Origin of the sequence: Dyella lutea (genome assembly GCF_024158035.1) — a bacterium.
Lineage (GTDB): Bacteria > Pseudomonadota > Gammaproteobacteria > Xanthomonadales > Rhodanobacteraceae > Dyella_A > Dyella_A lutea.
Genome location: NZ_JAMZEK010000001.1, coordinates 910,001 through 1,023,674 on the forward strand (window position 1 = coordinate 910,001; position 113,674 = coordinate 1,023,674).

The window sequence follows — 113,674 nt, forward strand, 5'->3', positions numbered from 1 at the left end:
CTGGGGGTAGAGCACTGTTATGGCTAGCGGGTCATCGCGACTTAGCAAACCATGGCAAACTCCGAATACCAGGACAGACTATCCGGGAGACACACGGCGGGTGCTAACGTCCGTCGTGAAAAGGGAAACAACCCAGACCCGCAGCTAAGGTCCCAAAGTTAGTGCTAAGTGGAAAACGATGTGGAAAGGCATAGACAGCCAGGAGGTTGGCTTAGAAGCAGCCACCCTTTAAAGAAAGCGTAATAGCTCACTGGTCGAGTCGGTCTGCGCGGAAGATTTAACGGGGCTAAGCACTACACCGAAGCTCGGGGTGCACACGCAAGTGTGCGCGGTAGAGGAGCGTTCCGTAAGCCTGTGAAGGTGAGTTGAGAAGCTTGCTGGAGGTATCGGAAGTGCGAATGCTGACATGAGTAACGATAATGCGGGTGAAAAGCCCGCACGCCGAAAGCCCAAGGTTTCCTCGCGCAACGTTCATCGGCGCAGGGTGAGTCGGCCCCTAAGGCGAGGCAGAAATGCGTAGTCGATGGGAAGCTGGTTAATATTCCAGCACTTTTCTTAAGTGCGATGTGGGGACGGAGAAAGTTAGGTCTACCGGGCGTTGGTTGTCCCGGGGAAAGGCGGTAGGCATGGATCTTAGGCAAATCCGGGATCCTTTATGCCGAGCACCGAGACGAGTCCTATGGGACGAAGTGACTGATACTACGCTTCCAGGAAAAGCCACTAAGCTTCAGCTTAAGAAAAACCGTACCGTAAACCGACACTGGTAGGCAGGGTGAGAATCCCAAGGCGCTTGAGAGAACTCGGGTGAAGGAACTAGGCAAAATGGCACCGTAACTTCGGGAGAAGGTGCGCCCTCCGGTGTGGTCACGTGCGTGACTGAGCACTGGAGGGTCGCAGTAACCTGGCCGCTGCGACTGTTTATCAAAAACACAGCACTCTGCAAACACGAAAGTGGACGTATAGGGTGTGACGCCTGCCCGGTGCTGGAAGGTTAATTGATGGGGTCAGCCGCAAGGCGAAGCTCTTGATCGAAGCCCCAGTAAACGGCGGCCGTAACTATAACGGTCCTAAGGTAGCGAAATTCCTTGTCGGGTAAGTTCCGACCTGCACGAATGGCGTAACGACAGCGGCGCTGTCTCCACCCGAGACTCAGTGAAATTGAAATCGCTGTGAAGATGCAGCGTTCCCGCGGCAAGACGGAAAGACCCCGTGAACCTTTACTATAGCTTTACACTGAACGTTGAGTTCTTCTGTGTAGGATAGGTGGGAGGCTATGAAACCAGGACGCCAGTCTTGGTGGAGCCATCCTTGAAATACCACCCTGAAGTGCTTGACGTTCTAACCTAGGCCCGTAATCCGGGTCAGGGACCGTGTATGGTGGGTAGTTTGACTGGGGCGGTCTCCTCCCAAAGAGTAACGGAGGAGCACGAAGGTACGCTCAGCGCGGTCGGACATCGCGCACTGTGTGCAAAGGCATAAGCGTGCTTGACTGCGAGATCGACGGATCAAGCAGGTACGAAAGTAGGTCTTAGTGATCCGGTGGTTCTGTATGGAAGGGCCATCGCTCAACGGATAAAAGGTACTCCGGGGATAACAGGCTGATACCGCCCAAGAGTTCATATCGACGGCGGTGTTTGGCACCTCGATGTCGGCTCATCACATCCTGGGGCTGTAGTCGGTCCCAAGGGTATGGCTGTTCGCCATTTAAAGTGGTACGCGAGCTGGGTTCAGAACGTCGTGAGACAGTTCGGTCCCTATCTGTCGTGGGCGTTGGAGATTTGAGGGGGGCTGCTCCTAGTACGAGAGGACCGGAGTGGACGTTCCGCTGGTGTTCGGGTTGTCATGCCAATGGCATTGCCCGGTAGCTATGAACGGAAGCGATAACCGCTGAAAGCATCTAAGCGGGAAGCGCGCCCCAAGATGAGATCTCCCGAGAGCTCGACTCTCCTTAAGGCCCCATCTAGACTAGGTGGTTGATAGGCGCGGTGTGGAAGTGCAGCAATGCATTGAGCTTACGCGTACTAATGAGCCGTGCGGCTTGACCATATAACCCCAAGACGCTTCGCTTCTCTTCAGCGAAACATCTCGTAAGGTTCCAAATCGCTTGTCACTCGTTTACCCCTTTAGCCGGTCCGGCGCTCCTGAGCGCTGACCGCACCCCTTCCCTGGCGGCTATAGCGCTGTGGCCCCACCCGATCCCATCCCGAACTCGGAAGTGAAACGCAGCCGCGCCGATGGTAGTGTGCATCCGCATGCAAGAGTAGGTCACTGCCAGGGACCTTTTTTTGAAAAGCCCCCTCCAACAGGAGGGGGCTTTTTATTTGATCGCTTTCGTGCGAATCAGCGACTATTAGCCCCTCTTTCGCGAACTACCACGCGCCATTCAACGCCTTGGGTGAACCAGCTCGTGGGTGACATCTCACCAGTAGTTCGGGCACAAAAAAGCGGGGAAGTCCCCGCCTCTCGCGTTGATCGAATGGCTGACGCGCTCAATCCAACGTATAGCCGAACTGCTCGTGGAATTCGGAGTGGAACTGCTCGTAGTTGAAGCGCTGGTTCTGCGTGCCGGGGTGCTCCACCTTCAGTGCACCCATTAGCGAGGCCATGCGGCCGATCGTCGGCCAATCACGGCCTTGCATGATGCCGAAGATCAGGCCGGCCCGGTAGGCATCGCCGCAGCCAGTCGGGTCGACTATGCGGCGTTCCCGTGCCGCCGGAATGACGTGTGTCGTCCCATCGGCGTGGATGACGGAGCCTCGAGGCCCCTGCGTCACGATATAGGCGCCGACCCGAGCAGCGATCTCTCCCGCTGACCAGCCGGTGCGCGTCTGCAGTAGTTGTGACTCGTAATCGTTGACGATCACGTAGGTCGCCTTCTCGATCATCGAACGAAACTCGGCGCCATCGAACAATGGCATGGCCTGACCGGGATCGAAAATGAACGGCACGCCCCGCGCAGCAAACTCATCGACATGCTGCAGCATCGCCTCGCGGCTGTCAGGCGCGACGATCGCAAAGCTGATTCCCGGAATGTCCTTCACATGGTTCTCGTGGGCACTGGACATCGCGCCGGGGTGGAACGCCGTAATCTGGTTGTTGTCCAGATCGGTCGTGATGAAACACTGCGGCGTGAACTGATCGCTGTACTCGCGGACGTGGTCCAACCGGATGCCGCACTCCACCAGATGCTGCCGGTACGGCGCGAAGTCCTGGCCGACGGCCGCGACCGGCAGCGGATCGGCGCCGAGCAGCTTGAGGTTGTAAGCGATGTTGCCGGCGCAACCGCCGAACTCGCGCCGCATCCGGGGCACCAGGAACGAGACGTTCAGGATGTGCACCTGGTCCGGCAGGATGTGGTTCTTGAACTGGTCCTGGAACACCATGATGGTGTCGTAGGCCAACGATCCGCAGATGACGGCTGACATGATGCTTGGGTGCCTCGGCAAGATGTTCGGACCGCCCAGTTGGCGGCCACGCAGACTGCCGCGACCGAAGGCCCCGGCAAAGTTGCGAATCGTACCTCGAACGCCCCTGCTTGGCGACTTTCTGCCCTCCGGTGATGCTGCGTGGGCACTCAAGAAACTGTCGATATCATCCCGTCCTACAAGGATTTCTTAACGTTACAGTCCTTGCGCCCCATGGCAGCGCTGACTAGACTGGCGCGCTTACTTTTTAGCCAGTCGGATGCGCGGCGCTGCCCATGTTCAAGAAGTTTCGCGGGATCTTCTCCAACGACATCTCCATCGATCTCGGCACCGCCAACACGCTGATATACGTGCGTGGCCAGGGTATCGTGCTGAACGAGCCTTCGGTGGTCGCCATCCGCCAGGACCGTGGCCCGGGCGGTCCCCGCGCGGTGGCGGCGGTCGGTGGCGAGGCCAAGCGCATGCTGGGCCGTACGCCAGGCAACATCGCCACCGTGCGTCCGATGAAGGACGGCGTGATTGCCGACTTCACCATGACCGAGGCGATGCTGCAGCACTTCATCAAGCAGGTGCACAAGTCGCGCATGCTTCGTCCCAGCCCGCGCGTGCTGGTGTGTGTGCCGTGCGGCTCGACCCAGGTCGAGCGCCGCGCGATCAAGGAATCCGCCGAAGGCGCCGGTGCCCGTGACGTGTTCCTGATCGAGGAGCCGATGGCTGCCGCAATCGGTGCCGGCATTCCGGTGCATGAGGCGCGTGGCTCGATGGTGCTCGATATCGGCGGCGGTACCTCCGAGGTGGCGGTGATTTCGCTCAACGGCATCGTCTACTCCGCTTCGGTGCGCGTGGGCGGGGACCGCTTCGACGAAGCGATCATCAACTACGTGCGTCGCAACCACGGCACGCTGATCGGCGAGTCGACAGCCGAGCGGATAAAGCTGGAGATCGGCTGCGCGTTCCCGCAGAGCGAGGTCAAGGAGATCGAGATCTCTGGCCGCAATCTCGCCGAGGGCGTGCCGCGCATGTTCACCATCAACTCCAACGAGATTCTCGAGGCGCTTCACGAGCCGCTCGCCGGTATCGTCGCCGCAGTGAAGTCGGCGTTGGAGCAGACGCCGCCGGAGCTTTGCTCCGACGTGGCCGAGCGCGGCATCGTTCTCACCGGTGGCGGTGCGTTGCTGCGCGACCTGGATCGCCTGATTTCCGAGGAAACCGGCCTCCACGTGCAGGTCGCCGACGACCCGCTGACCTGCGTGGCCCGGGGCGGCGGCAAGGCGCTGGAACTGATCGACCAGCACGGCAGCGATTTCTTCGCTCCCGAGTGAGCCGTGCCGGGCCGCGCGTCCGGTCGTCGTTGAATTCCGACAAACACCGTGCGGGCCGGTGCGAGGCAGCCCGAGGAGTCCTGTCGTTGAAACAGCGCAGCAGCATCCATGACGGAAGGGCGCCATGCCGCTGACCCGTGAGGAACCCTCACCGCTGTTCGCCGGCACGGTCGCCGGCACGCTGCGTCTGCTCACCTACCTCGCTCTGGCGATGGTGCTGATGGTGCTGGACCACCGTAATGGCTGGACGTGGCGGGTACGCTACGCCGCTGCCGTTGTCGTCGAGCCGCTCTACCGGCTCGCCGGTGCACCCAGTGCCGGATTCCACTCGCTTGCCGTCGCGTTCGCGGAGCGCAAGACCCTCACCGAGGAAAACCAGCGCCTGCGTGAGGATCTGCTGCTGGCCAATGCCAAGCTCAACCGCATGGCTGCAGTGGCCGAACAGAACCAGCGCCTGAAGGAACTGCTCGATACCCAGCGCAGCCTCGAACTCAATGTGCAGCTCGCGCGGGTCATCGGCGTCGATCTCGGCCCGGGAGAAGACCGCATCATGCTCGGCGTGGGTGCCAACAGCGGCATTCATGTGGGCCAGCCGGTAATCGATGCCCGGGGAGTGATGGGCCAGGTGGTGCATGTGCTGCCCAGCACCTCGGTGGTGATGCTGGTGACCGACCCGGCACACGCCATTCCGGTGACGGTGGAGCGCACGGGGCTGCGCACGATCGCCTATGGCACCCGCGACGGCAACGGACTGCTCCTGCCGGACATCCCGATGGCGGCCGACGTCCGTGCCGGCGATCGTCTGCTCACCTCTGGCATTGGCGGGCGGTTCCCGCCGGGGTTCCCGGTGGGCACGGTCGACAAGGTGCAGCCGGCACCCACCGGCATGTTTCTGCAGGCCAGCGCGAAGCCGGCCGCCGACCTGGACCGCAGCGAGGACGTGTTGCTCCTCCACGATTTGGCCGAGCCTGCCGGCCCGCCGGCACCGGCGACGTCGGTGGGGCCGCCGGAAGACCTGGCGATGCCGGCATCGGCAACCTCCTCGACATCCACGGCGAATACGGGCGTGAAGCGATGAACCGCCAGCGTGTCGCCCTGTTCTGGTTCAGCGCGACCGTCGCGGTCTCGCTGATCGCCATGCTGGTGCCGCTGCCGGCGGTACTGCAGCCGTTCAAACCGTACTGGCCGGCGCTGGTCCTGCTCTACTGGGCGCTGGAGTCCGGCGATCGGGTGAGCCTGGGACTGGCCTTTGCGGTGGGCCTGTTCGCCGACCTGCTCGATGGCGTTTTGCTGGGTGAGCAGGCGTTGCGACTGACTGCGTTGATGTTCATCGCGCTGCGCTTCCGCTCGCGGCTGCGCTTCTTCCCGATGTGGCAACAGACCCTGGCCGTGCTTGCGCTGCTGCTCAATGACCGCATCCTCCTGCTGATCGTGCGCACCTTCGCTGGCGAAGCCTCGCCCACGTTGAGTTGGTGGTTCTCGCCGTTCGTCGGCGCCGCGCTCTGGCCGTTCCTGTTCCTGCTGCTGGATGACCTTCGCATCCGGCTGCGTATCGCCTGATCGGTGCGCCGGTGAGCAAGCGCCGCATCCATCGTCCGCGCCGCGCCATCAAGGACCCGCGGGGTGAAAGTGCACTGTTCCGCGGTCGCGCCGTGGCGGGTTTTGCACTGATTCTGCTCGGCCTGCTGGCCCTGGTCGGTCGCTATGCCTTCCTGCAGGTGCTGCACCACGACGAGTTCGCCACCCGCTCGGATGCGAACCGGATCAAGCCACGCGCGTTGCAGCCGGCGCGCGGACTGATCTATGACCGCAACGGCGTGCTTCTGGCCGACAACGTTCCTGCCTTCCGGCTCGAGGTGGTGCCCGAGCAGGTGCCTGACATGAAGGCGATGCTGGCGCGGATCGGCTCGGTGGTGCCGCTTGGCGACGACGACATCGATGCGTTCAGGAAGCAGCTGGCCCAGAGCCGTCGTTTCGACAGCATCCCGTTGAAGATGCACCTGTCCGAGGACGACATCGCCCGGTTCTCGGTCAATCGCTGGCGCTTTCCCGGCGTGGACGTGGTGCCCTACCTGACCCGGCGCTACACCTTCGGCGCCCGCTTCGCGCACGTGATCGGCTACGTCAACCGGATCGACGACAACGATCTGAAGCGGCTCGACCCGGCCAGGTACAAGGGGGCCACGCACGTCGGGCGCAGCGGCATCGAGCGCTCCTACGAGGATCTGCTGCACGGAACGCCGGGCTACGAGCTGGTGGAGGTGAACGCCGACGGGCGTACCCAGCGCGTGCTGGAAACCCATCCGCCGGTCCCCGGCAAGAACCTTTACCTGAGCATCGATGCCCGCATCCAGAAGGCGGCCGAGGATGCATTCGCCGGACGTCCTGGCGCGGCAGTCGCGATCGATCCGCGCAACGGCCAGGTGCTGGCCATGGTCAGCGTGCCAAGTTTCGATCCCAACCTGTTCGTCAACGGCATCAGCTCGGCCGACTACAAGGCGCTGACCACCGACCCGGAGAAGCCCCTTTACAACCGTGCCCTGCGCGGGGTGTATCCGCCCGGCTCCACGGTCAAGCCGTTGATTGGTCTTGCCGGCCTGGAATCCGGCCTGCGTACGCCGGACGACACGGTCGTCTCCACCGGCCAGTACTGCATCCCCGGCACCACTTTCTGCCGGCGCGACGACCAGCGCGGCGGCGCCGGGCGCGTCGATCTGGCCGAAGCCATCGAGCAGTCGGTCAATACCTATTTCTACAAGCTCGCGCTCGACCTGGGGATCGACCGCCTGAGCCACTACATGAGCCAGTTCGGCTTCGGCCACGCGACCGGCATCGACCTGGTCGGCGAATCGGACGGCGTCCTGCCCTCACGCGAGTGGAAGGCGGCGCATTCGAAGATGCCGTGGTTCCCGGGCGAGACGATGATCGCCGGCATCGGCCAGGGCTACTGGGCGGTCACGCCACTGCAGCTCGCCCATGCCATTGCCACCTTCGCCGGCGGCGGGGTGCCCTACAAGCCACGCCTGGTGATGGCCACCCAGGATGGCGTGGATGCGAAGGCCGTGCCGTTGCCGAACCCGCCGGAAGGCCCTTCGCTGATCAGCTCGAAGACGAACTGGGAGGCGATCGACAAGGGCATGGAGATGGTGATGTACGGCGACAAGGGCACCGGCAGGAGCCTGACCGTCGGTTTCCCGTACCGCATTGCCGGCAAGAGCGGTACGGCCCAGCGCTACTCGCGCACGGGCAACAGCTACGACGACCGCAGCAACCTGGCCTATCTCGCCAGCCGCAACCGCGCATGGTTCGAGATGTATGCGCCCGCCGACGATCCCCAGATCGCCGTGGCCGTGGTTCTTGAAGCCGGTGCCTGGGGTTCGTCCTCGGCCGGTCCGATCGCGCGGCACATCCTCGACGCCTGGCTGGCGACGAAGGGCAGCAAGGCACCACCGTTCACACCCTACAGCGATCCTTCGCTTGGCGACGTGCCGCCGCTGCCAGCGGAGGACCTGCCGGTCGCTCCCCCGGACGGAGACACACCATGATCCGTCCCTACTACACGCGCCTGCGCCGCTTCGTCCGGCGTCTGATGACCCGGCCGCGGATCGACCTGCCGCTGGCCTTCGGCTTGTTCGTGCTTGGCTGCGTGGGCCTGATGACGCTCTACAGCGCGGGTGATCGCAGCCTTTCGCTGGTGGGCGGACAGGCGGCCCGTTTCGTGCTCGGCGGCGTACTGCTGTTGCTGGTATCGCGCATACCGCCATCGACCCTGCGCACATGGACGCCGTGGCTCTACGCGGGAAGTACCGCGCTATTGGTCGTGGTGGCGGCGTTGGGCGAGGGGCGTGGTGCGTACCGCTGGCTCGACCTCGGCGTGATGCGCTTCCAGCCATCGGAGCTGCTGAAGCTCACGATGCCGATGATGGTGGCGTGGTACCTGCATCCGCGCCAGCTGCCACCGAGCTGGAAGGACATTGCCGTGGTCGGCCTGCTGATCGTCCTCCCTGCCGGCCTGATCGCCGAGCAGCCGGACCTCGGTACCGCGCTGCTCGTGGCCGCCGCCGGCGCATTCGCACTGTTTCTCTCCGGCATGGCGTGGTGGCGCATCGGCATGCTGCTGGCCGGCGCGGCCGCCATGGTGCCGGTGGGCTGGCACTTCATGCACCAGTACCAGCGCGATCGCGTGATGACCCTGCTGAACCCCGAGTCGGATCCGCTCGGCAATGGCTGGCACATCATCCAGTCGCAGATTGCCGTGGGTTCCGGCGGCGTCTTCGGCAAGGGCTGGCTGCACAGTACCCAGTCGCGGCTGGATTTCCTGCCCGAACACACCACCGACTTCATCTTCGCGGTGTTCTCCGAAGAGTTCGGCTTGGTCGGCGTCGTCGGCATCCTACTGCTGTATGCCTTCATCATCGGCCGCTGCCTGTGGATCGCGATGGAGGCGCGCGACACCTACTCGCGACTGCTCGCCGGCGCAATCGGCATGAGCTTCTTCGTCTACGTGCTGGTCAACGGCGGCATGGTCGCCGGCATGCTGCCGGTGGTCGGTGTGCCGATGCCGCTGGTCAGCTACGGCGGTACCTCGGCGGTGTCGCTGCTGACCGGTTTCGGCGTGCTGATGTCGATCCACGCCAACCGCAAGATGCACCAGTGACCGCCCCGCGCGCATGCGCTGCAGGCCCCGGGCGGGTCGCGGCACGCGTGCTAGGCTCTCCGCGCCCACCACAAAGCGAGCTTTGTTCCGATGACTGTCCGCAACGCGACCCGTGTCCTCCGCCTGGTCATCGCGTGGGGTCTGCTGGTCGCCCCGGCACTCATCCCGCTGCATGCCGAAACCCATCCGGGCCAGGCCGCGCTGGTACGCGAGGTGGCACGCGATACCGGCAAGGATCCGGTCGCGCTGAACCGCCTGCTGGATGGCGCCATCCGGCAACAGAGCATCCTCGATGCGATCAGTCGCCCGGCCGAAGCCAAGCCGTGGCGGGACTACCGGCCGATCTTCCTGACCCCGCAGCGCATCGCTGATGGCGTGGCGTTCTACCGCGATCACCGCGCGTTGCTCGAACAGGTGGGTCAGCAGTACGGCGTCGCACCGGAATACATCGTGGCGATCCTCGGGGTGGAGACCAACTACGGGCGGCTCACCGGCAAGTACAAGGTGCTCGACGCGCTGGTCACGCTGGGCCTGTACTACCCGCCACGTGCGAAATTCTTCCGCGAGCAGCTCAAGGTGCTGCTGGAGCTGCCGGACAACCACCTGGCCGGTCCGCTCGACACCCTGATGGGCTCGTATGCCGGAGCGCAGGGCTGGGGCCAGTTCATGCCATCGAGCATCCGCGACTTCGCGGTGGACGCCGATGACGACGGCCATATCAATCTGGTCGATTCGCTGCCGGACATCGTGGCCAGCGTCGCCAACTACTTTGCCCGGCACGGCTGGGTCCGCGGTGGTCCGGTCGCGATGCGCGCCCAGCCGGATGCGGCGGCGAAAGTCATCACGGCCGACGACACCAGGCCGCATTGGTCGCTGGAGCAGCTGGAGGCCTGGGGCTACGCCCCGTTGCAGCGCGCCAATCCGGGGGAACTGACCGGCCTGCAGACGCTGGAGGGGGCGAATGGCCCGGAGTACTGGTTCACTTTCCAGAATTTCTACGTGATCACCACCTACAACCGCAGTCCGCTATACGCCATGGCCGTCTATCAGCTGGCGCAGGCGATCGATGCAGGCGTGCAGGCGGCGGACCGCCAGCCGTGAGTCGGATCGGAGCACTGCTGGCGGTCGTCACGGCCCTGCTGCTGGCCGGCTGTGCGGGCCACCGCACCCGGCCGGCGACGCATCATGGATCGCGCGGGGCGGCAACAACCGGGCAGGAGGCGGGTGCTTCGCCGGGTGTGCCCGCCGACGGCGATCGGTTCCACGACGACATCAGCCGGAATCAGGCGGACCGCTACAGCGAGCAGGCGGACAGCGTGCCGTCGGGCCCGCCGCCGGACGTGGACAAGCTGCCCGAACCGGTGCCGCACTGGGAGCCTCGTTCGACCTACGGCAACCGGTCGCCGTACACGGTGCTTGGCCACACCTACCGCGTGCTGCCGAGCGCAAAGGGTTACGACGAGCGCGGCATCGCTTCGTTCTACGGCAACAAGTTTCACGGCTACAAGACGTCCAACCTCGAGAACTACGACATGTACAAGTTCTCGGCGGCGCACAAGACATTGCCCCTGCCGAGCTACGCGCGGGTCACCAACCTGGCCAACGGCAAGAGCGTGATCGTGCGGATCAATGATCGCGGCCCGTTCCACGACAACCGCCTGATCGACCTTTCCTATGCGGCGGCGGTGAAGATCGGCATCTGGCCGAAGGGCACGGGGCTGGTGGAAGTACGCGCGATCGACCCGGCCCATCCGGAGCAGACGCCGCCACCGGTCGCCGTGGTCAACGGCCAGATCAAGCCCGCCGCAGCTGCCGCTGGCAGGGAACCTGCGTCCGCTGCGTCGGTCCCTGTGCTCGGCAGCAAGCCGGCGATCTATCTGCAGGTGGGAGCTTTCTCAGATGCGTCGAATGCAGAGCGCCTGGCCCAGCGCCTGCGCGCGGCGAACCTCGGTGACGTACGGGTGATCGAGGCGCAGAGTGGTGGACGGACTGTTCGCCGCGTGCGCGTCGGACCTGTGCCAGACGCTGAACAGGCCGACGCCATCGCTCGCCGGATCGAGGCCATGGGCCTGCCGCATCCTCAGGTCGCGGTAGACTGAACGGTATTTCTCATGCGACGGCGCCATGTCTGCCGTCCCCAGCCAGACGGGATTGAACACAACGATGAGCTTTTTCCGCCGTACCCTGGTTTCGCTCGCAGCCACCGCCCTCATGGTCGGGGCCGCCATGGCCCAGCAGGCTCCACCGCACCCCACCGCCGTGCCGCGGCCGGTCGCGCCTGCAGTGCCCGTGCCGCCGCCGCCGGACGTGGATGCCCAGAGCTGGGTGCTGATGGATTACGCCACCGGGCAGATCCTCGCCTCGAAGAATCCCGACGAGCGCCGCGCCCCGGCTTCGCTGACCAAGGTGATGACCGACTACGTGATCTCCGCCGAGATCGGCGCCGGCCGCATCCATCCCGACGACACGGTGACCATCAGCGAGCACGCCTGGCGTGCCGGCGGCGGCGGCACCGACGGTTCCACCAGCTTCCTCAAGCTGGGCAGCCAGGTGAAGCTGGAGGACCTGCTCAAGGGTATGATCGTGCAGTCCGGCAACGACGCGGCGATCGCGCTGGCCGAGCATGCGGCCGGCTCCGAGGACGCGTTCGCCAACCTGATGAACGCGTATGCCAAGCAACTGGGCATGGTCAACACGCATTACTCCAATGCCTCCGGTTACCCGGTGGACGATCACTACTCCACCGCGCGCGACATCGCGATCCTCTCTCGCGCGCTGATCCACAACTTCCCCGAGGACTACGCGATCTCCAAGATCAAGGAGTTCGAGTGGAACGGCATCAAGCAGCAGAACCGCAACGCCCTGTTGTGGCGTGATCCCGCGGTGGACGGCATCAAGACTGGCCATACCGCCGCCGCCGGCTTCTGCCTGGATGCTTCGGCGGTGCACGGCGACGAGCGCATGATCGCGGTGGTGATGGGGTCGAGCACCGACAAGGGGCGCGCCGACGCGGCCATGGCCCTGCTCAACTACGGCTTCCGTTTTTACGAGACGCACAAGCTGTACGAGGCCGGCAAGGCGCTCGCCACGCCGCGGTTGTGGAAGGGTGCGGCAGACCAGTTGCCGATCGGCGTGTCCGACGACGTACTGGTGACGGTCAAGACCGGCCAGTACGACAAGCTGAAGGCCACCATGGACATCCCGGCCACCCTGATCGCCCCGTTCAAGAAGGGGCAGCAGATCGGCCTGCTGCGCATCGCGCTGGACGGCCAGCCGGTGCAGAGCGTGCCGCTGGTGGCGCTGGCCGACGCGCCGCAGGGCGGGTTCTTCTCGCGGCTTTGGGATTCGATCCTGCTGTGGTTCCATGGCAGCGGCAAGAAGGCCGACGCGGACGCGAAGTGATGCAAGAGATCGATTTCACCCAGGCGAAGAAGGACGGCAAAGGCTTCCAGTTTCCCGGCGAGTTCGAGATCACCGCCATGGGCAACGCTGGCGCCGACCTGCCGGTACACGTGCCGCGGCTGCTTGAGGGCGCCGGCCTGCACGTGTTGCACGAGACGGTGCGCTACAAGCACTCGGCCGGCGGCAACTACGTCTCGGTGACGGTCAGCTTCCGCGCCCAGACGCGGGAGCAGTACGACTCGGCCCATACGGTGCTGCGGGCCGATCCGGACGTGCGTTATACGCTGTGAGCGGCAGTGGCTGAGCCAGTCACCACGGGGAACGCGCCAGGCGCGTTCCCCGTTTGTTTTGGTGGCCGGTGCCCTTGAATCGTCCGGACGCCCCCCTGATCTCAACGGCATTTCCTCCGATCCACCCAGGCTTCACCCCATGTCCCTGCCACTGAAAGTCCGCCGCCTTGGCCGCCAGCCCTACGAGGCGACCTGGAAGGCGATGAGCGAGTTCACCGACCGTCGCACCGCCGATACGCCGGACGAGCTGTGGCTGCTCGAGCACGACCCGGTGTTCACCCAGGGCCAGGCCGGCAAGGCCGAGCACGTGCTGGCGCCGGGCAATATCCCGGTGGTGCAGGTGGACCGGGGCGGTCAGGTGACCTACCACGGCCCGGGCCAGATCGTCGGCTACCCCCTGATCGACCTGCGCCGGGTGGGCGTGGGCGTGCGCGAGCTGGTGCACCGGATCGAGCAGTCCATCATCGATACCCTGGGCCATTGGGACATCGGCGCCGAACGGCTGGAAGGCGCCCCCGGCGTCTACGTGGCCGGGGCCAAGGTGGCGGCCCTGGGCCTGCGCGTGCGGCGCGGCTGCAGCTTCCATGGACTGGCCTTCAACGTGGCCATGGACCTGGAGCCCTACCAGCGCATCAATCCTTGCGGCTACAAGGGTTTGGCGGTGACGCAGGTGCTAGACTTGGGCGGTCCGTCGCGCCTGGCGGACGTCGAAGACGTGCTGATCGGCGAGTTCTGTCGCCAGTTCGGCTTCGACGCCGAGCCGGCCGCCCCCCAACTCCCCGAACTCCCCGCGCGCGCCGCGGTCTAGGCCCGAGCACATGAGCGAATCCTCCGCCACTCCCACCAAGACCATCCCGATCCAGACATTGTCTGTACCGGTGGTCGAAAAACAGCTCGGCAACGACAAGATCGCGCGCAACCGCGCCGGCTTCGACACCGAGACGCCAACCCTGCGAAAGCCGAGTTGGATCCGCGTGCGCCTGCCGCAGGGCAACGCCGTGCAGGACCTGAAGTCGCGCCTGCGCCAGAACGCGCTGGTGACGGTGTGCGAGGAGGCGTCCTGCCCGAACATCCACGAGTGCTTCTCCAAGGGCACCGCCACCTTCATGATCCTCGGCGAGGTCTGCACCCGCCGTTGCTCGTTCTGCGACGTGGCCCACGGCCGCCCGGCGCCGCCCGACCCGCTGGAGCCGGCGCGCCTGGCCGAGACCATCGCCGACATGCGCCTGAAGTACGTGGTGATCACCTCGGTCGACCGCGACGACCTGCGCGACGGCGGCGCCGAGCACTTCGCCAGCTGCATCCGGGCGGTGCGCCATGCCAGTCCGCAGATCAAGATCGAGATCCTCACCCCCGACTTCCGCGGCAAGGGCCGGATGGAGCGCGCACTCGAGGTGCTGAAGGATTTCCCGCCGGACGTGTTCAACCACAACCTGGAAACCGTGCCGCACCTGTACCGCGAAGTGCGTCCGGGTGCGGACTATCAGTGGTCGCTTGACCTGCTCAAGCGCTTCAAGGCGCAGCATCCGGACGTGCCGACCAAGTCCGGCATCATGCTGGGCCTGGGCGAGACGTACGAGCAGGTGATCGAGACGCTGCGCGATCTACGTAATCACGACGTGGAGATGATCACCATCGGCCAGTACCTGCAGCCCACGCCGCACCACCACCCGGTGGTGCGCTACTGGACGCCGGACGAATTCGACGCGCTGCGTCGGCAAGGCGAGGCGATGGGTTTCCATCACGTCGCGTCCGGCCCGCTGGTGCGCTCCTCCTACCACGCCGACCTGCAGGCACATGCCGCGGGCGTCACCGAACTTGCCTAAAGGGACCTGCATGACCCTCCGCCCCGCGCTTGCCCTGCTGATTGCCTTCACTCTCGCCGGCAGCGCGCCGGGTGCGCTGGCCGGGGATGCCACCGCACCGGCCGCCGCATCCACCGCGGCGCCGAAGTACGCGACGCTGCCGCTGGAGCCCACCGCCACCGAGGCGGACGCGGCGCAGCTCTCCGCGCGCTTCCTCACCCGCTTCCACTACGACGCGCAGCCGCTCGACGACGCGATGTCGGCGCGCATCTACAAGAAGTACCTCGACCAGCTCGACGGCGAGAAGGTGTTCTTCACCCAGGAGGACCTGGCGAAGTTCGCGCCGCTGAAGACCCGGCTGGACGATGCGATCTGGAACAAGGATCTCACCGGTCCGTTCGCGATCTTCAACCGCTACGTGCAGCGCGCCAAGGAGCGCATGCACTTCGCGCTGGGCCTGCTGCCCAAGGGCTTCGACTTCACCAAGGACGAAAGTTATATCGTCGACCGCGAGAAGGCCGACTGGCCGAAGAACCAGGCCGAGCTGGACAACCTGTGGCGCGAGCGGGTGAAGAACGACTGGCTGCGCCTGAAGCTGGCCGGCAAGGACGACGCGGACATCCGCAAGACCCTCACCAAGCGTTACAACACGCTGCTGGACCGCATCAAGCAGCTTGACGGCGAGGACGCGTTCCAGAGCTTCATGACCGCCTACGCGGAAACCACCGACCCGCACACCGACTACCTCGGTCCGCGCCTGGCGGAGAACTTCGACATCTCGATGAAGCTCTCGCTGGAGGGCATCGGTGCAGTGCTGCAGGCGCGCGACGAGTACACCCAGATCCGCGAGGTGGTGCCCGGCGGCCCGGCGGCCAAGTCCGGCAAGCTGCATGTGGGCGACCGCATCGTGGCGATCGGCCAGGACAACGGCCCGATGGTCGATGTGATCGGCTGGCGCCTGGATGACGTGGTCGCCAAGATCCGCGGCAAGAAGGACACCACCGTACGGCTGGAGATCCTGCCCGCCGATGCCGGCCCCGACGGCAAGCACGAGCTGATTACGCTGGTACGCAAGAAGGTCGTGGTGGAGGAGCAGGCGGCCAAGTCCAAGGTCATCGACGTGAAGGACGGCGACGTCAGCCGCAAGATCGGCGTGATCGAGCTGCCCACCTTCTATGCCGACTTCGCCGCCCGCGCCAAGGGCGACCCGAACTACAAGAGCGCCACCCGCGACGTCGCCAAGCTGCTGACCAAGCTCAAGGCCGATGGCGTGCAGGGCGTGATCGTGGACCTGCGCAACAACGGCGGCGGTTCGCTGGACGAGGCCAATGAGCTCACCGGCCTGTTCATCGACAAGGGCCCGGTGGTGCAGGTGCGCAAGGCCGACGGTGATGTCGAAGTCGAGGGCGACGACCAGCCGGGTCTGGCCTGGAGCGGTCCGATGGCCGTACTGGTCAACCGCGGCACCGCCTCGGCCTCGGAGATCTTCTCCGCGGCGATCCAGGACTATGGTCGCGGCCTGGTGATCGGCGAGCCGACCTTCGGCAAGGGCACCGTGCAGAACCTGGTCGACCTCGACCGCTTCGCCCAGACCGCCGGCGAGAAACCGCAGATGGGCGAGCTGAAGATGACCATCGCCGAGTTCTTCCGCATCAACGGCGGCTCCACCCAGCTCAAGGGCGTCACGCCGGACATCCAGTACCCGAAGAACGGCGACGAGAAGGATTTCGGCGAGTCCACCTACGACAACGCGCTGCCCTGGACCCAGATCCCGCCGGCCGACTACAAGCCGGTGGCCGACCTGAAGGCCTACCTGCCGCAGCTCATGCAGATGCACGACGCGCGCGTGGCCAAGTCGCCGGCGTGGAAGCTGATGCTCGACCAGCTCGCGCAGTACAAGAAGATGCGCGACCAGACCACCATCTCGCTCAACTACGACAAGCGTCTGGCCGAGCGCAAGGAGCTGGACAAGATCCAGGCCGATTTCCTGGCCCGTCGCAAGGCGATCGACGGCGATGCGGTACCGTCCAACCCGGACAGCACGCTGGACGATGGCCTCAACGCCAACGAGCGCAGCCTGAAGTCCGAGCTGAAGGCCGAGAAGGAGGCGAAGGAAGCCAAGGACGTGGAGCTGGACGAGACCGCGCACATCCTGTTCGACGCGATTGGCCTGATCCAGTCCAACCCGAAGCTGGCCGCCGAGGTGCTGCCCTACGGCGGCAAGTTCTCCGAAGCGGTGGCCGCGGCCCCCGCAAAGGGTACCGCAGGGGCTTCGCCGGGCACCAAGCAGTAGGGCAGGGCCTCGCAACGAAAAAGCCGGCGCATGCGCCGGCTTTTTCGTTGGCCCTTGTAGGAGTCCGCTCGCGGGCGATGCTCTTCTGCCTCGATGTTGGTCAGGAGCAGGAGCATCGCCCGCAAGCGGTATCTACCAAGAGGGCATCGCATCAGGATTTGGTGCTGGCCCTCCCGCGGGCCTGCTTCTGCTGCTCCAGCCACTGCCGGAACGCTTCGACGTGCGGCATCTCGCGTAGCACCTTCGAGTGCGGGTCGGCGATCACCAGCGTGCCCGGTGCGGCGTGCACCTCGCCATGGCCGTCGGTCATCGGCAGCGTCTGCACCGTGTGGCCGACCTGCACGTCCAGCGGCATCGGGAATGGCTCGCCGTGCTCGGTCTGCCAGTGGAACGCCAGCGTGTCGCCGCGGCGCTCTTGGACCAGCTTTGGCAGCTTGGCATCGTACAGGTACGCCTTGAAGAACCAGCCGTAGTCCTTGCCGGTGATCTTGTCGACGATGTCGATGTAGTCCTTCGTGGTGGCGTAGCGCGGCTGGAAATTGCCGGGCTTCGGGTCGGGGCGGCCGTAGACCAGCTCGCGGATGGAGGCGAAGAACGCGTCGTCGCCGATCAGCTGGCGCAGGGTGTGCAGCACCAACGCCCCCTTGTTGTAGATGTCCTGGCCGGGGCCGGTCGCGGGGTTGTAGACGTCGTCCTCGGTACGCGGCCGGCCGGAGACGATCGGCTTCCGGTCGCGCACCATCAGCCGCAACTGGTGCAGCCAGTCGAAGTAGTCCATGTCGCCGTACAGGTACTGGCTGTAGAGCGGCTGCATGTAGGTGCCGAAACCCTCGTGCAGCCACATGTCGTCCCAGTTCGTGTTGGTGACCTGGTTGCCGAACCACTCGTGCGCGAATTCGTGCTGCAGCAGCCGGTCGAAGCCGAAGCCGTCCTTCACGTAGTGGTTGCCGTAGGCATTGATGGTCTGGTGCTCCATGCCCTTGTGCGGGGTCTCCACCACGCCCATCTTCTCGTCGCCGAACGGGTACGGGCCGATCTCCTGCTCGAAGAAGTCCAGCATTGGCTTGAAGCCGGCGAACAGCTCCTTCGCCTGTGCCTGGTGCTCGGGCAGGTACCAGAACTCCATCGGGATGGTGTTGCCGTAGCGGCTGGCGTAGTTGCCCTTGAGCTCCTTGAACGGGCCCACGTTCAAGGTGATCGCATAGGTGTCCGGGTGCTTGATGCGCCAGTGCCACGTGCGTGTGGCGCCATGGTCTTCGATGCCGATCAGCACGCCATTGCCGGGCGCCGCGAGTTCCTTCGGCACGTTCACCCAGGTGTCGACCAGGTCGGGCTTGCCGATGGGCTGGTCGATGCACGGCCAGAACAGATCGCAGCCTTCGCCCTCCACCGCGGTGGCGACCCACGGCTTGCCGTCGGGCGCGGTGGCCCAGACGAAGCCGCCGTCCCATGGGGCATTCTTCGCCACGTGGGGCACGCCGGCGTAGCGCACGCCCACGGTGACCTTGTCGCCCTTGGCCAGCGCGCGCGGCAGGGCGATGCGCAGGCGGCCTTCCGGATTGCTCCAGGCGCTGGCCGGCATCGGCTTGCCGTCGACCGTGACCTGCGAGATCGGCAGGTTGCGATCCAGGTCGAGCACGATCGCGTCGGTGGCGGCGGTGGCGGTGAAGGTCAGCCGCGCGTCGCCGGCCAGCCGCTTGTGCGGGATGTCGAGCGTGAAGTGCAGGTCGGCGTGGTCGAAGTGCACCCGCGTCTGCTCCACCGGCATCGGGCCGCCGGAGGCAAGCGTCTGCGCGGTCAGTTCGGGTTGCCGGGACGTGGACGGTTCGGCGGCAGTCGCACTGGCGCAGGCGGCGAGACCGATTGCTGCGCCAAGCGCCAGCGCGGACAGGCGTGAATGCATGGGGAGGCTCCTAGGCTTTCCGATCCAGGAGCATGCCCCGTGCACGCTCGGCGCGACTAGGCCGGAAGTCACGTCGGTCCTGCAGGGTTGGATCGATCGCTCATCGGCTGTAGCCGAGGCGGTCGATCATCGGTTGCAGCAGCGGGAGTACCGGCTCGAACTGCTCGCGATAGCCCTGCCAGCGGTTGACTGCCCCTGGATGGATGCCCTGGGTGACCTGGGCGTAGCTTGGGGTGCTGATGAAGCGCTTGGTCCGGGCATGGTCCGCAAAGCGGGCCATGGGCGACGCATCGGCGACTTCCAGAAATGCAGCCAACTCGGCCAGCTGCCCGTCCAGGTTTTCCACGACCGATTCATAGCGCCACTCGAGCACCCGTGGCGCGAACACCTCCATTTGCCGGAACCACTGTTCGAAGGCGGCGACATACCCCCGCGCGAGCCGTTGCAGGGACGAGCACAGCACCATGAAGGCCGGCGAGCGGAACGACTGCATGGTGCAGCTGAGCAGCACGTCGCAGGGGTGGCGCAGACACAGGACGATGCGCGCCTGCGGGAACAGCCGCATGATCATCGGCAGGCAAAGCATGTTGAGTGGATTCTTGTCGACCAGCCGGCGTTGCCCAAGATCCGGCAACACGCGCCCGACCATCCGGAAGTAGGTTTCCCGCAACTGCGCGACCTCGGTCCCGCTCAGGTTCGCCAGGTCGGCGGGGTAGTGCTGGCCGACCTGCTCCATGCGCTCCGTCAATTCATGAATGAAGGCTCGCTCGTCCATCGAGCGGAAGTCCGGATGGGCATCCAGCATCTGCTCCAGCAGCGTGGTGCCCGAGCGAGGGAAACCAACCACGAAGACCGGACTCTGCCGGCTGGCAGGGGCGGCCATTGGCCTCCAGCGGGCATACGCGACGCGATCGACTTCCGCCATCTGCAGCGGCTGGCTGTCTTGCGCCAGAAGTTCCGGCACCACCTCGCGTGCGATCTCCAGTTGCGCGGCATGGGCGGCGTGCGAGGCCTGCCAGGCGTCGGCGTGTTGTCCTTGACGATCGCACGCCGAGGCCAGGCCGAAGCCGGCGCTGGCACGTGCCTCGGCATCCACCCCGAGCGCGAGAACGCGCCGGTACAGCGCCGCGGCCTCGCCCCAGGCGCCAGCGCGCATTGCCAGCGCAGCGTGCGCGCGCCAGCCTTCGGCCCGTAGCTGGCTTGCATCCGCCGGTAGCGCGTCGAGTGCGGCCGGCGGCACCTGCTCCAGTTCCCGCCGTGACAGTTCCACTTCGTTGCTTCGCTCGTAGAGCAGGGCGCGCTGGGCGGCGATGCGCAGCCGCAGCTGCTCATCTGCGGGCGGGTCAGGCAACTTCGCGCGTGCCAGCGTGCGCAGGGCCGCCTCCAGGTCTCCCTGGGTCGACAGCATCGCAGCCAGGATCAATGCCTGCTCCGCCGGTTGGGCGGACCAGTCGCCGGCCCCGGCCAGCATCGCTTCCTGACCGGTGTTGTCCGCGCAGACGTAACAGGCGTACGCGGCCTGCAAGCGGGCCTCGACAAACTCCGGCGAGCGGTCCACCGCGTCGAGCAGGATTTCCCGCGCCAGTGGCCAGCGGCGCTGCTGGATATAGAGCAGGCCCAGGTTGTAGAGCACGTCGGCGTCGTCTGGCGCGAGCGACCTGGCCTTCGCCAGGGCCTGCTCGGCAGCACCCATGTCACCCATCAACCGGCAGGCGACGCCCAGGTTGTTCCAGTAGGCGGAGACCTCCGGCCATTGATGAGCCAGCTGGCGAAAGGTTGTCGCGGCGCGGTCGTAGCGGCCGGTGGCCTGCTCGGCCAGCCCGCGCAGTATCCGGACGCCCTCGTCGACCTCCTCGACGGCCTGCGCGGCCAGCGTGATCACACGCTCCATGTCGCCGGCCTTATAGGCGTCGGCCATGGCGCTGGCGAGGTGGGCGGCGGGATCCGGCATGCGTCTCTCACTCGAAGTCGGCACCCGCATTATGCAAGAGGGGCCGCGGTGTGACCCACGGCCCCTCTGGATGCCATCAAGGCCCTGCGGCCTTTGCCGGCGTGCTACGCCATCAGAACTTCACCGTCGCGCGGGCCCAGTAGTAGCGTCCGAGCACGTCGTAGGTGGCGGTGTCCACGTTGTAGTTCGAACCGTTCTGGTACAGCAGCGGCGGTTGCTTGTCGAAAATATTGTCCACGCCGATGTCGAAGCGGGTGTGGATCGACGGCACCGCATAGCCCAGCTGGAACGAGTGGTAGATCACCGAGGCCACCGGGATGTTCACGCCGGAAATGGCGGCATCGGCATTGAGGGCGGTCAGGTGGTTGATGTAGCGCGACTGCCACTGGGCGTTCCAGTTGCCCTTGTCCCAGTTGAGCGTGACCGTGCCGCGCCAGCGCGCGATGTTGCCGAACTGCGGGGTGAACGTGCCGGCGTAGTTGATGGTCTTGGCTCCCGGCTGCCCGGGGGTGGCATTGACGTTGTACGTGGAGGTGTAGCTGGTATTCAGCGCCGCCCGGAAGTTGCCCGGGTCGATGCTGCCCACATTGAAGTGCGGCAGCTTGTAGCGCAGCGTGTAGTCGATGCCGCTGGTGCTGAGGTTGCCCAGGTTGACCACCGGGGTGTTGATCAGGAACACCTGGCCGGGCTGCCGGCTGGTGTTGTCCTCGCGATGGATGAACGAGCAGTACGGGCTGGCGCTGTTGTTGAAGCACGAGCTGACGACCGTATCGGCCTGGATGGCCGTGAGGGTGTCGGACAGGTAGATATGCCAGAAGTCGAGGCTGGTGGACAGGCCCGGCAACCAGTCGGGGTCATAGACCAGGCCCACGTCGATGGACTTGCCCTTTTCCGGCTTCAGCTTGGCCCCCACCGTGGCCGCACCGGAATAGAACGTGTTGACCTGCGCCGGCGAGTTGCCTGCCCAGTTCACCGGTACGTACTGGCAGGCCGCGGGATGCGCCGCCAGTTCGGCCGCGCTCAGCCCGACGCAAGGGTCGTTGAGGTTCGGCTGGACCAGCGTGCGGCCATCGTAGAGCTCGTTGAGATTAGGCGCGCGGAACACCTGGGAGACCGTGCCGCGCACCAGCAGGTCGTCGGTCGGACGCCATTCGATCGCGAGCTTGCCGTTGGTGGTGGTGCCGGTGGTGCTGTAGTTGGAGCTGCGCACGCCCAGGTCGATGTTCAGCGAACGGGCCCAGGGCTTGTCCGAAAGCAGCGGGATCAGCGTCTCGGCGAAGATTTCCTTCACGTCAAAGCTGCCGCGCCCGGGCGAACCGCAGGCTTCCTGCAGGATCTGGCAAGTGGTCGTGACCGGATTGAGCACCGCGAAGTCGCTCACGGTGTAGTTCATGAACTGCTTTCGATACAGCGCGCCCACGGACAGCTGCATCGCGCCGGCCGGCAGGTCCCACAGCTCGCCGCTGGCGTCGACCTGGGCCTGCTTGGTCGACTGGGTGAATACGTAGATCGGCGTCTTCACGCCCGCGCTCAACAGCGAGCCGACGGACGGATCGGCCTGGTTGAAGATGTTCGCGCCGCCGTCGACGGCGGCCTGCAGCGCCGGGATATCGATCTCGTTGGTGTCGCGCTGGTCGCGCTTGGTGTGGCTGTAGTTGACCGAGGCGTCCCAGATCCAGCTGCTGGTCTGGCCGAAGTTGCCGCGCAACCCCGCGTTCACCTGTCCGGTATTGGTGGTGTAGCTGTGCACGCGCGTGCCGGCACCGGTCAGGCGGGTCTGGAAGTTGTAGCCGCTGTTCGGGTCGCCGGCGACCGGGTTCTGGCTGAAGGTGATGCCGAACGGATTGATCGGGTTGCTGGAGGAGATGATCAGGCCATCACCGGTGCCCACCGGCGAGGGCGCATCCTGTCCGCTCGACACCGTGTGGTTGTAGAACGCATCGACGAACGCGGTGACGTTGTCGGTGATGTTGAAGCTGCCCAGCACGAAGCCATTGGTGCGCTTCTGTGCGGTCTGGATGTAGTTGAGCGCCGCGTAGTTGTAGGTGTCCGAGGCCAGCCGGCAACGGTAGTCGCCGAGCGCCGAGCCATCGCCCGACGCCAGGGTCACGTTGGCGGTGCCCGACGAATTGATGTCGCAACCGTACTGGCTGGCGATCGACGCCGGCACCTGGATGCGGCCGGTCGGGATCGAGCTGGAGCCGGCCGCCACCACGGCACCGCTGGACAGGTACAACTGCTGCCGGGAGAACCTGCGCCGCGCGGCCAGCGTCGCGTCGTACTTGTTGTAGTCCAGACCGGCGGCAATGCTGTACCGGTCGCCCGTGGTGCCTGCAGTCAGGTTGAACCCGTGCCGCTTGGCGTCGCCGTGGCTGGAAATGCCGTCATTGAGGCTGAACTGCGCGCCCTTGTAGTTCTTGCGCAGGATGAAATTGACGACGCCGCCGATCGCGTCGGAGCCGTAGACAGTGGACGCACCCTCGGCCAGCACGTCGACCCGCTCGATCATGTCCGGCGGAATCAGGTTGATGTCCGGGTTGGACATGCGCTGACCGTCCACCAGCACCAGCGTGCGATTGATCCCCAAGCCGCGCAGCGAGACGCGTGAGGCTCCGTCGCCGGCCTCGAGCAGAGGGCTGGCCACGCCGCCGCCGTTGCTGTTGTTCTGTGGGTTGGTGGCGTTGCCCGAAATGCTCGGCAACTGCTGCAGCACGTCGCCAAGCACGGGCTTGCCCGAATTGGTGAGGGTCGATCGATCCAGCGTCACGACCGGACTGGCCGTTTCCACGTCGACGCGCTTGATCAGCGAGCCGGTCACCACCACCGACTGCAGGGTTTTCGCGTCCTTCTTGGACGGTGGTGCCGTCTGGTCGGTCGACTGCGGATTGTCCGGCGTGGTGGCTTGCGCCTGCGCCGCTCCTGCCACCGAGAAAATCCCCGCGCACAACGCGAGGCGCACTGCCGAAGACAAGCGATTCAAGTCGTATTTCATGTGTTCTCCCCGGTGATGTAGTCCCTGTCATTCCCCTGCTTTTTCAAGCGTCCCGAGTATGCCAGCAAGGACTGTTCGCCCAACAAGTGCCTGGCGCCTGTTCCGGCGTAGGGAGGCGGAGCATTCAGGTGTCCGCTGCGCAAGAACATGAGAGCGGTATGGAGCCGGCTGTCGGCGCGCCAGGCGGGCGGCCGGGTCAGGGTGCAGGCGCGGGCCGGTTGAAATCCCCGATGGCCGCGACCAGGTCGGTCACCGCCAGCCGCTCCGCTTCGGTCAGGTCGGGGTTCCAGCTGTCCATGATCAGCACCACGCGGGTCTGTCCGCTGCGGTTCCACGCCTCGTGCTCATAGGTGTCGTCGAAGGTGACGCAGCGACCCTCTTCCCACACGTGGGTCTGGCCGCCCACGCGCAATGCGCAGTCCGGTGGCACGGTGAGCGGAAGGTGCGTGACCAGGCGGGTGTTGGTCACGCCCCGATGCGGCAGGATGTGGGTGCCGGGGCGCAGCACCGAATAGAGGGTCTCCGGGGCGTGGTCGCGAATCCGCACCAGCGGCAGGGTATCCAGCAATGCGCTGGTGCGCGGGCAGCGCGCGCAGTTGTCGTCATAGCGTTCGCCGTGCCGGTAGAAGAAGAACGCATCCCAGCCAGCTTCCTGCGCGCCGGTGGACTCGAGCAGTCGCGCCGCTTCTGCCTCGGCGGGGGGCGCGCCGAGGAATGGCTCGAGCGGGTCGTCGGCGTCTGCCAGCACGGTGCGCAGCTCCCCGCGGATGGCCTCGACTGCCGCCTCCAGCCGGGCGTGTTCGGGAAAGCGCTCGTGCGGATAGAACGGCTGGCTGGGTACGCCGGGGAAATACAGGAACAACGGACGCTGCCGAGGATCGGGCAAAGGAGGGGGCAGTTCGTGCAGATAGATGGCCAGGCACTGGTCGACCCGGGCCAGCTCCGCGCGTCCGTAGCGCTGGCGCAACGGTTCGATGACCGCGTCGAACAACTCGCGGCGTCCTGCGGCGACATACCTGGCGGCGTGCTTCACGGCATCGCGCAGGCCCGGGGCCGTGGTCTCGTCGCTGAGCCAGCGCCCCTGTGCCTGCGCGGCGTTGATTGCACCGAGGTAGGTGCGGATGGCCTCGTGCCGCAGCCCCTGTTGCTCGAACACGACACCCAGCCGCAGTCGCGCGACGAACATGCCCGGCGCCAGTTCCAGCGCCTCACGCAGGCTGGCTTCGGCACCGCGCCAGTCGCCGCTCTGCACCTGTGCGGCCCCCAGCTGGTGCAGGACGGCCGGATCGCGGGGGTGGGCGCGCCGGGCCGCGCCCAGTCGCTCGATCGCGCCGGCCGAGTGGCCCCGTTCAAGCTCGCGCGAGGCCAGGAACAACAGCGCCTCGGCATCGTCGGGCAGCTGTTCGATCAGGCGTGCGAAGGCCTGCTCGGCCGACGCCGCATCGCCGCGCTGCCATGCCTCCAGTGCCTGCGCGCGGCAGCGTGCGGCGTGGTCGTGCGGATTCCGGTCGGTCGGTGCGTTCATGGGCGCAGCGTAGCGGACGGCAGGCCGGCGCGGCTGCACCGTCCGCATCAACGCGGGTAGCGCTCCTGCAGCCAGGCGAACACGGCGCGCAGGCCCATGGCCTCGCCGCCGCGCGGGCGACCCGGACGGTCGCCATCGTTCCAGGCGTAGGTGTCCAGGTGCATCCACGCCTGCGATCCGGGCACGAAACGCTCCAGGTACAGCGCGGCGGTGATGGCGCCGGCGTGACGCGAGGCGCCGGCGTTGGCCATGTCGGCCAGGTAGGAATCGAGCATCTTGCGGTACGGCCGCCACAGCGGCAGTTGCCACAACGGATCGGCGGTGCGCTTGCCGGCGGCGAGCACCGCCTCGGCCAGCTCGTCGCGGTTGGCGAACAGGGCCGGCAGGTCCGGGCCCAGCGCCACGCGGGCGGCACCGGTGAGCGTGGCGAAGTCGACGATCAGGTCCGGCTTCTGCTCGCTGGCATAGGCCAGCGCATCGCACAGGATCAGCCGGCCCTCGGCGTCGGTGTTGTCCACTTCCACGGTGATGCCGGCGCGGGTGGTGATCACCTCGCCCGGACGCATCGCATTGCCGCTGACCGCGTTCTCCACCGCCGGCACCAGCAGGGTCAGGCGCACCGGCAGCTTCGCGTCCATCACCAGGCCGGCTAGCGCGATGGCATGCGCCGCACCGCCCATGTCCTTTTTCATCCAGCGCATCCCGTCGCTGCCCTTGAGGTCCAGGCCGCCGGTGTCGAAGCACACGCCCTTGCCGACGATCACCAGCTTCGGATGGCTCTGCTTGCCCCACGTCAGCTCGACCAGCCGTGGCTCGCGATGGCTGGCGCGGCCCACCGCGTGGATGGTGGGGAAGTTGTGCTTGAGCAGCTCCTGACCGACCCAGTCGCGCACCTTGGCCTTATGGGCCTTGCCGAGCTTGTGCACGGCGTCCCCCAGTTGCTCCGGCCCCATGTCCTCGGTCGGCGTGTTGACCAGATCGCGCACCAGCACGGTGGCTTCCACCAGCGGCGCCAGCGCTTCCAGATCCTCGGCCGGCACGGCCAGCGTCGCCGGTGCGCGGCGCGGCTTGCGGTAGCGGGTGAACTGGTAGGCGCCCAGGGCCCAGCCCAGCGCGGCCTGCCGTGCATCCAGCGCCACGCCCTCGTCGGCCAGGTGGTAATGGCCGGGCGGCAGCGACATCGGCAGGCCGGCCAGTGCGCCGAGCGGATCGGCCGGGTCCACGCCCACCAGCACCCGCGCCAGCTTGCCGCCGGCATCGGCCAGCAGCACCTGCGCACCGGGGGCGGCTTCGAACGCCCACTCGTCCAGCCAGCGCTTCTGCGCGGCGCTCAAACGCTTGCGCGCGGCGGCCAGGGTGGCGGGCGTGACGGCTTCGATGGGGAGGCTGCGGCGGTCGCTGCGCTTGCGTTCGATCAGGACGGACATGGTGGCTCCTTGGCGTCGCGCCGCAAGGGCGCGCTGACGGAAACGGTGTCCCGGCAGATCGGGGGGCGCGCCGGCGATGCCGGCACGTGCGGGACAGCGCGACATGATGCGCGCTTCGCACCCGCGCTGGCTACGCGTGGGCGTCCAGCCAGTCGGCCAGCGCGGTCATGTCCGGCAGGTCCAGTTCGGGCGGATCGCCGAGTTCGGCCGGCCAGGGTTCGCCGCGGCGGTTGATCCACGCCGTGCGCAGGCCGGCGGCACGGGCGCCGGCCACGTCCAGCGCCGGGTCGTCGCCGACGTGCAGCACTTCGTGCGGGGCCGCACCCAGCCGCTCCAGCGCGGCGCGGAAGATCGCCGGATCCGGCTTCGGCGCGCCGATCTCCCGCGCGCTCACGTGATGCCGGAAATGCGCGGCAATGCCCACGCGCTCCAGGTCGGCATTGCCGTTGGTGAGCGCGGCCACCGGCAGGCGTTCGGCGATGCGGCGCAAAGCCGGCAGGCTGTCGTCGTAAAGCTCCACTGCGTTGCGGGCGGCGAAGTAGACCTCCCACAGCGCCTCCACCGGCGCCTCGTCGATGCCGCAGGCGGCGAACGCGTAGCGCATGGTGAGGTTGCGCTGGGTGGTGAAGTCGTGGGCCAGGTCGGTGCGTTCGGCGGCGATGCGGGCGCGCAGCTCGCGCATCGCCGGGATCGGCCAGGCCTCGGCCACGGCCGGATGATGCGTGCGCAGCCACGCGTGCACGTCCTGGTCGGCGCGTTCCAGCGCCGGCCACACCGGCCACAGGGTGTCGTCCAGATCCAGCGTCAGTGCGCGGATCGTCACGCCCGGCACGCTCAGCGCGGGCTGACCACCAGCATCTGGCCCGGCTTCACGCTGTCGCTGCGCAGGTGGTTCCAGCGGCGCAGCTCGGCCACCGTCACCGAGTGCTTGTGGGCGATCGAGGAGAGCGTGTCGCCACGCCCCACCTTGTACGACTTGCCCTTGAGCTGCGGCTGCGAAGCGCTCGCGTCGACCCTGGCGAAGCGCTGGTCGGACGAGGACTCCACCGTGGTCGCCTGGCCGTCCACGCCGGCCAGGCTGGCGCGACCGGCTTCGTCGGCCTTCTCCTGGGCGTCGCGGGCGCGGCGCTCCTCCAGCGCCTGGCGAGCGGCGAGCGTGCGCTCGGACGTCGGCGCGCGGGCGGCGCCGGCGGCGTAGGTCGCGCCCGGTGCGGCGATCGGCGTGGCCGCTGGCTGCGCCACCGCGCGCGCGCCCACCTCGGCGAGGATCTTGCCGCGGCGCGAGGCATCCATCGAGGCGAGCATGGCGCCCTCCTGGTACGGCACCAGGTCGTGGCGACGGATCACCTCGGCGCCCGCGGGAGAGTTGGTGAAGTCGACGAAGGCCTGCGCCTGCGCCGCCTTCGGACCGGACGAACGGGTGATCAGGTAGAGCGGGGTGTACAGCGGATAGCTGCCGTTGGCGACCGTGGCGCGGGTCGGCGCGACGCCGTCGATGCGCAGCATCTTCAGCTTCGGGTTGCCAACGACGTTGGACAGCGTGGTCGCGCCCAGACCCTTGGTGTCCAGCGCGATGCCCTGCTGCAGCGAGGTGGTGTTGAGGTACTGGCGGGGCGCGGCCACCGGCTGGTTGCCGCGACCGAACAGCAGGGTGCGCAGGCTGTATTCCACGCCGTCGGCCGGGCTGGCCACCGCGTTCACGTCGATCGGCTCGTCGCGGCCGCCGACCTGCGACCAATTGGTGATCTTGCCGTAGTAGATGTCGTGCACCTGCTTGAGCGTGAGGCTGCTGACCGGGTTGGCCGAGTTGGTGATCATCACCAGGCCGTCCCACGCCACCGGCGTGAAGGTCAGGCCGGCCTCGTTCGGATCCATGCTGGCGCCGCGCGCGGCACCGGCGATGTCGGCCGTGCCCAGGCGCACCGCGTCCAGGCCCGAGGCGGTGTTGAACGGTTCCACCGTCACGCTGCCGTGGCCGGCGCGCTGCCAGGCCTTGGCCATGTCGTCCACCACGCCGTGCGCCACGGTGACGTCGCCGCGCCAGATCAGCGCCGGGCCGGCAGCGTGCCCCGCGCCATGGTGGCTGGAGGCGTGCTTCGTCTTGGCGGTGACGGAGGTGGCGAGGCAGAGGCCGACAAGGGCGACCGGCAGCAGGCGGACGGGACGGAAGGACATGGCGATGGACAACCTCGAGGACGTGCTTTGGGAAGGCGTCGTGGCACGACGCGGCGACATGCGGTCCGTCGCATGGCGGCAAGGAGGCTATTTCATCGGTCCACCCGGCAAACATCAAGCGCATGCCGGGGCTGCGGTTAAGGAAGCGATGCGGCTGTGCGCCGCTTCACTGTGCGTTTGTGCGCCGATCGTTACGGCCGGGGCCGCGCGACAGCATCGCGCGGCCCCGTGCAGTCACTCGATCACCACGTAGTGCATGCCGTCGTCGTCGGCCACCGCCAGCGCGAGCTGGCGCGGGTGCACGCCGGCCAGTCCCTGCAGCCCGCGCACGCTGGTGATGCGGCGGTTGCCCACACCGATCACCACGTCGCCCTTCTGCAGGCCGCTGCGCGCGGCGAGGCTGCCAGGCCGCACTTCGGTCACGCGCACCCCGGCCAGTCCCTGCGAACGATCGCTCTGGCCGAGATCGCTGAAGTCCACGCCCACCAGCCGAGGGTCCAGCCGCGCCCCGGACAGGGTCGCCAGTTTTTCCGCGGCCAGCGTGGCGCCCACTTCGCGCGCCTTGCCGTTGCGCATCAGTTCCAGCGTCACCCGGCTGCCGAGCGGCAGCAGGCCCTCGCTGTTGCGCAGCTCGTTGCTGTCGTGCAGCGGCTTGCCGTTGAGTGCGGTGATCACGTCGCCGGGCTGGATGCCGGCCGCATCGGCGGTGGACCCTTCGGCCACGCGCGTCACCACCGCGCCCTCGGTGCCGGACACGCCGAGCAGGCGGGCGATGCGCGGGGTGATGTCCTGCGTCTGGAGCCCCAGCGTGCCGCGCTGCACCCGGCCGTGCGCGATCAGCTGCTTCATCACCTCGCCGGAGAGGTTGGTCGGGATGGCGAAGCCGATGCCGGCGCTGGCGCCGGACGGCGAGAAGATCATCGAATTGATGCCCACCAGCTCGCCGCGCAGGTTGACCAGCGCGCCGCCGGAGTTGCCCGGGTTGATCGAGGCGTCGGTCTGGATGAAGTTCTGGTAGTTGGTGCCGCCCAGGCCCGAGCGGCCCAGCGCCGAGACGATGCCCGAGGTCACCGTCTGGCCCAGTCCGAACGGGTCGCCCACCGCCACCACGAAGTCGCCCACCTGCAGCTTCGCCGAGTCGGCCATCGGCAGCGCCTGCAGGCCACTGGCGTGGATCTGCACCACCGCGATGTCGGTGTCCGGATCGGTGCCGATCAGCGTGCCCTTGAAGTTGCGACCGTCCTGCAGCGTCACGGTGATGTCGTCGGCGCCGCCGACCACGTGGTTGTTGGTGAGGATGTAGCCCTTGTCCGCATCCACGATCACGCCCGAGCCCAGGCTCTGCTCGGTGCGCTCGCGCGGCACGTCGGGCAGGCCAAAGAACTGGCGGAACAGCGGATCGCTGAAATACGGGTCGCTCACCTGCACGCGGGTCTTGGTGGAGATGTTCACCACCGCCGGGGTCACCTTCTTCAGCATCGGCGCCAGCGACGGCAGCGGCTGGCCGTCGACCGCCGGGGGCAGGGTGGCACGACTGGCCAGCGGCAGCGCACCCAGCAGCAGGGTGCAGCACAGGACCAGCGCGCGCCCGAGGCGACGATTCGGGAGCTTCATGCATTCCTCCTTCGTGAAGTGGTTCGAGGGGAGGCGACGCGCATCGCGCGTCGCGAACCGGGGTTCGACTGCCGACGGCGCCGAGGGTTCCGGACCACGCATGTCGTGGACCGAGCGCGATTTCCAGCCGGGCCGCGCAACCGCGCGGGCTGGGCCCGGATGCCTGTCGCGACATGCTGCGCTGCGCCGTCGGCGACGCGCGGAAAAGCGCAAAAAATTCTTTACTTCCCGCGCGCTCGGCAGTACGGTCTCCATCCGTTCGCAACCACAACATCTTGTGTGCGCGTCCTGGGGTCTTACCCCAAAGCTGGTGTGGTAATGGTTGTCTCTCGAGGGGGCGGCCGTTGCAACGAGCGATGCCGCCAGGCGAGTTGCCAGGGGCCCCGTGGCGGGCCCGATGCAGCACCGGCGAGTCGTTGCGAACGGTCGAGTCGATAAGCAACTACATGCCGTCGTGAGGCGGCATCCGGAGGTCAGTAAACCGATGAGTACCGCTCGCGCGCCAGCAGTGGGTCGCGATGCCGTGCAGATTCCTCTGCAGCCGGCGTCCTACGACATCTGGGACAAGAAGTACCGTTTGAAGAACAAGGCCGGCGAACCGGTCGACGACAGCGTGGACGGCACCTACCGCCGCGTGGCGCGCGCGCTCGCCGAAGTGGAAGCCACGCCGGAACTGCGCGAGCACTGGTACGAGCGTTTCGTCTGGGCGCTGCGCCGTGGCGCGATCCCGGCCGGCCGCATCACCTCCAACGCCGGTGCGCTGGAGCACAAGCCCGCCACCAGCACCATCAACTGCACCGTCTCGGGCACCATCCGCGACTCCATGGACGACATCCTGGAGAAGGTGCACGAGGCCGGCCTCACGCTGAAGGCCGGCTGCGGCATCGGCTACGAGTTCTCCACGCTGCGTCCGCGCGGCGCGTACGTGTCCGGCGCCGGCGCCTACACCTCCGGTCCGCTGTCCTTCATGGATATCTACGACAAGATGTGCTTCACCGTGTCCTCGGCCGGTGGCCGTCGTGGCGCGCAGATGGGCACGTTCGACGTCAGCCATCCGGACGTGAAGGAGTTCATCCGCGCCAAGCGCGAGGACGGACGCCTGCGCCAGTTCAACCTGTCGCTGCTGGTCACCGGCGGCTTCATGGAGGCGGTCGAGCACGATGAGGACTGGCCGCTGGTGTTCCCGATCCACGTCAAGGAGCAGGGCGACATCGACCTCAACGACCCGGCCAAGGTCGTGTGGCGCGAGTGGCCCACCCACGACAACTACGTGGAGCGCGAGGACGGCCTGGTCGCCTGCAAGATCTACGGCTCCATCCGTGCGCGCCACCTGTGGGACATGATCATGGTCTCCACGTACGACTACGCGGAGCCCGGGTTCATCCTGATCGACAAGGTCAACGAGATGAACAACAACTGGTGGTGCGAGCACATCCGCGCCACCAACCCGTGCGGCGAGCAGCCGCTGCCGCCGTACGGCTCGTGCCTGCTCGGCTCGGTCAACCTCACCACCTTCGTGCGCGACCCGTTCGGCCCCAAGGCCCGCTTCGACTGGGACGAATACCGCGAAGTGGTGAAGGTATTCACCCGCATGCTCGACAACGTGGTGGAGATCAACGGCCTGCCGCTGCAGCAGCAGCGCGACGAGATCATGGGCAAGCGCCGCCACGGCATGGGCTTCCTGGGCCTGGGCAGCACGCTGACCATGCTCAAGATGCGCTACGGCTCGGACGACGCGGTGAGCTTCACCGAGGACGTCTCGCGCGAGATGGCCGTGGCCGGCTGGGAAGTGGCGCTGGAGCTGGCGAAGGAAAAGGGCCCGGCCCCGATCCTGGCCCGCGAGTTCACCGTCACCGGCGACATGCTGCGCAAGCGTCCGGAAATGGCGGCCGACGGCTACAAGGTCGGCGACACCATCCCCGGCCGGGTGCTGCACGCCAAATACAGCCGCTACATGCAGCGGGTGGCCAGCGTGGCCCCCAACCTGGTGAAGGGGCTGGCCGAGGTCGGCGCCCGCTTCACCCACCACTCCTCGATCGCGCCCACCGGCACGATCTCGCTGTCGCTGGCCAACAATGCCTCCAACGGCATCGAGCCCAGCTTTGCCCACCACTACTCGCGCAACGTGATCCGTGAGGGCAAGAAGTCCAAGGAAAAGGTGGAGGTGTACAGCTACGAGCTGCTCGCCTACCGCGAGCTGATCAACGGCAAGGCCATGCCCTACAGCACCGATGCCGACGCCAAGCTGCCGGACTACTTCGTGGCCGCCGACGACATCAGCCCGAAGGAGCACGTGGACATCCAGGCCGCCTCGCAGAAATGGATCGACTCGTCCATTTCCAAGACCGCCAACGTGCCCACCGACTACCCGTACGAAGACTTCAAGGACATCTACTTCTACGCGTACAAACAGGGCCTCAAGGGCTGCACCACGTTCCGCTTCAACCCCGCCGCTTTCCAGGGCGTGCTGGTGAAGGAAGCCGACCTTGAGAACACCCTCTACCGCTTCGAATTGGAAGACGGTAGCGTTGTCGAACTGAAAGGCAATGAGCAGGTGGAGTACGACGGTGAAATGCACACCGCGGCAAACCTCTTCGATGCCTTGAAGGAAGGCTATTACGGCAAGTTCTGAGTGCTCGGACCAGGCTCGGCGCACCGGTTGTAGTCTTGTCCGTGGCGACTTCCGCCACGGACGCACGGCAAGCACCAATAACAGTCGGAGGGGAACCCCAGCATGTCCATCGATACCGAAGTGAAAGACGTACCTGCCGCCGACGCGGCTCCCGCAGCCGAAGCCCCCGCTCCGGTGGTGACTGCGGCACCGAAGAAGGCTCCGGCCAAGAAGAAGCCCGCCAAGAAGGCCGCGGCCAAGAAGGCGGCTCCGAAGAAGGCTGCCAAGAAGGCCGCCGCCAAGAAGGCAGCTCCGAAGAAGGCCGCAGCCAAGAAGACCGCTGCCAAGAAGACCGCCAAGAAGGCGGTGAAGAAGGCCGCTCCGAAGAAGGCTGCCGCCAAGAAAGCTGCCAAGAAGGCAGTGAAGAAGGCCGCCCCGAAGAAGGCCGCCCCGAAGAAGGCCGCAGCCAAGAAGACCGCCAAGAAGGCCGCCGCCAAGAAGGCAGCGCCGAAGAAGGCTGCAAAGAAGGTCAGCAGCAAGAAAGCGGTGAAGAAAGCCGCACCGAAGAAGACGGCCAAGAAGGCCGCCGTGAAAAAGGCCGCCCCCAAGGCAGCCAAGAGGTCCACTGCCAGCAAGAAGGCGAGCGTGAAGGTGGCGAAGGCGAAGAAGCCCGCCGCCAAGAAGGCCGCCCGCAAGAAGTAAGTCGTGAACGCAGCCGGCCCGGTCCGCCGGGCCGGCTGTCTTTTCTCCAGGCGCACGCTTCGTGATGCGCGCAGACGCCGAGGCCCCGCCTCCCGCCGCCGTCACCGGCCTCGCCCCACGCCGTCATTCCCGCGAATGCGGGAATCCATTTCGCCCCCGGGCGATGCCAAGTGGATTCCCGCATTCGCAGGCAAAACGATCCACCCGGCCGCCTCCGACGCGCCCCAGACAAGCGAGACACACCATGGCGATGAAGATCGAAAAGAAAATCAAGGGCTACGCCGTCGTCAAGCCCGAAGACAAGGCCGCGCCGGCCGCTGCCTCCGCTCCCGCCGCGCCCGAGAAGAAAGAGGCGCCCAAGGCGGAAGTCATCCAGATGCACGAGAGCGTCGAGCGCCCCGAGCAGCTCGTCGGCGAAACCTACAAGATCAAGTCGCCGCTGTTCGAGCACGCGCTGTACGTCACCATCAACGACATCGTGCTCAACGCCGGCACGCCGCACGAGCAGCGCCGCCCCTTCGAGATCTTCATCAACTCGAAGAACATGGACCACTTCCAGTGGATCGTGGCGCTCACCCGCATCATCTCCGCCGTGTTCCGCAAGGGCGGCGACGTCACCTTCCTGGCCGAGGAGATGAAGGCCGTGTTCGACCCGCGCGGCGGCTACTTCAAGGCCGGCGGCGTCTACATGCCCTCCATCGTCGCCGAGATCGGCGCGGTGATCGAGCAGCACATGAAGCACATCGGCCTGATCCAGGATCCGGAGATGGACGAGGCCACCAAGCGGCTGATCGCCGAGAAGCGCGCCGCCTACGAGCAGGCCAGCACCCCCGTAGGAGCGGCTTCAGCCGCGACCGCTTCCAGCGGCAACGCCGAACCCACCGCCTCCGGCTTCCCGCCCGGCGCCACGATGTGCGCCAAGTGCAATACCCAGGCGCTGGTGCTGATGGACGGGTGCCAGACTTGTTTGAATTGTGGGTATAGCAAGTGTGGGTGAACGCCTGCATCTAAAGATATTGCTTAGCTGGACGAACTGCTCACTAGTAGTATGAGAAACGGAGTTTTCGGCAGTGGCTCAGCCATCGCGATTCTATTTGGGGCGGGTGATCAAGCTAGGATCTATGACCGCGGATCTCTTGATTCGTACGATTTTTGATCCGGCAACGATCAGCGCTCGTGGCGCCCGATACACCTTTATATCAGCTCAGGTCGTTAGGGCTGATGATGGTCGAGATGCGGTCTATGCCATGCTCGCAAAGTACCGTCCAGACGGCGAAGTCGCAGTGGTCGATCCGTCGGAGCATTCCCTGAAGCAGACATCCGTACAAGACCTGCTGCGGGCATCAAGTTCGTTTGTGTACATTCCTTCGTTGAGCGGCATAGCATACCGCCACATATCGGGCGCGCTTCCGTACGACCTCTTTGAACGAATGTTCTATGAGCTCGTTTCCCAAAGCGCGTATGGGCTTCTGGGCAGCGCGGAGATCAATCCAATCTCGGATATCCGCACCTTTGTATCTAAGCTTGCACGGATGGAGTCGGTTACCGAGATTTCGGCGACAGTGCAGCCGCCAAATCCCCTATTCGGACCGTTATGGGAGTCTTTGCTTGAGTACGTGAAGAAGCGTGGACTCGATCAGCTTTCGGTAAATGAGCAATCGAACGGAGGGATTAATACGGATCTACCTAAGATTGCGGCTTCGATGGGGCCAGAGAGCATCGTGAGCAGTAGCGCGTTGTCTCTCATGGAAGCCCAAGTCGGCGCGAGTGGTGATGCCGCTGTTTTGATGGCAGCTGACGGTTATGGTAAGGCGACTGTGCGTGGGCGCCATGATGGGGAATGGGTCACCTATAGCTCGACGAACGACCAACGCACGTTTTTGATAGACGGCGACCCGTCACCCGAACGGCTGGCAAATGAAGCTGTCAGTCAGTTGCTTCGCGTAAACGGCGAAAGCGGGCTGGCGCATTGAATCGGCGAGCTGCTTTCCTTCTCGTTGCGATCTCTCCCGAGGTCGTTGCGTATGTTGTTGTAGTGTGCGTTTGCGCTTTTTTTCCTAATATAGTTTTTAATGCATTTGATTTCGTCGCTGAGGATATCAAATGGCTCTGGGGGGCGGTTCTTGTTCCGGTGGGCATCGCCGCTGCGTCTATCTCGAAAATCGACGGCCTTCTAAGTCCTAAAGGTAAAAGGGCCCTGTTGTTAAGCTGGCCTGACTATCGCTTGTTTAAGGATCTGGCTATCGCAGTCCTTGGTCTCTACGGCTTCGGCTTGGTGGTTGCGGCGATTGGATTTTATGTCGTAGCAATAACCAAGCACCCCTATGGCCTTGTTCTTATTTTTGCGGCGCTGGTACAGGTGCTTTTTACCTTTGCAACTCTTCTCCTGGCCTGTTGGAAAAGTAGAGAAATTCTGGGTGAGTGATTTTCTGAATTAAAGGAATTAACAAGAATTAAAGGGGACGTGAGAATAAAAGGGGACGTGGCTAATTAAATTTGGTCGTCGTCCGGCGGTGTTCTTACCCGAATGGCTTGATTTTCCGTATCTTCTTTTCCGCGCTTGCCTTGACTCCCCTCCACTTCAGTAGCAGACTCGAACACAAGGAGCCTAGAAACTCCGCAGAGAGCGGTACCCACCTCCGTCAAACCGGTGGGTTTTTTGTGCCTGCACGGTTGCGGGCACAAGCCGACGTGATACCTGCGTCGGGAGGGCGGCTAATACAACACCCGCAAGGGGAATACGCCCGCCGGCTCTCTGCGGTTTCTAGCCTCCCGACTTCCCGTCGCCATCCAGGCGTGCGGGTACTTCATGGAACGAGGAGGCGAGCATGTCGACCATCGATACGGACGATCTGGGAGTAACCGGCTATTTCCTGCCGGAGGACAGCCAGCTACGGCTGAAGCAACTGCGCGAGTACGTGGGTTTCCTCACCAACCTGGCCCGACCTCGTCGGCCGGACGAAGACAGCGAGTGCTACAGCGAGATTCGCCCGGGCGAAGTGGCGATCTGCATGGAGTTGATCGAAGAGCAGATAGGGCAGGTGCTGGAGGAACTCTCCTACCCGGCCGAGCGTGGCGAAAGTGCGGGGGCACCCAAGGCGGCTGCGGGTACGGCAGCAGAAGCAGAGGCCGCAGACACGGACGCCGAGGAACCGTGCGTCGCCAAACCGGCGAGTGAGGAGGCGGGCCACCGCTGGATAGCCGGCGTCAGTCTGAGCCAGATCGACGAGATCCACCTGCTGCTCGACAGCCTCCGCGCCCACGGCAACGTCGTCGCCTCCAGCGACGAGGCGAAGTTGAAAGACGTCACGCTGTCGGTCATGGGCGATGCTATCTGCCACGACGCCCAGAAGCTGCGCGACATCGTCGACGCGATCTACGACGAGCAGCGACTGCAGCCGCGCGGCAGCAAACCCGGTGTGCGCGAAGAGGAAGCCACCTACCTCGCGTTTTCGCCGCCCATGACCTCGGGTGCTCGATCGCCCATCCACCGGCCGCATCCCACCTACCAGTAGCAGCGCGACTCAGCGCCAGCGAGCCCGTGGCGCTCGCTGGCGCGCACCTTGTCACAGACTAAAGGGGACGTGGCTTTGAATTCAGCCGTCGTCCGGCAGGTCGGGCTTTGGCTTGGCTTAATTTGCCACGTCCCCTTTTCTCGCTTTTCTCGCACACCGTTCTCATAGGCCCAACGGTCCATCACTGAACCGCCCCAGGATTCGTGGAGGTTCCCACTCTTCCTCAGCGCAACTTCGGCCCTCGTCCGCACTTCATGTAGCCGAACCGGTCAATGCCACGGCAGGGGGATGGCCCGGCTGCCTGGCGCACCTACCGGATACCAGCCGCCCGGATAAGCCCATTCGGTGGTCATCGTTCGTGGCGCGGCGCCGGAAGTTTCCGCGTCACCGGTGAAGAGGCCGCCGGTCTGGATGGACAGGCGATTGGGATCCAGGGCATACAGCGCAGACGCAGGCGACTGTCCTCCGGTGACGAGATAGCTGGCAGCTTGCGGGTTGTCCACCCACAGTCCTCCATACCACGCTTGGGTGCTTTCGAAGCCGGTCTGGTTTCCGGAGGCATCAAATGTGCGGTTGAGGATGAGTGCACCGCCAGCGCCGTCGCCGTTCCACTCCAGGCCGATTCCCTTGCCCGCGGTTCCGCCCCCCAGCGCCCATGCCTGGGACAGATCGAATCCTGCATAACCGTGGCTGTTCAACTCTGTACCCAGGTCATACGACCGGAACGCGGAGCCGAGCGAGTCCCAGATGTAAAGATCCTTTGCAGCACTGCTCCAGAGCACGCTGATCCGGTTGGTCGGAGTGAAATAGCCCACCGCCATGGGGTAATAGCCGCAGGCAATCTGGAGGGTCCGTGCGCCCTTTCGCACGCTCCCGTTCATCAACCAGTAGCCGAACTGGCATTCGGACGGATTCAGCCAGAGCAGATCGTCCTTGCCGTCACCATCGACATCGCCGGCACCGACCAGTTGCCACCCCGCCGGATAATTATACGAGCGCACTGACCGCCAACCGCCATTGCGATTGTTGGTCCAAAGCCAGAGATCGTGATTGCTGCTGGTGAACATCAGGTCGGTATAGCCATCTCCGTCGAAGTCTCCCATGGCGCCCACGAAATAGCCCGGCGAGATGTTGAAGGTTCGTGCACCCGTGCGTCGTACCGAAGGGTCGGCCAGTGATGCCGCGCTGGCTGGTTGCATGGTCCAGTAACCGAGCTGGCTCGTCCCGGGGTTGAACCAGAGCAGGTCCGAGACGCCGTCGCCATTGAAGTCGCCCGGAACGCGTGTGGTCCCCGGAACAGCATTGGTCGCATGGAGCACCGGAAGCGTGTCGAATGAGACGAGCGGAACGTAGGCACTGGGGTCGGCAGTCACGTTGACGGTCACGGTGCCGTCGGCCCAAGCCTGCCCATAATGGACACGGTAGACGAAGCTGTCCTGGCCGTCGAAGCCGGGTGCCGGAACGTAGGTGGCGACGTCGCCTTTGACGAAGACCTCGCCGTGCCCCGGCTGGGTGCGGATGTCATAGGTCAGCGGGCCATTGTTGCCAATGTGACCCTGCAGGGTGATGTCCACCCGCTGTCCGGCCGTGCTTGAACTTACATCGTCCGCACCGAGACCTGCGAAGAGGCGCAAGTAGCGCACTCCGTCGGAGAAGCGCGCAAGCAGCATCGAGCCATCGCGGGAGATACGCAGCGGTTGCCTCGCATCGACCGACCAGACCGGATGTGCGAATTGGACGCCGAAATCGTAGGTGGTCAGCATTGAGTAGTTCGTCAGGTCATAAACGCCGAGCAGGCTTGAGCCGTCGAAAGCAAAGTAGCCAACCGGGAGGACGGGATCATCCACCGACGCAGTGGGATAAAGGGTGCCGTCGTGGATCGAAATTATCCCCCGACTGTTCTGATCGTAGATGCCGTACCCATTCAGGGTGAAGCGGCTCCCGTCTGCATTCGTGGCGATCGACGTGTTGTAGGTCGAGGTTCCGAAAAGGTAGCTGCTCTGCGTGCCAGTGCGCGCGTTGTAAAACCTCCACGGTCCGCCCGAGTCGTCGCCCTCGGCAATGCCGACGATTCGACCGTCTCCGCTGGTGGACAATGCAGCCGGCGCAAACGGGTCGAAGCCGGGTGCGGTGAGCCGGGTGAACGAGCCGGTCTGCCCGTCGAGCTTCCTCAATGGCATTGGGCCCGAGCCCGAAATGGACGTGGTGACCAGCAGGTTGCCATCACGCGTATATGCCAACTGGTATACGCCGGCCTCCAAAGGTTCGGCGGTATCCGAGCTCACGGTATCGACAAGGGTGTCCAGGTCGATCAGATGCACCTTGACCGCGATGGCGTCGCCATCCCCTGCGGCGAGGGTGTGCCCGTCGGGCGACAGGTCGATACCCGTCAGGGGGCCGCCCGTGATGGTGATTGGGGTCTGGAACGAGCTCGACGCCAGGTCATAGCGCAGGACGCTGTTACCGTCCGCCATGTAGATCATGTTGCGATGCGCATCGTAGGCGATGTCGCTGACCAGATGATCAATGGGGATCAATGTCGCGTCAGCCGCAAAAACCGCCACAGGAACAAATACCGTCAAGAGCGCCACGAGCGCCCGCATCCAATGCCTGCCCATTCCTTTCCCCTGAAGCCCACCGCCGAGGTGGGTGTGTGCACGGATTAAACAACGCCGGCATTCTCGCACGAGGCCGCGCCAGCGTGACAAGACGTCCATGTAGGGCATTCCGGAGAACTACCCGAGGCAAAGAAAGCAGGGGGCAGAGTCTGAGGTTTCCCTCAAAAAGGGGACGTGGCTAATTAACTCCGGTCGACTAAAGGGGACGTGGCTAATTAAATCCGGATAACGGGGCGTGGCTCGCTGAGGCGGGTCAAGGCTCCCCGCTCCACACAATGGAGGAGACCCCGGGCTCTGCCCTCTCTTTCGATTTGATGGAACGTGGCCCCCCACTCTCGTCGTCAGCGCGTCGGCCTGGACGCTGGAGCTGCGGCGAGCGGGATGTCCGAGCTGCCGGCGTGGTGGCGCACAAGCTACGATGGCGTGTCGATGGTGACATCCAGGGAGAGGGAGCAGTCATGGCAGCAGGTGCAAGGGATCTTGAGTCGTTTGTGCGGGATGCGCTGACGCGGGGCTGCACCCGCGAGCAGACCGCGGTGGCCTTGGCGCAGGCAGGGTGGGCGCCCGAGCAGGTCAAGGATGCCTTGTCGGCATTCGCCGAGGTCGACTTCCCGGTGCCGGTGCCGCGACCCAGGCCTTACCTGTCGGCCCGCGAGGCGTTTCTCTACCTGGTGCTTTTCACCACGCTCTACCTCAGCGCGTACCACCTCGGGTCGCTGCTGTTCGACCTCGTCAATCGGGCCTTCCCGGATCCGGCCATGCTCTATCTCTCGCGGCAGGGGGACAGCATGCGCTGGTCGGTGGCGACCATCGTCATCGCGTTTCCGGTGTTCCTGTGGCTATCCGTGCGCATCGGCCGCGAGTTGGCCGATCAGCCGGTGAAGCGGCAATCCGCGGTGCGCCGCTGGCTCACCTACCTGACCTTGTTCGTGTCCGCGGTGACGCTGATCATCGACCTCATCACCCTGGTCGACAGCATGCTCGGCGGCGAGTTGACCGTGCGGTTCATACTGAAGGTGGTGATCGTTGCGCTCATCGCGGGCACGGCCTTTGGCTACTACCTGCGCGACTTGCGGCAGGATGAGGTGGCGGCATGATCGGGCACCGCGCGTCACGCACCCTGGCCATCGCGGCATCCATCGCGATGGCGGCCGCGGTGATCGCCGGCCTCGTCGTGCTCGGTTCCCCGACCCACCAGCGCCACCTGCGGCTGGACAGGAAGCGCGTGAAGGATCTGGGCATGCTCAACACGATGATTTCCACGTACTGGCAGCAGCACCAGACGCTGCCGCCGGACCTGAAGGCGGTCGACCCGGCCAGCTACTTTGGCGATCCGGTCAGTGGCGAGCCCTTTGGCTATGTCGTTACCGGCAAGCGCAGCTATCGCCTGTGCGCCCGCTTCGACCTGCCATCCGACCCCGAAGACACCGGCGTTTTCTCGACGCATCCGTCCGGACAGCATTGCATCGATCGGACGGTAGGGGTGCATTGAGGGAGACGGATCCATTTCCCGGAGATCGGGCCTTGGATCCGCTGCCCGTTTCCATCGAAATCGACAGGGGGTAGGAATGTCCAGGCCATTCGTCATCTGGGTGAGCGTGGTGGTATCCGGGGTGTACGCACTCTTTGCCGCATGGGGATTGCTCGGCGACTTTCTCATGCTTCCGCGCTGGCTGCAGACCGTCGGCATGGCCCGCGCCGGCGTCGTGATCGTCCTCCAGATGGTGGTTACCGCTTTCCTGGTGGTCGTCGTCCATGCCGGCCTTGCGCGTCCGCGCTGGGGGCATGTCGTGTGCAGCCTGTTCGCCGTGCTGTTTGTCTGCCTGCTTGCCTACAAGGCGTTGCAGCCCGACCCGCATCCACTGTTCGCGATCAAGCCGGGCGCGGAAGAGGCCGGTGCTTTCGCGGGCCGGTGGACCGTGGTGGTGCTGTTCCTCGTCCACGCCTATCACATGGTGTTTGGGGCAAAGGCGCGGGACTATTTCGCCCTGAAGACTCACACAAGCCGTTGACGCGTGGTTCGTCCGGCAAGTTCGCGCGCTGAGAACATCAAAAAGGGGACGTGCCTAATTAACTCCGGTTGTTGCGCGGCACCATTGCCACGCCCCCTTTTCGGCCACGCGTGCCCGCTGCTGCCGGCGCGGCCGGGGCACCGCAGGCTTTCCTCCTCGCATGCGCGCTTTCGGAGGCTGCGGTCAGGTGCCGGATGGGCAGGCGCAGTAGGCGAGCTGCAACACCTGACGACTAGTCCGCTTTCAACAATGCCAGCGCCTGATGCCGCGCCGAAGCCCGCAGCGATTTGCGCAGGTCAGGATCGTTGGTGGTGCGCGCCAGCACCATGCCGCCCACGCACAGCGCCACGATCGTCTCTGCACGGCGGCTGGCATCGCGCACGCCCTTGAGCGCGCTGCGGTAGATGTGGCCCATGCCGCGGATGAGATCGGTGTAGGCCTCCTGCGGCTCCAGCCCCGCGCGCGCCACGTCGGCGGGCAGGGCGTAGAGCGGGCAGTGCAGGTCGATGTTCTCCAGCACCTCGTCGCTCAGGTACAGCTCCACCAGCATGCGCGCGAGCCGGCGCGGGTCGCGCAGCTGCTCGGCCGCTTCGGCCGTCTGGATGGCGAACGGATTGCAGGTGATGAAGCTGGCCACGGCGGCGGCGTACAGCTCGTTCTTGCTCTGGAAGTGGTGATAGAACGCGCCGCGGGTGAGCCCGGCCGCGGCCATGATCTGGTCGATGGTGACCTGCTCGAAGCCGTGGCGATTGAACAGGCGGCGCGCCGATTCGACGATGCGCCCGCGCGTCTGCACGGCGTGTTCGGGACTGTAGGGCATGGGCTTGGACCTCCGATGGCGAGGTATAGCAGGCCGGCAAATTATGTTCTTTAACATATTCTGCCGCCGCGTAAGCTGCGTCACCGGTCACCCCATCCACCGGAGAAACCATGAAGATCTACTGGATCAAGGCGCAGGCGCCGCGCCGCGTGCTGGCGCTGGTCAAGCACCTGGGCATCGATGCCGAGTGCATCGAGGTCGATATCAAGGCGGGCGGCCTGAAGGCGCCGTCGTATCGCGCGCTCAATCCCAACGGTAAGGCGCCCACCCTGGTCGATGGCGAGGTCACGCTATGGGAGTCGTCGGCGATCATGGCCTACCTGTGCAACAAGGCCGGCTCGGACATGTGGCCGGCGCAGCAACCGGCCGAGCAGGTCGAAGTGCTGCGCTGGCTATCGTGGAGCAACAGCCAGTGGTCGTCCGCGGTCGCGCCGTTCTACTTCGAGCACGTGATCAAGCCGGCCTTCCACCTGGGCGACACCGATCACGCCGCACTCGCCACCGCCTTGCCGGAACTGCACCGGCTGGCTGCGATTCTCGACGCCCACCTCGCCTCGCACGAGCACGTCGCCTGCCACCGGCTGACCATCGCCGACTTCCACATGGCATCGATGGCCTGCGAATGGCGCCACACGGAGATGCCGTTTGCCGACTACCCCAACATCGCGCGCTGGCTCGACCGGCTGATGACGATTCCTGCCTGGGCCGATCCGTGGCCCGTAAAGCACGGCGCCACGCCGACTCCGGCGCTGGCCTGACTCCACCGCCGACTCCGGCTTGCCGGGGCGGCCCCAACCTCGAGGACGAGCGATGAAGCATTTTCTGGCGGTGTACACCGGTTCGCCGGCCGCGCGCGAAGCGAGCGGCTGGGATGCCCTGAATGAAACCGAGCGACAGGCACGGCAGCAGCAAGGCGTGGAAGCGTGGGGCCAGTGGGTGGCTGCGCATCGCAGCGCGATCGTCGATACGGGTGCCCCGCTGGGCAGCACCTTGCGCGTGGACGCGCGCGGTATCGAAAGCATTCACAACGCGATGGCCGCTTTCACCGTCGTGCAGGCCGAGTCGCATCAGGCCGCTGCGGCGATGTTCGAAGGGCATCCGCACTTCACGATCTTTCCGGGCGAGGCGGTGGAAATCATGGAGTGCCTGCCGCTACCGGGATGACGGTGCGGGCCGCGCGTGAGCCGAAAGAAAGCAGGGTTCAGAGTGCACTTTCTAGAAAGCGCGGCTCTGATATCCGGTCTCCTTGGTGGGGGTGTCGTAGGTGCCGCCACGTGCCGCAGACGGCCAAAGAGAAGGGCCAGATTCGCTCAATTGGCAACTGGCGACTATCGTGGGCAGGGTCGTCTTCCTTCGTCGACGCGAGCGTAGGGCGGCACACGAGCGGCATCGCAACCTGGAGTAGGCCATGGCTCATTACTCTCGACTCTGCGCAGTCCTGATCGACTGCCATACGGACGACGTGGATCGGGCGGCGACATTCTGGGCGGGGGCGCTCGGTCGCCCCGTCGATCCCGGCACCCGCGGCAACTACCGCATGCTCGAAACGCCACCCGATGAGCCCATCGCCCAGATCCAGCGCGTGGACCACGAAAGTCGCGTACACCTGGACATCGAGACGGACGACATCCCTGCCGAGGTCGCGCGCCTGGAGGCATTGGGCGCTACCGTGGTTCAGCGCCTCGAGCGCTGGGTGGTCATGCAGGCCCCTACGGGGCAGCGGTTCTGCGTCGTCCGGGTCCAGCGGCCGGGCTACCCGAAGAATGCCAATCGGTGGGATTGAACCCACCGAGACGGAATCAGGGTGGCTGACGAAAGAAAAAGCAGCGCTCAGGGCCACTCTCTCGTGATTTCGATCCGGTCCAGCGATGCAAGGGCAACTTCCCCACCAGGTGACTCGGCGGTGCGAACACGGGCCGCCCGGTGAACGCACGCGCTCATGGCCAGCCGATCCGGGCGCCTACGAAAGGACTAGACTGGCCTCGGTAAACGTTCCCGCCGCTCGGCGTGGAGGGTTTGGGCATGGTGACCTGGGCGTACGCCGCCATCCTGGCATGGTCTGTTGCCGTGCCCGCGCCCGCCGTGTCGGCTGCACCGGTTCCGTCGGCCACGCCGGTCACGCCGCTCATGTTGCCGATGCCGCGCCCGGAGCAGGTTTTGGCGGTACCGCCGGAGTTGCATATCCTGCTGCAGCAACAGGTCATTGCCGCCGGTGGTTCCGGAAGGTCGCGGCTGGACCGGTTGACGGCTTTCCTGTCCGGCGGGCCGCCGGGTCTGGGCATCGTGTACTCCGCCGACGCCACCCTGACCGTCGAACAGGCCTTCCGTCTGCGCAAGGCCAACTGCCTGACCTTCACCTTGCTGATCGTGGCGCTGGCGCGCGAGTCCGGCTTGCAGGCCTACGGGCAGGAGCTCGACGACGTGGTGACCTGGGGCGGGGGCAACGACATCGCCTACCGGTTCAATCACGTCAACGCCGGAATCACCATCGGCCGCTCCCGCCTCACCGTGGATCTGGCGGCCGCCCAGCTGCCGGGGCACCACCCGCCCAGCGCGATTTCCGATCGGCGTCTGCTGGCGCTGTACTACAACAACCGCGCCGCCGAGCTGGTGGCCGGAGCCGCGTCCGCGGCGGCGGTCCCGTACGTGGCCATGGCGCTGCAGCTGGCTCCGCGCTACGCCAACGGCTGGGTCAATACCGGTGTGGTCCAGCTGCTCCAGGGCGATCCGCTGGCGGCCGAACGCGATTACCTGAAGGCGTTGACGCTCGACCCGGACAACGAGGCGGCGCTTCTGAACCTGGTGGCGCTGTACCGGAAGACCGGCGACGAGGCACGCCACGCCATCTTTGCGCGGCGCCTCGAGAAGGTGCAGGTGAAAGACCCCTACTTCCACTTCCTGAAGGCCGAGGACTCCGAGAAGCGGGGCGACTACGCCGGGGCGGTGCAGCACCTTCTGCGGGCCATCCGCCTTTATGACGGCGATCCGCGCTTCTACCTGGGACTGGCCCACGCGTATCGGCAACTGGGTAAGGCACGCCACGCGCAGCGAGCCATGACTCGTGCCCGTGCGCTCGATCCGCAGGCGCAGGGGGACGGGAGCGAATGAGTCGGTCGGCCGGATCGGCAGCGGAATCAGGGGTCAGCCGAATCATGGGTCGGAGTGGCCTTTCTCATCTGGCTTACTCACACAAATGACCCTGCCCTCGTTTTGCAGACCCTGCCTTGACGCTGTTGCGGGCCGCCCCGCTACTCCGCTGATTTCCCGCCGCGTGTCGAAACCAGGCGCAGGAAGGTTTCGTGCTGGTAGCGGCTCATGCGCAGTTTCTGCCCGGTATCCATCGTCACGACGTGGTAGCCGTTGAACCAGGGATGGATCGCCTGGACCCGGCGCACGTTGATGATGGCCGAGCGGTGGACACGCGCGAAATGCCGAGGATCGAGCCGCGCGGCGAGTGCGCTCATGGTTTCGCGCATTTCATGCACGCGGTCGGCCAGGTGGATCTGCACCGTGTTGCCACTGGCCTTGATCCACACGATGTCGTCGACATCGATGAAGCCGATGTGCTCGTCGATGCGGACGGGAATGCGTTGCATGTGCTCGTCGCGCTGCCGCAATGCCTGCAGCGCCTGCAGGATTTGCGCGGACGAGCCTTCGCCGGCGGACAGCCGCGTCTTCACGCGCCGCAGTGTGGCGGCAAAGCGCTCGCGGCTGAAGGGCTTCACCAGGTAATCCACCGCGTTTGCCTCGAACGCCCGCACGGCATACTGCTCGAAGGCCGTGACGAATACGGTCGCCGGCATGCGCTCCGCGCCGATGGTTGCGGCTACCTCCATGCCGCTCATCGCTGGCATCTGGATGTCGAGAAACACCAGCGTGGGTGACTGGTGGCCAATCGCCTCGACCGCCGACGCGCCATCGCCACACTCGCCCAGCAGTTCGATATCGGGATCGTCACGCAGCAGGCGGACGATGGCGCGACGCGCAATCGGCTCGTCGTCCACAACGAGGGTGCCGATCTTCACCGGGACGCGACCTCGGGCGCATCGTCAAGCTGTTCGATCTGGCGGAAAGGCAGGCGAAGACGGCAGACCACGCCTTCGGGCCAGACCATCTCCAGACTGACCTGCGCGACCTGGCCATACAGTTCGCGCAGGCGCAGCCTGGTATTGGAAAGGCCGATTCCATGTCCCGTGGTGGATGCGGATCCGGCCTCCAGCTTGCTGTTGCGGTTGCGCACATCGATACATAGCGCATTACCTTCGCGCCGGGCTTCGACCTCGATGCAGTCCGCGCCGACCCGCTTGCTGATCCCATGCGAAATGGCGTTCTCCACGATCGGCTGCAGAATCAGGCTGGGCACCGCGCAGTCCAGCGTGTCGGGAGCAACGTAGATACGGGTGGTGAGGCGATCCTTGAAACGTATGCGCTGTATGCCGAGGTAAAGATCCAGCAGCACCAGCTCCTGCCGCAGGCTGACTTCCTGGCCGTCATAGTCCTCCAGGAACGCGCGCAGCAATTCGCTCAGGCGCAGCAGCATGTCCTCGGCAGACAGCGTGTCCTCATCCAGCAAGGTCGCGATGGCATGCAGCGTGTTGAACAGGAAATGCGGCTGCAGCTGTGACTTCAGTGCGCGCAGGCGCGATTGCGCGAGCTCCGTCGCCATCTGGCTGGCCTCGATCTCGCGGCGCGTCTTCTCGGCGTGGAACTGCATGGCCTGTTGAATCGCGAACAGCGACCAATAGGTCAGTAGGCCGGTGGCGAAATGCTGACCGAGAAACTGCCTGACTTGCTCATCGAACGAACTGGGTTCGAATGGCGTCGACACGAATGCACCGATGAGCATCGCGAGCAACGTCACACCTACGCTTGCCGGCACTTGCATGCCCAGTCCGCGCAGATGCACCGGCGACTGGATCGGATACTTCGCCGAAAGCCGGAACACCAGCGGCGCCAGTGCGGCCCACGTGTACCACTGAATAACCGACCAGCGCAGATCATCGAAGACCGTCCAGTCTCTTCCGTACAACGCGTCCTGCATGGATCGCTGGATCGTAAACACGGCCACGACCACCGCCCAAAGCCCGAGATAGTGGAACAGGCCGATCCTCGTGTTGCCCAGGCGAACCATCATCAGCGGCATGTTCCGGGGGGTGGAGCGGCCATCCTAGGCGCTCCCCACGGCACCGGAAAGCACTTCGTGACGCCGCTACGATTCGCCATCGCGTCACGACGATTCACCCCGAATTGCTTTCGCCGCGGATCTCCATCCGGCCATATCGCAGTGCCTGCCGTGCGCATACAAGCCCACGGCGGCGCCCTGTTTCGGCCGGAGCCCCCGCATGAATTCGATCCGCATCATCTTCCCCGCCGCCCTGCTTTTCGCCGTGCTTGGCAGCCTGCTCGTCGCTTCATCGTCAGCCTGCATCGCCGCAACTCGGATACCCCAGCGGCAGTTCGATCTGGTGAACGCCACCTACGACAGCATCACCGCGCTAGCCATCGCGCCCGCCGGTCGGGATGCCTTCCGCGACATCGCGCTCGGACGGCCGCTGCAGGGCGGCACGAATGCCATGACCTTCGATATTCCGGCGGGCGGGTGTCTGCGCGACCTGCGCGTCACCTTCCACGGTGGGCGCACCAGGATCTTTTCGCGCATCGATGTCTGTCGGAGCACCGGACTGCGCCTGACGTCTGGAGGCGGGGGAAAGTGAAAAGGCGAAGAGGGTGTCAGGGACAATTTCAAGAATGAGGGGGATTTGCCCAATTGAATCCGCGCCAAGTTGACCTCGGTCGCCGCCGCGCAGGGACGGTCCCTGCGCGGCTTAATTGGCCACCGATCCTGGCGCTAGAATCGTCGCGCCAGGCCGCGGCCCGCCATGGGGGCAGACCGGTGATGCTGGCAATCGGGGGAAAATCAGTGAGAGAGTTCAATCGCTTCGCGGCAATAGCCGCAGTGGCCTCGGGCCTGTGTGCCTGTGCCGCTGCGCCACAGCGTCCCGCGCATCTTTCCGCGCAGCAGCTGACCCAGGTGCTGCCGTTGACGGTGTCCGAGGTCGTACCCCAGAAGGAGCTGTTGGCGCAGAGTACCTACACTCTTCGGGACGTCCAGGTGATTCCGGGCGGGGGCGTGCCGATTCTCCCGGCGGCACTCGGCGGTGCCCTGGGCAGTTACATTGGCAATGCCATCGACAAGGCTGCGGCAGAGCGGTTCGCGAATGCTCACGTGCAGCCGGTACGATCTGCGCTCGCCGGCTACGACGCCACAGGAGGCGTGCGCCGTTCGGTCGACGAGGCGTTCGCAGCCGATCATTCCGTCTTCGCAGCGGTAACGCCCGTCGATGAGATCCCCCGGGCCGTATCGGATGCTCCTCACGCCGTGGCCGTGACCTCGTACGCGCTGACACCCGACTTTTCCGCTGTGCAGGTCACCCTTGCGCTGCAGATCTTCGACGGCGGGAGCAAGCCGACGTACACGAACCGCTATGTATTCCAGTCTGCGCGCATGACGCTGGCGTCCAAGACCGCTGAGGACATTCGCCAGGCCGTCGAGGAGGAGGAGCATCGTTACGCTGCTCTGCATGTGAACGATCAGATAGTGCGGGCGAACGCGCTCGGGCGCAGTACGGAAGGAGCTCGTCTCCGCAGGGAGATCCTGGCCGAGCAGAACGAGCATCGACTGCGCATGGCGAGTGCCCGCAGGTCGGACTGGGATGCCGATGCTTCAGCCAACCGCTTCGCCGCGATGTGGGCGAAGGACGGAGGCGCGGCGGTCAAGCGTGCTTTGGATGAGAGTGGTCCGGTACTGGAACACCTGGTCGCCATGGACCTGATGGCGCCCTCCCTTGGCGGGGACATCCCCCCCAAGGGCAGGGAGATTGCCAGCGCTGCCGGCCGTAGGGTACTGATGCGCCAGGACGGCAGCCTGATCTCGCTCGCAGGAAAGGACGACTATGCCGACGGTACCCCCAAGGCCGGGCCGACGACCGCGGTGACTGTCTCGGCGCCGCGCTGATCCTTGTTCTTGGAGGCTCGCTTGTGGTTTCCGGCAGGTGAGCCTCGCGCTACCGTGCGACGAAAAAGGGGACGTGGCTAATTAAATTCGGTCGTCGTCTGGCAGGGCGAGCCCCTGCCTGGCGTCATGGGGCACGGGCCTTTTCACAGCACAAAGCGACTCGCCGGCCAGGTGTTGAAGGCCGGGGCCCGGAGGTAAAACGGGGCGGGGTCAGGGTTCTCACACCAGGAGTCGGCCTGCTTTTTCTGAGGGATCGATCACTGCTACAGTGCCGCCCTCTCATCGGCGCCGTGCTTCCCATGTGCGGGTTGGTGGAGAGCGAAAAGTCGCCACAGTCGGCAAATACCCGGGACAGGGAGTCCACATGATGAATCCGGCAAGGACGCAGCGCGTATGGCTGCTTTCGGCATTTCTTCTGCTGTTGTCGGTACCTGGCATGGTGTTCGCCAGGGCGACGTGCGTGTCCGGCCTCGATCAGATGACGACCCATGACGGCGCTCGACTGTTCATGGCCTCATCCAGCTACGACGGGCTTGCCGCAAACCAGGCTCTGGATGCGGTGCAACGCATCGCGCAGGCGGACGGCTACGTCATCGCGACGAAGCCCAGTTACGACACCGCAACGCCGAGTCTGGGCCTTGGAAAGCCGCCTTCGCCGACGGCGACGCTGGTTCAGATCCAGCCACCTTCCCGGATCTCTTTCACAAGCATTGTGCCGGCGGGCGCGCAGGTCGATCCCCAGGAGGTGCGTACACGCTTGTGCGCGCTGGTCGCTGGGTTCGATGCGGGGCGGCCTGCGTCGAGCGGGCAATCGTCCGGCGGCAAGACGGCCGTGGAGCGGTTGGAGGAGTCGCGCACGACCATCCCGGAGACCAGGCCCAGCGTGAATCTGCTCAAGCCGGGCGTTCCGTTCGACCTTGCTTCGGCCAAGGCTGCGCTTGAGCCGGGGCACTCGATCATCCGCGGACAAGTGTGTGGCGCCTGGCGAGGCAACCTCGTGCTGGGGACCCAGCCGGTGGCTTTGTATCCCGCCACGACATATCTGGAGCAGCTCGTCGCGCTCGCCAAGAAGGCGAAGCCCGGCAGGGACCGGGTGTTGATGGACCCGGAGATGGCCTCGGTCCGCATGGTGGCCAAGCCCAATGACAACGGCGAATTCCAGTTCTCCCAGATGAAGCCGGGCAAGTACTACCTGGTGACCAGCATTTCTGCGTTGCTCGGTGGGTCACGCGACGTCTATGCAGGTACGGTCACCACCGGCTACGGCTCGGCGGACGTGTACACGAGCCAGGACTTCAGTTACGGATCGGAGGGTCAGATCGAGCGGTTTGTGAAAGTGCGCAAGGACGGCGCCGAGGTGAAGGTGACGATGCAGCCTCCGATCAGCCCGTTCTCCCATGCGGGACTGGGCGGCTCCATTCTGGGCTGCAGCAAGTTCGGCATGAAAGTCTCCCACGGGCTCTGAGGGACTGGCGCTCGCCTTCGTCGATGTGAAGTCGGGTGGCAAACACGGAAGCGGTTCGACCTTTCCGGGCGACCCGGCGCTCGCGGCGCCGCGTGAAAGCAGGAAGGAAGGGGTAAATGCCGCGGAAGTTGGCGTTGCCCCGCGTGTGCTGGAGGGGGGCTTCGTTGATGGATGGAGATGCATGTGAGGGCGATACGGATACTTGCGTGCCTGGCGGTGGTGTCTGCGGTCCCACGGGCGGCTGCGGCGGCCGATCGGTCCCTGGCGAGGCTGCTCGTGAGCAACCTGAGCTCGCACTACCAGTCGCCTGCCAGGGTCGGGGCTTCGGTGCGATTCGCCTGCGCTGGCGTGCACGGGCGCTACATGTGGGAACAGTCGAGCGATGCGGCAACGGGCGATTTCCGCGTCAGGCTCACTCGCGTCGAGGCGAACGGGGGTTCCCTGCCTGCCTCCGCGCTGGCCAGGATCAATGGCGTGCTGGCGGGACCGGCCATGTTGCGATCCAGTTCTGTGAGCTGCAGCGGGCAGTACGTAAACCTCCAGATCGACCTGCATCGGATGGCATCGAAACCGACGGCGTTTATAAGGGCCGCCCAGGCCTCATACGTGGTCGAGATGAAGGGTGACGACCTTCTCGACGTCAGGACGCTCACCGGCATCTGAACGTGGGCGGCTCGTCCATCTAGGAGGGTGCGCGTCGCTGAAAGGCGGACGTCGCCCTCGATCTTCCACCGCCGAACCCGAAGCGCCCCGAGTAGCGGCACCGTCGGATCCGACTCTTCTTGAGATCCTCCTGTGCCCGCCACGACTCCCAGCATCCCCGGGTTCGTTCGTCCATGGTCCCCTTTCCCGGCGTGTTCCCTGGCCTTGCTGCTCTCTGCGCAATCGGCTCTTGGCGCGGGGGCGGGGCAGAGCGCGCCGCCCTCGGCCGCATCCGTCGCGGAGGTGGCCAGGGCGCTCGACGCTTTCATGAGGCTGCCTGCGGATCTGCGCGAGGATTGCATGGCATCCGGCTTCGGGCTGATCACCCCCACCCTGGATTACTCGGGGATCGTCGACGCCAGCACGCTCGAAGATTCGGCCCGGGCGATCCTCGATGCAGGCCAGAAGGTGCACGCCAAACGCCTGCAGAACGACTTCCAGACCACTGCCGCCGAGGTGAGCCATCACGGCGGCGATGCGTTGAAGGACGACGCCACCATGACTGCCGCGCTGGCCGATGTGGGCGCGTGGCAACGGGCCACCTGTCCGCGCCCGCCCAGGCGGCAGGGCGGTCAGAAATAGCGGGACGGGCCACACGGAGGGGCGGGTTCGAGTTTCCGGGAAGCCGGACGCGCGAGCGGTCGGGAGGCAAGCCTGCCCCCTGTCCTGGCCTGCCCTCATCGCGCCTTGCAGCCAATCCCCTCGAAACGCGCGTTGACGATGTGCCGGTCGCGCGAGAGTTCGGAAGAGGTGGTGTAATCGTTCATTACGTAGACGCCGTCGTGTGTGGTGGCCGTCAATGTAAGGATGTTGATTCGGCCTGGCGGTTTCGTGCGCTGTGGAGAATCAGAGCGCATTTTTTACAGTCAACAACCACGTCCCACTCGATTCCCGCGCCCGTTATTCCAGTGACGGGTCTGCAACGAGTGCGCTTCTTGCTAATATTACCGACCGAATCCGGCTCGCGGGGTGCCGGTTGATGGATGGTCCGTATTCCGTCGATATATTCGTCGTGCGGTAGTGGATCCCAAAGGGAGGGGGGCATGCATTGGCATCGTTTTGTTGGTCGGGGCTGCGGAATTTTCGTTCTCGTCGCACTGGCATCGGTATTCGGGGGAGTTGGGGTGGCGGCTGCAGCCAGCAGCTATTCCCCCGTGGTTTCGTTCCAGCACCTTCCCGCGCTGCAGGTGGCGACCCCGGTCCCCGGAAGCTCGCGGATCACGGGTGACATGAACGGAGACGGCGAGTCCGATCTGCTCTGGTTCAATCCCGGCACGAGCCAGTTCGCCTACTGGCTGATGAAATCCACCCCGAGCACCACCAATCTGTCCCATGTGGTGACCCGAATAGGATCACGCACGTTCAACGTCACACCGGGTTACTTCGTTGCGGCCGTCGGTGATTTCGACGGCGACGGTTACACCGACCTGGTCTTCACCAGCGCCAGGCGCGACCTGTGGTTGTGGAGAAACAATCACAGTGGTGGATTCTCCTCCGTCTACATGGGTACCTATCCCAGTCAGTGGCAACTGGTGGGCGCAGGTGACGTAAACGGGGATAACCGCGACGATCTTCTCTGGATGGACCCGGGTGACTGCGAATTCGCGCAGTGGATGATGAATGGCGCCGTCCGGATCGGCTCCCGCCTCCAGCACGTCGCCTGTGGCTATTATCCGATCGGGGTCGGCTACTACGGCCCGAGCAACCGGTTGAGCGTCCTGTGGACGAGTGCTGCTAACGATCTCTACATATGGGACAGCCAATCGAGTGGCTGGCAGTCGTACAAGGTCGCCATCGACATGAGCCATGTCTGGGCGTTCGGTGGCGGCTATATGGGCCAGGAAATCGGCGATGAGGATTACCTGCGCGACAGCAACGGGCAGTACTCACTTGCCGCCGGCGGTGACTATTACCGCTCTTTTGACAGCCAGGGGCGGCAGACGAGCATCACCACTGGCGGCGGCTGGGATGGGGGCTCCATCGGCACTCCGGGGTCTGCCGGTTACTTCATCGAGGGGAACGGCATCAATGCGACCGGCCTGTACGTATTCGATCCCACTTACGGGACGCTCGCCATCGCAGGCTTGCACCAGAACTCGCCGACCTATCCCTCTTACTGCAAATGGCAGATCCCTGCCGGCTGGTACGTGATCGGCGCACCTGCAAACCATACGGCAGCGCTTCCCTGGCAGTAGCATTGCGGGTGGACGCAAGGCGAGGGGCGGAACGCACTTCCTCGTCCTGGCGCCACTGGCCTATATTTCACCACCGTCGCCGTCTTCACCAGGCTGCGGCGTCACCTCCTCGACTCCCCTCGGAGCGGGTTGTCTGCCATGGGTATTTCGAGCATCTACGGCACCCAGCGGCCCTCTCCGGGAGGCTTGGCCGCGCTTCGGCGCGCGCAGCCCGGGAATGCGTCCGGCACCTCGACTTCTGCCCCCGCGACGGCCATTTCGCGCCTCCCGGCCGCGGACGCGGGCCAGTGGACGGCCGCGATCGGGGCGGCCATGGCGCAACTGGGGCTGGCCGTTTCGCCGGGCCAGGCGCCGGCCGCCGCCACGGGCACTGCATGGGCGCAGGGCGACGCATCGACGGCCAGCCGGCGCGGTGCGCAGCAGGTGCAGCAGTACCGGAGCATCGCCTCGACCTCCTCGCGCCTGGTGCAGGCGCTGCAGGCCAGCGCATCCGGTGCTTCGGCCGGGCTGACCACGGCCTTGCAGGGTCTGTGGACGTCGCTGGGCGCGCGTCCGGAAGGCGCCGGCCCTGCCCATCCGGCTGTCCCGCACCTGCCGACGTTCCTGCAATCGCTGGCGAGCCACGTCGGCGAGAGTGGCATATCGGGTTTGCGCGGGGTGTTTGTCGACGCGGTGGCCTGAGCGACGGGCCCGTCGGCGTGCGCTGTGCCCCGGGGCGGCGCATGACCCGCAGCTAGAGATAGCCGAGCCGGATCAGCGTGAAGGCACCCATGTCGGCGCAGGCGTGGAAGCCGATCAGGTACCAGAGGTTGTCCGGCCAGCGCTGCCGCAGCGCAGCGGCGATCAGCGCGAAGACCAGCGCGTTGGCGACGCCGAACGCACCGAGCTGCAGGTGATAGAGCGCGAACAGCAGCGCGGTGAGTGCCGCCGCCACGACCATGCGCCTGCGATGCACCGGCAGATGCCGCAGCAGCATGGTCTGCAGGAAACCGCGGAACACCAGTTCCTCGTAGAAGCCACCGATCACCCACGCCAGCAGCAGCGCCAGCAGATAGCCGCCGAGGCTGTGACGGACGAAGTCGAAGTCGCTCAGGTCCGGGTACTCACCGAGCAGGCGCGCCAACAGCGGACCGATGACGCTGTAGTTGAGCGCCGCATACGCCACGCCGAGCAGGCCACCGAGCAGCAGCGGCAGCGCTTTGCGCGCGCGCCAGCGAAAGCCGAGTGCGGAAAAGTCCAGCCGCTGCCAGCGCAGCATGGCCCAGCACAGTCCGAGTCCGAACACGGGGTAGAGCAGCATCGGCACGCCGAGGTGCGGCGCCAGCAGCACGGCTGCCGTGCCCAGGGTCAGAAGGGCGGCCTGCCGGTGTCGGGGGGACGGCAGCGTCGGAGTCGTCGCTCGCATCGGTAATTAATGCCAGCGCCCGTCGGAAATGGCCAGGTCCCGCCGATGGCGCGGGTCCGAAGCAGGTGCCTTGTTCGCGGGCTCCCTCATGCACTCCGGTCGCCGCATCCTGGGGGCTCAGGTTCTGCCTCCGCGTGTCGACAAGGGGAGGCAGGCCTCTTCACTGGGCAGGTTGCCACGGCTCGAGGGGGATGTCTGCCACAAGAATCGGTCGTCTGACGGTCGCTGCGGTCACCCCGTGCCGGTTCCGCGCATCGCGTCAAACACGGCCTGTTCGTGTCCGCGTCCCCGCCAGTGCGAGGGTTTGGCATGCCCGGTCAGGCGCTCGAATGGCGGTCGTGGGAGGGTATCCGGGGGAATCCATGCTTGAATCCGCTCCGGCAAGGCTGTATCCATCATGCGTCGACAGCGGCCTGGTCCGGTGCTCGACAAGCTATGACAGGCATCATGCAAGCAAGTACACAGGGGATCAATGTTCCGCGAGCATGCCGCTCAAGGCGTGGGTCCCCTTTTGCTCAAGTTCGAGGGCTTCGGCGCGTACCGCTGGAACCTCACGTTTAGGGAAGAACCCATTCATGCGTCGGAAGTTCACCAAAGTCATTACGGCTACGGCCACTCTCATGCTCCTGGCGGGCGCTGCCCGATCGGCCGATGCGGCCGTTACCCAGGTCACCACCAACCCCTACTCGCCGGCATACAACCATCCGTATCGCCACGGCGTCATGCCCACGCTCGAGACCGCACAGGCCGTACGGAGCTATGACGCCGCGCGGGCGGCCGCGCCGGCGATCGGAATGGCCGCGACGAGCGCCAACACCCTGAGTTACGGCGGCGGCTACTACGGCTACGGCGTGCTCAGCGGACATCCGAAGGTCTACCTGGTGGTGTACGGCAGCCAGTGGGGAACTGCCGGCACCGACGGCGATGGCAACATGACCTTGTCCAACGATCCGGTCAGCGCCGTGCCGTATCTCCAGCGCATGTTCCAGGGCCTGGGTACCGCCGGTGAATTGTGGTCCGGCGTGCTCACCCAGTATTGCGATGGAGCCGCCGTATCGAACGCGGCGACGTCCTGTCCCGACAATGCGAACTTCATCGCGTACCCCACTGGCGGCGGCGTGTTCGCCGGCATCTGGTACGACAACGCGTCGCCCTCGCCGGCCAGCGCCACCCAGTCCCAGCTGAGCGCGGAGGCCGTGAAGGCCGCCCAGCACTTTGGCAACACCACCGCGGCCTCCAACCGCTACGCGCAGTACGTGATCCTGTCGCCGACCGGCACCACGCCGGATGGATTCAATACGTCGAGCGGCAACTTCTGCGCCTGGCACAGCGCGGGGGGCTTTACCGACCCGTCGACCTCCAGCTATGTGCCGGTGCCGTACACCAACATGCCGTATGTGTACGACGCGGGTTACAGCTGCGGGCAGAACTACGTCAACGGTGGCACGCCGGGTTACCTGGACGGCTTCTCCATCGTCGAGGGGCATGAGTACGCCGAGACCCTGACCGACGCGCTCCCGGGCTATGGCTGGGTGAACTCCAGCTCCGGCGACGAGAACGCGGACGAGTGCGCATGGATCCATTCGGGGCAGGGCGCATCCGCCAATGTCACGATGTCGACCGGCAGCTTCGCCATGCAGAGCACGTGGTCCAACGACACGGACAGGTGCGAGATCGAGCATGCCATCAGCGGGGGGCTCCCCATTCCCGACGATCTGACCGGCCAGGGGATGTCGTCCCTGATCATGGCTGGCCCGGGGGCGCTGAATGTCGGGACGATCGCCGACGCTGGCTCCACCACGGCGATCGCCAGTGGCTACTATCCGGCAGCAACCGCGGACCTCAACGGCGACAGTTTCGCCGACATCATCTGGACCAGCGGCAATAACGATCTCTACGTGTGGCTGGGCGGCCCCAGCGGCTTCACGCCCAGGGCCATCGGCAGCTACCCGGCCGGATGGGTGCTCGAGGGTGCTGGAGACGTCAACGGCGACGGCAAGGGCGACCTCATCTGGTTGAACGACCAGACCCATCAGTTCGCCTACTGGCTCATGGATGGCTCCAAGCGAATCGGTTCCAGCGTCATCAATGTCGCCCCCGGCTACTACCCGGTCACCATGGGCGATTTCGACGGCAACGGGAAGCTGGATATCGTATGGACCAGCGCCAACCGCGATCTCTATATGTGGCTGGGCAACGGAAAGGGCTTTGCCTCGTCCTATGTCACGACCTATCCGGCAGGCTGGCGCATCGTGGGTAGCGGAATCCTGAGCTCCAGCGGAAACGATGACCTGATCTGGGAGAGCACTGACGGCAGTCAGTGGGGCTATTGGCTGATGAACGGCGCCAAAGTCGCAAAGGTCGCTGCGTTCAGCGTGCCGGGGGGGCTGAGCGGATACTCCGTCGCCGCCAATGGCGATTACGACGGCAACGGCCTGGCGGACATCATCTGGTCGAACGGTTCCAGCGTGGTGCCGTGGCTCAACGACGGGGTGTGCTCCACCACGGTCAGCTGCACCTTCACGTCGCAGTCGGCTCTGGCGTTGCCGTCGAACGAGAGCGTCTACAACAGCTCGCTGCCGAGTACGCTGCAGGTCACTCCGTAAGGCGTGCTTCATGAGAAGGGGCCAGGCTCGTGGCGCGGAAGCCACGAGCCTGGCCCTGGTTCTTGCCTGGGTGGTGAGAAGGGATACAGGCCTGCGGATCGCATTCGTGGCCTGGCGTGCGGGTACTGTCCGGGCCTGTAGGCGCGGTCGATCCGCAGGGCCCGGGGCATGGCAGTTTCGCGCCGGAAAGGTCTTTCCCGACTTACGTGCCCTCCCGCAGCCGCGCCGCGATGCGTTCGACGTCGGCGGGATTCACCGGGTTGTAGAGCACCAGGCTCAGGTCCGGACGGCCGTCCACGGCGAAGGCGGAGTACTCGAAGCTCAGCGGCCCCAGTTCCGGGTGGCGGATGTGCTTGATGCCCTCGCCGTGGCTTCCCACGTCGTGCTCGTGCCACAGCGTGTTGAACTCGGGGCTGGCGCGGCACAACTCGTCCACCAGCGCCTCGACCGCCTTGCCGGCGCCGGCGCGGGCGGCATCGAGGCGGAACGCGCCCACCACGTAGCGCGCCACGCTGAGCCAGTCGTACTGCACGTCCCTGGCACGGGCGTCGAGGAAGAGATAACGCAGGATGTTCCGTCGCTCGGGCGGCAGCGAGCCGTAGTCGATCAGCATCACGGTCGCGGCGCGATTCCACGCCACCACATCCCAGGTAGCCGTGCGCATGATCGCGGGGCAGGGCTCCAGTGCGTCGAGTACGCGCTGCAGTCGAGGCGTGATGCCGGCGGGCTCGCGGTAGCGCGCTTCCGGCGGCCGGCCCAGCCCGAGCAGGAACAGATGCTCTCGTTCCGCGTCGGTCAGCATCAGGGCGTGCGCGATCCGTTCGAGCACGTCGCCGGAGGGCGCGCCGCCGCGTCCCTGCTCGAGCCAGGTGTACCAGGTGGTGCTGATGTGGGCGCGCTGGGCGACCTCCTCGCGGCGCAGCCCGGGCGTGCGTCGGCGCGCGCCGGTCAGGCCGAGGGCGGCCGGGTCGACGCGCTCGCGGCGGTCCCGTAGGTAGGTTCCCAGACGATGTTCCTGCGGCACGCGTGCACCATCCTGTTAGAGGATATACCACGATAAAGACACGACTTTACCCGGATATTACCCGGCCGGGATAGTGATCGCCGTCCCTTCCAAGGAGAGCGATCCATGCGAGTTTTCGTCACCGGCGCCACCGGATTCATCGGCACCCGCGTCGTCAGAGAGTTGCTGGCGCACGGTCATGAGGTGACCGGCCTGTGCCGGTCGGAAGATAAGGCGCGGTCGCTTGCCGCCCTCGGTGCGGCCGCGTATCGCGGGTCGCTGGAACAACCCGACAGCCTGCGCGCCGGTGCGGCGCAGGCCGATGCGGTCATCCACACCGCGTTCGATCACGACTTCGCCCATTTCGCTGCCAACTGCGAGAAGGACTACCGCGCGATCCACGCGCTCGGTTCGGCGTTGGCCGGTTCCGACCGCCCGCTGCTGATCACCTCGGGCACCGGCATGGGCAGCCCGGGTGCGGGGCTGCCGGCGCGCGAGGACGTGCTCAACCTGGACCATCCCAACCCGCGCCTGGCGTCCGAGCGGGCCGGCCAGGAGCTGCTGGATGCGGGTGTGGCGGTGTCGGTCGTGCGCCTGCCGCAGGTGCATGACACGACGCGGCAGGGGCTGGTGTCGCCATGGATCCAGATGGCGCGCGCCAGGGGCGTGTGCGCCTATGTCGGCGACGGCCGCAATCGCTGGCCTGCGGCGCACGTGCAGGACGTGGCCCGGCTTTATCGCCTGGCGCTGGAACACCGCATGCCGGGGGCTCGCTACCACGCCGTCGCCGAGCAGGGGATCGCCGCATGCGACATCGCCCGGGTGCTCGGCGAGCGGCTGGATCTGCCGGTGATCTCCATTGCGGCCGCCGACGCTCCCGACTATTTCGGCTGGCTTGCCGCCTTTGTCGCCATGGATCTGCCGGCATCGAGCGAGTGGACCCGGCGGACGCTCGGCTGGGATACGAGCGGACCCGGGCTGCTCGACGACCTCGAGCGGCTGGAGCTTCAGGCGGACGCGGCCTGAGCCGGGCAGCCGGGGCGGCTCACGGCGCCCCAGTTGCGAGCCGGGCGACGGGCGTGAGGCATGCGCCGCGCTTTCAAGGCGGGGATGCGGTCGTGGTGCCGGTCTGCTGCTGGAGGTGGCGAGCCAGGCCCTCGGCCGCGCCGAGCGCCTGGTCCTCGGTGTCGAAGGTGTCGTCGTCATCGTGCTCGATACGATGCTCGCAGACCTGGACGGAAACCGTGTACTCACCCTCGTTGAGCTGGCGGACCCATGCGACGTACGGGCCAAGCTCGGTGTAGCGATCGAATCTGCGGATGGTGGCCATGGTGCGATCACCCCATGCTGTTCGGTCCGTTGATGGTGCGCGTCCCTTTCCGGGGCTGCAAGCCGATGGCATGAACGGCGTGTGGCTGCATCGATGCGTCGCATCGCGTTAGCATGCGGAGCGGCGCCGCCCCCATCGCATGCCGCCATCCCCCATCCCAGCAGGAACGCCATGAGCACGCACTGCGCAACTCGGCGGGGTATCCGCCGATGACCCGGTTGTCGCCTGAAGTGCCCGCGGGCACCGATCCGATCATCGTCATCAAAGGCCTGGACAAGACCTACGCTTCCGGCTTCCGGGCACTGAAGCCGATCGACCTGGAGATCCGCCGCGGCGAGATCTTCGCCCTGCTCGGCCCCAACGGGGCGGGCAAGACCACGCTGATAAGCATCATCTGCGGCATCGTCAACCCCGGCAGCGGCTCGATCTCCGTGGACGGCCACGACGTGGTGCGCGATTTTCGCGCCACCCGTTCGCGCATTGGCCTGGTGCCGCAGGAGCTCACCACCGATGCGTTCGAGACGGTGTGGAATACGGTGAGCTTCAGTCGCGGACTGTTCGGGCTGCCGCCGAAGCCCGAGCACATCGAGCAGGTGCTGAAGGACCTGTCGCTGTGGGACAAGCGCAACAACCGGATCCTCACCCTGTCCGGCGGCATGAAGCGGCGCGTGATGATCGCCAAGGCGCTGTCGCACGAGCCGCGCGTGCTGTTCCTGGACGAGCCCACCGCGGGCGTCGACGTGGAGCTGCGCCGCGACATGTGGAACATGGTGCGGCGCCTGCGCGACAACGGCGTCACCATCATCCTCACCACGCACTACATCGAGGAGGCCGAGGAGATGGCCGACCGCGTGGGCGTGATCAACAAGGGCGAGCTGATCCTGGTAGAGGAAACCGCCACGCTGATGCACAAGCTGGGCAAGAAGGCGCTGACGCTGCAGTTGCACCAGCCGTTGACGACTATTCCCACGTCGCTGGCGGACTACCCCCTCGCGCTGTCCGCCGACGGCACCGAGCTCACCTATACCTACGACACCCAGGCCGAACGCACCGGCATCACCACCCTGCTCGGCGAGCTCGCCGCTGCGGGCATCCGGTTCCGCGATCTGAGCACCAAGCAGAACACGCTGGAAGAGATCTTCGTCGACCTGGTGAGGAGCCGCTGATGAACTGGCACGCGATCCGCGCCATCTACCGTTTCGAGATGTCCCGCACCCGCCGCACGCTGATGCAGTCGATCGCCTCGCCGGTGCTGTCCACCTCGCTGTACTTCGTGGTGTTCGGCTCGGCCATCGGCTCGCGCATCACCTCGGTGGAAGGGGTGAGCTACGGCGCTTTCATCATTCCCGGGCTGATCATGCTCTCGCTGCTGATGCAGAGCGTGTCCAACGCCTCGTTCGGCATCTACTTTCCCAAGTTCACCGGCACCATCTACGAGATCCATTCCGCGCCGATCTCCTTCGTGGAGATTGTCTGTGGCTACGTGGGGGCGGCGGCGACCAAGTCGGTGATCGTGGGCGTGATCATCCTGGCCACCGCGCGATTGTTCGTGGACTACCACATTGCCCACCCGCTGCTGATGGTGAGCTTCCTGCTGCTGACCGCGATCACCTTCAGCCTGTTCGGCTTCATCATCGGCATCTGGGCGGACAACTTCGAGAAGCTGCAGGTGATCCCGCTGCTGGTGATCACGCCGCTGACCTTCCTCGGCGGCAGCTTCTATTCCATCCACATGCTGCCGCCGCTGTGGCAGAAGATCACCCTGCTCAACCCGGTGGTGTACCTGGTGAGCGGCTTCCGCTGGAGCTTCTACGACCTGGCCGACGTCAGCGTCGGCATCAGCCTGGCGGCGATCGCCGGTTTCCTCGTCGCCTGCCTGCTGGCGATCGGCTGGATCTTCCGCACCGGGTACAAGCTCAGGAGTTGAGCGATCCGCCGGCGCCGACCCTTGGCGTGGTCCGGGCGGAGCTAACATGCACCACCGCCCGAACCGCATCCCTGGAACCCACCCATGACCGACGAGATGAAGCGCTGCCCGGCCTGTGCCGAGCTGATCCAGGCGGCGGCGCGCAAATGCCGCTATTGCGGCACCGACATCGAGGCGTACGAGGCGGCGCATGCGCCCAGCGTGGAGCAGACACTGTTCACCGGTCATCCAAAGGTGATCTACACCTTCGGCCAGTATGTGCTGGTGGTATGCACGCTGGGGCTGGCGTGGCTGGTGTACTGGCTGCGCAGCCTGAGCCTGACCTTCACCATCACCACCCAGCGGGTGCGGGTGGAGCGCGGGTTGTTGTCCAAGGCGCAGGACAATGTCGAACTCTTCCGCGTCGACCACTTCGACATTCTCAAGCCGCTGGGCATGCGCCTGCTCGGCCTGTGCCGGGTCACCCTGCATTCGTCCGACGACGAGATGCCGGTGGTCGACCTCTACGGCATCCCCGGCCTGGAAGCGCTGGCGGACACCCTGCGCGAATGCTCGCTGCGCGAGCGCGCCCGTCGGCGGGTGCTGCCGATGGAGCAGATGTAGCGCCCGGTTCCGGACCGGTCGGTGCGCGTGGCCCGCACGCAGCGGAAGTCGACGATCGGTGTCAGGCGATGTGTGGCGTCTCCGCGGCCGGGATGTCGCGCTGCCGTGCCATGGTCTGCGTCGGCAGGGACGGTGCGGCGGTCGTTGCGGACAGCTTCGCCGCGCTCTGCGCCATCGGCGTGTGCACGGCCTGGGCGGTGGGGACGTCGGCGTAGCGTTTGATGCCGGCGTCGTTCTGCACGGCGAAGGTGCGCGAGCCGTCCTCGCTGATCGCCACCGCGTCGATGCGGGTGAGGCCCTGTGTCCTCGCCTCGGCGGCCAGTGCGGTGGCCAAGTTGCGGCTGAGCTGGTCCGAGCGCCGTCCCATGTCGGCGTCGATCTTCTGCACCCCGGCCAGCGCCTGGCGGTAGAGCGGGTTGTCGGGTTCGGTCGGGCCGGCTGTCGTCGCCTGCGGTCGGCGCGCTGTCAGCGCCTGCTCGAGCGCGGCGCGGGTCTGCGCGCCGGCGATGCCGTCGACGGCGAGGTGGTGGTCACGCTGGAAGGCCTCGGTCGCCGCGCGCGTGGCCTGGCCCGGCACGCCGTCGACGGCCAGCGGCTGACCCTGCGCGTCGGGATAGCCCAGGGTGACCAGGGCCTGCTGCAGCGTGCGCACCTCGTGCGCTTGCTCTGCCTGACCGAGGGCCGCCTGGGTGCGCGGACCGACTCTGCCGTCCACGTCCAGCCGCTGCGCGCGCTGGAACGCCTCGACCGCGGCCTCGGTGGCTGGCCCGAAGACGCCGTCGATCGCCAGCGGCCGGCCACCGGTGCCGGTGTAGCCCTGTCCCGCTAGCGCATGCTGGAGGTCGCGCACCTGCTCGCCGTGGTCGCCCGGTTGCAGCAGGCCCGCCTCGTCGGCGACACGGCCGCGGTGGGTCGTCTGCAGCGGCGCATCGCCGATCGCCACAGCGCGGAACGCGGCGTCGGGGGACAGCCCGCGGGCGAGGCCGGCGCGGTAGTCCGCCCGCATCTGCTCCAGCGCGCGGGCGGTTTCGTCGACGCCGATGCTGGCGCTGTTGGCGCCGCCGTAGTGGCTGGCGCCACCGCGATCCGGGTCGCCGAAGCTGGCCCACTCCAGTGCCATCGCCACCTCGGCCGCGTGCAGCGTGGCGTGCGGTTGGCCGGTGACGTAGTCGCGCACCTCGGGGCGTTTGTCGGTCACCAGGTACTCGGCAAAGATCCGGTCCTGCAGTTCGGGCGTGAAGCGCTGGTTCGGATCCAGGCCCAGGCTCGCCACCGCGCTGTCCATGGTGTCCGGGATGATCTGGTACAGGCCCACCGCGAAGATCTCGCCGCGATGCTGGCGCGCCTGCACCTCGCCCAGCGTCATGCTGGAAAAGTCGATGGCACGGCTGGAGCCGCGGATATGTGGCTGGCCGTCGTGGCCGATGTAGGTGCCGCCGTTGTAGTCGTCGTAGCCGCGGGCCTGCGATTCGCCGCGGTGGATGAGGTCGCGAAGGGGTTGCTGGCTCATGGAGACCCTCCCAGGATCGAGTGAGCGAACGTGTGGAGGCGCCGACGATCTGCGGGTGCCGCGATCGTCGGCGCGGGTGCCGGTATGCGTCAGTGCGGCGCCGCCCCGGACGTGCCGGCCGGCGCCGGCTCGACCTGCCAGCTGGTGATGCGCAGCTGCGACTGGCCGGCGGGTGCGTTCCAGTCGCGCAGCGGGCCGAAGGTGTTGGCACGCATCACGTCATGCGCGTCGCCGTGCCGGAACTGCATCTGGCAGTGGCCGTCGCCGCTGCAGGCGCTGAGCTCGGGGATCTCGCTACAGGCGCGGCAGCTGGCCAGCTCCGGATGGGACGAACACAGCTTTTGTGCGTTGCCGCCGACCACGTTGGCCAGGCACTTCGCGTCCGGCAGCGGGCGCCAGCCGTGGTCGAGCATCTGTTTGCGGAAGCTGCCGTAGGCCATGCCGGTGCGCAGCGCTCCCCGAGGCACGTCCGTCGACGCGGAATCCCGAGCCGGGGCGGAGGCCACCGGTGCCGAGGTCCCGGAGGACGGCAGCGGGTGCGCCTGGCATGCGCCGAGGGGCAGCGCCAGCGGGAAGCCAAGCAGGGGGAGGAAACGTTTCATGGTGGCGAGCTCCATGCCGGTGGAATCGACGGTCCGTGTGCTGCCGCCTTGTAGCGAGTCGACGCTGCAGTAGGCGGCTGCTGCAGAGCATGCCTCAGCCGCCGGCAGGGAAATGCGAGCCAGGCCGCGTTGTCGCCGGCTGCCCGGTCTCCCGGCGGATCGCGCGTGCCAGCACCCGCACCGCCCCGCGAAGCGGGTGTCCCGGCCCGCCCTCGCGGGGTTCCGCGACGCCTGTGGCGATGCCGATGCCGGGTCCGTCACGGTGCGCGCGCGGGCCAGTCGACGCCGGCGCGCTTTCGCTGCACTCTTCGATTGCCAGTACTGTGCCAGCGGGGGAATCCACGAGTGAACTGCGCCGTCGTCGACGGATCGTGCGTGCGCCATGGATGAGCATCGGGGCATTCCCGGCTGGCTACCGGTGGTGGGCTTCGCGCTGATCACCGGAGTCGCGTTGGCCGGCCTGCATGCGACGCGTCAGGAGCCGGCACCCCAGGCCGCCACGCCCGTGACCCGCATCGCCGACGAGCCGATCCTGCCGACCGTGCAGGTGTGGCTGAGCACGGCCGATCGCCGCGAGCTGCTGGCCCGCCAGCCGGATATCGGGATGATTCCGGGCACGGCGCAGCCGGGCGACGTGGTGGTCGATCCGCACGCCACCTACCAGACCATGACCGGCTTTGGCGCCGCCGTGACCGATGCGTCGGCGTGGCTGATCCAGAACCGGATGGATGGCGAGCAGCGCGCGGCCCTGCTGCGCGAGATGTTCGGTCCGCCGCCGGGTCTGAACATGGCCATGACGCGCCTGACCATCGGGGCCTCGGATTTCTCGCCCAGGCCCTACACCCTCGACGACATGCCAGCCGGGCAGGTCGATCCGGAGCTGGCGCATTTCAACGTCGGCACCAATCTGCACGACCTGATCCCGACCGTGCGCGAGGCGCTGGCGATCAACCCGCAACTGCGGATCGTCGCTTCGCCGTGGAGTCCGCCGGCGTGGATGAAGACCAGCGGCAAGCTGATCGGCGGCGAACTGCTGCCGGAGTACGAAAGCGCCTATGCCGACTATCTGGTGAAGTACGTCGACACGTTTCGCGGTTACGGCATCCCGATCTTCGCGCTCACCGTGCAGAACGAGCCGGGTTACGAGCCGGCGACCTATCCCGGGATGCTGATGCCGGCGGCAATGCGGGCCAGCCTGATCGGGCAGTACCTCGGTCCGGCACTGGCTGCGCGCAGGCGTCGGGTGCGCATCCTGGCGTGGGACCACAACTGGGACGCACCGGACCAGCCGCTGGACGTGCTGGCCGATCCGCTGGCCGCGCCCTACGTGTCCGGCGTGGCGTGGCACTGCTACGCCGGCACGCCCTCGGTACAGACCGACGTGCATCGCGCGCATCCGGACAAGGATACCTACATCACTGAATGCTCGGGCGGCGACTGGGCATCGGCGAAGCACGGCGAGCTGTTGTGGTTCGCGCGCGACCTGCTGCTGGCCGGCATCCGCAACTGGGCGCGCGGCGTCATCTACTGGAACCTGGCGCTGGACGAGAACCACGGTCCGCATGCCGGTGGCTGCGACCTGTGCAAGGGCGTGGTCACCATCGACTCGCAGACCGGCGCGGTGATCCGCAATGACGAGTACTACGCGTTCGCGCATTTCAGCCGCTTCGTGCCGCCGGGCGCGGTGCGGGTGGGTTCGAGCGAGCCGGACAAGGACATCGTCAACGTGGCGTTCGTGATTCCGGACGACGGCACGCTGGTCATGGTCATGGTCAACAGCCGCACCGAGGCTTTTGCGGCGAAGGTGGACGCGGGCGACGTCGGTTTCCGCTACACCCTGCCGGCGCAGAGCGTGGCCACCTTTGTCTGGCAGCCGGATCCGGTCGGTAGCTGGGCGAGGCGGCTCAAGCGTTGGCTGGGCGATCTTCGCGCCGTGGTGCCGCACGGCTGAGGCGCCGCGCCCGGCATCGCTCAGTCGGCCCGTTGCGATGCAACGTGCGATGGCCCTCGCGCATAGTGCGAGGGCGTCACGCCGACATGGCGACTGAAGGCGATGCTGAAGGTGCTGGCCGAGCTGTAGCCGACGCGCTCGGCGACCTCGGCGACGTTGTTTTCGCGACGACGCAGCAGCTGCTTGGCCAGCGCCATGCGCCAGCCGAGCAGGTAGGCCATCGGCGTTACGCCGACGGTGCGGTTGAAGCGCTCGAAGAACGCCGAGCGCGACAGCGCGGCCTGCTTCGCCAGCTCCGCCACGGTCCAGCCGCGGGTGGGGTGCGCGTGCATGGCGCGGATCGCCATGGCCACGCGTTCGTCGGCCAGTCCGCGCACCAGGCCGGGAGAGGCATCCGTGCCGGCGGTGGAACGCAGCGCCTCGATCAGCAACACTTCCAGCAGGCGGGCCAGCACCACCTCGCGTGCCGGCCGCTGCGCGCGCGACTCCTCGCCCACCAGCTTCGTCAGCAATGCGAGCCGGCGCTCGCCGCGCACGTGCACCAGTTGCGGCAGCAGCGACACCAGCAGGGCGGCGTCGGGCGAGTCGAAGCTGCAGTGGCCGACCAGCATGCGCAGATCGGTCGGGCCATCTTCACTGCCGATGCGGTACACGCCTTCGGCCTGCGCCACCGGCACGCTGCGGGTGCCGGCCGGCGGCGGCTGCAGGCTGGACATCGTCATGCCCCAGACCGCCGGCACCAGCAGGAAGTCGCCGGGTTCGAGAGCGATCGGCGCGTGCTCGTCCACCGCGACGCGGCAGCCTCCTTCCAGCAACAGGCAGTAGAACGGCTGCCCGGTGTCGGAACGCTGCACGTGCCACTGGCCGGCGCCGGCCACGGTCTTGGCGAACCGGGCGGCGGGTTGCAGCAGGGAGACCACCTCGGCGAGGGGATCGGTCATGCCAGGACTCCTGGAAAACAGATATGGACTTCTGATCGTAGATGGTACGGTCTCGGCCACCTATCGTGGCGCTCCTGCCTCTTTCCCCGCACCCAAGGAGCTTCCATGAAGACCGTCCTGATCACCGGCTGTTCGTCGGGCTTCGGCCTGGCCATTGCCCGCACTTTCCTCGACCGTGGCTGGCAGGTCGTAGCCACCATGCGCACGCCGCGCGAGGACCTGTTGCCGGTCTCCGACCGCCTGCGCGTAGTGCCGCTGGATGTCACCGACCCGGCCAGCATCGACCGCGCGGTGGCCGCGGCCGGGGCGGTCGACGTGCTGGTCAACAACGCCGGCTTCGGTGCCGCGGCTCCCTTCGAATTGACCTCGCCGGCACTGGCCCGCGAACTGTTCGAGACCAACACCCTCGGCACGATGGCGCTGACCCAGGCGGTGTTGCCGCAGTTCCGGGCACGCCAGGCGGGCGTGATCGTCAATGTCACCTCCAGCGTCACCCTGAAGGCGCTGCCGCTGCTGGCGATGTACACCGCGAGCAAGGCCGCGGTGAACGCCTTCACCGGATCGATGGCAGTGGAGCTGGCGCCGTTCGGCATCCGCGTGCACCTGGTGCTGCCCGGTCGGTCGCCGGAAACCCGGTTCGGCGACAACGCGCGCCGCGAAGGTCTGGAGCACGACGCCTACGCCGGGACGGTGCGGCAGGTGCTGGCCGGCATGCGCGACACATCGGGTCCGGTCACCCATGCCGCCGACGTGGCCGAGGCGGTGTGGTGCGCTGCCACCGATCCCGACTCGCCGATGCGCCTGCCGGCGGGGGAGGATGCGCTGGCCTGGGCGCGGGCCAGTTGAGCGGAGCGGATGGCATGCGTTCGCGCGCGGATGTCGATGCGCGGCGTGCCGGCACGTCGGGAGAGTGAGGGGGCGCTGGTGCACCCCCGGATTTCACCCACCCAAGGAGCCTCCCCATGCAACTGGTCGCCTATCTCAACTTTCCCGGTACCGCACGCGAAGCAATGGATTTCTACGCCGAGGCGCTCGGCGGCAAGGTCACCCAGCGCTTCACCTACGGCCAGTCGCCGATGTGCGAGCAGATGTCGGAGGCCGATCGCGACAAGGTGATGCACTCGCAGGTGGAGGTCGGCGCTGCCCTGCTGATGGGCGCCGACGGCCCTTCGCCGCACGCAGCCGGCAGCACCACGGTCAACGTCATGCCGGAGACGCCGGAAGAGGCCGAACGCATCTTCGCCGCGCTGGCGGCCGGCGGCGAGGTGACGATGCCGCTGGAGGAGACGTTCTGGGCCCACCGCTTCGGCGCAATCACCGACCGGTTCGGCAAACGCTGGATGGTGAATTGCCTCAAGCCGATGTGACCGCCACCGGCGGGCATGACGCCCCGGCGCGCGGGAGCCGGGGCGGTGCCGTCACCCGTCGCTGATCAATCGATACCTGCGCTGACTGCGATCTCACGGGCGCGCGGGGATTCACGGGTGTGCGACAGACGCGCGCCTAGAACGGACTTGCCGCCGTCGCGGCATTCCCCCCCCACTGAGACGAGGTAGCGCCATGGACCCCAATCGCACCGAAGGCACCAAGCACGAGATCAAGGGCACGCTGAAGGAAGCATCCGGCAAGATCACCGGTAACCATGCCAGGGCAGCGGCCGGCAAGCTCGAGAAGAACGCTGGCAAAGTGCAGAAGGAGCTGGGCAAGGCAGCTGACGAGATCCGCAAGGACAACAAGCGCCATCACTGACGCGTTTGCGCGGGGCGGGCGGTCGGGACCGGCAGAGGTTCCGGCCGCCCTTTCGTTGAGGGGCGCCGGAATGCGCTCAACGTCGGCCGGGCGGTGTCAGCAGCGGATTGCTGCCGGGTCCGCCGCGACTGGCCGCAGGGCGGCAGCCGTGGTCCCGTTCTACCCGGTCCATGTCCTCGTCGGTGATGCCCTGGGTGGCGCGCTCGCGCCGGGACAGGTCCCGCCATTGCGCGAGCTGCAGGCACTTCGGGTCGGCGCCGCCGGTGAGCCCGGCGATCGCCCGGGCCAGGCCGCCCGCCCCCTGCGAGCGTGGATCGGTCATGCGGAACACCGGCACGCCCGGCACGAACGCCTGCCCGGGCAGGCGGACGACCGATGGTGCGGCGGGTTGCAGTCGGTTTCCTCCGGGGATGTAGTCCGGCTCCACCGATGCCGCCGGGAGCGAGGTGAGGGGCGGTGGCGCGGCGGGTGTCGGCGCCTGGGTCCTCGCCGCCGTCTGGCGTATGGCGGCGCGCGACAGGCGATGCTGGCGCTTGGCAGCGTCCGGCGGTGGCGCGTGGTGCGAGCCATGGATGGCTTTTGTCGGGGCAGATGTCGTGGCAGGGGCGCGGGTAATCCAACGCAGGCGAAGCGCGTCGTCCATCCGCCGGCTGGGCGGGCGTTCCTGCCGGCCCGGTGCCCCGGGCGTCGTCAGCACCAGCCACGCGGCCAGGTGCAGGGTCAGGGTGAGTGCCAGCGGCACGGCGCGCGCCATTGCTCGTGTCATCGCCTTCCAGCGGGATGGCGCTACAGCAACCGCGGGTCGTGGCAGGGGCATCCGTCTTCCATGGCGGGTGGGCCTCGTTGGGACCGTGCAGGGACGCGGCAAGTTTCCGTGGATGCCACGTCGCGACGGCCACCGGAGGGCGCGCTTTGGCCGGCGATGCCCCGCATGGCAGGATCCGCGTTGGCGTCGCAGGCGGGCGGCGCGGACAGCGGGGACGATCGCGTGGATCACGAATTCTGGCTGCAGCGCTGGCGAGAGGGTCGCATCGGCTTCCACCAGGACGCGGTGACGCCCTGGTTGCGCGAGTACTGGCCGGGCCTGCGCTTGCCGCCGGGCAGCCAGGTGTTCGTGCCGCTTGCGGGCAAGTCGCTGGACCTGGCGTGGCTGGCCGCGCAGGGGCACGACGTGCTCGGTGTGGAACTGTCGTCGCTGGCGGTGGAGCAGTTCTTCGCCGAACAGCGCCTGGCGCCGCAGATGCGCGAGTCGCGTTATGGCCGTCACTACCGCGCGGGCAACATCGAGCTGATCTGCGGCGACGCGTTCGGGCTGGATACGGACGTGTTGGCCGACTGCGCGGCGGTATATGACCGCGCCGCGCTGATCGCCTTGCCGCCGCCGTTGCGCCAGCGCTACGCGAACCAGCTGTATGCATGCCTTCCGCCGGGCTGCCGCGGCCTGCTGGTTACGCTGGAGTATCCGCAGCAGGAAAAGGACGGCCCGCCGTTTTCGGTAAGCGGGCGCGAAGTGCGGGAGCTGTACGAGCGAGACTGGGACGTGGCGGTGCTGGCCCGTCACGACATCCTCGCCCGTCAGCCTGGCTTCATCGCAGAAGGCGTGACGGCGCTGGAGACGGTGGCCTACCGGCTGCTGCGGCAAGGCTGACCCACGCTGCAGCCCGGCGGGCGCAGGGCATAGCGCGTGGCATGATCGCGGCGCTATGCGGCATCAGCGTCGCCGTGTGGTGGCAGGTCGGCCAGCCTCTAACGGTAGGCGATCGGGCCCGGCGATGTCGTGCTGGCCGGGCGGATGGTCTTTACACCGGAACGGCCCTTGGCAAGATGGTGACGCCCGTCACACTCGGGTGCGGGTGGATCCAGATTCCCGGGCTTTCGTTCCGCGCAGGGAAGCGCCGTCATCGTCATGCGTGCGCCGACCGTCAACGGAGCGCGTTCGGGATCATGACAGGGGGAAGGGGAATGAACGTTGCCTTTCGGTGGACCGCCGCGATGGTCGGTGCCGCCACTGGCCGAGGCCGCGACGCTTGTCCGCGTACTGGGCGCGGGGCTGGTGAACATCCACCAGTACCGGCTCGCACATCCGGAGGCCTGCCACTGCCGCCCGAGCCACCGCTGCCGCCGGCGCGCATCCACCCTCCGTTTCTCCAGGCCCCGGTCCAGAAGACTTGACCGGAGTCGCGGCAGCACCAATCGGGGCCGACATGAAGACAAAGACCATCATCCGGGTGATGCCTACCCTCGCCGACGCGACGGCCGGGCGCGCATTCGCCGTGCCACTCGCCGTCTGGTGTGCGTTCGTCGCGCGCCCCGGTCGCGCGGCGCGCGCCCACCTCGCGGCAGTCCGGCTCCCGGATGCCGGGCAGGTGGGGGCGTTGATCCGCGCCGCATGGCTTTGCGTGTGGCTTGGTGCGAGCCTCGCGTTGGCGGCCTGCCATGGCGAGGAGTCCTCGTATCCGGCGAAGGAAGGCGTGCAGTTCCATCTCGGTTCGATCCAGCCGCGGGCTGGCTGGCAACAGCACGACGGGGTGCCATCGGTGGGGCGCCTGTACATCGATCCGAACATCGTGATCGGGGCACGCGACATCGTCGCGGTGGGCATCCATGGGTGCCATGCCGGCGGGTGCAGTGTCGACTTCAGGTTCAGCGCCGCCGGAGCGAGGCGCATGCGTGAGGTGACCCGGGCAGCGGTCGGCCGGCCGATGGCGATCCTGGTCGACGGACGGGCCGTGGCGATGGGTGTGGTCGAAGCACCCATCGGCGACGCGCTTCGCCAGTCGACGAACTCCCGTACCGAGGCGCAGGCATTGCTCGAGGCGGTTGCAGTGGTACCGCACGCCCCCTGAGCCAAGGCGACCCGGCATGGCCGGGTACGATCCTCGGTGCTTCCAGAACCGTTGCAGCCACAGCGCCTGCGCAGGTGCGCGCGCACGCCGCAGGAAAGGAAGTACGAGGTGTAGCGCGCGTCGCCCTCCATGATGTGGCCGGTGAGCCACTTCTTGAGGAAGTGCAGCAGTTCGAAGGTGATCGGCCTGCCTTCGGAGAACAGGCGTGACTGCATCGCTTCGTCGATCAGCGCCTCGAGGCTGTGCTCGTGCTCCTCGTATTCGGGGTAGTCGAACAGGTGCATCAGGCTCTCTTCCACGGCGAAGTGGATGTGGGTGTATTCGACCAGTCGATCGAGGATGGCAGGCGCGTCCTTGGTCGCGTGGTGCTCGACGATCGACGCGTGCAACTGGTTGAGCGGGTCGACCGGCACGCGGTGCTGTTCATCGATCCCCTCGATGCCCACGCTGAGCGCGTGACTCCATTCGGTCGGGGCGTGCGGCTGGCTGACGCCGCCGTTCATGTGGGGCCCCCAAGGTGGGACATGCGTACTCCGGGCGCGCGAATCGACCCGTCCCTTGAGCGACGTCGACCGCTTGCCGGGCGCATCCATGACCGCGATCACCCTCCGCGCGTGGTCGCCGGGAGCGTGCCCGGACACGTCGGCGGCCATTGCCCGCCAACGGCTCCCCGCGATTCGCAATTTCTTGCATGACAATCAACGACTTGTTTGTCCCGGAACGTTCATCTCCGGCTGCTTGAATCACCGCGAGGCCGCTGGCGACGCGCAGGTCCATTCGCCACCGGTACGAAGGGGGAATCCATCGATCGGGCCCGCCTGTGGGCCCGCGCTGCCGTCTTCTTTTCAGGAGTCTTCTCGTGCTCAGTCTTCGCATCCTCCGCAAGGCGCTGCTGCCGGCGTCGATCGCCCTCTTGGGGCTCGCGTTCGCGGCATCCGCCCATCCCGGTCCGGACCACGATGGCTTCGGCCACCCGGACCATCCGGGTCATCCCTGGCCGGGACACGGCCATTCGCCACAGGACGAGGTGCCGACCGCCACGCCGATCAAGCACCTGGTGGTGATCTTCGGCGAGAACCGTTCGTTCGATCACTACTTCGGCACCTATCCGGTGGCGGCCAACCCGGCCGGCGAACCGGTGTTCAGGGCGCGCCCTTGGACGCCCCGCGTGGATGGCCTGTCCGGCACGCTGCTGACGCAGAACCCGAACAAGCTCAACCCGCTCAACGGCGAAAACGCGGTCAACCCGTTCCGCCTCGATCGCACCCAGGCCAACACCGAAGGCCAGAACCACAACTACACCCCCGAGCAACTGGCCTACGACAACGGCAAGGCCGATCTCTTCCCGCACTACACCGGCAACAACACCGTCTCCAGCACCGGCACCTTCGGCACCCATGGCCTGGTGATGGGCTACTACGACGGCAACACCGTCACCGCGCTGTGGAATTACGCCCAGCACTACGCGATGGACGACAACACCTACACCGACACCTACGGCCCGTCGACGCCGGGGGCGATCGCGGTGGTGTCGGGCACCAACAACGGCGCGCAGATCGTGCTGGGCAAGGGCGCCACGATCCCCGACGGCATCGGCGGCCTCAGCCTGGTCGGCGATACCGACCCGGCCTACGACGTGTGCTCGTCGACCAGCAACACGCTGATGATGAGCTCGAAGAACATCGGTGACCTGCTCAGCGCCCACCACCTCACCTGGGGTGGCTTCATGGGTGGCTTCGACCTCACCGCGACGAACGACAACGGCTCCACCGGCTGCGGGCGCAGCACCTATTCGAGCGTGCTGGCGGCGACCAAGAGCGACTACATCCCGCACCACAACTGGTTCCAGTACTACGCCTCCACGTCCAACCCGACCCACGAGCGTCCGACCTCGGTGGCGCTGATCGGCCATGCGGACCCGAAGGACGCCACTGCTACCCCGGTGCACCACGAGTACGACCTCAACGACTTCTTCGCGGCGGTGTCGGCGGGCAATTACCCGTCGGTGAGCTACCTGAAGATGCCGGCGGTGGGCGACGCCCACCCGGGCAACTCCGATCCGCTGGACGAGCAGGCGTACATCGTCAAGGTGGTGAACTTCCTGATGCAGCAGCCGGACTGGAGGAGCACCGCCATTGTCATCACCTACGACGACTCCGACGGCTGGTACGACCATCGCTACGCCGCGCCGACCACCGCCTCGTTCGACGGTGTCACGCCGGAGGGCACCGTCACCGGCGCCGATCAGGTCAATGGCCCGGGCGTGTGCAATGCGCCGAGGGCCAAGCCGGGGATCGGCGTGAATGGCGGTCGCGTCAACGGCCGTTGCGGCCCGGGCACGCGCATCCCGTTCCTGGTGATCTCGCCGTATGCGCGCGAGAACTACGTCAGCGACGTGCGCCTGACGCAATCCTCGGTGGTGCGCTTCATCGAGGACAACTGGTTGTACGGCGAGCGCATTGGCCAGGGTTCGAACGACGCCAGCGCGGGCAGCATGATGAGCCTGTTCGACTTCGGCCATCGCGACCGCGACGACCGCGCGTCGCGGCTGATCCTCGACCCGGACCAGGGCACGGTGGTGCCGCCGTCGCGTCCGTGGCACTCGTGATGCGGCGCCCTGCCGGTGGATGCCGCCGGCAGCGTTGAGAGGTAACCCGGACCGCCCGGCGCTGTCGGGTGGTCCGGGCTGTTCCCGCGCGGAGCGCGATCCGCGCGATGGCCGGATGGGTTTATGACCAAGGTTTCCCCGATCTTTCCCGGTGTCGCGAGGCGGCGCGGCGTTCCGTCCGTGCTGCTGCCGGGCCTGCTGAGTCTGCTTGGCCTGTGCGGTGGCGGCCTGCTGGTGCAGCGGGTCGCTCATGCCTCCGTGGATACCGGCGGCATCAATCCCCATCCGGTGACCCTGCGCCTGCCGCCGGACGCGCCGTTGAGCGCGGTCGCGCGACTGGGCAAGGCGCTGTTCTTCGATCCGATGCTGAGTGGCTCGGGCCAGCAATCGTGCGCGTCCTGCCACAGCCCGGCGTTCGGCTACAACCCGCCCAACGCGCGCGTCGTGCAACCCGGCGGCATGCACATGAAGCAGGCCGGGTTCCGACCGCCGCCTTCGCTGGCTTACCTTTACCGCCAGCAGCCCTTCGGCATCGGTCCGGATACGGTCGACAACGACGTGCCGGTCAATCTGGACAGGCTCGCTGCGTCGGTCCGTAATGACCCGCGGGCCCGCAAGTCGGCCGGAACGCGGCCGGCCGGCGTGGCGATGGTGCCGCAGGGCGGGCTGTTCTGGGACGGTCGCGCCGACTCGCTGCAGCGTCAGGCGATCATCCCCATGCTCAATCCGGTGGAGATGGCCAATAGCGACGTGGCGTCGGTGGCGAGAAAGCTGGCGCAAGGCCGCTATCGCGCCACCTTCGCGCAACTGTTCGGCCCGGGCATCGTCGACGACCCGGTGCAACTCGTGGACGAGGCGATGTTCGCGATCGGCCGCTTCGAGCTTGAGGATCGCTCCTTCCACAGGTTCACCAGCAAGTACGACGCCTGGCTCGAAGGCCGGGCGCGATTGACACCGGCCGAGCAGCGCGGTCTGGCCCTGTTCAACGATCCGCACAAGGGCAACTGTGCCGCCTGCCACCTGAGCCAACCGAGCCGCGACGGCCTGCCGCCGCTGTTCACCGACACCCAGTACGAGGCGCTGGGCGTGCCGCGCAATCCGGCCATCCCGGCCAATCGCGATCCGCGCTTCTTCGACCTGGGCCTGTGCGGGCCGTTCCGTCGCGACCTGGCCAGCCAGGTCCAGTACTGCGGCATGTTCCTCACGCCGACCCTGCGCAACGTGGACCGCCGCCGGGTGTTCTTCCACAACGGCGTGTACCGCACGCTCAGGCAGGTGCTGGATTTCTACAACCTGCGCGCGGTGGCGCCGCAGAAGATCTATCCGCGCGGCGCGGATGGCCGGGTGGCGATCTACGACGACCTGCCGAGGAAGTACCGCGCGAACGTCGATAACGCCGACGCGCCGTTCGACCGCCACGTGGGCGATCCACCGCCACTCAGCGGACGGGACATCGATGATCTGATCGCGTTCCTGCACGCGCTGGATGACGGCTACGCGGCGCGGCCCGCCTCGCCCCGCACGGGAACATCGGCACGATAGGCACACACCGCCGGGCGCGGGACCGGGGTGTCACCCGCGTCCGTGCCGGTTACCCTGAGGGCATGGACCTACCACACACAGCCGCTGCCCGCCGGCCACTCCGTTTCGCCCTGTTCCTGACGATCCTGCTCGCCCTCGGTGGCTGTGCGACCGCACCGCCGCGCAACACCGGCAACCTCTGCCAGGTGTTCGACGAATACCCGGGCTGGTACCACGACGCCCGCGATGCGCAGAAGCGTTGGGGCACGCCGGCCAACGTGCTGATGGCGTTCGTGCAGCGCGAGTCCGGTTTCCGGCAGAAGGCGAGGCCCGACCGGCCGTGGTTCCTGTTCATTCCCCTGCCGCGGCGATCGAGCGCCTACGGCTACGCGCAGGCGCAGGATCCGGTGTGGAAGGAGTACCGCAAGGAGAACGGCGGCTGGTTCAAGCGTCGTAGCGACATGGAGGACGCGCTGGACTTCCTCGGCTGGTACACCGATCGCATCCATCGCGAACTGGGCATCTCCAAGTGGGATCCGAAGCACCTGTACATCGCCTACCACGAAGGCATCGGCGGTTACCGCGCGGGCCACTGGAAGCGTGATCGTCACCTGCTCGAGACCGCGGACGAGGTGGACCGGCGTGCGCGCGAGTACGGCGCCCAGCTGCGACGCTGCCGGTAGATCAGGCCGTTGCCGGTGGCTGTCGGGGCATGAAAAAGGCGCCCGCGAAGGCGCCTTGTCCGCCGGCCGTCGCGGGATCGCGGGCGATCCCGGGCGGCAACGTTTAGGACGGGTCAGGAGGTCGGCGTGCTGGTGTTGCCGGCGAAGTCGACCACCAGCGTCACGCGGCGGTTGTTGGCGCCGGCGTCGCGAATCTGGCCCTTCTCCACCTGGCGGTTGCTGGACTCGCCGTAACTGACCGCACGCACCTTGTCGGCAGACAGGCCGCCGGTATTGACCAGGTAATCGCGCACCGCGTCGGCGCGCTTCATGCCGAGGCGTTTGTTGAACGCGGCCGAGCCGGCCGGGTCGGTGAAGCCTTCCACGGTGATCACCGCATCGGGATGGTGCTGCGTGATGACCTTGGCGAAATCGTCGAGCAGCGGCTTGTCCTGGTCGCGCAGCGTGGCATCGCCGAAGGCGAAGTGCGCTGCGGTGTCGACGTTGATGCGGCCCTGCATAGCGGTGATCTGCGCATCGTACTTGGCGAAGCGCTGCTGCATGTCCTGGGTGAGCGCGTCGATTTCCTGCTGCTGCTTCTGGTCGTTGGCGCGAAGCTCGCTGATCGCCGCGTCGAAATCCGTTTTCTTCACGTAGTTGGAACATCCGCCCAGCGCGATTCCCATCAGGCAAAGCGGAAGGAGGGCGAGGCGTGCGGTCTTGATGCTCATGGTCTGTCTCCTCATGCAACGGGCCCGTAGCGAGAGGTCGCTCGCATACTTCAGGCCGTCTCCGGTGCGTCTGCGTGGTCCCCTGTCCGCGCAGATGCCCGCTCCCGAGGCTACCCCGTGACGCCAGGCGCGAACTGAACCGATCCGCACCAGCACGCGCGGGGCGCGCTGGCCGTGATGCATGGCACGTGCCGGGAGTGTTGCCTTCGGGCCGGTGCATCGCGGACGGACGCTGTGGGGACTGGCGCGGCGGACCTGCCTGTTGCGGTGCAATGCCGAATCTCCTTGCCGCGGTCCGCTTCCGGGTGCTCCCGCTGACGTCGGGGCGCGTCGGCAAGGGGGCTGAACGAGTTCTGCGCTTGGTGCCATACTGCCCGCGTTAAGCACTCGGGAACGTGGGCGCTACGCGGCTGCGGGGGGCAGGGATGAAGCTGAAGATGTCGGCAAGGCGAGGCGGTACTCTCGCCGCGGCACTGCTGGTGCTGGTGGTGGTGTCGCTGGCGGTCAACCTGGTGATCGCGGGCATCGAAAGGGGCTCGCTCCGACGGCAGGTGCAGGCCGACAACGGCCATGCCATCGCACTCATTGCGCGCACGTTGCGCGACGACCTGGCGCGCGTCCGCGGCGACGCGATCATCCTCTCGCGCACCGTGGTGGCCGAGCAGATGCTGCAGGACGGAGGCCCGGCGCTGCGCCAGCGGGCCGAACGCCTGCTGCACGCGATGGCCGATGCGCGGGGCGACTATTCGCAGCTGCGCTTCATCGATGCAGGCGGCCGCGAAGTGGTGCGCGTGGACAGCCGCGCCAGGGTGGTCGAGGTGGTTCCGCCGGAGCAACTGCAGGACAAGAGCCAGCGACCATACGTCCATGCGGTGGCGAAGATGTCGGCGGGTCAGGTCTACATTTCCCGGATCGACCTCAATATCGAACACGGACAGATCGTCGAGCCGCAGGAGCCGACCCTGCGTGTCGGGGCGCCGGTGTTTTCCGGGGACGGGCAGCGCCTGGGCATGGTGATGATCAATGTCGATGGCCGCCACCTGCTGCAGCGCTTCGTGGTCGACGCGCAGCAGGCGCATGGAAGTGTCTGGCTGGTCGACGCCGCCGGCAACTGGCTGCATGGCCCGGATGCTTCACGTGACTGGCGCTTCGCCATCCCGGGCGCCCGTCGTGCCGGCATGGACACGGATTTTCCCGGCGCCTGGGCGGTGATGCGGGCGCATAAGCAGGGACAGTCTCGCGGTGCGTTCGGCCTGCTGACCTTCGATCAGCTGGCCGCTGCCGGAACAGGTCTCGTCCAGCCGGATTCGGCGTTCGGCCTGCGCGTCGTCGCGTTGGCGCCTGATCCGACGCTGGCCTCGATCATGTTCGATCGCGCGCACATGGTCGGGTATGCATTGACCCTGCCGGCGTTGCTGTTGCTGGCGGCGTGGCTGGCGCATCTGCGCGTGCGCCTGAGTGGTGTGGAGGCCGAGGTGGCCGCCAACAGCCGCCTGCTTAAAGACATCTTCGACCATTCGCGACTGTCGATGAAGGTAAAGGATCTGCAAGGCCGGATCGTGCGCGCCAACGATGCGGCCGGCGAGTTGCTTGGCCGGTCGCCGGACCAGTTGATCGGGCAGACCATCGATGCCGTCGCCACCGAAGCCACTGCGGCGACCATCGGCCAGCACGATCGCGAGGTCATCGACAGTGGCGAGGTGACCACCTACGAGGAGCAGGTCGAATACCTCGGCGGCAACTTCACGCTGCTCACCACCCGCTTCCCGGTGACCGACGAACATGATCGGGTCGTAGGGGTGGGCGCAATGTCGTTGGACATCACCTCGCGTATCCGCATGGAACAGTGGCTGCGCGTGGCGAAGGACCAAGCCGAGGCGGCCAACACCGCCAAGGCCGCCTTCCTGGCCAACATGAGCCACGAATTGCGCACGCCGCTCAACAGCATCATCGGGATCAGCGAACTGCTGCTCGAGCAGGCCGAGGAAGAGGATGACGATCCGCTGACGGTGGAGTCGCTGCACCGGGTGGTCGGGGCCGGACGCCACCTGCTTACGCTGATCAACGATATCCTGGACATCTCGCGCATCGACGCCGGTCGCGTGGAACTGGTGCTGGAGCCGATCCTGGTGAGCACGCTGGCCGAGAGCGCATTGAGCACGCTGCAGCCGCTGGCGGTGGCCAACGGCAACCGACTCTCGATGGTGGTGGCTGCGGATCCGGGAGTGGTCGCGATCGATGCGGTGCGCATGCGCCAGGTGCTGATCAACCTGCTCGGCAATGCGATCAAGTTCACCCGCGATGGCGAAATCACCCTCCGCCTCGAGCGCGACGTGGACACCCTCCGCATCGCGGTGACCGACACCGGCATCGGCATGACCCCCGAGCAGATGGAGCGCATTTTCACCCCGTTCGAGCAGGCCGACCGGTCGATCACGCGCCGCTTCGGCGGATCCGGACTGGGGCTGGCGATCAGCCGCCAACTGGTCCAGCTGATGGGAGGCTGGATTGCCGTGGAGAGCGAACCGGGGCGGGGGAGCACCTTCACGGTGTCGATCCCTGTCGGCGCATTCGAGGCGCCTTCGCGAGATCCCGGACCGGCCGCCCCGGACGAGCCGTCGCGCGACTCGCTGGTGCTGGTGGCCGATGACGACGAGGATGCCCGCCGGTTGCTGATCGGTGCACTGGAGCGTCACGGTTTGCCGGTGATCACGGCCTGTTCGGGGGCCGAAGCGCTGCAGCAGGTTCGCAGCCAGCGGCCGGCGGTGATGCTGCTCGACATCCTGCTTGGAGACATGAGCGGCTGGGATGTGCTCGCGGCATTGCGTGCCGATCCGCTCTACGCCAACCTGCCGGTGATCCTGTGCACGGTGACCGATCCGGACCACCGTACTGCCGCGCTGGGCGTGGTCGAGCACATGACCAAGCCGGTCGATCGTGACCAGCTCGTCAGGCTGGTCAAGCGCTTCGTCCGGTCCGGTCCGCAGTCGAACGTGCTGGTGGTCGACGACGACGATCACTATCGCGAGCAGCTTGCCATGGTCCTGCGTCGCGCCGGCTGTCGTGTGCGCATGGCGGCCAACGGGCAACAGGCACTGATGCACATGGAGCAGGAGCCGCCCGACCTGGTGCTGCTGGACCTGGTGATGCCGGTGATGGACGGGCTGGAGGTGATCGGTGCGATGCAGGGGCACCCGCTGCTAGCCCATGTCCAGGTCGTGCTGGTGACGGCGGCCGATGTGCCGCAACACACGGTGCAGAAGCTCAACGAGAGTGCGGTGATGCTGGTCAGCAAGGCGGAGGTCGGCCTCGACTGCATTGCGCGCCGGGCACGCGATCTGCTCGACCGCGTGGAGAGCGAGACACGGGACGCAGGGACGCGCGGATGAATACGGTGCTGTATGTCGAGGACGACGAAAACAATGTGTTCATGCTCACCCACCGGCTTCGCCGGCACGGGGTTCGCGTGCAGCACGTGGAGGATGGCGAGAGGGCGCTGGTCGCGGCGGCGTGGGACCCACCGGCAGCGGTATTGCTGGACATCAACCTGCCCGGCATGGACGGCCTGGCCGTGCTGCACCGCCTGCGCAGCGACGCGGCTACGCGGACCCTGCCGGTGATCGTGGTATCCGCCTCGGTACGCGAGCAGGATCGTGCCCGGGCACTGGGTGCGGGCGCCGATGCCTTCGTGCCGAAGCCGATCGACTTTCCGCACCTGCTCAAGGTGTTGTCACGCTGGGTCACGGTCGGAACACCGCCCGGAGGGCAGGCATGAATGCGGATGTGCACGTGCTGGTGGTCGACGACAACGAGAACAACCGCTTCATGCTGGTGCGGTACCTGCACCGGCTGGGCTTCCGCCAGATCACCGAGGCGGATGACGGTACCAGCGCGCTCGTGCGGATCCGCGAGTCCCGTCCCGACCTGGTGCTGCTGGACGTGATCATGCCGGACATGGATGGGGTACAGATGCTGGAGGTGCTCCGGCGCGAGGGCCGCATGGGCGACATGCCGGTGATCATGGTCTCGGCGCACGACACCAGCGAGATCGTCGTGCGCTGCATCGAACTGGGCGCCGAGGATTACCTGACCAAGCCGATCCAGACTCCGATGCTGCGCGCGAGGGTGATGGCGATCCTCGAGAAGCGGCGCCTGCGCGAGATCGAGCTGGAGTTCCTCACCCACTTCGATCCGGATACCCGTTTGCCCAACCGCCATGCGCTGATCGAGCGGATCGAGCGGCTGGTCGCCGGTGGCCGCCGCTTCGCCCTCGTCGCGATCAGCTGCCGCAACCATGGGAGCATCGCGCTCAGTTCGGGGGAAGACGACGCCACCGCCGGGCTGCGCGTGCTCAACGATCGTATCCAGGCCAGCGCATTGCCCACCGATATCGTCGCCCGGGTCGGCGACGGCACGCTGGCATGGCTGTTGCCCGACGTTTCGCCCGACCACGTCCTGCTGCGCGCGGTGGAGGATGTTCTGTCCGGCGATGCGCATGGTCGCGCCGGCATCGCCAGCGACTGCACGGCGGCCATCGCCTCCGGCCCCCCGGCGGACGCGGGCGAGGGTGCCGGAGATCTGCTCAGGCTGGCCATGAGCGAAGCGATGCGTGTCTCGCCGGAGTCCAGCGAACGGGTGCTGATTGCCGATCCGGCCCTGCGCAACCAAGCGCGCGAGGCCCTGGCGATGCTTCGGGACGTGGAGCGGGCATTGGCCGAGGGCGAGCTGCTGCTGTACTTCCAGCCGATCTTCGACCGTGATGCCCAGCGCCTGGTCGGGGCCGAGGCCTTGCTGCGGTGGATGCACCCGGTACGTGGCCTGCTGCCACCCGGAGCCTTCCTGGGCGCGGTGGAGGCCTCCCCATTGATGGAAACCCTCGACCTCTGGGTGGTGACGACCGCCAGTCAGGCGCTCGCGTCCTGGGAGCGGTATTTGACCGAGGACTTCCGCCTGCACGTGAATCTCACCGCGCACGGGATCATGTCGGGCCGCTTGCCCGGTCACGTCGAGCAGGTCGTGCCCATGCCGCTGCGTGGCAACTTGACCCTCGAGCTCACCGAGCGCGTGCACGTGGTCGACATGCCTGCCTGCGTGGGAGCGCTGCAGCAGATCCGCGCCCTGGGCATCCAGGTGGCGCTGGACGACTTCGGCACCGGGTTTTCCTCGCTCAGCCACATCAACCTGCTGCCGTGCGACCTGCTGAAGATCGACCGCAGCTTCGTCACCGGAGTGCAGGGAGACCCCAAGCGTCGACGCCTGCTGAGTTCGCTGATCGGCATGGCGCAGGCCCTGGAACTCGGCGTAGTGGCCGAGGGCATCGAGCATGAGGACGAGCTGCAGGTGTTGCAGGAACTCGGTCCGTTGCAACTGCAGGGCTACCTGCTGGGCCGCCCGATGCCGGCCGGCGAGCTGCTCGCGCGGATGGGCGGCTGATCTGCCTGCACCCGGCTGCGACCAGTGGCAGGCGGCAGCGCCACCGGGCAAGATGGGCGACCGGGTGCGGCCACGTTGCGGCAGCCGGCCGTCCCCGGGAGCTGCCATGGAACCGCAACCCCACATTCATTGCCCGCTGTGCCGCTGGGAGCCGCATGTCGACTCCCGCTGGGTGTGCACGCCCGCCGAGCCCGGGGCGGGCTGCGGCACCCGCTGGAACACGTTCTGGACCGCCGGATGTTGCCCGGGATGCGGGCATTTCTGGTCCCGAACCCAGTGCCCGGCCTGCAAGCAGGCATCGCCGCACCAGGACTGGTATCACTATCCGCCGGATGGCCAGACCGGGCATCCGCATCGCAAGGCCCTCGAAAAGGTGGACTGACCGCATGCTAACCAGGGTGGCCGCCTCAGACGCGGGAACCTACGGCCGCTGTCGGCGTCCATGCATCTTCACCTCTCCAACTCCGGACCCATCATGACCCTGCACCGCTCTCTGCTCCTCGCCTCGTTGTTCACCGCCACCACGCTCACGCTGGCGCCACTCTCCGTCGCGCATGCCGACGAAGCCCTCGGCGGCAAGCCCGTCCCAGGCCTGTGCATGATTTCGCGCGAGGCGGTGTTCGCCCAGTCCAAGGTCGGCCAGGCCGCCAGCGAGCGGCTCAAGCAGCTCGCCGAGCAGGAGCAGAACCAGCTCGGCAACGAGCGCGGGCCGCTGCAGAGCGACATCCAGAAATTCCAGCAGGAAGCCCCCAAGCTCGCCGAGGCCCAGCGCAAGCAGCAGGGCGAGGCGCTGCAGCAGCGCATGCAGCAGTTCCAGCAGAAGGCCGGCGAGCTCAACGAGCGCATCCAGCTCACCCGCTCGAAGGTGATGCAGCGCATCGGCCAGCAGGCCGAGCCGATCGTTGCATCGGCCTACAAGAGCCACAGCTGCGGCCTGCTGCTGAACCGTGACGCGGTGCTCGGCGGCAACGTCAGCAACGACCTGACCCCGGACGTGGTGAAGGGCCTGGATGCCAAGATCACCACCCTGAGCTTCAGCCTCGAGCCACTGCCGGCGCAGTCGCAGGGCGGCAAGTAAGTCAGGCGGGAAAACACGCGATGGCGGGTGCCAGGCTCCCCGCCATCGCACGACGGCGCTCCCGGCTCATCCCGGGCGATCGCACGGCGCGTTGTCCAGCAGCGAGTCGACCTTCGCGCGCAGGGCCTGCGTGGACATCGGCGCCCGTATGCCCGTCTCGAGCGCGCCGGCGCGGATGATCAGCCCCTGGCGCATGGCGATCGTGTCGGCCTCCTCGCCCTCGAAATCCAGTCTGTCGCCCGGCACGAGTGCGCGCAGAAACAGCAGATAGTCTTGTCCCGGCAGGTAGGGCCGCTGGTCGCCGTAGGCGTACGAGAGCGTATGTCCTTCTGTATGCACGGTTCCGCCGATTCGCCAGACCCGCACGGCGGATCCGGGGGCGCGCGCCGCGCCCGGCTTGAGCCACTCCCGCACCGCGAATGCCGTGCGGGTCAGCACCGCGCCGTGTGACGGCGTGGCGTAGCCGTGGCTGTCGAGGGCGTGCCCGACGAGGACCTCGGAGGCATGGCAGTAGGCATCGCGCAGGTTCGCGTTCGCTATCCCGATACGCCGGGGCAGTGGTCCGCCGGGCAGTTCGCGACTTTCGAACATGCCCTGTCCGCGGCCGTCGTGTGGCATGCCGCGAAGGTCGTCGTCGGGCAGGTGCCAGTGCGCCTGCATGGCGTGTATGGCGTCTTCATCGCGGGCGTCCTGGCTGCGCACGGGACAGGTGGTGGTCGCCATCCAGGCCAGGAACGCGAGAAGGAGGCGACTGCGCGGGACCCGCGGCATCATGGCGCTATCGTCGCATCGGCCGCCTGGGCGCGGCAGTGGCGGTCGATGTACTCGCGCTGCGTCGGCATTGCCGCGGCGACTTCGGCGATCACCTGCCGCAGGCTCGCCAGGCGGCTGGCGGCGTCGACCCCGGTGCGCAGGTCGGCCAACGGGTCATGGCGTTCCGGCCACACCTCCTGGCCGACCATCACCGCCAGCCAGTTCGGGTTCTGGAACAGCTCCAGGCTCTCGGCCACCAGGCGCCCGTGGCCTCGGAAATGCGCCAGCTTGTAGGCGAGCGGCTCGGGGATCTCCATCGTCGCCACGTGGCGCCACATCGGCTCGTCGCGCGTGTTGGCGTGGTAGTGCAGGATCAGGAAGTCGCGGATGCGCTCGTATTCCACGCCGGTCAGGCGATTGAATTCGGCCGTGGTCACCGCGTCGAAATCGCGGTCCGGGAACAGCGCCAGCAGGCGCGTGATGGCGGTCTGGATCAGGTGGATGCTGGTGGACTCCAGCGGTTCCAGGAAACCCGCGGACAGGCCGATCGCCACGCAGTTGCGGTGCCAGAAGCGCCGCCGCCGCCCGGTGGTGAAGCGCAGCGGCCGCGGCGTGCCCAGCGGCTGACCGGTGAGGTTGTCCAGCAGTACCCGGGTGGCGGTGTCCTCGTCGGTGAAGGCGCTGCAGTACACGTGGCCGTTGCCGACCCGGTGCTGCAGCGGGATCCGCCACTGCCATCCTGCTGCATGGGCGGTGGAGCGCGTGTACGGCGCGAACGTGTCGTCGTGTTCGCAGGCCACCGCCACCGCGCGGTCGCACGGCAGCCAGTGGCGCCAGTCCTCGTAGCCGGTGTGCAGGGCCTCTTCGATCAGCAGGCCGCGGAAGCCGGAGCAGTCGATGAACAGGTCGCCGTCGATCGTCGCGCCGCCGTCCAGCCGCACGCGCTCGATGAAGCCGTCGTCCGCTCGCAGGTCGGTGCCGACGATGCGCCCCTCGCTGCGACGCACGCCACGGGCTTCGGCGTAGCGGCGCAGGAAGGCCGCGTACAGGCCGGCGTCGAACTGGTAGGCGTAGTCCAGCGTGGAGAGCACCTGGCGGCGGTCGGTGGAGGGCAGGGTGAACCTGCCGTCGCGCGCGGCGACCCAGGCCAGCGAGTGGTCCTCCAGCGCGGACGTGTCGCCGCGCGAGCGCTCGCGCAGCCAGTAGTGATGCAGCGGCACCTTGTCGAACTCGGCGCCGATCTGGCCGAACGGATGGAAATAGCGATGCCCGGCGCGGCCCCAGCCGACGAACTCGATGCCGAGTTTGAAGGTGCCCCGGGTCGCGGCCAGGAAGGTGTTCTCGTCGATGCCCAGGGTCTGGTTGAACAGCTTGATCGGCGGGATGGTCGCCTCGCCCACGCCGATCGTGCCGATCTGCTCGGACTCCACCAGCTCGATCCGGCAGCTGCCCTGTAGCGCCTGGGCGAGAGCAGCGGCGGTCATCCACCCGGCGGTGCCGCCACCGACGATGACGATGCTGCGTATGCGGCGGTCGGTCGATTCCACAGTGCTGGGCCCCGGTTCATCGTTCGGAGCGACGATTCTAGGGCGAGCCGGGGATGGAGGGGCGGCGGCTATTTGCGTCCTGTCGCCGCCTTGCGTGCCGGCATCAGCGCGAACAACACCTCGTTGGCGGGCACGGCCGAAGCGCTGGCGATATCGCTGGGCGTGTCGCGCGTCGAGTTTGCCTTGTAGCCGCGCGCCTGCAGCTGCCGGAGCAGGTCGGGTGCCGGCACGCGGACGATCGGTGCGAGGTCCTCCAGCGAGGCGCGGGTCATCAGGGCGATCGTCTGGAAAGCCGGATTGCCGGCGCGCCCCTTGCCCGCGGTGAGGGCGAACGGCAGGGCCACGAACAGCGAGAGCACCAGTGGAACCAGCAGTGTCCGGCGCCTGGCATAGGCCAGCAGCGGCTTCCAGTTCTTGATCATGTGCAGGGCGAACGGCGCCAGCAGCAGCATGCTCAGCCATTCGTGCATGCTGTGGAAGGTGGCCGAGGACCAGTGGAAGAACAGCGCCACGCCGGAGATCGCGGATACGAAGAAGAGCCCGACGGTGAGCGGTGTGCCGTAGCGGTGCGTGAAGTTCTTGAACACGGATTTCCTTGGCTGGGGTGCGAGGAGTGTATTTCGCAAATGATATCTATTCGCATTTGAGTGCTCAACCGGGTGGTACGCCCGCGAGTGGCGGAGAGGTCGGGTGGTAGAGTGGCCGCCCTTTTCCGATGGCATCGAATGAAGGAGTGCAGAACGTGACGACGCCCCAGGCCCCGTACCCGATCGGCATGCCCGGAATCCCCTGGGGGCCGGCGGAAGTCGTGGCCTGGCGTGCCGGACAGCAGCCTCGCCGAAGCTACGCGGAGGACGTGCTCCGGGCGATCGATCGCTTGCGCGAGCGTTTCGACGTGCGTGAATACGGGCGGCTCGACTACGCCCCGGACAGCTACGCGCTGTTCGCGGTGCGCAGCCCGGACTGGCGCGACGACCTGCCGACCGCGGTGGTCACTGGCGGCGTGCACGGCTACGAGACCAGCGGCGTGCACGGTGCGCTGCAGTTTCTCGAGCGTGAGGCGGCGCGCTTTGCCGGGCGCGCGAACCTGCTGGTGGTACCGTGCGTCAGTCCCTGGGCGTACGAGCGGATCCACCGCTGGAATCCGGATGCGATCGACCCGAATCGTTCGTTCCGTGCCGACAGCCCGGCCGGCGAGTCGGCCGCGTTGTGGCGGCTGCTGGCGCCATATCGCGATGTCGCACTGCTGCACATCGACCTGCACGAGACCACCGACAGCGACGAGTCCGAGTTCCGACCGGCGCTGGCTGCGCGTGATGGTGTGGATTTCGAGCCCGGCGAGATTCCCGACGGTTTCTACCTGGTGGGCGATACCGAAAACCCGCAGCCGGCCTTCCAGCAGGCGATTATCGCGGCGGTCGAAAAAGTCACTCACATCGCGCCGGCCGACGAGCGTGGCGAGATCATCGGCTCCCCGGTGGTGGCGCCGGGTGTCATCAACTACGCGCTGAAGCAGCTCGGACTTTGCGCAGGCATCACCGATGCCCGCTACACCACCACCACCGAGGTGTACCCGGACAGTCCGCGCGCCACACCGCAGCAGTGCAACGATGCCCAGGTCGCCGCGGTCTGTGCGGCGATCGATTTCGCATTGGGCTGAGCGCAAGGGGCAAACGACAGCGTGCTCTGGACGCAGGCAAGGCCGGCGGCGCGCTCTCGAGCCGCCGTACCTCCTGCGGTCCTGCCACTGCGTCGAGTCCCCGAGCGGAGAGCCGTGACGCCATCGCCGGCACGGACACTTCGAGGGAGCGCGCGGCATGGTGGAGCAGGTACTGGCGTTCTGGCTCGCGGAGGCGGGTGAGGCTGCCTGGTGACGGCCACCCCGGATTTCGACGATCAGGTGCGTCGTCGTTTCGCCCCGTTGCTGCGGCAGGCCGCGCGTGGCGAACGATGGAGCTGGCATGCCCGGTCGCGCGGCCGCCTGGCGGAGATCCTGGTGCTGGACCAGTTTTCACGGAATATCCATCGCGGTACGCCGGCAGCATTCGCGCAGGACGCGGTGACTCTGGTGCTGGCCCAGGAGGCGGTCGCCGACGACGCCCTGGCTGTTCTGCCTCCGGACGAACGCGGCTTCGTGCTGATGCCATTCATGCACAGTGAGTCGGCGGCGATCCATGTCGAAGCCGAGTGCCTGTTCCGCGAACACGCGCCCGCGCGCAACCTGGAGTTCGAGCTTCGGCAAAGGGCGATCATCGACCGCTTTGGCCGTTATCCCCATCGCAACACGATCCCGGGACGCGCCTCGACCGGGCAGGAGCTGGCCTTCCTGGCCGAGCCCGATTCGAGCTTCTGACGCGTCCATGCGGCCGGTTATCCTGCCGAGGTCCGCGCCATCGCTTGTCGCGGGAGGGCATCGGTCCGCGGCAGAAACGGGACAACGTGACCCGTGCGGCACGCCCGCCGTTCGCGCCTGAGTCGATGGGGCCGGCGATCCGGCCGTTCGCGGGCCAGGCTCTGGCCAGCTGGCGAACAGGCCTGCCCGATAGGCACAATCGCCAATCCGGTCCCCGTGGTGGAAGCCATGATTCTTCGCGATGGCACGGCAGATGACGCTCTGGCCGTTCTTGCCCTCAACCACGCATTCGTCTCGGTACTGAGTCCGCTGGACGACGAGCGCCTGGCGCATCTGGTCGGGCAGGCCACCCTGTACCGGGTGGCGGAGGAAGAGGGGCGCGTCCTCGCCTTCCTGCTTGCGATGAGCGAGGGGGCGGACTACCACAGCCCGAACTACCGCTGGTTCGCCGCGCGCTACCCCCGCTTTCTCTACATCGACCGTATCGTGGTCGCTGCAGAGGCACAGGGCCTGGGCCTGGGTGAAACGCTCTACCGAGGTGCGTTCGGTCATGCGGCATCACGCGGTGTGTCCCTGGTGACCTGCGAATTCGACATTGCGCCACCCAATCCGGCGTCCTCTCGTTTCCATGCCCGCCTGGGTTTCCGCGAGGTCGGCCGGCAGGTCCTGGGTGCGGGCAAGGAGGTATCCCTGCAAGCGCTCGCTCTGGCCGATGCCGTGCTGCGCCCGCCCGATTGACCCGCCCCGGCGCCCTCCGGGAGTCGGGAGGGAGTGATCGCCGTATCGTGCTAACTTGCGATCCGGTCGCCGGTCCTTGCGGCACCAATCGCACCAGGGAGGAAAACACGTGAATTACTGGAAGCTGTTGGTGGCAGTGGTTTCGCTGGGCGCCTGTGGGGTCGTCGTGGGCCAGGAAGCGAGTAACCAGGGAATGGCTGCCCAGAGAGCGCTGGATGAGGCGAATCGCCGTGCGGTGATGTCGCGCGAGGAATCCTTCCGGTTCGGCAATGACCAGGCGTGGAAGTCCGGCATGATCTCTCTGGCCACCGCACGCAAAAGCCTCGCCAAGGAATGGGAGAAGCTCGGCCTGTCACCCGAGATGGCCACCACCGTCGCCAACACATATCGTGCGGACAGCTCGTCGTTGTTGAGCCACCCGCCGCTTGAAGGGCGCAGTGACAAGGAGGTTTCGGGAATGATCCAGCAGGCGCTGGTATCCAAGAATTACCGCATGGCCAATCAGTTGCTGATCGACTTCGAGCGGAAAAAGCTCCACGCCGAGCCCGTGTCGAGCAAGCCGCCGTCGCACTGATTCCGTTCCGGACCGGGGATCGCGCGCGTGCGGCCCCGGTCCGGCCGGTAGCGGCATCAGCTGCTGCGCGAACCGGCGACGATCCGGTTGCGGCCACGCTGCTTGGCCAGATAGAGCGAGCGGTCCACCTCGGCGATGAAGCTCAGTGGCGGCTCGTTGTCGTCCGGGATGCGGGTACCCACGCCCATGCTCACGGTAAGCACCCCGGCCACCGGTGAGGCGCTGTGCGGGATCGCCTCGGCGGCGATGGCATCACGGCAGCATTCGGCGACCCGCAGCGCCGAATCCGCGTCCGTATCCGGCAGCACCAGCACGAACTCCTCGCCGCCGAAACGCCCGATGAAATCGCGCGGCCGACCGGTGGCGGTATCCAGCAGGCGGCCGACGCGACGCAGGCAGTCGTCGCCGGCGACATGGCCATAGCGGTCGTTGTACTGCTTGAAGTAGTCGATATCGATCATCACCACCGACAGCGGACGCCGACTCTCGCGTGCCTGGTGCCACTCGCGCTCGAGCACGCTCTCGAAATGGCGACGATTGCCCACGCCGGTCAGGCCGTCCTTGAATGACAGCCTTTCGAGCTCGCGTTGCAACTCGAGCAGCTTCTGTTCGGTCTTCTTGCGCTCGCTGATGTCGAACATGAATCCAACCAGCGCTTCGACTTCACCCTGCTCGTCGCGGACCACGTGCACGACGTCGCGGATCCACACGTAGCGGCCGTCCCTGGTAAGGGCGCGGTAATCCGCCTCGTGGTCGATTCCCGCCTTGGACTGCGCCACGCAGAAGTCCACCGCCCATGCCCGCTCATCCGGGTGCATGCGCATCGCCCAGTCCTCCACCGTCTTCCAGCTGGAGGGTTCCCATCCGAGCAGTTCCTCGATCTGCGGGCCGATGTAGGTGAACGTCGCCGTCGCCCAGTCGATCCTCCAGGGAATGGCGCGGGTCGACTCCAGCAGGGTCTTGTAGACGGCCGGGTCGGTAGCGAGGGTCGGGTCGGAGCTGTCGTGCGGTTGGCTGGAGTCGGACATGGGGGAGGCGCGTGTCGAATGGAGGTCGGATCATAAGCAAACCCTGGACCATGCGTTGCCCGCCCCCAATCCGATCATCGGGGGGGGGGCTGTGTCGGCCGGCGCGCCACGGCGCAAGTCGTCGCACTTGGGACGATCGGGAAGGGGGGGCAGAATGTCGGCTTACGCCTACAAAGCGTCATCCTTTTGGCCTATTGGCCGAGACTTTCCGCAGTAGCATGCTCCGCGGATAGCACCTACCTGGACCAGGACGGCCGGGCGGCCGGCACAACGGATGATGCGGAAGCCCTGGGCAGGATGTAAGAGCGTTTCTTCGTGGTGGGGCAACCACCCCCGTTGCCCTTCTCTTGACGCCCGGCCCCGGGCGTCCTTTCTATTCTGTGCGGAGCGGACGGCCATGCTGGAAGTGCGCGACAGCAAGAACGGTTTCATCGTCTACGACAGCGATGCGGACGAAGAGGTCATGGTCTTCACCACGCAGCGCGACGCGGATTCGTTCGTCGCCGAGTTGGTGATCGCCGAAGAGCACGCCAAGCTGCAACGCTGGTCGTTGGATCGGGTGCCGGCCACCTGGTGAACCTGCTTCGGGAGCCCTCCTGCGACGGTTTCCGCCCGCGCAGCCGGGCCGGCCTCCCGCAACAGGGCACAATGGCGCGATGGTCATGCACGCGCCTCGAATGAATATCCCCCGAGCTTTCCTCATGTCCGACTTGCACCTGGAGGCAGGTCGGCCGGAGCTGACGGCGATCTTCCAGCGATTTCTGGCCGGCTGCCCGGGCCGCGTCGACGAGCTGTTCCTTCTGGGCGACATCTTTGAGGCCTGGATCGGCGACGACGACGATGCGCCCTGGCTCGTGCCGGTGGTGGATGCGCTATGGCGTACCAGCGATGCGGGGGTACGCATCTTTTTCCAGCACGGCAACCGCGATTTCCTGCTGGGCGAGGCATTCGCCGCGCGTGCCGGGATGATCCTGTTGCCGGAGTCGCTGTCGCTGGACCTGGGCGGGGTCGCCACGGTCCTGTGCCATGGCGATGCGCTCTGCACCGAAGACGCGGACTATCAGGCGTTCCGGGCCCGCTCGCGCGATCCCGCCTGGCAGGCCCAGATTCTGGCGATGCCGCTCGAGGCCCGTCGCGGACTGGCGCGACAACTGCGCCAGGAGAGCATGGACGGACAGCAGCGCCGGCTTGCCGAGGGTGGTGTGCTGACCGATGTGAACGAGGCGGCGGTCCGTGACTGCATGCGCGACCATGGTGCGATGCGGCTGATCCATGGCCACACGCATCGGCCAGCCGTCCACGGCGTGGCGCTCGATGGCGGAAGCGGCGAGCGCGTGGTGCTGGCCGACTGGCGCTCCGAGGGCGAGGTGCTGGAGGTGCGGTCCGACGGAAGCATCCGCCGCCACGCGCTCAGGGGCTGATCGACTCCCATTGTCGCCAGAGGTCGTCCAGTACGTGGCGGACATGCTGTTGCAGTCGGGCTTTGGCTGCCGCTTCGCCCTTGCCCGATCGGACCGCATCGCGCAGCCCGGTGCACAGCGCTTCGCCGTCGTCGTCGCCGATTGCCAGAAAGACGTTCTTCATCTCGTGAAGCAGGCTGGCGGTGTCGCCGCCGCCGTCGCTCTCCTCCAGCACCCGATCCAGCCGTGACAGCTCGCGGTGGCCGAGACGGATGTAGTCGCGCACCTCGTCGGAGGGTGCAAGTGTCCGCAGCAGGTCGATCGAGATGCGCCCGGTCGCGGTTCCGGCCCTGGACGTCGCCGTCGTCCCGGTGGCCTGTCCGGCATCGCCGACCGCCGCCAGCAACCGGTCGAGCGCGATCGGCTTGGTCAGGTAGCCCGACGCCCCCATCGCGAGGGCGCGCTGCACCACCTCGGCGTCCGAGTCGGCACTGAGCATGAGCAGTCGCGGTCGCGGGCCAGCCTGCGCCTTGGCGAGGGCGGCCAGCACGTCGAGTCCGGACATGCCTGGCATATGCACGTCGAGCAGCAGCAGGTCGAACGTGTCGCCATGCTGTAGCCGGGCGATCACCTCGTTGCCGCTGCGCGCGGTGGAGACCACGTGGCCGGCGCGCTCCAGCAGCCGGGTGACCACTTGCCGGTTGGCCTCGTTGTCGTCCACCACCAGGCAGTGCCGCGGCGGAAACCGGCGACGGTGGTCTTCGAGCAGTTGGAGGACGTCCGCGTCACCTGGCAGCAACGTGCCGGCCGGTGCACGTGCCAGTGGCAGTTCCAGGCGGAACACGCTGCCACCGCCCTCGCGGTCGTGCACGCTTATCGTGCCGCCGCTGTGGTGTGCGAAGCCCTGCACGATGTGCAACCCGAGGCCGACGCCCTCCTCGCGGCGCGCGTGACCGTAGCTGATCTGCACGAAGGGATCGAAGATTCGTGCGCGGTCCGCGGCCGGTATGCCGGGTCCGCTGTCGGCGACCTCGAGCGTGATCTGGCGATCGGTGCAAGACGCATGCAGCGACACGCGCCCGCCCTCGGGCGTGAACTTGATGGCGTTGCCGAGCAGGTTGGTCAGCACCTGCTCAAGGCGACCGGCATCGCCGATGGCCAGCAGCCCCGCCGGACTGTCGTCGTGCAGCGTGATGGCGAGCTCTCTGCGGTCGGCCAGCGGCTTCATCATTTCGAAGGCCTGCCGAACGACCTGGCGTAGATCGAACGGCTCGCGCGCCAGCCCGAAGCGGCCTGCGTTCAGGGCTGCCACGTCCAGCACGTCGTTCACCCTCTGCAGCAGCGAGCGGGCGTTGACCTGCACCGCGCGCAGGCTCTCCCGGTCGTCGTCGGACAGGCGCCCGGAGTCGATCAGCGAGGAAGCATGGATCACCGTGTTCAGCGGCGTGCGCAGCTCGTGACTCATGGTCGCCAGGAAGCGGCCCTGGGCGTCCCGCGATGCCAGCGCTGACTGCGATACCTCCGCCAGCAGCGCGAGCAGCCGGTTCACCGTCATCGGCAGGCCGCAGAGCAGCAACAGCGCGAATGGGATGAATGCCGGTCGCACCGCCCAATAGCCGGATGGTGCGGCCAGGCCCACCACCAGTACGGTGCTGGCCATGCAGGCCAGGAATGCCCGTCGTCCCAGTCGGGCACCTACCAGGATGGTGGTGAATGGCAGCACCGCGATCATCGAGATCGAAATGTTCCATGCCAGGTGCAGCATCAGGCCGATGCCCAGCACGTTGGCGATGGCGCCGGCGGTATCGATACGGTCGCCGTCGGGAATCCACCCTTGCCTCACACCCACTGCCCATACGACCGCCAGCCACAGCAACAGGGGAACCCAGGGCAGCAGCCGGGCGGCCTCCAGCGGCAAGGTGTTGCCCTGGCTGGGCGGGCCGGCGTAGCGGGCCCACCAAACGGTCCACAGCGAGACCAGCGCCAGGAAGCCGACGCGGCGCAGGCTTGCCTGCCGTTCGCCGTAGCCTGCCACCACCCGGTCGAGCCGTTCGTTGGCGAGGCGTCGTGCGATCTGGCGCAGGGAGGTCGAAGGTGCCAGGGTCGGGCGTTCCATGGAATCCGCGGTCGAAGGGACGTCGATCGACATTCTCGCAGCGTCGGGTCGGCGCTGTCCGCCCGGAGGAGTGGACCGGGCCGGCGCCGGGCCCGATCCTGTCCGGCAACCGCGCATTCCGCGACGCCCATGGCGTAGCGTTGCGCCTTGCCTTTGCCGACATCAGGGAAGCACCGCCGTGACAACCATGAGAACGATCGGACTGCTGGGCGGCATGAGCTGGGAATCGACCGTTCCCTATTACCGGCTGATCAACGAGGCCGTGAGGCAGCGGCTGGGCGGCCTGCATTCGGCCAGACTGTTGCTGCACAGCGTGGATTTCGCCGAGATCGAGGCGTTGCAGCGCAGCGGCGACTGGGAGGCCGCCGGGCGCCAGCTCGCGGCCGCGGCACGGCGGCTGGAGGTGGCTGGGGCCGAGCTGCTGCTGATCGGCACCAACACCATGCACAAGGTCGCCCCAGCGGTCGAGGCGGCCATCGGTATCCCCCTGCTGCATGTGGGAGATGCCACGGCGCGGGCGGTGCGCGCGGCGGACATCGCGCGCGTGGGGCTGCTCGGCACGCGCTTCACGATGGAGCAGGCGTTCTACGTCGATCGCCTCGCCTCGCACGGTCTGGAGGTGCTGGTGCCATCGTCCGCCGAGCGGGAGGAGGTGCATCGGGTGATCTACCAGGAGCTGTGCGCCGGTCGCTTCGAGCCGGCTTCGCGCGCACGCTTCCGGCAGGTCATGGCCGATCTGGTGGCGCGCGGTGCGCAGGGCGTGATCCTCGGTTGCACCGAGATCGGCCTGCTGGTCGATGTGGGTGACGCCAGCGTGCCGCTGTTCGACACCACGCGCCTGCATGCACTGGCCGCAGTCGAGCTGGCGCTGGGCGGTTGATAGACGCGCGGCGGCCATCGCATCGATGGCGAGTCCGTGCATTGGCTGGCCGGCGCGGCCTGTTCTAGGCTTGGTCGCTCCCCGTCCGCCCTCCATGGAGATCCGCCGATGCCACGTTCGTCCCTGCTGCAGTGTTGCCGATGGTCGCCGCTCCTGTTTCTCTTTGTGGCGCTGACGCTCCCGGCCGGCGCCGCGTGGGCCGGCGGTGTATCGGCGCCGCACGCCCGGATTTCAGGTGGCACCGTGGCCGGCAAGCAGGCCACCGTCGATGGCGTGGCGTTGCAGGAATTCCAGGGCATCCCCTATGCGGCGCCACCGCTCGGTCCCCTGCGCTGGAAGCCGCCGCAACCGGTGGCGGCATGGCAGGGCATGCGCGAGGCGACCGCTTTCGGGCCGCGCTGCATGCAGCTGCCGCTGTTCGGCGACATGGTGTTCCGCTCGCGCGGCATGAGCGAAGACTGCCTTTACCTGAACGTCTGGGCGCCGGCTGACCGCAGCAACGGGAAGCGCCCGGTGCTGGTGTACTTCTACGGCGGTGGCTTTCTCGCCGGCGACGGTTCGGAGCCGCGTTACGACGGTGCCAGCCTCGCGGCGAAGGGCCTGGTCACGGTCACGGTGAACTATCGCCTGGGCGTGTTCGGATTCCTGGCCACGTCGTCGCTTGCGGCCGAATCGCCGCAGCACGCCGCCGGCAATTACGGGCTGCTTGACCAGGCGGCCGCTTTGCGCTGGGTGCGCGCCAACATCGCGCAGTTCGGCGGCGACCCCGCTCACATCACCATCGGCGGCGAGTCGGCCGGCTCGATCTCGGTCAGCGCACTGATGGCCTCGCCCATGACCAGGCACCTGATCGTCGGCGCGATCGGCGAGAGCGGCGCGTTGATCGCCCCGATCGCGCCGCAGGCGCGCGCGCAGGCGGAAGCCACCGGCGCGGCGTTCATGAAGCAGGTCGGCGCGGGCTCGTTGGAGGCACTGCGTGGCATGCCGGCGGCGACCCTGCTGCAGGCGAGTAGTCCCCAGGTTGCGCCGGCGCCCGGGTTCTCACCCGATATCGACGGTCTGTTCCTCACCGAGCCGCCGGCCGACACGTTTGCGCGCGGCGCGCAGGCACAGGTGCCGCTGCTGCTCGGCTCCAATTCGCAGGAAGGTTTCTACCCCGCGCTGCTGAAGAACGAGCCGCCGACCCCGGCGAACTATCGTGCCGCGCTGCAGCGGCTGTTCGGCGATCGCGCGGACGAGGCGCTGCGGCTGTATCCCGGCGCGACGCGCGAGGAAGTGATGCGCTCGGCCACCGCACTGGCCGGCGACCTGTTCATCGCGCACAGCACCTGGCGCTGGATGGAGCTGCAGCATGCGCACAGCGCCGCGCCGGTGTACTTCTACTACTACGCCCATCCGCGCCCGGCCAAGCGCGAGCCGGCGGCGGGCGAGCAGCCGGACCATGGCGCCGTGCACAGCGGCGAGATCGAGTACGCACTGGGCAACCTGGATGGCAACCACGTCTACGCATGGACGTCGGCTGACCGGGCCGTGTCGCGCACCATGCAGGACTACTTCGCGAATTTCATCGTGCACGGGGATCCCAACGGCGCAGGCCTGCCGCAGTGGCCTGCGGTCGCCGCCTCGCACGGCGGCCTGCTGCGGCAGACGATCGATGTGGATACCCGTACCGAGGTGGACCGTGGCGCGGCGCGGCAGGCGTTCCTTCGCGAATTCCTGGCCGTGCATCCCGATCCACTCTGAGTTCGTAGAGTTTCCACCACCTCACGATCCGCTCATCCGGGCGGAGGCATGATTTCCCGCGGTTGAGCTGGAGTCTGTCCATGATCGCTCCCGATCCGGAAACCGAAGCCCGGCGCCTGGCCAGGCTGCGGACGCTCTCGGTGCTGGACACCGCGCCGGAGCCACTCTTTGATGGGCTGGCGCAGGCGGCAGCCGCGGCCCTGGGCACCCCGATCGCCGCGGTAAACCTGATCGACGCGGATCGCCAGTGGACCAAGGCCGGCGTTGGCGTGGAGGTCGGCGCCAGCCGTCCGCGCAGCGAGGCGCTCTGTGCGCATGCCATTCTCGGCGACGCCGTGCTCGAGGTGTCCGATGCCCGGCGCGACCCCCGCTTCGCCGACAACCCCATGGTGAGCTGCCCGGGCGGCATCCGCTTCTACGCGGGCGCGCCGATCACCCTGGACGACGGCTCGCGGCTTGGTGCGCTGTGTGCGGTGGATCGCCAACCCCGTACGCTCAACACGTCCCAGCGCGAACTGCTTCAGTCGCTGGCCAGGGTGGCATCCGAGGCCCTGCAGCTGCGACTGGATTCGCTCGAGCGGGAGGTGCTGCTCGAGCGCACCGGTCGCCTGGCGCAGGTCGGCGGATGGTCGTTGGATCTTTCCGGCAATGTGCTGCGCTGGTCTCCGCAGACGTTTCGCCTGCACGATCTTCCGGTCGGAGCCGCGCCGTCGCTCGAGCAGGCGCTGGCTTTCTATCCGGCCGAGGCGCGGCAACGGCTGGTGCAGGCGATCGAACGCGCCCGTCGCGAGGGTGGCGACTGGGATCTGGAGCTGCCGCTGGTGACGGCAACCGGGCGCAAGCTCTGGGTGCGCGCCATGGGTCGGGTGGAATACCTCGACGACGGCCAGCCGCACCGGCTGGTCGGCGCGATCCAGGACATCAGCATCCGGCGCCAGGTGACGACCGCGCTGGAAACCAGCGAGCGCCGCTTCCGCCAGATGTTCCAGTACAGCCCCGGCCTGATCTGCACGCATGACCACGAGGGCGTGCTGCTGTCGGTGAACCCGGCCGCGGCGCGCGCCCTCGGATACTCGGTGGGCGAGTTGCTGGGCCGGCCGCTTTCCGACTTCATGCCCGAATCGCGCCGCCCCGCGTTCCGCGACTACCTGCTGCGGATCATCACCACCGGGAGCGACAGCGGCGTGATGGAGCTGCTGGCCAAGGACGGGCGACACCTCATGTGGCAGTACCACAACGTGCTCGACGACGAGGCGGACGAGCCTTACATCCTGGGCCACGCCCAGGACATCACCGAGCGCTTCGAGATGGAGCAGCAACTGCGCGAGTGGTCGGTGCACGACGCGCTGACCGGCTGCTACAACCGGCGCTACCTGGCCGAGCTGGAGGCCGGCCCGTCGCGCCGCTGGGGCTGTATCACGGTGGACCTGGACCACTTCAAGCAGGTCAACGATACCTACGGCCACCAGCGCGGCGACGAAGTGCTGCAGGAGATGGCGCACTTCCTGAAGAGCCACGTGCGCGCAGGGGACGCCGTGGTGCGCCTGGGCGGCGACGAATTCCTCATGCTGCTGCGCGACGCCGACGACGAAGTGACCGCCGAGGCGATGCTGCGGATCGACCAGGACCGGGCGACGGCACCGATCGGCTTCACCCTGGGCGCGGCCAACTTCGGTGGCGAAGTGTCCCTGGACGAGGGTCTGGCCGAGGCGGACCGTCGCCTGTACGCGCAGCGGGCGCTGGATCGCGGCGGCTGAGCGGCTTTCCTCGCGCGGGCGTTCGCGCCAACATGCGCATCCCGCGCGCATCGCGCACCGCCGGCAGCACCGCCATGCACGAGTTCGACGACGATCCGGCCGACGATTCCGACGACTCGCTGGAAGCGCGCGTATGGCAGCTGCTGCTGCTGGTCAACCCGGGCGACGAGGACACCGCGCTGCGCCACTTCGCCACCTGGCGCGACGTGCAGGCCGAGTCCGACGGCCTCGCCGATCCGCTGGAAACGATCGGAGAGGTGATCGACTGGAGTGCCGGCTTCCGCGTCGAGGACGCGACCACCCTGGTGCAGGCGCTGGATGAGCTGGCGGCGCGCTGGAACCTGGCGATCGACTGGGGCGGCGATGCCGACGACGACGATTTCCTCGGCGCCCACGAGGTGCCGGACCTGTTGGCGATCGCCTACGACCGACTGCTCGAGCACCGCTACACGGTGTGGATCTACGAATCGCCGGGGGCCACCTGGGCCGGCTGGATCACCCGCACCGACGAGGCCGAACCGATGCGCGAGGTGGCCACCGCACTGGGCGTGAACCTGCGCCCCGCCTGCGACGCCGTTTGAGCGGTCAGTCCGGTTCGCCCGGGGCGTCGTCGAAGCCGGTGTAGTCGTCCGGGAACTGTGGGGTGCCGTCTTCCTCCAGCCCGGACAGGTCTGCCAGCGCCCTTTCGGCGGCGGCCTCGGCCTTGTGCGGGTCGCGGAAGCTGCGGTTCTCGCAGATCGCGTAGTACACGGGGAACCCGCCTGCCAGCGGGGTGACCGCCAGCCATGCGGTGTAGCGCGACCCTTCGAGGGTGGCCCCCGAACGGACGTGGTAGCGGTCGAAGCGGCGCTCGGCCATGGACGATCTCCTGTGGCAGGTGCAGAAGTGTAGCGGCGCATGCGCCGAACGTCGGGCTGCCCAGTCATGCGGGCTGCCGGTAGAGTCGGCGGGCCATTCCACCCAGGGGGAGCTCTCGATGTCCAAGCGTTCGTCTTTCGTCCCGCGCCTGCTCTGCGGCGCCGTCCTTGTTGCGCTGGCCGGTCAGGCTCTTGCCCGCGACACTTCGCCTGCCGCGCCGCTGACCGCGGTGAGGGCCGCACACTGGATCGACGCCGAGTCCGGCCGCGAGCGCGGCCCGGTGGTGGTACTGGTGCGGGGCGAGCGGATCACCGCGGTGAACGAAGGCACCGCCGTACCGGCTGGCGCCAAGCTGATCGACCTGGGCGATGCGACCCTGCTGCCCGGCCTGATCGACGTGCATGTGCACCTGACCTCCGACCCGACCACCGGTACCGGCAACTACTACCAGGACGCACTCACCCTGGACGTGATCGACGACGCGGTGATCGCACCGACGCTGGCCAAGCGTACGCTCGACGCCGGCTTCACCACCGTGCGCAATGTCGGTGCGCCCGGCTATGTCGACGTGTCGCTGCGCAACGCGATCGACCGCGGGCTGATCCCCGGCCCGCGCATGCTGGTGGCGACCGTGCCGCTGGGTTCGACCGGCGGCCATGCCGACGACACCACCGGTTTCTCGCCGGACATCCATTTCGAGGGACCGACCGGCGTGGCCGACGGCGTCGATGCGGTTCGCGCGCGCGTGCGCGAGGATGTCAAGCGCGGCGCCGACGTGATCAAGTTCATGGCCAGCGCCGGCGTGCTCAGCAACGAGGCCTCGGTGGGCGCGCCGCAGTACACCCAGGCGGAGATGGACGCGATCGTCGACGAGGCGCACCGCTGGGGCAAGAAGGTGGCGGCGCACGCGCACGGCGCCGAGGCGATCAAGATGGCGATCCGCGCCGGGGTGGATTCGGTCGAGCACTGCAGCTTCATCGACGCCGAGGGCCTGAAGATGGCCAAGGCGCGCGGCACCTACCTCGACTTCGACATCTACAACGACGACTACATCCTGGCCGAGTACGCCAAGCTCGGTACGCCGCCGGCGCAGATCGCCAAGGAAAAGCTCGTTGGCCGCGTGCAGCGGGAAAACTTCCGCAAGGCGGTCGAGGCCGGCGAGAAGATGGCCTTCGCCACCGATGCCGGCGTGTATCCGCACGGCTGGAACGGCAAGCAGTTCGCCAAGATGGTGCAGTGGGGCATGACGCCGATGCAGGCGATCCAGTCCGCCACCTGGAATGCCGCCGACCTGCTCGGCTGGCGCGACCGCGTCGGCGCGATCAAGCCGGGCCTGTACGCCGACCTCGTTGCGGTGAAGGCCGATCCGCTCAAGGACGTCGGCGTGCTTGAGCACGTCGACTTCGTGATGAAGGGCGGCGTGGTCGATCGCAGCGACATCGGCGAGCGTTGATCTCGCGCGCCCCTGGGGCTGCGGCGTTCCGCCACGCCCCAGGGGCGCACTATCGTGCGAACGCTGGCGCGCGTTGACGCGAGTCAATTCGAATCCGGTCGTGCAGGCCGATGCTTCCTCCAAGGCCGCCAAACAGGGGCGGTGATGCCTGGAGGATTCCAAAATGAAAGCTGTGTCTCCCGGAAGGGGCAAGCGCGTGTTGCGCGCAGGTGGCGGCCTCGCGCTGCTCGGACTGGTCGTGGCCATGTTCGGCATGGCGGCCAGCCGGGTCGATGCAGTGCCGTCTTTCGCTCGCCAGACCAAGCTGCCGTGCAGTGCCTGCCACATCGGCGGCTTCGGCCCGCAGCTCACCAGTTTCGGTCGCCAGTTCAAGCTGATGGGCTACACCATGAAGACCGGCGATGGCCCCGACGTGCCGCTGTCGGCGATGCTGGTCGAGTCCTTCACGCACACCGCGAAGGCGCAGACCGACCCGCCGGCCGACGGCTTCAGTCGCAACAACAACGCCGAGCTGCAGCAGGCCTCGGTGTTCCTCGCCGGGCGCGTCAGCCAGCACGTGGGCGTGTTCGCGCAGGCCACCTACTCGGAGAACGGCGGGCTGCTCGGCTGGGACAACATGGACGTGCGCTACGCCAACAGCTTCACTTCGGGTGCGCACAACGCGATCTGGGGCGTCTCGCTCAACAACAACCCGACCGTCACCGACGTGTTCAACACCGCACCGGCCTGGCAGTTCCCGTACATGGGGGCCGACCTGGCCCCCGGTGCACCGGCGATGCCGATGCTGTTCGGCGGACTCGGCGGCCAGGTGATCGGCGTCAACGGCTACCTGCAGCTGGACGGCAAGTGGTACGGCGAGGTGGGTGCGTACCGCTCGCTGTCGCCCTCGTTCCTGCGCGACGTGAACGCGGACTTCGACGGTCGCCTCGCCTCGACCGCACCCTACGCGAGGCTCGCCTACACCTGGAACCTGCCCGCGGGCAACGTCGAGCTGGGCGGCTTCTACCTGCACGCCCGCCGCGGCCTGCCAGGCACCAACGCCGCCGGCAACGCCGTCGCGGTGGCCGGCCCGTCCGATCGCTTCGACGACCTCGGCGTCGATGCCAGCTACCAGCGCGCCTTCGGCAGCAACCATCTGGTGACGGTCAACGCCCTGTATGTCGACGAGCGCCAGAAGCTGGACGCGACCTACGGCTCGGGCGGATCGAGCAACCTCAACGGTCGTCTCGATGCGCTCAACCTGGACGGCAGCTACTGGTACCGCAACACCTGGGGTGCCACGCTGGACCTGTTCGCCGACAACGGCCGCAGCGACACGATCCTCTACGGCGATGCCGGCAAGCCGGATACCCGCGGCGGCACGATCGAGGCCGACTGGAATCCGTTCGGCGAGTCCGACTCGTGGGAGCAGCCGTGGGCCAATGTGCGCGTGGGTCTGGAGTACACCTTCTACACCCGCTTCGCCGGACGCGTGCACAACGTGGATGGTGCCGGCCGCAGCGCCAGCGACAACAACACGACCTACCTGTACGTCTGGCTGGCGATCTGATCGCCACCGCAGCGGTCACATGCAGGGGGAGGGGGACACCGGCTAAGGTGTCCCCCTCTCTTTTTCTGCGGCACGGACGGTGAGGGCGCGATGAAGTTCCTGGTGATGATCTATAGCGACGACCAACTGCTTGGCGAGCTGCCTTCCGGCCAGTTCGAGCACATGATGCAGGGCTGCTTCCGGCATGCCGACGAGTTGGCGGCGGAGGGTTGCCTGCTCGGCTCGCAGCAGCTCGAGCATCCGGTCACCGCGCGCACCGTGCGCGTGCGCGACGGCAAGACGGCGGTGTTCGACGGCCCGTTCGCCGAGACCCGCGAATACCTGGCCGGTTTCAACCTGATCGAGGCCGCCGACATGGACGAGGCGGTGCGTATCGCGCAGAGCTTTCCGTGGTCGCGTACCGGCGCGATCGAGGTGCGGCCGATCCGCGACATGGATGCCGTGCGCCAGCACGTCGGCGCCTGAATGCAAAAAAGGCCGCGCCGGGGCGACCGGCGCGGCCAAGGGGTTTGAACCGACCACTGCCATGGACGGAGCCGTTGCCGGAGGGGGATCCGTAGCGGCCCGCGCAGTATCGGGAGCGGGTGTCTCAGATGCCGCGACGACCGCTCAGGGCTGTTTCCAGTCCAGTACCGCGACCACCGGGAAGTGGTCCGACGGGTACACCTTGCCGTCATGCACGGTGATCGTGTCGGCACTCAGCGCGGTGAAGCCGCGAGTAAGGATCCAGTCGATCTGTTCGGTCGGTTGACCGGTGAAGGCATGGAAGGTCTTGTCCGGGCCGGTGTGCTCGGCGGCGGTAGCGCGCGCGTCAGTGAGTACCCGGGTGAGCAGGGCGTGGGCCTGGCTCGCCGGGGTGGTGTTGAAGTCGCCCACCAGCACCACCGGCACGTCCTTCGGCAGTGCCTCGATGCGTGCGAGGATCTCCTTCGCGCCCTTGGTGCGCGCCGCTTCGTCCTCATCGCGGTAGGGCAGGTGGGTGTCGAAGAAGTAGAAGCGGCGGCCGTCGGCTTTCCGTTCGAACAGCGCCCAGGTGACCATGCGCGGGAACGGATGGCCCCAGGAAATGCTGCCCGGCACGCTCGGGGTGTCGGACAGCCAGAAATTGCCGGACTTGAGCACCTTCAGGCGATCGGTGCGGTAGAACACGCCCATGTGCTCGTCCCCGTCGCCGCCGCGGCGGCCCTCGCCGAACCAGGCGTAGTGCGGCAGCTTCCGCACCACGTAGTCGCCCTGTTCCTTGTGCAGCTCCTGCGTGCCGAACACGTCCGGGTCGGCGTCGTGGACGGTGCGCACGAACAGGTCGCGGCGGTTCTCCCACACGTTCACCCCGTCGGGCGAGGGCGTGCGCACGTTGAAGGTCATCACGCGCAGCGGCGCGATGGTCGCCGCCCCCGCCGATCCGGCGACGGCGAGCAGCACGATGGTGAGCAACCAGGTCAGGGAACGATGCATGGGAGGCTCCTTCGGGGGTGGTCAGCCGGCCAGTGCGGCGGCATCGGCCACGGCGATGCCGTCACGCGCAAGTGCGGCCCGGGTGGGCTCGTCGCCGCCCGGGGTCACCGGCCGGCACAGGTCCCACAATACCCGCGTGCGGAAACCCATGCGGGCGGCATCCTGCGCACTCCACAGCACGCAGACGTCGCGTGCCAGGCCGCACAGGTAGACGGTATCCACGCCTCGTTCGCGCAGCCAGCCCGCCAGGCCGGTCGAGGGACGTGCGCCGCCCGGTCCATGGTTCTCGCGGAACGCGCTGTAGGAGTCCACGCGCGGGTCGTTGCCCTTGCGGATCACCATGCCCACGCCGGACCAGTCCACCCCGGGGTGCAGCGCCGCCCCCGGCGTGCCCTGCACGCAGTGGTCGGGCCACAGCGTCTGCGGGTGGTCGTAGAGGTCGATGTTCTCGAACGGTGCGCGGTCGGGATGCGAACTGGCGAACGAGACGTGGCCGGGCGGGTGCCAGTCCTGGGTGGCGACCACGTGGCCGAAGCAGCGCGTGCGCAGCAGCGCGTCGATGCCCGGCACGATCGCGTCACCCTCGTGGCAGGCCAGCGCGCCGCCGGGCATGAAATCCCGCTGCAGGTCGATGACGAGGAGGGCGGCACGGGAGAGATGGGTGGTGGCCATGGCGGTAGCCCGGGAGAGACCAGCCCCGATGATGCCTGTTCGACGGCTCCGGCGGCGAGTCGGCGACGTCGCCGGAGGCTTCTGCGACAATCCATGTCCCCGCCGACGGCGGGCGGCACTGCCATACACCCAGGGACAGGCGCATCCATGATCACGATGGTCGGCTTCGACGGCGACGACACCCTCTGGCACAGCGAGGGTTACTACCAGGCCGCCCATGCGGCTTTCTCGGAAATCCTCGGGCACTACGTGGACCTGGGCGATCGCGGCCTGCACGATGACATGCTGCTGACCGAACGGCGCAACCTGGCGCTGTTCGGCTACGGCGCCAAGGGCATGACGCTGTCGATGGTCGAGACCGCCATCGCGCTGACCGACGCGCGCATCTCGGCGAAGGACATCCATCGGCTGGTGGAAATCGGCAAGGGCGTGCTGCAGCATCCGATCGAGCTGCTGCCGGGCATCCGCGAGGCGGTGGAGGCGGTGGCGGACGAGCATGCGCTGGTGCTGATCACCAAGGGCGACCTGTTCCACCAGGAGAAGAAGGTCGCCCAGTCGGGGCTGGCCGACCTGTTCCGCCGCATCGAGATCGTGTCGGAAAAGAACGCAGACACCTATCGCCGGCTGTTCGACGAGTTCGCCGTGACCCCGGCCCAGTTCGCGATGGTCGGCAACTCGCTGCGTTCGGACATCGAGCCGGTGGTGCGCCTGGGCGGCTGGGGCGTGCACGTGCCCTACCACGTGACCTGGAGCCACGAGCTCGATCACGGGCTGGGCGACTCGCACGAGCGGCTGCTTACGGTGGAGTCCCCGGCGGGCATTCCCGCGGCGGTGAGGACACTGGGCGAACTGGCCGGAGGCTGAACGCGCCACGCCCCCTGCACACAGGTGAAGGTCCCGCTGGCGCGGGCTTCACCCGCGAGCGCAGGCATCCCGGCCAGCATGCGGACAAGGGCGTATCGCCCCGCCCAAGACCACTGAGGAGCGTCCCATGCAAGCCAGCCAGCACGATGCCGATCGACTGACCACCCTGATCGCCTATGCCAGCGCCAATGCCGACGCCTGTCGCGAGGCGGCCAGCGACGCGGAGGGTTTCCGCGTCGCAGCGTCGCTGGCGCATCGCGCGCAGGAGCGTCGGGCGGTCGCTGCGCATCTGCGATGCTGTCTCCACGAAGAAGGCTTCGGCGAGGCGCTTTCGCAGCCGTCAGCCCCCGAACCGGTCGCCCCCGTGGTGACGGCCCGGCGCGGTGTCGCGCCGGCGGATGCCAGGGTGGTCGAAATGGCCGGACGCGACGAGGAAGAGCTGCAGGCGGCCTTCGAGTCGGCGCTCGACGACGAGGCGCTGTCGCCGCAGGCGCGGATGGTCGTGCTCAAGGCTTACGTTGCCGTGCGCACGGGGAGCGACCAGATGCGCGATCTGCACCGCTCGCTGCAGAACGGCGCCTGACCCGCCGGGGTCGCTTGGGCTAAAGTGCGGCCGCCTCCGCATGCCAGTGGCTCCGCCATGTCCCACGAGTCCAGCGATGCCGTGCCGCGCATCGTGCTCGATACCAATGTCTGCCTGGACCTGTTCCTGTTCCGGGATCCCGCCTGCGCACCGCTGGCGGGCGCGTTGACCGCAGGTCGGGTCCGCGCGGTGGCCGATGCCGCTTGCCGCGACGAGTGGCTGCGCGTGCTGGAGTATCCCAGCGTACCGATCCGCCCGGAGCAGCGTGACGGCCTGCGCGAGCGCTTCGATGCCACGCTGGAGCGGTTCGTCGGGCTTCCCGATCCGGCCGGCCTCGGGCCATTGCCGGTGTGTCGCGATCCTGACGACCAGAAGTTTCTCGAGCTTGCCCTGGCCTGCGGCGCGCAATGGCTGCTCAGCAAGGATCGCCACCTGCTCAAGCTGGCGCGACGCACCCGCAAGGCGGGCCAGTTCCTGATCCTCAGGCCGGACCAGTGGTCCGAGGCGCTGCTTGGAAGGACGCTTTTGCGCGAGGCGGGCTGAAGCTTCCGGGGCCGGCTGGGGCATCGTCGTTGTCGGCCTGGCGACACTGCTGGCGGAGCGGCTCGATCGACACCAGCCGCTGCGACAGCCAGTCGAGCAAGCCCGGACCGAACAGCACGTGGGCCTTGCTCTGCGGGACGCGCAGGTTGCCCTGGATGGCGTGGCGCTTCCACGGCTCGTCGGCCAGGTCGGCGATCGGCTGGGCGCAGGCATCGGCCAGCGGCGCATCGGGATCCAGCGTCAGCGCCTCGCATAGCCGTCGCCATTCGCGCGGGGTGTCGGAGACGAAATCGTCGAGGAACACGAAATGGTGATTCGGCTTGCCGACCTGCCGACGATGCAGGGTGGTCGCCCGGTTCCAGCGTTGCGCCCACAGTTTCGCGCCGCCGCCGAAGCCATGGTTGTCGTCGTAGTGGAGGTTGGCATCGGCAATCGATGCAACCACGTCCAGACCATCGCGGATCACATGGACGAAGCGGGCATCCGGCACGTGCCGCTCGATCTCGGGGATGTACAGCAGGTGATTCGGGGTCTTCTCGATCCACATCGAACACCCGGCTGCCGCGGCGTGGTCGTCGAGCAGCCTGACGAAGCGTCCGGTGCATGCGGCCAGCCGCAACGGCACGACCGTCTCCCCGCTGCCCAGCCGACCCTGCAGCTGCTGCAGCACGCGTCGGCCGTGCCTGCGGGCGAAGCCCATCTCGACCGCGTGCCGTCGCCGCTGCGGGACGCCATGGTCCCGCCAACGCCAGTGCAGCTCGCCGTAAAGATGCTCGAAGAGCGCCGTCTCCGGCAGCGTCGCGACCTCGGGGTGGCGCGCCAGCATGGCCTGGACGATGGTCGTGCCTGAGCGGGGGCATCCGACGATGAAGGTGCGGCGCATGGGCGGCTCCGGTGCGGCAGCGGCGTGGATCGGCCCTGTCCGAACGTTGCTGCGGGGATCGGGTTGACGCATCCGGCGGCCGGCCCGACGGTCGGCGTTCCGCGGGCGATATGGTTCAATCGCAGCTTCCCCGAAGTGCCGAGGCCTGCATGCTGGATGCCGTGATGATCGATTGTCCCTACTGCGGCGAGCCGATCGAACTCTTGATCGAGCCGGCGGAGGGCTCATACAGCTACGTCGAGGATTGCCACGTGTGCTGCCGCCCCATCGACGTCTCGGTGCAGATGGATCCGGCGGGTGGAATCGCGGTGAGCGTGGGGTCGCAGGACGATGTCTGAGCAGCTTTCCGCCTGCCCCGGAGCATCCCATGCCGTATGACCAGTCCTGGATGGGTTACGGCTTCGTTGGAGGGCTGGAGGCCGGCGCCATCAGCGCCATCGCCGGGGCCGTGCTGTTCGCGCTGTTCCACGCCGTCGGCCGCCACGGTGGCTGGAACGAAGCCCGGAAGATCGGCTGGTCGTACCTGCTCGGCGTGGTGCTGAGTGCCGGTGCGGACATCGGCAACCTGTTCTATTTCAACTACGGGAGGCTGCAGTCGCTGGCCCTGTTGCGCGCCAAGCTGGCCGAGGTGCACGACCCGGACAACCTGGGCACGCGGGTGTTCTGCGAACTGGTCGGGGTCGGCGTGGGGATCTGGCTGGCCTGGCTGGTGATCGACTGGCGCAGGCGGCGCGGCCGCGGACCCGCCCGCTAGAGAATCGGGTCGAACAGCCGCGCCACGTGCATGGCCACGCGGCGCAGATAGGGGGCCTGGCGGTACTCGGTCTCGGTGACCGGGCGGCATAGCGCCAGATCTTCCTGCAGCATGGCTTCCACCGCGCGCGCGAAGCCATCGTCGACGGCGATGGCGCTCAGCTCGAAGTTCAGTCGGAACGATCGGCTGTCCAGGTTCATGCTGCCAATGGCGGCGGTGTGTCCGTCGACCAGCAGGGCTTTCTGGTGCAGGAAGCCCGGCTGGTAGCGATAGATGCCGATGCCGCGCTGCACCGCCTCGTGTGCGTGCAGGGTGGAGGCGAGGAACACGCCGCGGTGATCGGGGCGCGAGGGGATCAGCACGCGCACGTCGACGCCCCGCAGCACCGCCAGCTGCAGCGCGGCCATCACCGCCGCGTCGGGCACGAAATAGGGCGTGCTCAGCCACAGCCGCTCGCGTGCGGCATGGATCAGCGCGGTGAAGCACAGCGAGCCGGTTTCCTGCGGGTCGGCGGGGCCGCTGGTCACCACCAGCAGGCTGGCATCCCCTCGCGGTGCCGTGGGGGTGCCGTCGGGGAGCCGCATGCCGGTGGTCCAGCGCCAGTCGTCGGCGAACGCCTGGCGCAGATCGGCCACCGCCGGTCCGGCGAAGCCCAGGTGGGTGTCGCGCCAGGGCGACAGCGGCGGACGGGCGCCGAGGTATTCGTCGCCGACGTTGAGCCCGCCGACGAAGCCTTGGGCGCCGTCGATCACCAGCAGCTTGCGGTGGTTGCGGAAGTTGAGCTGGAAGCGGTTGCGCCAGCGCCGCCCGGCGAAGGCGTGGACCTCGACACCGCCCGTGCGCAAGGCGTCGACGTACGACTCCGGCAGCTCGTGGCTGCCGATGCCGTCGTAGAGCAGGTGCACGCGCACGCCGGCGGCGGCCCGGTCCAGCAGGACCCGGGCGAAACGCTGGCCGAGGGTGTCGTCGTGGACGATGAAGAATTGCGCCAGCACCTCGTGGCGCGCGGTGGCGATCGCGGCGAACATCGCATCGAATGCCGCCTCGCCGTTCACCAGCAGCTGCAGCGCGTGGCCGCGGCGGAACGGGCGCCCGGCCAGCGTGGCCAGCGCATCCAGGCGCAGGCAGGCCGGATGCGTGCCGGCTTCCACCGGCGGGGCGCCGGGCAGCCGGCGCGGCGTCTCCAGATAGCCATGCACCTGGCTCGACCCGAGGTAGAGGTAGGGCACCAGCGTCACGTACGGCAGCAGTACCAGGCCGAGCGCCCATGCCATTGCCCCCTGCGGCGTGCGCGCATGCACCACCGCGTGCATCGCCGCGACCGCGCCCAACGCGTGCAGGCAGAGTGCCGACAGGGCGATGAGGTCGGTGAGCATGTCAGCTCATCGCCCGGCGCACGGTGTCGAGCACGTCGGTCTCGTGCCGTTGCAGCCGCTCGTGCAGGAAGTCGACGAACAGCCGGATGCGCGCGGGCAGGAAGCGGCGGCTGGGATAGATGGCATGGATGTTCGCCTCCGGCGTGGCGATCTCGGCCAACAGCGGCACCAGCCGCCCGGTCCGCACATCCTCGGCGATGTCCCAGGCCGATTTGAAGGTCAGGCCATGGCCTGCGATGGCGAACTGGCGCAGCAGGTCGCCGCTGTCGCAGGTCATCGTTGCCTCGAGCCGCAACGGTCGCGGCCCTTGTGCGGTCTGCAGCGTCCACGGCAACAGGCCGCGCCCCGGGCGATGCAGCATCAGGCAGGCGTGTCCGGCCAGTTCGTCCACGTTCGCCGGGCGTCCGTGCTTCTCCAGGTAGGACGGGGCGGCGCAGACCACCCGGTGGTTGAGGGCGAGTCGCCGCGAGACCAGTCGCGAGTCGCCCAGCGCGCCGCTGCGCACGGCCACGTCCACGCCGTGCTCGAACAGGTCGAGGGTGGCGTCGGAGACGCTGATGCGCAGGCGCAGTCGCGGGTGGATCGCGGCGAATTCGGCGGCCAGCGGGGCGATCCAGTGCCGGCCGAGGTCAGCCGGCGCCGCCACGTGCAGCAGGCCGCGTGCCTCCATCTGGCCCGCGCCGAGGCTGGCGTGGGCTTCGTCGAGGTCGGCGAGGATGGCGACGCAGCGCTCGTAATAGGCCGCGCCTTCGTCGGTGAGGGTGAGGTGGCGCGAACTGCGCTGCAGCAGCCGTACGCCAAGGGCGTGCTCCAGCCGGGTCAGCCGCTTGCTGGCCGCAGCGGGCGACAGCCCGAGCTCGCGCCCGGCCGCCGACAGGCTGCCATCGGCTACGGCGCGAACGAAGAGCCGCATGGCGTCCAGATCGACCATCTTTAACTCTCAGGAAAAGATGCTTGCCCAGTTTGGCCAATTCTCTGCCTTGGCGGCAAGTTGCACGATGGCGCCGTCGAAATCCTTCCCCGAGGCTCCATCGTGAAACGAGTTTCCTCCTCGCTGGTCGCACTGGCCATCGCCACGACTGCATCCGCGACCGGCGTGACGCCGACCTTGGTCCGGGCGCATCAGACCATCGTCACGGCCCCGGTCGATGCGACCGCCATGACCCTCGCCGCCCTGCGCTACGCCAACTTCTGGAACACCGGCAACGAGGCGCTGGCGCGCGCCGCGCTCGCCCCCGATTTCGTCGATCACACACCGCCACCCGGACGCGTCCCGGGAGTGGAGGGTGCGCTGGCTGCATCACGCAATTTCCGCGCTGCGGTGCCGGACCTCAGCTGCACCGTGGAGCAGCTGATCGTCGCCGGTGACCGGGTGGTCTCGCACCTGCGTTTCCGCGGCCATTTCACCGGACGCTTCGGCGACCGCCAGGGCCACGGTCAGCCGGTGGATTTCATCGCCACCGACATCTACCGCATCGTCGACGGCCGGATCGCCGACAACTGGCACCTGGAAGACAACCTGACCTTGCTCAAGCAGCTCGGGGTGGTGGCGCCATGAGTGTGCAACGTTCCCGCCTGGCGCTGTTCGCGCTGGCCGTGGCGGCGTTCGCCATCGGCACCACCGAGTTCGTGATCATGGGGTTGCTGCCGGAAGTGGCCGGCGACCTGCACGTGAGCATCCCTTCCGCCGGCCTGCTGGTCTCCGGCTACGCGCTGGGCGTGGCTGGCGGTGCGCCGCTGCTGGCGATGCTGACTGCGCGCATGGAGCGACGTCACGCGCTGCTGCTCCTGCTCGGCCTGTTCATCGCCGGCAACGCGCTGTGCGCGGTGGCGCCGGATTATGCGGTGCTGATGCTGGCCCGCGTGCTCGCCGCGTTCTGCCATGGCTCGTTCTTCGGCATCGGCGCGGTGGTCGCGGCGCACCTGGTGCCGCCGTCGAAGCGGGCGCAGGCGATCGCGCTGATGTTCGCCGGGCTGACCCTGGCCAACGTGCTGGGCGTGCCGTTCGGTACCTTCCTCGGCCAGTGGGCCGGCTGGCGTTCCACCTTCGCCGCGGTGACCGGGCTGGGGGTGCTGGCGGCAGTCGCGGTGTGGCGCTTCGTGCCGCCGTTGCCGGACCTGACCGCGCCTGACCTGCGCCGTGAGCTCGGCGTGCTGCGTCAGGGACAGGTGCTGCTGGCGCTGGCGATGACCGTGCTCGGTTTCGGCGGCGTGTTCACCGTGTTCACCTACATCGCGCCGATCCTGCAGCAGCAGGCACACGTCAGTATCGGCGCGACCGGCTGGGTGCTGGTGCTGTTCGGAGCCGGCACCACGCTGGGCAACCTGCTCGGCGGACGGCTGGCCGACTGGCGGCTGATGCCGTCGCTGATCGGTATCCTCGCCGCGCTCGGGCTGGTGTTGCTGGGTTTCGCCTGGACCATGCAGCACACGTTGTTGGCGGTAGTGACCGTGTTCGTCTGGGGCGTGGCCGCCTTCGCCACCGTGCCGCCGCTGCAGATGCGCGTGGTGCAGCAGGCCGGTGCAGCGCCGAACCTGGCTTCCACGCTCAACATCGCCGCGTTCAATCTCGGCAACGCGCTGGGCGCCTTCCTCGGTGGCGCGGTGATCAGTGCGGGGCTCGGCCTGCCGGCGGTGAGCGTGGCCGGCGCCGCAGTCGCGTGGCTGGGGTTGGCGGTCACCGTGGCCAGTCTGGCGTTGCAGCATGCCCGTCCCCCGGCAGGCACCACCCCCTGTGCCGAGCTGGGTTAGCCTGATTCCTTCCTCTCCCATCCCCGTTTCCGAGGAGTTGCCATGAAAGCCGTCGTCTACCGCCAGTCGTTGCCGATCGAGGACACGGACAGCCTGATCGAC

The 113,674-nt window shown here is 67.0% G+C and carries 104 protein-coding genes, 2 rRNA genes and 1 pseudogene (2 of these 107 cut by a window edge); 74 read left to right on the top strand and 33 right to left on the bottom strand.

Annotated features, from left to right (window positions below):
- Positions 1–2,046 (top strand): 23S ribosomal RNA (locus NC595_RS04040) (it extends 835 nt beyond the left edge of the window).
- A 118-nt stretch (positions 2,047–2,164) separates the two neighbouring features.
- Positions 2,165–2,277 (top strand): 5S ribosomal RNA (gene rrf / locus NC595_RS04045).
- Positions 2,278–2,489: 212 nt separating this feature from the next.
- Here rrf and NC595_RS04050 read toward each other — a convergent pair.
- Complete coding sequence (locus tag NC595_RS04050; protein WP_253564973.1) at positions 2,490–3,425, bottom strand: carbohydrate kinase family protein; 936 nt, start codon at positions 3,423–3,425, stop codon at positions 2,490–2,492.
- A gap of 275 nt (positions 3,426–3,700) precedes the next feature.
- On the opposite strand from NC595_RS04050, the gene NC595_RS04055 reads away from it, so the two are divergent.
- The 12 genes from NC595_RS04055 (at position 3,701) to NC595_RS04110 (ending at position 17,194) form a co-directional block, all read left to right on the top strand.
- The gene (locus NC595_RS04055) at positions 3,701–4,747 is read left to right on the top strand and encodes a rod shape-determining protein (protein WP_017463941.1); all 1,047 of its coding nucleotides are present in this window, start codon (positions 3,701–3,703) and stop codon (positions 4,745–4,747) included.
- Positions 4,748–4,871: 124 nt separating this feature from the next.
- A complete protein-coding gene (gene mreC / locus NC595_RS04060; RefSeq protein ID WP_253564974.1) occupies positions 4,872–5,825 on the top strand; it encodes a rod shape-determining protein MreC in 954 nt (317 codons plus the stop codon).
- Positions 5,822–6,307, top strand: a complete 486-nt coding sequence (mreD, locus tag NC595_RS04065) for a rod shape-determining protein MreD (protein WP_253564975.1) — start codon at positions 5,822–5,824, stop codon at positions 6,305–6,307. Before mreC ends, mreD begins: the two co-directional genes overlap by 4 nt.
- An 11-nt stretch (positions 6,308–6,318) precedes the next feature.
- Positions 6,319–8,292 (top strand): penicillin-binding protein 2, encoded by a 1,974-nt coding sequence (gene mrdA / locus NC595_RS04070; RefSeq protein WP_253564976.1) that lies wholly within the window; start codon positions 6,319–6,321, stop codon positions 8,290–8,292.
- A complete protein-coding gene (rodA, locus tag NC595_RS04075) occupies positions 8,289–9,404 on the top strand; it encodes a rod shape-determining protein RodA (RefSeq protein ID WP_253564977.1) in 1,116 nt (371 codons plus the stop codon). Before mrdA ends, rodA begins: the two co-directional genes overlap by 4 nt.
- A gap of 90 nt (positions 9,405–9,494) precedes the next feature.
- Positions 9,495–10,505, top strand: a complete 1,011-nt coding sequence (gene mltB, locus NC595_RS04080; protein WP_253564978.1) for a lytic murein transglycosylase B — start codon at positions 9,495–9,497, stop codon at positions 10,503–10,505.
- Positions 10,502–11,503: a septal ring lytic transglycosylase RlpA family protein gene (locus NC595_RS04085; RefSeq protein WP_253564979.1), complete on the top strand. Its 1,002-nt coding sequence runs from the start codon at positions 10,502–10,504 to the stop codon at positions 11,501–11,503. The genes mltB and NC595_RS04085 overlap by 4 nt, the downstream gene beginning before the upstream one ends.
- 64 nt (positions 11,504–11,567) lie before the next feature.
- On the top strand, positions 11,568–12,806 hold the full coding sequence (locus NC595_RS04090) for a D-alanyl-D-alanine carboxypeptidase family protein (RefSeq protein WP_253564980.1): 1,239 nt from the start codon (positions 11,568–11,570) through the stop codon (positions 12,804–12,806).
- Positions 12,806–13,096 (top strand): DUF493 family protein, encoded by a 291-nt coding sequence (locus NC595_RS04095; protein ID WP_253564981.1) that lies wholly within the window; start codon positions 12,806–12,808, stop codon positions 13,094–13,096. The genes NC595_RS04090 and NC595_RS04095 overlap by 1 nt, the downstream gene beginning before the upstream one ends.
- 139 nt (positions 13,097–13,235) lie before the next feature.
- Positions 13,236–13,904, top strand: coding sequence for a lipoyl(octanoyl) transferase LipB (lipB, locus tag NC595_RS04100; RefSeq protein ID WP_253564982.1), 669 nt, complete (start codon positions 13,236–13,238; stop codon positions 13,902–13,904).
- Between the two features lie 10 nt (positions 13,905–13,914).
- Positions 13,915–14,922, top strand: coding sequence for a lipoyl synthase (gene lipA, locus NC595_RS04105; RefSeq protein ID WP_253564983.1), 1,008 nt, complete (start codon positions 13,915–13,917; stop codon positions 14,920–14,922).
- A 10-nt stretch (positions 14,923–14,932) separates the two neighbouring features.
- Positions 14,933–17,194: a carboxy terminal-processing peptidase gene (locus tag NC595_RS04110; RefSeq protein ID WP_253564984.1), complete on the top strand. Its 2,262-nt coding sequence runs from the start codon at positions 14,933–14,935 to the stop codon at positions 17,192–17,194.
- A 151-nt stretch (positions 17,195–17,345) separates the two neighbouring features.
- Here the strand turns inward: NC595_RS04110 and NC595_RS04115 are convergent, their stop codons facing one another.
- From NC595_RS04115 to NC595_RS04150, 8 genes are all read right to left on the bottom strand, one after another.
- The gene (locus NC595_RS04115; protein WP_253564985.1) at positions 17,346–19,097 is read right to left on the bottom strand and encodes a M1 family metallopeptidase; all 1,752 of its coding nucleotides are present in this window, start codon (positions 19,095–19,097) and stop codon (positions 17,346–17,348) included.
- A gap of 100 nt (positions 19,098–19,197) precedes the next feature.
- Positions 19,198–21,048 carry a tetratricopeptide repeat-containing sulfotransferase family protein gene (locus tag NC595_RS04120; RefSeq protein WP_253564986.1) on the bottom strand — a complete coding sequence of 617 codons (1,851 nt, stop codon included), beginning with the start codon at positions 21,046–21,048 and terminating at the stop codon, positions 19,198–19,200.
- A 112-nt stretch (positions 21,049–21,160) separates the two neighbouring features.
- The gene (locus tag NC595_RS04125) at positions 21,161–24,040 is read right to left on the bottom strand and encodes a TonB-dependent receptor domain-containing protein (protein WP_253564987.1); all 2,880 of its coding nucleotides are present in this window, start codon (positions 24,038–24,040) and stop codon (positions 21,161–21,163) included.
- Between the two features lie 196 nt (positions 24,041–24,236).
- Positions 24,237–25,565 (bottom strand): aspartyl/asparaginyl beta-hydroxylase domain-containing protein, encoded by a 1,329-nt coding sequence (locus tag NC595_RS04130; RefSeq protein ID WP_253564988.1) that lies wholly within the window; start codon positions 25,563–25,565, stop codon positions 24,237–24,239.
- Between the two features lie 47 nt (positions 25,566–25,612).
- Entirely contained in the window at positions 25,613–26,992 is a 1,380-nt protein-coding gene (locus tag NC595_RS04135) for a leucyl aminopeptidase family protein (protein WP_253564989.1), read from the bottom strand.
- 130 nt (positions 26,993–27,122) lie between these two features.
- Positions 27,123–27,815 (bottom strand): HAD family hydrolase, encoded by a 693-nt coding sequence (locus NC595_RS04140; protein ID WP_253564990.1) that lies wholly within the window; start codon positions 27,813–27,815, stop codon positions 27,123–27,125.
- Between the two features lie 11 nt (positions 27,816–27,826).
- Positions 27,827–29,167, bottom strand: coding sequence for a LysM peptidoglycan-binding domain-containing protein (locus NC595_RS04145; protein WP_253564991.1), 1,341 nt, complete (start codon positions 29,165–29,167; stop codon positions 27,827–27,829).
- Between the two features lie 234 nt (positions 29,168–29,401).
- Positions 29,402–30,781, bottom strand: coding sequence for a DegQ family serine endoprotease (locus NC595_RS04150; RefSeq protein ID WP_253564992.1), 1,380 nt, complete (start codon positions 30,779–30,781; stop codon positions 29,402–29,404).
- Between the two features lie 484 nt (positions 30,782–31,265).
- Between NC595_RS04150 and NC595_RS04155 the strand changes: the two genes are divergently transcribed.
- The 6 genes from NC595_RS04155 (at position 31,266) to NC595_RS04180 (ending at position 37,609) form a co-directional block, all read left to right on the top strand.
- A complete protein-coding gene (locus tag NC595_RS04155; protein ID WP_253564993.1) occupies positions 31,266–33,413 on the top strand; it encodes an adenosylcobalamin-dependent ribonucleoside-diphosphate reductase in 2,148 nt (715 codons plus the stop codon).
- A gap of 102 nt (positions 33,414–33,515) precedes the next feature.
- On the top strand, positions 33,516–34,094 hold the full coding sequence (locus tag NC595_RS04160) for a hypothetical protein (RefSeq protein WP_253564994.1): 579 nt from the start codon (positions 33,516–33,518) through the stop codon (positions 34,092–34,094).
- Positions 34,095–34,338: 244 nt separating this feature from the next.
- The gene (locus NC595_RS04165; protein WP_253564995.1) at positions 34,339–35,091 is read left to right on the top strand and encodes a TSCPD domain-containing protein; all 753 of its coding nucleotides are present in this window, start codon (positions 34,339–34,341) and stop codon (positions 35,089–35,091) included.
- Between the two features lie 124 nt (positions 35,092–35,215).
- Positions 35,216–36,067: a DUF4747 family protein gene (locus NC595_RS04170; RefSeq protein WP_253564996.1), complete on the top strand. Its 852-nt coding sequence runs from the start codon at positions 35,216–35,218 to the stop codon at positions 36,065–36,067.
- On the top strand, positions 36,064–36,519 hold the full coding sequence (locus tag NC595_RS04175) for a hypothetical protein (RefSeq protein WP_253564997.1): 456 nt from the start codon (positions 36,064–36,066) through the stop codon (positions 36,517–36,519). Before NC595_RS04170 ends, NC595_RS04175 begins: the two co-directional genes overlap by 4 nt.
- Positions 36,520–36,922: 403 nt before the next feature.
- Positions 36,923–37,609: an XAC0095 family protein gene (locus NC595_RS04180; protein ID WP_253564998.1), complete on the top strand. Its 687-nt coding sequence runs from the start codon at positions 36,923–36,925 to the stop codon at positions 37,607–37,609.
- Between the two features lie 269 nt (positions 37,610–37,878).
- Here NC595_RS04180 and NC595_RS04185 read toward each other — a convergent pair whose 3' ends face one another.
- Positions 37,879–40,326: an FG-GAP-like repeat-containing protein gene (locus NC595_RS04185; RefSeq protein WP_253564999.1), complete on the bottom strand. Its 2,448-nt coding sequence runs from the start codon at positions 40,324–40,326 to the stop codon at positions 37,879–37,881.
- Between the two features lie 299 nt (positions 40,327–40,625).
- On the opposite strand from NC595_RS04185, the gene NC595_RS04190 reads away from it, so the two are divergent.
- From NC595_RS04190 to NC595_RS04200, 3 genes are all read left to right on the top strand, one after another.
- Positions 40,626–41,324 carry a DUF5671 domain-containing protein gene (locus NC595_RS04190; RefSeq protein ID WP_253565000.1) on the top strand — a complete coding sequence of 233 codons (699 nt, stop codon included), beginning with the start codon at positions 40,626–40,628 and terminating at the stop codon, positions 41,322–41,324.
- Positions 41,321–41,719: a hypothetical protein gene (locus NC595_RS04195; protein WP_253565001.1), complete on the top strand. Its 399-nt coding sequence runs from the start codon at positions 41,321–41,323 to the stop codon at positions 41,717–41,719. Before NC595_RS04190 ends, NC595_RS04195 begins: the two co-directional genes overlap by 4 nt.
- A 76-nt stretch (positions 41,720–41,795) precedes the next feature.
- Positions 41,796–42,239, top strand: coding sequence for a hypothetical protein (locus NC595_RS04200; RefSeq protein WP_253565002.1), 444 nt, complete (start codon positions 41,796–41,798; stop codon positions 42,237–42,239).
- A 232-nt stretch (positions 42,240–42,471) separates the two neighbouring features.
- Here NC595_RS04200 and NC595_RS04205 read toward each other — a convergent pair whose 3' ends face one another.
- Positions 42,472–43,059: a TetR/AcrR family transcriptional regulator gene (locus tag NC595_RS04205; protein ID WP_253565003.1), complete on the bottom strand. Its 588-nt coding sequence runs from the start codon at positions 43,057–43,059 to the stop codon at positions 42,472–42,474.
- Positions 43,060–43,169: 110 nt separating this feature from the next.
- Between NC595_RS04205 and NC595_RS04210 the strand changes: the two genes are divergently transcribed.
- From NC595_RS04210 to NC595_RS04225, 4 genes are all read left to right on the top strand, one after another.
- The gene (locus NC595_RS04210) at positions 43,170–43,817 is read left to right on the top strand and encodes a glutathione S-transferase family protein (RefSeq protein WP_253565004.1); all 648 of its coding nucleotides are present in this window, start codon (positions 43,170–43,172) and stop codon (positions 43,815–43,817) included.
- Between the two features lie 70 nt (positions 43,818–43,887).
- On the top strand, positions 43,888–44,223 hold the full coding sequence (locus NC595_RS04215) for a hypothetical protein (protein WP_253565005.1): 336 nt from the start codon (positions 43,888–43,890) through the stop codon (positions 44,221–44,223).
- Positions 44,224–44,467: 244 nt separating this feature from the next.
- Positions 44,468–44,842, top strand: a complete 375-nt coding sequence (locus NC595_RS04220; protein ID WP_253565006.1) for a VOC family protein — start codon at positions 44,468–44,470, stop codon at positions 44,840–44,842.
- A gap of 239 nt (positions 44,843–45,081) precedes the next feature.
- Positions 45,082–46,167: a tetratricopeptide repeat protein gene (locus NC595_RS04225; RefSeq protein ID WP_253565007.1), complete on the top strand. Its 1,086-nt coding sequence runs from the start codon at positions 45,082–45,084 to the stop codon at positions 46,165–46,167.
- A 140-nt stretch (positions 46,168–46,307) separates the two neighbouring features.
- Here the strand turns inward: NC595_RS04225 and NC595_RS20465 are convergent, their stop codons facing one another.
- Positions 46,308–47,084 carry a LytR/AlgR family response regulator transcription factor gene (locus NC595_RS20465; protein WP_253565008.1) on the bottom strand — a complete coding sequence of 259 codons (777 nt, stop codon included), beginning with the start codon at positions 47,082–47,084 and terminating at the stop codon, positions 46,308–46,310.
- Positions 47,081–48,193, bottom strand: coding sequence for a sensor histidine kinase (locus NC595_RS04235; RefSeq protein WP_253565009.1), 1,113 nt, complete (start codon positions 48,191–48,193; stop codon positions 47,081–47,083). Before NC595_RS04235 ends, NC595_RS20465 begins: the two co-directional genes overlap by 4 nt.
- Before the next feature lie 208 nt (positions 48,194–48,401).
- On the opposite strand from NC595_RS04235, the gene NC595_RS04240 reads away from it, so the two are divergent.
- The 7 genes from NC595_RS04240 (at position 48,402) to NC595_RS04270 (ending at position 55,117) form a co-directional block, all read left to right on the top strand.
- Positions 48,402–48,773, top strand: coding sequence for a hypothetical protein (locus tag NC595_RS04240; RefSeq protein ID WP_253565010.1), 372 nt, complete (start codon positions 48,402–48,404; stop codon positions 48,771–48,773).
- Between the two features lie 179 nt (positions 48,774–48,952).
- Positions 48,953–50,074, top strand: a complete 1,122-nt coding sequence (locus NC595_RS04245) for a hypothetical protein (protein WP_253565011.1) — start codon at positions 48,953–48,955, stop codon at positions 50,072–50,074.
- Positions 50,075–50,438: 364 nt separating this feature from the next.
- A complete protein-coding gene (locus NC595_RS04250) occupies positions 50,439–51,539 on the top strand; it encodes a hypothetical protein (protein ID WP_253565012.1) in 1,101 nt (366 codons plus the stop codon).
- Positions 51,540–51,815: 276 nt separating this feature from the next.
- A complete protein-coding gene (locus NC595_RS04255; protein ID WP_253565013.1) occupies positions 51,816–52,202 on the top strand; it encodes a hypothetical protein in 387 nt (128 codons plus the stop codon).
- Positions 52,203–52,508: 306 nt separating this feature from the next.
- Positions 52,509–52,823: a hypothetical protein gene (locus tag NC595_RS04260; RefSeq protein ID WP_253565014.1), complete on the top strand. Its 315-nt coding sequence runs from the start codon at positions 52,509–52,511 to the stop codon at positions 52,821–52,823.
- A gap of 461 nt (positions 52,824–53,284) precedes the next feature.
- Entirely contained in the window at positions 53,285–54,436 is a 1,152-nt protein-coding gene (locus NC595_RS04265) for an FG-GAP repeat domain-containing protein (RefSeq protein WP_253565015.1), read from the top strand.
- A 138-nt stretch (positions 54,437–54,574) separates the two neighbouring features.
- Complete coding sequence (locus tag NC595_RS04270) at positions 54,575–55,117, top strand: hypothetical protein (RefSeq protein ID WP_253565016.1); 543 nt, start codon at positions 54,575–54,577, stop codon at positions 55,115–55,117.
- Between the two features lie 52 nt (positions 55,118–55,169).
- Here NC595_RS04270 and NC595_RS04275 read toward each other — a convergent pair whose 3' ends face one another.
- Positions 55,170–55,841 carry a CPBP family intramembrane glutamic endopeptidase gene (locus NC595_RS04275; RefSeq protein ID WP_253565017.1) on the bottom strand — a complete coding sequence of 224 codons (672 nt, stop codon included), beginning with the start codon at positions 55,839–55,841 and terminating at the stop codon, positions 55,170–55,172.
- A 620-nt stretch (positions 55,842–56,461) separates the two neighbouring features.
- Between NC595_RS04275 and NC595_RS04280 the strand changes: the two genes are divergently transcribed.
- Positions 56,462–58,447 carry an FG-GAP repeat domain-containing protein gene (locus NC595_RS04280; protein WP_253565018.1) on the top strand — a complete coding sequence of 662 codons (1,986 nt, stop codon included), beginning with the start codon at positions 56,462–56,464 and terminating at the stop codon, positions 58,445–58,447.
- Between the two features lie 202 nt (positions 58,448–58,649).
- On the opposite strand, the gene NC595_RS04285 is transcribed toward NC595_RS04280, so the two are convergent.
- Complete coding sequence (locus NC595_RS04285; RefSeq protein WP_253565019.1) at positions 58,650–59,471, bottom strand: helix-turn-helix transcriptional regulator; 822 nt, start codon at positions 59,469–59,471, stop codon at positions 58,650–58,652.
- Between the two features lie 105 nt (positions 59,472–59,576).
- On the opposite strand from NC595_RS04285, the gene NC595_RS04290 reads away from it, so the two are divergent.
- Positions 59,577–60,476, top strand: coding sequence for an SDR family oxidoreductase (locus NC595_RS04290; RefSeq protein WP_253565020.1), 900 nt, complete (start codon positions 59,577–59,579; stop codon positions 60,474–60,476).
- Between the two features lie 73 nt (positions 60,477–60,549).
- Here NC595_RS04290 and NC595_RS04295 read toward each other — a convergent pair whose 3' ends face one another.
- Positions 60,550–60,780, bottom strand: coding sequence for a hypothetical protein (locus NC595_RS04295; protein WP_253565021.1), 231 nt, complete (start codon positions 60,778–60,780; stop codon positions 60,550–60,552).
- 209 nt (positions 60,781–60,989) lie between these two features.
- Between NC595_RS04295 and NC595_RS04300 the strand changes: the two genes are divergently transcribed.
- From NC595_RS04300 to NC595_RS04310, 3 genes are all read left to right on the top strand, one after another.
- Complete coding sequence (locus tag NC595_RS04300; RefSeq protein WP_253565022.1) at positions 60,990–61,946, top strand: ABC transporter ATP-binding protein; 957 nt, start codon at positions 60,990–60,992, stop codon at positions 61,944–61,946.
- On the top strand, positions 61,946–62,707 hold the full coding sequence (locus tag NC595_RS04305; RefSeq protein ID WP_253565023.1) for an ABC transporter permease: 762 nt from the start codon (positions 61,946–61,948) through the stop codon (positions 62,705–62,707). Before NC595_RS04300 ends, NC595_RS04305 begins: the two co-directional genes overlap by 1 nt.
- Positions 62,708–62,791: 84 nt before the next feature.
- Positions 62,792–63,310: a PH domain-containing protein gene (locus tag NC595_RS04310; protein WP_253565024.1), complete on the top strand. Its 519-nt coding sequence runs from the start codon at positions 62,792–62,794 to the stop codon at positions 63,308–63,310.
- A gap of 61 nt (positions 63,311–63,371) precedes the next feature.
- Here NC595_RS04310 and NC595_RS04315 read toward each other — a convergent pair whose 3' ends face one another.
- Positions 63,372–64,820, bottom strand: coding sequence for a peptidoglycan-binding domain-containing protein (locus tag NC595_RS04315; protein WP_253565025.1), 1,449 nt, complete (start codon positions 64,818–64,820; stop codon positions 63,372–63,374).
- Between the two features lie 89 nt (positions 64,821–64,909).
- Entirely contained in the window at positions 64,910–65,422 is a 513-nt protein-coding gene (locus NC595_RS04320; protein ID WP_253565026.1) for a hypothetical protein, read from the bottom strand.
- Positions 65,423–65,804: 382 nt separating this feature from the next.
- Between NC595_RS04320 and NC595_RS04325 the strand changes: the two genes are divergently transcribed.
- Positions 65,805–67,373, top strand: coding sequence for a glycoside hydrolase family 30 protein (locus NC595_RS04325; RefSeq protein ID WP_253565027.1), 1,569 nt, complete (start codon positions 65,805–65,807; stop codon positions 67,371–67,373).
- Positions 67,374–67,393: 20 nt separating this feature from the next.
- Here NC595_RS04325 and NC595_RS04330 read toward each other — a convergent pair whose 3' ends face one another.
- Positions 67,394–68,314 (bottom strand): AraC family transcriptional regulator, encoded by a 921-nt coding sequence (locus NC595_RS04330; RefSeq protein ID WP_253565028.1) that lies wholly within the window; start codon positions 68,312–68,314, stop codon positions 67,394–67,396.
- Between the two features lie 105 nt (positions 68,315–68,419).
- Here NC595_RS04330 and NC595_RS04335 point away from each other — a divergent pair, with 105 nt between their 5' ends.
- From NC595_RS04335 to NC595_RS04345, 3 genes are all read left to right on the top strand, one after another.
- Positions 68,420–69,160, top strand: a complete 741-nt coding sequence (locus NC595_RS04335) for an SDR family oxidoreductase (protein WP_253565029.1) — start codon at positions 68,420–68,422, stop codon at positions 69,158–69,160.
- Positions 69,161–69,276: 116 nt separating this feature from the next.
- Positions 69,277–69,681 carry a VOC family protein gene (locus NC595_RS04340; RefSeq protein WP_253565030.1) on the top strand — a complete coding sequence of 135 codons (405 nt, stop codon included), beginning with the start codon at positions 69,277–69,279 and terminating at the stop codon, positions 69,679–69,681.
- Between the two features lie 193 nt (positions 69,682–69,874).
- Complete coding sequence (locus tag NC595_RS04345) at positions 69,875–70,063, top strand: CsbD family protein (RefSeq protein ID WP_253565031.1); 189 nt, start codon at positions 69,875–69,877, stop codon at positions 70,061–70,063.
- 76 nt (positions 70,064–70,139) lie between these two features.
- Here the strand turns inward: NC595_RS04345 and NC595_RS04350 are convergent, their stop codons facing one another.
- Positions 70,140–70,829 carry a hypothetical protein gene (locus NC595_RS04350; protein WP_253565032.1) on the bottom strand — a complete coding sequence of 230 codons (690 nt, stop codon included), beginning with the start codon at positions 70,827–70,829 and terminating at the stop codon, positions 70,140–70,142.
- Positions 70,830–71,051: 222 nt separating this feature from the next.
- Here NC595_RS04350 and NC595_RS04355 point away from each other — a divergent pair, with 222 nt between their 5' ends.
- Positions 71,052–71,711: a thiopurine S-methyltransferase gene (locus NC595_RS04355; RefSeq protein WP_253565033.1), complete on the top strand. Its 660-nt coding sequence runs from the start codon at positions 71,052–71,054 to the stop codon at positions 71,709–71,711.
- A 1,018-nt stretch (positions 71,712–72,729) separates the two neighbouring features.
- Positions 72,730–72,909: a hypothetical protein gene (locus NC595_RS20545; protein ID WP_425493078.1), complete on the top strand. Its 180-nt coding sequence runs from the start codon at positions 72,730–72,732 to the stop codon at positions 72,907–72,909.
- A 110-nt stretch (positions 72,910–73,019) separates the two neighbouring features.
- On the opposite strand, the pseudogene NC595_RS20550 reads toward NC595_RS20545, so the two are convergent.
- A pseudogene (locus NC595_RS20550) lies at positions 73,020–73,562 on the bottom strand (bacteriohemerythrin); the annotation flags it as partial.
- A 206-nt stretch (positions 73,563–73,768) separates the two neighbouring features.
- Between NC595_RS20550 and NC595_RS04365 the strand changes: the two are divergent.
- The 3 genes from NC595_RS04365 to NC595_RS04375 all read left to right on the top strand — a co-directional run bounded on the left by NC595_RS04365 (position 73,769) and on the right by NC595_RS04375 (position 77,721).
- Positions 73,769–75,517, top strand: a complete 1,749-nt coding sequence (locus NC595_RS04365; RefSeq protein ID WP_253565035.1) for a phospholipase C — start codon at positions 73,769–73,771, stop codon at positions 75,515–75,517.
- 123 nt (positions 75,518–75,640) lie between these two features.
- Positions 75,641–77,059: a cytochrome-c peroxidase gene (locus tag NC595_RS04370; RefSeq protein ID WP_253565036.1), complete on the top strand. Its 1,419-nt coding sequence runs from the start codon at positions 75,641–75,643 to the stop codon at positions 77,057–77,059.
- 62 nt (positions 77,060–77,121) lie between these two features.
- A complete protein-coding gene (locus NC595_RS04375) occupies positions 77,122–77,721 on the top strand; it encodes a transglycosylase SLT domain-containing protein (RefSeq protein ID WP_253565037.1) in 600 nt (199 codons plus the stop codon).
- A gap of 113 nt (positions 77,722–77,834) precedes the next feature.
- Here the strand turns inward: NC595_RS04375 and NC595_RS04380 are convergent, their stop codons facing one another.
- Positions 77,835–78,431, bottom strand: a complete 597-nt coding sequence (locus NC595_RS04380; RefSeq protein ID WP_253565038.1) for an OmpA family protein — start codon at positions 78,429–78,431, stop codon at positions 77,835–77,837.
- A 437-nt stretch (positions 78,432–78,868) separates the two neighbouring features.
- Here NC595_RS04380 and NC595_RS04385 point away from each other — a divergent pair, with 437 nt between their 5' ends.
- From NC595_RS04385 to NC595_RS04405, 5 genes are all read left to right on the top strand, one after another.
- The gene (locus NC595_RS04385) at positions 78,869–81,820 is read left to right on the top strand and encodes a response regulator (protein WP_253565039.1); all 2,952 of its coding nucleotides are present in this window, start codon (positions 78,869–78,871) and stop codon (positions 81,818–81,820) included.
- On the top strand, positions 81,817–82,206 hold the full coding sequence (locus tag NC595_RS04390) for a response regulator (RefSeq protein WP_253565040.1): 390 nt from the start codon (positions 81,817–81,819) through the stop codon (positions 82,204–82,206). The genes NC595_RS04385 and NC595_RS04390 overlap by 4 nt, the downstream gene beginning before the upstream one ends.
- Positions 82,203–83,864, top strand: a complete 1,662-nt coding sequence (locus NC595_RS04395; RefSeq protein ID WP_253565041.1) for an EAL domain-containing protein — start codon at positions 82,203–82,205, stop codon at positions 83,862–83,864. Before NC595_RS04390 ends, NC595_RS04395 begins: the two co-directional genes overlap by 4 nt.
- 106 nt (positions 83,865–83,970) lie before the next feature.
- The gene (locus tag NC595_RS04400) at positions 83,971–84,246 is read left to right on the top strand and encodes a hypothetical protein (protein WP_253565042.1); all 276 of its coding nucleotides are present in this window, start codon (positions 83,971–83,973) and stop codon (positions 84,244–84,246) included.
- A gap of 93 nt (positions 84,247–84,339) precedes the next feature.
- On the top strand, positions 84,340–84,942 hold the full coding sequence (locus NC595_RS04405; RefSeq protein ID WP_253565043.1) for an OmpH/Skp family outer membrane protein: 603 nt from the start codon (positions 84,340–84,342) through the stop codon (positions 84,940–84,942).
- Between the two features lie 66 nt (positions 84,943–85,008).
- Here the strand turns inward: NC595_RS04405 and NC595_RS04410 are convergent, their stop codons facing one another.
- The 3 genes from NC595_RS04410 to NC595_RS04420 form a co-directional block, all read right to left on the bottom strand.
- Entirely contained in the window at positions 85,009–85,716 is a 708-nt protein-coding gene (locus tag NC595_RS04410) for a hypothetical protein (protein ID WP_253565044.1), read from the bottom strand.
- The gene (locus NC595_RS04415) at positions 85,713–87,242 is read right to left on the bottom strand and encodes a tryptophan halogenase family protein (RefSeq protein WP_253565045.1); all 1,530 of its coding nucleotides are present in this window, start codon (positions 87,240–87,242) and stop codon (positions 85,713–85,715) included. Before NC595_RS04415 ends, NC595_RS04410 begins: the two co-directional genes overlap by 4 nt.
- A gap of 68 nt (positions 87,243–87,310) precedes the next feature.
- Complete coding sequence (locus NC595_RS04420) at positions 87,311–87,829, bottom strand: DUF4405 domain-containing protein (protein ID WP_253565046.1); 519 nt, start codon at positions 87,827–87,829, stop codon at positions 87,311–87,313.
- A 128-nt stretch (positions 87,830–87,957) separates the two neighbouring features.
- Between NC595_RS04420 and NC595_RS04425 the strand changes: the two genes are divergently transcribed.
- The 4 genes from NC595_RS04425 to NC595_RS04440 all read left to right on the top strand — a co-directional run bounded on the left by NC595_RS04425 (position 87,958) and on the right by NC595_RS04440 (position 90,907).
- Positions 87,958–88,902, top strand: a complete 945-nt coding sequence (locus NC595_RS04425; protein WP_256488883.1) for a M14 family metallopeptidase — start codon at positions 87,958–87,960, stop codon at positions 88,900–88,902.
- Positions 88,903–89,112: 210 nt separating this feature from the next.
- Positions 89,113–89,595 carry a DUF924 family protein gene (locus tag NC595_RS04430; RefSeq protein WP_253565048.1) on the top strand — a complete coding sequence of 161 codons (483 nt, stop codon included), beginning with the start codon at positions 89,113–89,115 and terminating at the stop codon, positions 89,593–89,595.
- Positions 89,596–89,823: 228 nt separating this feature from the next.
- Positions 89,824–90,333, top strand: a complete 510-nt coding sequence (locus NC595_RS04435; RefSeq protein WP_253565049.1) for a GNAT family N-acetyltransferase — start codon at positions 89,824–89,826, stop codon at positions 90,331–90,333.
- A 109-nt stretch (positions 90,334–90,442) separates the two neighbouring features.
- A complete protein-coding gene (locus tag NC595_RS04440; RefSeq protein ID WP_253565050.1) occupies positions 90,443–90,907 on the top strand; it encodes a hypothetical protein in 465 nt (154 codons plus the stop codon).
- A gap of 56 nt (positions 90,908–90,963) precedes the next feature.
- Here the strand turns inward: NC595_RS04440 and NC595_RS04445 are convergent, their stop codons facing one another.
- Complete coding sequence (locus NC595_RS04445) at positions 90,964–91,935, bottom strand: GGDEF domain-containing protein (protein ID WP_253565051.1); 972 nt, start codon at positions 91,933–91,935, stop codon at positions 90,964–90,966.
- Between the two features lie 397 nt (positions 91,936–92,332).
- On the opposite strand from NC595_RS04445, the gene NC595_RS04450 reads away from it, so the two are divergent.
- Together NC595_RS04450 and NC595_RS04455 are read left to right on the top strand one after the other, a co-directional pair.
- Positions 92,333–92,512, top strand: a complete 180-nt coding sequence (locus NC595_RS04450) for a hypothetical protein (RefSeq protein ID WP_017460495.1) — start codon at positions 92,333–92,335, stop codon at positions 92,510–92,512.
- Positions 92,513–92,636: 124 nt separating this feature from the next.
- Positions 92,637–93,356, top strand: a complete 720-nt coding sequence (locus tag NC595_RS04455) for a UDP-2,3-diacylglucosamine diphosphatase (protein WP_253565052.1) — start codon at positions 92,637–92,639, stop codon at positions 93,354–93,356.
- On the opposite strand, the gene NC595_RS04460 is transcribed toward NC595_RS04455, so the two are convergent.
- Positions 93,346–95,451, bottom strand: coding sequence for a hybrid sensor histidine kinase/response regulator (locus NC595_RS04460; RefSeq protein WP_253565053.1), 2,106 nt, complete (start codon positions 95,449–95,451; stop codon positions 93,346–93,348). The genes NC595_RS04455 and NC595_RS04460 overlap by 11 nt on opposite strands.
- Before the next feature lie 187 nt (positions 95,452–95,638).
- Here NC595_RS04460 and NC595_RS04465 point away from each other — a divergent pair, with 187 nt between their 5' ends.
- The 4 genes from NC595_RS04465 (at position 95,639) to NC595_RS04480 (ending at position 100,412) form a co-directional block, all read left to right on the top strand.
- Complete coding sequence (locus NC595_RS04465) at positions 95,639–96,331, top strand: aspartate/glutamate racemase family protein (protein WP_253565698.1); 693 nt, start codon at positions 95,639–95,641, stop codon at positions 96,329–96,331.
- Positions 96,332–96,439: 108 nt separating this feature from the next.
- A complete protein-coding gene (locus tag NC595_RS04470; RefSeq protein WP_253565054.1) occupies positions 96,440–98,074 on the top strand; it encodes a carboxylesterase/lipase family protein in 1,635 nt (544 codons plus the stop codon).
- An 80-nt stretch (positions 98,075–98,154) separates the two neighbouring features.
- Positions 98,155–99,831: a diguanylate cyclase gene (locus NC595_RS04475; protein ID WP_253565055.1), complete on the top strand. Its 1,677-nt coding sequence runs from the start codon at positions 98,155–98,157 to the stop codon at positions 99,829–99,831.
- 32 nt (positions 99,832–99,863) lie between these two features.
- The gene (locus NC595_RS04480; protein WP_253565056.1) at positions 99,864–100,412 is read left to right on the top strand and encodes a DUF6630 family protein; all 549 of its coding nucleotides are present in this window, start codon (positions 99,864–99,866) and stop codon (positions 100,410–100,412) included.
- Positions 100,413–100,416: 4 nt separating this feature from the next.
- Here NC595_RS04480 and NC595_RS04485 read toward each other — a convergent pair whose 3' ends face one another.
- Positions 100,417–100,689, bottom strand: coding sequence for a hypothetical protein (locus tag NC595_RS04485; RefSeq protein ID WP_253565057.1), 273 nt, complete (start codon positions 100,687–100,689; stop codon positions 100,417–100,419).
- 118 nt (positions 100,690–100,807) lie between these two features.
- Here NC595_RS04485 and NC595_RS04490 point away from each other — a divergent pair, with 118 nt between their 5' ends.
- The 3 genes from NC595_RS04490 to NC595_RS04500 all read left to right on the top strand — a co-directional run bounded on the left by NC595_RS04490 (position 100,808) and on the right by NC595_RS04500 (position 104,156).
- The gene (locus NC595_RS04490; protein WP_253565058.1) at positions 100,808–102,142 is read left to right on the top strand and encodes a Xaa-Pro dipeptidase; all 1,335 of its coding nucleotides are present in this window, start codon (positions 100,808–100,810) and stop codon (positions 102,140–102,142) included.
- 163 nt (positions 102,143–102,305) lie between these two features.
- Positions 102,306–103,691, top strand: coding sequence for a cytochrome C (locus NC595_RS04495; RefSeq protein ID WP_253565059.1), 1,386 nt, complete (start codon positions 102,306–102,308; stop codon positions 103,689–103,691).
- 90 nt (positions 103,692–103,781) lie between these two features.
- Complete coding sequence (locus NC595_RS04500; protein WP_253565060.1) at positions 103,782–104,156, top strand: YciI family protein; 375 nt, start codon at positions 103,782–103,784, stop codon at positions 104,154–104,156.
- Between the two features lie 144 nt (positions 104,157–104,300).
- On the opposite strand, the gene NC595_RS04505 is transcribed toward NC595_RS04500, so the two are convergent.
- The gene (locus tag NC595_RS04505; RefSeq protein WP_253565061.1) at positions 104,301–105,146 is read right to left on the bottom strand and encodes an endonuclease/exonuclease/phosphatase family protein; all 846 of its coding nucleotides are present in this window, start codon (positions 105,144–105,146) and stop codon (positions 104,301–104,303) included.
- A 21-nt stretch (positions 105,147–105,167) separates the two neighbouring features.
- Positions 105,168–105,818, bottom strand: coding sequence for a bifunctional nicotinamidase/pyrazinamidase (pncA, locus tag NC595_RS04510; protein WP_253565062.1), 651 nt, complete (start codon positions 105,816–105,818; stop codon positions 105,168–105,170).
- 147 nt (positions 105,819–105,965) lie between these two features.
- On the opposite strand from pncA, the gene NC595_RS04515 reads away from it, so the two are divergent.
- The 3 genes from NC595_RS04515 (at position 105,966) to NC595_RS04525 (ending at position 107,808) form a co-directional block, all read left to right on the top strand.
- The gene (locus NC595_RS04515) at positions 105,966–106,682 is read left to right on the top strand and encodes an HAD family hydrolase (RefSeq protein ID WP_253565063.1); all 717 of its coding nucleotides are present in this window, start codon (positions 105,966–105,968) and stop codon (positions 106,680–106,682) included.
- Between the two features lie 127 nt (positions 106,683–106,809).
- Complete coding sequence (locus NC595_RS04520) at positions 106,810–107,265, top strand: PA2169 family four-helix-bundle protein (RefSeq protein ID WP_253565064.1); 456 nt, start codon at positions 106,810–106,812, stop codon at positions 107,263–107,265.
- 57 nt (positions 107,266–107,322) lie between these two features.
- Positions 107,323–107,808, top strand: a complete 486-nt coding sequence (locus NC595_RS04525) for a PIN domain-containing protein (protein ID WP_253565065.1) — start codon at positions 107,323–107,325, stop codon at positions 107,806–107,808.
- Here the strand turns inward: NC595_RS04525 and NC595_RS04530 are convergent.
- Entirely contained in the window at positions 107,747–108,691 is a 945-nt protein-coding gene (locus NC595_RS04530; RefSeq protein WP_253565066.1) for a sulfotransferase family protein, read from the bottom strand. The genes NC595_RS04525 and NC595_RS04530 overlap by 62 nt on opposite strands.
- A 149-nt stretch (positions 108,692–108,840) precedes the next feature.
- Here NC595_RS04530 and NC595_RS04535 point away from each other — a divergent pair, with 149 nt between their 5' ends.
- The gene (locus tag NC595_RS04535) at positions 108,841–109,029 is read left to right on the top strand and encodes a CPXCG motif-containing cysteine-rich protein (RefSeq protein ID WP_253565067.1); all 189 of its coding nucleotides are present in this window, start codon (positions 108,841–108,843) and stop codon (positions 109,027–109,029) included.
- 29 nt (positions 109,030–109,058) lie between these two features.
- Positions 109,059–109,445 (top strand): hypothetical protein, encoded by a 387-nt coding sequence (locus tag NC595_RS04540; protein ID WP_253565068.1) that lies wholly within the window; start codon positions 109,059–109,061, stop codon positions 109,443–109,445.
- Here the strand turns inward: NC595_RS04540 and cls are convergent.
- Both cls and NC595_RS04550 read right to left on the bottom strand, forming a co-directional pair.
- A complete protein-coding gene (gene cls, locus NC595_RS04545; RefSeq protein ID WP_253565069.1) occupies positions 109,442–110,821 on the bottom strand; it encodes a cardiolipin synthase in 1,380 nt (459 codons plus the stop codon). The genes NC595_RS04540 and cls overlap by 4 nt on opposite strands.
- A gap of 1 nt (position 110,822) precedes the next feature.
- Positions 110,823–111,734 (bottom strand): LysR family transcriptional regulator, encoded by a 912-nt coding sequence (locus NC595_RS04550; protein WP_253565070.1) that lies wholly within the window; start codon positions 111,732–111,734, stop codon positions 110,823–110,825.
- A gap of 120 nt (positions 111,735–111,854) precedes the next feature.
- Between NC595_RS04550 and NC595_RS04555 the strand changes: the two genes are divergently transcribed.
- The 3 genes in view from NC595_RS04555 to NC595_RS04565 are tightly spaced (at most 42 nt apart) and all read left to right on the top strand, a layout consistent with a single transcriptional unit that may run on beyond the window.
- Positions 111,855–112,379 carry an ester cyclase gene (locus NC595_RS04555; protein WP_253565071.1) on the top strand — a complete coding sequence of 175 codons (525 nt, stop codon included), beginning with the start codon at positions 111,855–111,857 and terminating at the stop codon, positions 112,377–112,379.
- Complete coding sequence (locus NC595_RS04560) at positions 112,376–113,572, top strand: MFS transporter (protein WP_253565072.1); 1,197 nt, start codon at positions 112,376–112,378, stop codon at positions 113,570–113,572. Before NC595_RS04555 ends, NC595_RS04560 begins: the two co-directional genes overlap by 4 nt.
- Before the next feature lie 42 nt (positions 113,573–113,614).
- Positions 113,615–113,674, top strand: the 5' portion of a protein-coding gene (locus NC595_RS04565) for a zinc-binding alcohol dehydrogenase family protein (RefSeq protein ID WP_253565073.1). The gene runs 957 nt beyond the window's last position; only the first 60 of its 1,017 coding nucleotides appear in the window; it begins with the start codon at positions 113,615–113,617; its stop codon lies beyond the right edge, outside the window.

Coding starts and splice junctions, on each gene's coding strand:
- NC595_RS04050 (WP_253564973.1), bottom strand. CDS start 3,425: ATGTCAGCCGTCATCTGCGGATCGTTGGCCTACGACACCATCATGGTG.
- NC595_RS04055 (WP_017463941.1), top strand. CDS start 3,701: ATGTTCAAGAAGTTTCGCGGGATCTTCTCCAACGACATCTCCATCGAT.
- mreC (WP_253564974.1), top strand. CDS start 4,872: ATGCCGCTGACCCGTGAGGAACCCTCACCGCTGTTCGCCGGCACGGTC.
- mreD (WP_253564975.1), top strand. CDS start 5,822: ATGAACCGCCAGCGTGTCGCCCTGTTCTGGTTCAGCGCGACCGTCGCG.
- rodA (WP_253564977.1), top strand. CDS start 8,289: ATGATCCGTCCCTACTACACGCGCCTGCGCCGCTTCGTCCGGCGTCTG.
- mltB (WP_253564978.1), top strand. CDS start 9,495: ATGACTGTCCGCAACGCGACCCGTGTCCTCCGCCTGGTCATCGCGTGG.
- NC595_RS04090 (WP_253564980.1), top strand. CDS start 11,568: ATGAGCTTTTTCCGCCGTACCCTGGTTTCGCTCGCAGCCACCGCCCTC.
- NC595_RS04095 (WP_253564981.1), top strand. CDS start 12,806: ATGCAAGAGATCGATTTCACCCAGGCGAAGAAGGACGGCAAAGGCTTC.
- lipB (WP_253564982.1), top strand. CDS start 13,236: ATGTCCCTGCCACTGAAAGTCCGCCGCCTTGGCCGCCAGCCCTACGAG.
- lipA (WP_253564983.1), top strand. CDS start 13,915: ATGAGCGAATCCTCCGCCACTCCCACCAAGACCATCCCGATCCAGACA.
- NC595_RS04110 (WP_253564984.1), top strand. CDS start 14,933: ATGACCCTCCGCCCCGCGCTTGCCCTGCTGATTGCCTTCACTCTCGCC.
- NC595_RS04115 (WP_253564985.1), bottom strand. CDS start 19,097: ATGCATTCACGCCTGTCCGCGCTGGCGCTTGGCGCAGCAATCGGTCTC.
- NC595_RS04120 (WP_253564986.1), bottom strand. CDS start 21,048: ATGCCGGATCCCGCCGCCCACCTCGCCAGCGCCATGGCCGACGCCTAT.
- NC595_RS04125 (WP_253564987.1), bottom strand. CDS start 24,040: ATGAAATACGACTTGAATCGCTTGTCTTCGGCAGTGCGCCTCGCGTTG.
- NC595_RS04130 (WP_253564988.1), bottom strand. CDS start 25,565: ATGAACGCACCGACCGACCGGAATCCGCACGACCACGCCGCACGCTGC.
- NC595_RS04135 (WP_253564989.1), bottom strand. CDS start 26,992: ATGTCCGTCCTGATCGAACGCAAGCGCAGCGACCGCCGCAGCCTCCCC.
- NC595_RS04145 (WP_253564991.1), bottom strand. CDS start 29,167: ATGTCCTTCCGTCCCGTCCGCCTGCTGCCGGTCGCCCTTGTCGGCCTC.
- NC595_RS04150 (WP_253564992.1), bottom strand. CDS start 30,781: ATGAAGCTCCCGAATCGTCGCCTCGGGCGCGCGCTGGTCCTGTGCTGC.
- NC595_RS04155 (WP_253564993.1), top strand. CDS start 31,266: ATGAGTACCGCTCGCGCGCCAGCAGTGGGTCGCGATGCCGTGCAGATT.
- NC595_RS04160 (WP_253564994.1), top strand. CDS start 33,516: ATGTCCATCGATACCGAAGTGAAAGACGTACCTGCCGCCGACGCGGCT.
- NC595_RS04165 (WP_253564995.1), top strand. CDS start 34,339: ATGGCGATGAAGATCGAAAAGAAAATCAAGGGCTACGCCGTCGTCAAG.
- NC595_RS04170 (WP_253564996.1), top strand. CDS start 35,216: ATGACCGCGGATCTCTTGATTCGTACGATTTTTGATCCGGCAACGATC.
- NC595_RS04180 (WP_253564998.1), top strand. CDS start 36,923: ATGTCGACCATCGATACGGACGATCTGGGAGTAACCGGCTATTTCCTG.
- NC595_RS04185 (WP_253564999.1), bottom strand. CDS start 40,326: ATGGACGTCTTGTCACGCTGGCGCGGCCTCGTGCGAGAATGCCGGCGT.
- NC595_RS04195 (WP_253565001.1), top strand. CDS start 41,321: ATGATCGGGCACCGCGCGTCACGCACCCTGGCCATCGCGGCATCCATC.
- NC595_RS04200 (WP_253565002.1), top strand. CDS start 41,796: ATGTCCAGGCCATTCGTCATCTGGGTGAGCGTGGTGGTATCCGGGGTG.
- NC595_RS04205 (WP_253565003.1), bottom strand. CDS start 43,059: ATGCCCTACAGTCCCGAACACGCCGTGCAGACGCGCGGGCGCATCGTC.
- NC595_RS04210 (WP_253565004.1), top strand. CDS start 43,170: ATGAAGATCTACTGGATCAAGGCGCAGGCGCCGCGCCGCGTGCTGGCG.
- NC595_RS04220 (WP_253565006.1), top strand. CDS start 44,468: ATGGCTCATTACTCTCGACTCTGCGCAGTCCTGATCGACTGCCATACG.
- NC595_RS04225 (WP_253565007.1), top strand. CDS start 45,082: ATGGTGACCTGGGCGTACGCCGCCATCCTGGCATGGTCTGTTGCCGTG.
- NC595_RS04235 (WP_253565009.1), bottom strand. CDS start 48,193: ATGATGGTTCGCCTGGGCAACACGAGGATCGGCCTGTTCCACTATCTC.
- NC595_RS04240 (WP_253565010.1), top strand. CDS start 48,402: ATGAATTCGATCCGCATCATCTTCCCCGCCGCCCTGCTTTTCGCCGTG.
- NC595_RS04250 (WP_253565012.1), top strand. CDS start 50,439: ATGATGAATCCGGCAAGGACGCAGCGCGTATGGCTGCTTTCGGCATTT.
- NC595_RS04260 (WP_253565014.1), top strand. CDS start 52,509: ATGAGGCTGCCTGCGGATCTGCGCGAGGATTGCATGGCATCCGGCTTC.
- NC595_RS04265 (WP_253565015.1), top strand. CDS start 53,285: ATGCATTGGCATCGTTTTGTTGGTCGGGGCTGCGGAATTTTCGTTCTC.
- NC595_RS04270 (WP_253565016.1), top strand. CDS start 54,575: ATGGGTATTTCGAGCATCTACGGCACCCAGCGGCCCTCTCCGGGAGGC.
- NC595_RS04275 (WP_253565017.1), bottom strand. CDS start 55,841: ATGCGAGCGACGACTCCGACGCTGCCGTCCCCCCGACACCGGCAGGCC.
- NC595_RS04280 (WP_253565018.1), top strand. CDS start 56,462: ATGCTCCTGGCGGGCGCTGCCCGATCGGCCGATGCGGCCGTTACCCAG.
- NC595_RS04290 (WP_253565020.1), top strand. CDS start 59,577: ATGCGAGTTTTCGTCACCGGCGCCACCGGATTCATCGGCACCCGCGTC.
- NC595_RS04295 (WP_253565021.1), bottom strand. CDS start 60,780: ATGGCCACCATCCGCAGATTCGATCGCTACACCGAGCTTGGCCCGTAC.
- NC595_RS04300 (WP_253565022.1), top strand. CDS start 60,990: ATGACCCGGTTGTCGCCTGAAGTGCCCGCGGGCACCGATCCGATCATC.
- NC595_RS04305 (WP_253565023.1), top strand. CDS start 61,946: ATGAACTGGCACGCGATCCGCGCCATCTACCGTTTCGAGATGTCCCGC.
- NC595_RS04310 (WP_253565024.1), top strand. CDS start 62,792: ATGACCGACGAGATGAAGCGCTGCCCGGCCTGTGCCGAGCTGATCCAG.
- NC595_RS04315 (WP_253565025.1), bottom strand. CDS start 64,820: ATGAGCCAGCAACCCCTTCGCGACCTCATCCACCGCGGCGAATCGCAG.
- NC595_RS04320 (WP_253565026.1), bottom strand. CDS start 65,422: ATGAAACGTTTCCTCCCCCTGCTTGGCTTCCCGCTGGCGCTGCCCCTC.
- NC595_RS04325 (WP_253565027.1), top strand. CDS start 65,805: ATGGATGAGCATCGGGGCATTCCCGGCTGGCTACCGGTGGTGGGCTTC.
- NC595_RS04330 (WP_253565028.1), bottom strand. CDS start 68,314: ATGACCGATCCCCTCGCCGAGGTGGTCTCCCTGCTGCAACCCGCCGCC.
- NC595_RS04335 (WP_253565029.1), top strand. CDS start 68,420: ATGAAGACCGTCCTGATCACCGGCTGTTCGTCGGGCTTCGGCCTGGCC.
- NC595_RS04340 (WP_253565030.1), top strand. CDS start 69,277: ATGCAACTGGTCGCCTATCTCAACTTTCCCGGTACCGCACGCGAAGCA.
- NC595_RS04345 (WP_253565031.1), top strand. CDS start 69,875: ATGGACCCCAATCGCACCGAAGGCACCAAGCACGAGATCAAGGGCACG.
- NC595_RS04350 (WP_253565032.1), bottom strand. CDS start 70,829: ATGACACGAGCAATGGCGCGCGCCGTGCCGCTGGCACTCACCCTGACC.
- NC595_RS20545 (WP_425493078.1), top strand. CDS start 72,730: ATGCGTGAGGTGACCCGGGCAGCGGTCGGCCGGCCGATGGCGATCCTG.
- NC595_RS04370 (WP_253565036.1), top strand. CDS start 75,641: ATGACCAAGGTTTCCCCGATCTTTCCCGGTGTCGCGAGGCGGCGCGGC.
- NC595_RS04375 (WP_253565037.1), top strand. CDS start 77,122: ATGGACCTACCACACACAGCCGCTGCCCGCCGGCCACTCCGTTTCGCC.
- NC595_RS04380 (WP_253565038.1), bottom strand. CDS start 78,431: ATGAGCATCAAGACCGCACGCCTCGCCCTCCTTCCGCTTTGCCTGATG.
- NC595_RS04385 (WP_253565039.1), top strand. CDS start 78,869: ATGTCGGCAAGGCGAGGCGGTACTCTCGCCGCGGCACTGCTGGTGCTG.
- NC595_RS04390 (WP_253565040.1), top strand. CDS start 81,817: ATGAATACGGTGCTGTATGTCGAGGACGACGAAAACAATGTGTTCATG.
- NC595_RS04395 (WP_253565041.1), top strand. CDS start 82,203: ATGAATGCGGATGTGCACGTGCTGGTGGTCGACGACAACGAGAACAAC.
- NC595_RS04400 (WP_253565042.1), top strand. CDS start 83,971: ATGGAACCGCAACCCCACATTCATTGCCCGCTGTGCCGCTGGGAGCCG.
- NC595_RS04405 (WP_253565043.1), top strand. CDS start 84,340: ATGACCCTGCACCGCTCTCTGCTCCTCGCCTCGTTGTTCACCGCCACC.
- NC595_RS04410 (WP_253565044.1), bottom strand. CDS start 85,716: ATGATGCCGCGGGTCCCGCGCAGTCGCCTCCTTCTCGCGTTCCTGGCC.
- NC595_RS04425 (WP_256488883.1), top strand. CDS start 87,958: ATGGCATCGAATGAAGGAGTGCAGAACGTGACGACGCCCCAGGCCCCG.
- NC595_RS04435 (WP_253565049.1), top strand. CDS start 89,824: ATGATTCTTCGCGATGGCACGGCAGATGACGCTCTGGCCGTTCTTGCC.
- NC595_RS04445 (WP_253565051.1), bottom strand. CDS start 91,935: ATGTCCGACTCCAGCCAACCGCACGACAGCTCCGACCCGACCCTCGCT.
- NC595_RS04450 (WP_017460495.1), top strand. CDS start 92,333: ATGCTGGAAGTGCGCGACAGCAAGAACGGTTTCATCGTCTACGACAGC.
- NC595_RS04455 (WP_253565052.1), top strand. CDS start 92,637: ATGTCCGACTTGCACCTGGAGGCAGGTCGGCCGGAGCTGACGGCGATC.
- NC595_RS04460 (WP_253565053.1), bottom strand. CDS start 95,451: ATGGAACGCCCGACCCTGGCACCTTCGACCTCCCTGCGCCAGATCGCA.
- NC595_RS04465 (WP_253565698.1), top strand. CDS start 95,639: ATGAGAACGATCGGACTGCTGGGCGGCATGAGCTGGGAATCGACCGTT.
- NC595_RS04470 (WP_253565054.1), top strand. CDS start 96,440: ATGCCACGTTCGTCCCTGCTGCAGTGTTGCCGATGGTCGCCGCTCCTG.
- NC595_RS04475 (WP_253565055.1), top strand. CDS start 98,155: ATGATCGCTCCCGATCCGGAAACCGAAGCCCGGCGCCTGGCCAGGCTG.
- NC595_RS04480 (WP_253565056.1), top strand. CDS start 99,864: ATGCGCATCCCGCGCGCATCGCGCACCGCCGGCAGCACCGCCATGCAC.
- NC595_RS04485 (WP_253565057.1), bottom strand. CDS start 100,689: ATGGCCGAGCGCCGCTTCGACCGCTACCACGTCCGTTCGGGGGCCACC.
- NC595_RS04490 (WP_253565058.1), top strand. CDS start 100,808: ATGTCCAAGCGTTCGTCTTTCGTCCCGCGCCTGCTCTGCGGCGCCGTC.
- NC595_RS04495 (WP_253565059.1), top strand. CDS start 102,306: ATGAAAGCTGTGTCTCCCGGAAGGGGCAAGCGCGTGTTGCGCGCAGGT.
- NC595_RS04500 (WP_253565060.1), top strand. CDS start 103,782: ATGAAGTTCCTGGTGATGATCTATAGCGACGACCAACTGCTTGGCGAG.
- NC595_RS04505 (WP_253565061.1), bottom strand. CDS start 105,146: ATGCATCGTTCCCTGACCTGGTTGCTCACCATCGTGCTGCTCGCCGTC.
- pncA (WP_253565062.1), bottom strand. CDS start 105,818: ATGGCCACCACCCATCTCTCCCGTGCCGCCCTCCTCGTCATCGACCTG.
- NC595_RS04515 (WP_253565063.1), top strand. CDS start 105,966: ATGATCACGATGGTCGGCTTCGACGGCGACGACACCCTCTGGCACAGC.
- NC595_RS04520 (WP_253565064.1), top strand. CDS start 106,810: ATGCAAGCCAGCCAGCACGATGCCGATCGACTGACCACCCTGATCGCC.
- NC595_RS04525 (WP_253565065.1), top strand. CDS start 107,323: ATGTCCCACGAGTCCAGCGATGCCGTGCCGCGCATCGTGCTCGATACC.
- NC595_RS04530 (WP_253565066.1), bottom strand. CDS start 108,691: ATGCGCCGCACCTTCATCGTCGGATGCCCCCGCTCAGGCACGACCATC.
- NC595_RS04535 (WP_253565067.1), top strand. CDS start 108,841: ATGCTGGATGCCGTGATGATCGATTGTCCCTACTGCGGCGAGCCGATC.
- NC595_RS04540 (WP_253565068.1), top strand. CDS start 109,059: ATGCCGTATGACCAGTCCTGGATGGGTTACGGCTTCGTTGGAGGGCTG.
- cls (WP_253565069.1), bottom strand. CDS start 110,821: ATGCTCACCGACCTCATCGCCCTGTCGGCACTCTGCCTGCACGCGTTG.
- NC595_RS04550 (WP_253565070.1), bottom strand. CDS start 111,734: ATGCGGCTCTTCGTTCGCGCCGTAGCCGATGGCAGCCTGTCGGCGGCC.
- NC595_RS04560 (WP_253565072.1), top strand. CDS start 112,376: ATGAGTGTGCAACGTTCCCGCCTGGCGCTGTTCGCGCTGGCCGTGGCG.